The sequence below is a fragment of the Escherichia sp. MOD1-EC6300 genome, from assembly GCF_002965045.1.
GTDB classification, from domain to species: domain Bacteria; phylum Pseudomonadota; class Gammaproteobacteria; order Enterobacterales; family Enterobacteriaceae; genus Escherichia; species Escherichia coli_F.
This window is the reverse complement of sequence record NZ_PTRH01000002.1, coordinates 1-115343: the sequence shown is the minus strand read 5'-3', so window position 1 is coordinate 115343 and position 115343 is coordinate 1. Positions and strand designations below refer to the sequence as shown.

The following is a 115343-nucleotide window of genomic DNA, read 5'->3' as shown; positions in this document are numbered from 1 at the left end:
GGCGTTGCGACCTTCCTGACCTTCTTCCGTCATGTAGAACAGCATGGTGGCGTTGCCCGCCAGTTCCTGCAGACCCGCCTGACCGTCACAGTCAGCGTTCAGCGCAGCTTTCAGGCAACGCAGCGCCATCGGGCTGTTTTGCAGCATTTCGCGGCACCAACGCACGGTTTCTTTTTCCAGATCTGCCAGCGGCACCACGGTGTTCACAAGGCCCATATCCAGCGCTTGTTTCGCGTCGTACTGACGGCACAGGAACCAGATTTCACGCGCTTTTTTCTGCCCAACAATGCGCGCCATATAGGAAGCGCCCCAGCCGCCATCGAAGGAACCGACTTTCGGGCCAGTCTGACCGAAGATGGCGTTTTCCGCCGCGATGGTCAGGTCGCACATCATGTGCAGAACGTGACCGCCGCCGATGGAGTAACCCGCTACCATCGCGACAACCGGTTTCGGACAGGTACGGATCTGACGCTGGAAGTCCAGCACATTCAGATGATGTACGCCGGAATCATCTTTATAGCCGCCGTAATCGCCACGCACTTTCTGGTCGCCACCAGAGCAGAACGCTTTATCGCCTGCACCAGTCAGAATGATCACGCCGATGTTGTCGTCATAACGCGCATCTGCCAGTGCCTGGATCATCTCTTTGACCGTCAGTGGACGGAAGGCATTGCGCACCTGCGGACGATTAATGGTGATTTTTGCGATACCGTCGGTGGATTTTTCATAACGAATGTCCTCGAAACCTTCGGAGCAGTCGTGCCATTCAACCGGTGCGTAAAGCATTGCTTCATCAGGATAAATCATATTGTGTCCTTTAGTCAGAAACGCAAGATCTGCGCCAGACTTGCGATTACGCCAGCGGGATTTTCCCGGTGCGCGTTATGTCCGGCGCGAGGAATGACATGGCAGTCGGCAGCCAGTTCCGCCGCCAGAGCGCGGAATTTGCTGTCACGTTCACCACATAAATAATAAAACGCAAATGTGCGGGCGCTAAGGTTAGCACGTAAATCAGGCTGGACGGCGAGAGAAGTGGCCTCCAGCATAGTAGCAAGCGTTACACCGTTATTGTGGCTACGCAGCGCCACCAGCTCCCGGCGTTGATCGTCATTGAGCGAGGCAAAGACAGGCTGTTGATACCAGTCGGCAAATACCGCCGTTAATGGTTCTGTGCGAAAACGCTGCGCCCATTGGCGATCGGAAAGCAGACGTTCCGTGCGTTGTTCAGCACTTTGCAGCCCGGGATGCCCACCTTCGACAATCACGCCACAAAGCCCCGCCATCCCCTGGCAAGCCGCCATCATCGCCACCCGTCCGCCGAGCGAGTACCCCACCAGCCAGAAGTTAAGGATGTTGTAACTAACCAGAGTTTTACGCAGTAAGCCGGTGACATCATCAAATCCATCGACGCTAATTGCTGCCGAACCACCGTGACCAGGGAGATCAACATACAACCGCGAGTAGTCGGCAAACGCCTCGCCCACTTCTTGCCATTCCTGGCAATCGCCGGAAAAACCGTGCAAAAACACCAGCCAGGGTAAACCTGGTTTGCCGTGTTTTGCCTGCGCGTGCAGGATCATAAATGGCTTACCTGCGCCAGCAGTTGCTGGAGGGTTTGCGCACCATCGGTGTCATTAACCACCATTTCAATTACCGTGGTGGTCGGCGTGCGCCAGGCGTCGGCAAGTGCCGTTTCAAGTTCCTGCCAGTTTTGCGGACGATGATATTTCAGCTCGAACATCGCGGCGGCGTGCTCAAAATGGACGTTTTGCGGCATCAGATAGAAACGCTCACGCTCGCTTTTCGGTGTCGGCAGCAGCGAGAAAATTTGCCCGCCGTTGTTGTTCACCACAATTAATACCAGCGGCGCGGAAACCTGGCGCAATAGCGCCAGCGCGTTGAGATCGTAAAGTGCTGAGAGATCGCCCACAATCGCCAGCGTCGGTTTGCCACTGGCCCGCTGAACGCCTGCGGCAGTAGATAGCAGCCCGTCAATACCGCTGGCCCCACGGTTGCTATACACCGGGTAACCCGCCGGAAGTTGCGAAAGCGCATCAATCAGACGTACCACCAGGCTGTTGCCAACAAACAGTTGCCCCTGTTCCGGCAAATAGTCGCTGATGCGATGCGCCAGTTGCGCTTCGCCAAACGCATCGCGACGGGCAATAACCGCCTGCATTGCCTGTTCCGCCAGGCGCGGGATTTCAACGCACCAGGGCTGGCGTTTTTCTGCCGGATGCAGCTCCAGCCAGTCGGCAATATTGGCAATTAAGCGGCGTCCGCGATGGTGTGCCGGATCAAGTCGCCCTTCAATGTCATCAACAATCCAGTACTCTTCTGGTTCACAGCTTGCCTGCCATTGCAGGAGCCGTTTGCCCGTCAGGCTGCTGCCCAGTTGCACCACAATCTGCGCCTGTTGCAGTTCGCTTGTCGCTTTGGCATTGCCTAACCAGAGATCGGCACACGGCAGCGGCTGTCCGGTTTGCGACAGGACGTCGCCAATCAGCGGCCAGCCAAGAGTTTGCGCCCACAGAGCAACTTTTTTGCCCTCTTCCGCACTCATGCGACCAGCAACTACCACGCCGCGCTTTTGTCGCCAGAAGAACCAGTCACGCTGTTTTTCACTTTCCAGACGAGGCGCTTCACGCAGCCACGGTTTATCGTCCTGCCACCAGTCGCCAAGACGCTGTTGCCAACTAAGCCCGGTGTCGTCCATCTCGCCATATAGCGGTTCAGCAAACGGGCAGTTGATATGAACTCCTCCAGCATGAAGCGTACCAAGGGCGTGGTCGATAGTAGAGACCAGCCAACGGGCAGAAATATCCTGCGTCGGGCGCGGCAGTGAAATGCTATGCGTAGGATGAGAGGCGAACATTCCCGGCTGACGAATCGCCTGATTCGCGCCGCAGTCAATGAGCTCCGGCGGGCGATCGGCGGTTAACAGGATCAGTTTTTCTCCGGTTAACCCAGCTTCTATTAGTGCCGGATAGAGATTTGCTACCGCCGTGCCGGAGGTCACTATCACCGCCACCGGCTGCTTGCTGACTTTCGCCAGCCCCAGCGCCAGATGCCCCAGTCCACGCTCATCAAAATGGGTGTGGTGAATGAATGCGGAATTCTCCGCTGCCGCTAACGTTAACGGTGTAGAACGCGAGCCAGGGGCGATACAGATGTGTCTGACGCCGTGACGCGTTAATGCTTCCAGAATGACCGCCGCCCAGCGTCGGTTAAATGCGCTTACTGACATGAGTTTGTCCGGTATCAATATTGCGGCTAAGTATAAGGAGCTACAAAAATAGATTATTGATATGAATCGGTAATGATGCGACTCATTACTCTTCCATTTGTAATAAAGTACGCAGCCCTGCCGCTTTGTTGTCGATTTCCTGCCACTCTTGCTCGGGGTCGGAGCCACGGACAATGCCCGCGCCAGCATATAACCGCACGACATTGCCGCTAATTTTTGCTGAGCGCAGGGAAACGCAGAATTCGCTTTGTTGTAACGAAAGATAGCCCGCGGAACCGGCATACCATTCACGGGTGAACGGTTCGTGACGGGCGATAAACTGCCGCGCCAGGTCACGCGGTAAGCCCGCAACCGCGGCCGTTGGCTGCAACTGATGTAAACAGATCACATCATCCGCTTTGTTGAGTGAAGTCCAGATACAGCGGCGCAGATGCTGCACTTTACGCAGACGCAGTACCTGCGGCGGTAAAACATCCAGCGTCTGGGTATCGGCCTGCAATCGTTGGCAAATATCTTCCACCACCAGCATGTTCTCGCGCTGGTTTTTATCATCCGCCATCAGCCACTCGCCCAACTGCTGCGCCTGCTTATCATCAGGATGATTTGCTACCGTTCCCGCCAGCGCTTCAGTACGCAGCGCTTTGGCACGCCGCCGCCATAGCCGCTCAGGAGACGAACCCAGAAACGCGGTCTCGCCATCAAAGGCCATAAAGAAATGATAGCAGTTCAGATTGAGCCGACGGCTGGCTGCCATCATCGCCGCTGCGTTAACCGGGCTTGCAAAATGCAGATCGGTCGCCCGTGCAAGAACGACTTTGTCGAGTTCACCTTCGGCGATAGTTTGCGTTGCCAGTTCGATTAATCGCGTCCAGCCCGTTTTGTCCGGCCAGTGTTGTTCTCGCGTGGTGGTTAAATGTAACCCTGGCAGGGACTTGATACTCACCAGTGTGGCGATAAATTCTTTTGCCTTTATCGCATCGTGCTGAAGGGAGCTTTCGCTGAATAGCGTCAGCCGCAGCGTGGCTTTACCGCCACAGCGTCGCCATTCCAGGCGGGGTAAAAGTAAATTGCCCTGCGACGGGTCAAACGCATTCAGCCCCCAGATGCGTAAGTCGGCATGTTCCGGGTGCTGGTGAAGAAAACGTTGCGCCTGGTCCAACGAGGTAAAATGGGTAATCGCGCCCAGGACGGCAGCTTCTTCATCACCATTACGTTGTTGCCAGTAGAATTGCGGATACGTTTGCTGACTGGCCAGCCAGCTCAAGGCATCAAAAGCATCTTTGAGAGGGAAAGGAGTATCAATAACCCGAATGCCGGGTGTCGCTGGAATCTCTTGCGACAAAAGGCGCAGTAGATTTTCCAGCGCCGTAGTGAGTGATTGCACGCGGACCTCTCCCTGTTAAAAGCCTCACATTATACGGGGTACTACAAAAAAATGCAGTACCCCGGTGTAGGGAGGTTTTAACGGCGTGCCAGCAACAGTCCTAATACCAGCCCAACGGCCGCGCCCACCCCAATTCCTTGCCAGGGTTTTTCGTGGACGTAGTCATCAGCACGATAAACAGCCTGCTTCGCCCGATAGTAATAACTGTCTGAAGCCTGGCTAACCCGTTTTTTCACATCATCCAGCGCTTTTTCTGCACGCGCTTTCAGCTCAACATATTTCTGATCGGCGGGATCGCCAGAGGAGCGGAGCACCTCTTCCAGTGTTTCACTAAGCAGCGTCAGGTCGTCATCGATACGTGTATCACCAAACTGATTAGACATTCTCGTTCTCCATTTGCGTAAAACCTGTCACTAACTATAGACAATGGTTATTGATTACGCCTGAATTACCTCGCGTGCCATCCCAATGTGTGGGATACCATCTTCTTCATAGACCTCCGTCACAGGGATAAAGCCAAAACTTTGGTAGAAGTTTTGCAGATGCGCCTGCGCCCCGAGGTAAACAGGTTTATCAGGCCAGTGACGCGTACATGTTTCGAGTGTTTTACTCATCAGCTGCTGCCCCACTTTTTCGCCACGCAACGCTTCACTGACAATCACCCGACCTATAACGACCGGCTCAAGATCATCATCACTTTTCAGAATCCTCGCATACGCCACCAGTTCATCATTTTTCCAACCGAGAATATGGCGATTATCCCCCGTCAAATCATCACCATCGATATCCTGATAAGGGCAATTCTGCTCAACAACAAAAACCGCGCAACGCAGTTGTAATAAGGCATAAAGCTGGGAAACCGATAATTCAGAGTGATGCAGATCTTGCCATTCAATCATAATGCTCTCCTTTTAGATGTATGCCTTATACTAGCCGGAATATTTTTTGAAACGTGATGAACTCATGGAATTAATTTTTTTAGGTACTTCAGCCGGTGTGCCAACCCGTACGCGCAATGTCACGGCAATATTGCTTAACCTGCAACATCCGACCCAGAGCGGGCTTTGGTTGTTTGACTGCGGTGAAGGCACCCAGCATCAGCTACTGCATACCGCCTTTAACCCTGGAAAACTGGACAAGATTTTTATCAGCCATCTTCATGGCGATCATCTCTTTGGTTTACCCGGCTTGCTGTGCAGTCGTTCTATGTCTGGTATTGTCCAACCCTTAACGATTTATGGTCCGCAAGGTCTCCGTGAATTTGTGGAGACTGCGCTGCGGATTAGCGGCTCATGGACCGATTATCCGCTGGAAATTGTCGAAATTGGCGCTGGCGAAATTTTCGATGATGGCCTGCGCAAAGTAACCGCTTATCCGCTGGTACACCCACTGGAATGTTATGGCTATCGTATTGAAGAACATGATAAACCGGGTGCATTAAATGCCCAGGCATTAAAAGCTGCTGGCGTGCCGCCTGGCCCACTGTTTCAGGAATTAAAAGCGGGCAAAACAATCACGCTGGAAGATGGAAGGCAGATTAACGGCGCAGATTACTTAGCTGCTCCAGTGCCAGGTAAAGCGCTCGCTATTTTCGGCGATACCGGCCCCTGCGATGCCGCACTTGACCTGGCTAAAGGTGTCGATGTCATGGTGCACGAAGCGACGCTGGATATAACCATGGAAGCCAAAGCCAATAGTCGCGGTCATAGCTCTACACGCCAGGCTGCGACACTGGCCCGTGAGGCTGGAGTCGGTAAGCTAATCATTACCCACGTCAGCTCGCGCTATGATGACAAAGGTTGTCAGCACCTGTTACGTGAATGCAGGTCAATTTTCCCGGCGACTGAACTGGCGCATGATTTCACCGTGTTTAACGTTTAACTCTGCTTCCTACTAAAACAGGGCGAAACTTGCCCTGTTATCGCAACCCGCGCCACATATATCCACCCACACGGGCATATTGAGCGATTTTTGATATTTATTCATCTCCGCACGCACTATATTCAGAGCAATAAGTTGCCTCTTTTTATCTTCATTCAGCACAATCTTTGCAACTAAAAGGAGCCTATGATGGTTACAGTTGTCAGCAATTATTGTCAATTATCTCAAACCCAACTCTGTCAGACATTTGCAGAAAAATTTACTGTGACCGAGGAATTACTGCAGTCTTTAAAAAAAACAGCGTTATCCGGAGATGAAGAAAGCATTGAGTTACTGCATAATATTGCGTTAGGTTATGATGAATTTGGAAAAAAAGCTGAAGATATTCTTTACCATATTGTTAGAAACCCAACAAATGATACCCTATCGATTATCAAGCTTATAAAAAATGCCTGTTTAAAATTATATAATTTGGCACATACCGCAACCAAACACCCCCTCAAATCACATAATTCAGATAATCTCCTGTTCAAAAAACTATTCTCCCCTTCGAAATTAATGACAATTATCGGTGAGGACATTCCTCTCATATCAGAAAAACAGTCGCTTTCAAAGGTACTTTTAAATGATAAGAATAATGAACTGAGCGATGGTACAAACTTCTGGGATAAAAATCGTCAATTAACCACGGATGAAATAGATTGCTATCTTCAGAAGATCGCCGCTAATGCAAAAAATACTCAAGTCAATTATCCTACTGGTCTCTACCTCCCCGATTCCAACAGCACTTACCTGGAAATCGCTCTCAATGATAATATTAAGAGCGATCCATCATGGCCGAAAGAAGTCCAGTTATTCCCCATAAATACTGGCGGACACTGGATATTAGTTTCGCTACAAAAAATAGTTAATGAAAAAAATAACACACAACAAATAAAATGCGTCATATTCAACTCATTACGTGCACTAGGCCATGATAAAGAAAATTCACTTAAGCGTGTCATTAATAGTTTCAATTCTAAATTCATGGGGGAAATGCCGAATAATAAGAATATAACAGATCATTTAACTGAACAAGAGATAACATTTTTACATGCCGATCTTCAGCAATACTTAAGCCAAAGTTGCGGTGCATTTGTGTGCATGGCAGCCAAAGAAGTAATTGAACAAAGGGAAAGCAATTCTGACAGCGCTCCCTATACGTTATTAAAAAACTATGCTGACAGATTTAAAAAATATTCAGCAGAAGAGCAGTACGAAATTGATTTTCAACATCGACAGGTAAACAGAAATTGTTATTTAGATAAATATGGCGATGCAAATATCAATGATTATTATAGAGACTTAGAAATAAAACACTCACAACCCCAAAATAGAGCATCAGGCAAAAGAGTAAGTTAACATCATTGTTAGTCAATTCGACCAGTCAGCAAATATGCTGACTGATCGAACATAGTTTGCTAAAAAGTCATCACGGACTGATGCCAGTCACCCCATCCGCCAGTTCAACCAGGCGAATAAATTCCGCCCTGTAACCCTGTGGATCTTCCCCTTTTGCCTGCTGAGCCCACTGTTTTATCTGCTGCCATGAGATTTCGTCCAGGTATTCAGAACCGCGTAACTTTTGCCCATATGCAGCTACTGCTGCGCGAAAACGCATATCTTCAGAGGGCGCGTTTATTATTGGCCCCAGCGGGAATTCAACTAACTGACTTTCTTTTCCCTGCGGGTATTTCCAGCGAATTTTTAACCAGGCCAGTTCTTTCGTTTTGTCCGATTTCGCTGATTTGTTATCCGGGGCATAGCGTAACTTATCAATTGATGCTTTTTGCCCGTTCAGCGTTAATTCAAATAACAACGTTATATGTTTGCCTGCGCCAATATCCCCCGCATCAACGTTGTCGTTATTAAAATCTTCCGCCCGAAGTTGGCGCTTTTCATAACCAATCTGACGGTATTCCGTTACCCACGCGGGGTTAAACTCAATTTGCGCTTTGACATCTTTTGCTACGGTAATCAACGTCTGCCGCATTTCACTGTTCAATACTTTCTGCGCTTCAGAGAGGGTATCAATGTAGCTGTAGTTACCGTTGCCAACATCGGCAATTCGCACCATCATTGCCTCGTTGTAATTGTCATCCCCCACGCCAAACGTCGACAGAGTAACACCGGACTCCCGCTGTTTTTTGACCATTGATTCAATCGATTTTGGATCGTCAATACCAACGTTAAAGTCACCGTCAGTGGCCAATAAAATGCGATTGATACCGCCCTTAATAAACCCCTTCGCCGCCTGCTGATAAGCCAGTTCCAGCCCGGCACCGCCATTGGTACTGCCTTCGGCATCCAGCGAATCAATTGCGGCATTAATTTCCGCCTTATGACTCCCGGAGATAGAAGGCAATGCAATACGGGAGTCGCCAGCGTAGGTCACGATAGCAATGTTATCCTGCTCACGAAGTTCTTTGACCAATAATTTCAACGAAGACTGGATAAGTGGCAAACGTTCATCAGAAATCATTGAACCAGAAGTGTCGATAAGAAAGACCAGATTAGAAGCTGGTAACTCTTCACTTTTGCGATCTTTCGCCAGGATATCAACTTTCAGCAATGTTCGCTGTTCATTCCATGGCGCAGGTGCCAATTCGTAGCGCATAGCGAAAGGTATTGGCTTAGAGGCCGGAATAGATTGTTTGTCTTTGATATCCCAATCAGACGGGAAATAATTGACTATCTCCTCCACCCGCACAGCGTCTGGCGGAGGTAACAGCCCTTGATTGAGGAAACGCCGTACATTCGCATAACTGCCAGTGTCAACGTCAAGACTAAACGTCGCCAACGGATTTTGCGCTACCTGCTTAACCGGATTATCATCGAACTGCTGATAGCGAGCGGTTCCTGGATTTGCGACATGTGTAGCTTTTGCTTTAGCCGCTCTTGCAAATGTTGGCGCTTCCTGCAATCGCCCCTGTAAAGCCTGTTTGTCTGAATATTGTTGCACTTCTTGCTGGGCCAAGACTTTCGCGGCGGCGGCGCTTTGCTCAGCCTCTTTTATTGCAGCTTGCTGCGCGGCAAGCACTTGCTGCTCTGTTGGAGTACTGGGTTGTTGTTGCTGACTTTCCTTATTCTCAGGTTCCGGCCCACATCCTGACAAAATCAAACTACTCATAAGCAACATGATTATATTTTTATTTCGCATATAAAATCCTTTTAAATAAACTCAGGCACCAGACATAAAATATACTCTTTGTATAATCCTGCTAATCTTAATAAAATACAATATCGAAACCTATAACAAATAATGATTCAATAACGCAACCCATTAATAATTTGCATATGAAAAAAATAAACTTTGCTTTTATTATATTAATTCTGTTTTCACTCCCTCTGATTATTTTTTACCAACCCTGGGTCAATGCATTACCGCCAACGCCCCGACACACAAGTCCTGAGCAATTAGAAAAAACAGTTCGTTATCTTACACAAACTGTGCATCCCCGTAGTGCCGACAATATTGATAATCTGAAAAGGTCCGCAGAATATATAAAAGAGGTCTTTATCAGTAGCGGTGCCAGCGTTACCGCGCAGGACGTCCCCATTACGGGAGGTCCCTACAAAAACATTGTTGCTGATTATGGTCCTGCCGATGGACCGCTGATTATTATTGGTGCGCACTATGATTCTGTCAGCAGTTATGAAAACGATCAATTGACCTATACGCCGGGCGCGGATGATAACGCCAGCGGCGTGGCAGGATTACTCGAACTGGCACGTTTGTTACAGCAGCAAGCACCGAAAACTGGCGTGCAGCTGGTCGCCTATGCGTCGGAAGAACCGCCCTTCTTTCGTAGCGATGAAATGGGGAGCGCGGTACATGCAGCTTCGCTTGAGCGTCCAGTTAGATTAATGATAGCGCTGGAGATGATTGGCTATTACGACTCTGCGCCTGGTAGTCAGGATTACCCTTACCCGGCAATGTCCTGGCTTTATCCCGATCGGGGAGACTTTATTGCCGTGGTCGGCAGAATGCAGGATATCAACGCCGTTCGTCAGCTAAAAGCGGCATTGTTGTCATCTCAGGATTTATCTGTTTATTCTATGAATGCCCCAGGGTTTATTCCCGGTATTGATTTCTCTGATCACCTTAATTATTGGCAACACGATATTCCCGCCGTAATGATTACCGACACCGCTTTTTATCGTAATAAACAATACCACTTGCCCGGTGATACCGCAGACAGATTGAATTATCAGAAAATGGCTCAGGTAGTGGATGGGGTTATAACTTTGTTATACAACAGTAAATAATAAAAATTTCTCGAGGCGGGTCCAGAAAAAGCGACATGTACATTTTATTTTCCCTCGTCTGTTTTAAGATGCGAAACATGAAATTCAACGGAGGAAAATAAAATGGGAATGATTGGCTATTTTGCAGAAATTGACTCAGAAAAGATTAACCAACTTCTTGAGTCTACTCAAAAACCTTTGATGGATAATATACATGACACGCTTTCAGGATTACGCCGACTGGATATTGATAAACGCTGGGATTTTTTACACTTTGGGCTGACAGGCACCTCTGCTTTTGATCCCGCGAAGAATGATCCGCTGAGTCGTGCCGTGCTTGGTGAACACAGCCTCGAAGATGGCATAGATGGATTCCTGGGATTGACCTGGAATCAGGAGTTAGCCGCGACAATCGACCGACTGGAAGCTCTTGACCGAAATGTGCTGCGTAAACAGTTTTCCATTAAACGACTCAATGAAATGGAGATTTATCCGGGAGTAACCTTTTCAGAAGAGTTAGAGGGGCAACTCTTTGCTTCGATCATGCTCGATATGGAAAAGCTGATTAGCGCGTATCGACGTATGCTGCGGCAAGGGAATCATGCGCTGACGGTTATTGTTGGGTGATGGGGGTCAGGGCACCAAAAAAAACCGCCGAACTTGTCGGCGGCTTTCTGACTTACGAACTGACAGCTTACATCAGCGGCATTGCTAACCGCACAATGCTAATCAGCGGTTGCGGCCATACACCCAGCACCAGTACCAACAGTGCAGAGATCAGCACCACGATACCACCCGCGCTGTACTGCCAGTTTGACGGTGCGTCGCGACCCGGTTGCTCCGGGGCGTGCAGGTATAAGCTCACCGCTACGCGCAGGTAGTAGTAGAGGCCGATTGCCGAACCGACAACCACCGCACCCACCAGCCACCACAAGTGTGCCTGGACACCGACCGCCAGCACATAGAACTTACCGATAAAGCCCAGCGTCATTGGGATACCCGCCAGTGACAGCATCATCACCGTCATCACTGCCGCGAGGATCGGACGATGCCAGAACAGACCGCGGTAAGAGAACAGGGAATCAGCATCCGGGCCACGATACGGGCTGGACATCAGGCTGACCACGCCGAACGCGCCGAGGCTGCTGAACAGATAACCGGCCAGGTAAACCCCTACCGCTTCCATCGACATCTCGCCAGTTTGCAGCGCAATCAGCGCCACCAGCAGATAGCCGAGGTGAGAGATAGATGAGTAACCGAGCAGACGTTTGATATTGGTCTGGCTCAGCGCCATCAGGTTACCGAAGATGATAGAGGCAAAGGCGATAATCGCCAGCACCACGCGAATCGCTTCGCTGTCGCCCACTGGTGCGTAAAGGAACAGACGCATCACCACGCCGAAGATAGCGATTTTGCTCGCCGTCGCCAGGAAAGTGGAAACCGGCGCAGGCGCGCCCTGGTATACGTCTGGCGTCCACAGGTGGAACGGCACCAGAGAGAGTTTGAAGCCAAGGCCAACAATCATCAGGCCGAAACCTGCCAGCAACAGCGGCTCGTTGAGCATACCGTCGCCGAGGTTTTTACCCAGCGCGACAAACGACAGGTCGCCAGACTGCGCATACACCAGCGCCATACCGAACAGCAGGAAAGAAGACGCTGCGGCAGAAAGGATAGTGTATTTGATACTGGCTTCCAGCGAACGTTTCTGGCGGAAAGCGTAACCGACCAGGCCAAACAGCGGCAAAGAGATCAGTTCAATACCGAGGAACAGAGACGCCAGATGGTTGGCATTCGCCAGCAGGATCCCGCCCAGCGCGGCAATTAACACCAACAGGTAGAACTCGTCCTTGTTGTCGTTATAGCCTTCAAGCCACGGGTAGGCGAAAGTACAGGTGGCGAGGCTCGCCAACAATACCAGCCCGGTGTAAAGCATGGCGAAACCATCAACGCGCATCAGCGGCGTAACGTCCATAGCGCCCGCCTGGCCGACAAACCAGAGCGAAACCAGCGCCGCGTTAAGCCCAATAACCGAGATCGTAGCGTTGAGGAAATGATTGCGTCGCCACGCAATGGAGAGCATCACAACCACCACCGTCAAGCCGACGATCAGCAACGGTAGCAGTGCGATCAGGTTTTGTGGAGTTATTGTCATGGCGATTTACGGCCTTGTAGTAGTAACGGAATTAACAAACCACTGCTGGATATTGCCAATCGCGGAGTGCGAGGTATCCAGAATCGGCTGCGGATAGAAGCCCAGCAGTACCAGCAGCACCACCAGCAACAGGATCATAAACAGCTCACGCAGCGACATCCCTGGCAGTTCCTGGCTGGCAATCTGGCTTTTCGCTTTACCGAAGTAAGCGCGATGCAACATCGCCAGCGAATAAACAGATGCAAAGACCAGCCCAAAGGTAGAGATAACGGTAATCACCGGGACAACCTGGAAGCTGCCGAACAGAATCATAAATTCGCCGACGAAGTTACCGGTGCCCGGCATCCCAAGCGTTGCCACCGCAAAGAACAGTGACAGTGCTGGCAGCCATTTCATTTTGCTCCACAGACCGCCCATCATGCGCATATCGCGGGTATGGATACGCTCATAAAGCTGACCGCAGAGAATAAACAGACCCGCCGCCGACAAGCCGTGAGCAATCATCTGAATGACCGCGCCCTGGTAGGCTAACTGGCTGCCGGTGTAGATAGCAATCAGCACGAAGCCCATGTGGGAAACCGAGGTGTAGGCGATCAGACGTTTGATATCGGTCTGGGCGAAGGCCATCCACGCACCGTAGAAGATGCCGATAACACCCAGCCACATAGCGATTGGTGCAAACTCTGCCGACGCGTTCGGGAACAGCGGCAGGGAGAAACGCAGCAAACCGTAAGCGGCAGTTTTCAGCAAGATCCCCGCGAGGTCAACGGAACCGGCGGTCGGAGCCTGGGAGTGCGCATCCGGCAGCCAGCCATGCAGCGGAACCACCGGCATTTTCACCGCAAATGCGATGAAGAAGCCCAGCATCAGCAAATATTCCACGCCGTTAGACATTGGCGTATTCAGCAGCTCTTCATAGTTGAAGGTCCAGACGCCAGTCGCATTGTAGTGAACAAAAACCAGCGCCAGGATGGCGATCAGCATCACCAGACCACTCGCCTGGGTGTAAATGAAGAACTTGGTTGCCGCCGTGATACGCGTTTTACCGTCAGAGGCTTTATGCCCCCACAGTGCGATCAGGAAGTACATCGGCACCAGCATCATTTCCCAGAAGAAGAAGAACAGGAACATGTCGATGGCAAGGAACACGCCGATAACGCCGCCCAGGATCCACATCAGGTTGAGGTGGAAGAAGCCCTGATATTTTTCGATCTCTTTCCACGAACAGAGTACCGCCAGCACACCGAGCAGACCGGTCAGCACGACCATCAGCAGCGATAGCCCGTCAATGGCGAGATGGATAGAGATACCAAAACGCGGGATCCACGGCATGTCGAATTCAGACTGCCACTGCGGAATTCCGGCGGATTGCGTCAGTGAATAACCGCCCTGCAACCACAGTTGCAGCGACAGCGCCAGCGTCAATCCCATGGTGATCAGCGCGATCCAGCGCGGCACCTTGACGCCAAAGCGTTCGGTCTGCCAGCACAGGAAGCCGCCGATAAAGGGAATTAATATTAGCCAGGGTAGTAACATGGCGATCTTTATTCCTTGTAAAAGTCCCGTCAGGACCGGATTTTCAACGAATTCTCACGACAGAAAATTCTCTTCGGATTGTGGTTGTAGTGTCGGATGCGCCGCGAAGGCGGCTTATCCGACCTACGTTCTTATATGCCCAGGGGCAAGCCCACAATCCTTAACTCAACGCAGTACCATCAACAGTGCCAGCACCACGACCGCACCGATGCTCATGGATGCCACATACCAGCGCAGATAACCGTTCTCGCTTAACAGCAGACCTTTACCTGCAAAGCGGGAAAGGACAGCCGGGATGTTCATCATTGAGTTCAGCGGATCGCGTTTCAGCAACCAGGCAATACCCAGGAACGGCTTGACGAACACTTTGTCGTACAGCCAGTCAAAGCCCCAGGCGTTGTACCACCAGGTACCCAGCAGACGGCCCGGCGCACTGTTGGCGATGGAGGTCACCAGAGTACGTTTACCCAGCCACAGCCAGGCTGCCAGCAGAATACCAACCACCGCGACCACGCCAGAGGTAATTTCCAGGGTCAACATGCTGCCGTGCGCCAGTTCCGTAGTTTGCGGAAGCACGCCCTGCAGCGGCGGTACAATCAGTGCGCCAACGAAGGTGGAAAGGATCAGCAGCACAATCAGCGGCAGGCTGTGAGTAATCCCTTTCACGGCGTGAGCGTGAATTTGTTCTTTCCCGTGGAAGACGATGAAAATCATACGGAAGGTGTAGAGAGAGGTCATAAACGCACCGACCAGACCTGCCACCATCAGATTGATATGACCATTCGCCATCGCACCAGCGAGGATCTCATCCTTACTGAAGAAGCCCGCAGTAACCAGCGGCAGTGCCGACAGTGCTGCACCACCCACCAGGAAGCAGAGATAAACCAGCGGAATAGATTTACGCAGACCGCCCATCTTGAAGATGTTCTGTTCGTGATGGCAGGCCAGAATGACGGAACCGGATGCCAGGAACAGCAGCGCTTTAAAGAACGCGTGGGTCATCAAGTGGAAAATCGCCGCATCCCATGCCTGTACGCCAAGCGCAAGGAACATGTAGCCAATCTGGCTCATGGTGGAGTAAGCGAGAACACGTTTGATGTCGGTCTGTACCAGCGCGGCAAAACCGGCCAGCAGCAGCGTAACTGCCCCGACAATACCCACCAGATGCAGAACTTCTGGTGTCATCAGGAACAGGCCGTGGGTACGGGCGATCAGGTAGACACCCGCGGTTACCATCGTTGCGGCGTGGATCAGCGCGGAGACAGGTGTCGGGCCAGCCATCGCGTCGGCAAGCCATGTCTGCAACGGTAGCTGCGCAGATTTACCAACCGCACCGCCCAGCAGCATCAGCGTCGCCCACATCAGCATGTTATTGCCGTCAGCAAAGTGCGCGGGTGCCAGTTCCACCATTTCACGGAAGTTCAGGGTGCCCAGTTCGTTGTAGAGAATGAACAGCGCGAAAGCGAGGAACACGTCACCCACACGGGTCACGACAAACGCTTTCATTGCCGCTGCGCCATTCTTCGGATCGGTGTAATAGAAACCGATCAACAGATAGGAGCACAGGCCCACGCCTTCCCAGCCGAGGTACATCAGCAGCAGGTTGTCGGCAAGAACCAGAACCACCATGCTGGCGATGAACAGGTTGGTGTAGGCGAAGAAGCGAGAGTAGCCCTCTTCACCACGCATATACCAGGAGGCGTACATGTGAATAAGGAAACCGACACCGGTGACCACCGAGAGCATGGTCAGCGACAGGCCGTCCAGCACCAGATTGAAACCGATGTTAAAGTCGCCTACCGACATCCATGTCCACAGCGGCTGGCTGTATGCCTGCTCGCCGTTAGCGAAGAAGTCAACGCCGATAAAGGCGGTTACCAGCGCCGCCAGGCCCACAGAGCCTACGCCCACGATCGCCGAGACATTTTCAGACCAGCGCCCACGGGAGAACGCCAGCAAGACGAAGCCAATCAATGGCAAAATAATGGTTAAGGCAAGCATGTTCATCCGCGCATCTCACTTACTGAATCGATGTTCAGGTTCTGGCGACGACGGTGAAGTTGCAGCAGCAGCGCAAGGCCGATACTCGCTTCCGCCGCCGCGAGGCTGATGGCGAGAATGTACATCACCTGACCGTCGGTCTGACCCCAGTAGCTTCCGGCGACCACAAAGGCCAGCGCAGAGGCGTTAATCATGATTTCCAGACCAATCAGCATAAAGAGCAGATTGCGACGGATAACCAGACCGGTTAAGCCAAGAACGAATAAGATTGCCGCGAGGATCAGTCCATGTTGTAAGGGGATCATGCGTGCTCCTCCGTTTTTCTTTTCGCGCTGTCGTCTTTACGATTGCTCAGCACTTCACCCGCACGCTCTTCACGACCGACGTGGAAGGCCACAACCAGACCAGCCAGCAGCAGCATAGAAGCCAGTTCCACCGCCAGTACGTAAGGCCCGAACAGCGTAATACCCACTGCTTTAGCACTGATTGGCGTACCGTCGATACCCTGATCGTTAACACCGAGAATGGCGTAAACAATCACCACCAGCATGATGGCTGACAAAATTGCCGGACCAATCCACACCTGCGGTTTCAGCCACTGGCGTTCCTGTTCGATTTCCGAACCGCCCAGGTTGAGCATCATCACCACGAACACGAACAGCACCATAATGGCACCCGCGTAGACGATAATTTCCAGCGCACCGGCGAAGTAAGCGCCCAGTGAGAAGAACACCCCGGAAATCGCCAGCAGCGAAATAATCAGGTACAGCAATGCGTGTACCGGATTGGTATGGGTGATCACTCGCAAGGTCGCAAGTATGGCTATCAGGCCACAGATATAAAAAGCGAACTCCATTGCCCCTCTCCTTACGGTAACAGGCTCTTGACGTCGATAGGCTTGGCTTCGTTCTCTGCTTCGCCCTTATCTTTGCCGTCGATTGCCATACCTGCCATCCGGTAGAAGTTATATTCCGGGTATTTGCCCGGACCGGAGATCAGCAGATCCTCTTTCTCATAAACCAGATCCTGGCGCTTGTATTCCCCCATTTCGAAATCCGGGGTTAACTGAATCGCCGTGGTCGGACAGGCTTCTTCGCACAGACCACAGAAAATGCAGCGTGAGAAGTTGATGCGGAAAAATTCCGGATACCAGCGACCGTCTTTGGTTTCTGCTTTTTGCAGCGAGATACAGCCGACCGGGCAGGCGACCGCGCAGAGGTTACAGGCTACGCAACGCTCTTCGCCATCCGGGTCGCGGGTCAGAACGATGCGACCACGATAACGGGGCGGCAGATAGACCGGCTCTTCCGGGTACATTCGCGTTTCGCGTTTGGCGAACGCGTGCAGGCCGATCATCCAGATACTACGAACCTGGGTGCCGAAACCTACTAACAATTCTTTTAAGGTCATGGTCTTAGTGCCCCTTATTGCGCCTGCCAGAGAATGACAGCCGCCGTTACCAGCAAGTTGATCAGCGTCAGCGGCAGGCAGATTTTCCAGCCGAAGGACATTACCTGGTCATAACGCGGACGCGGTAACGACGCACGAATCAAAATGAACATCATCATAAAGAACGCGGTTTTCAGCGCGAACCAGATGAATGGCGGTAAGAACGGGCCTTGCCAGCCACCGAAGAACAGCGTCACCATCAATGCGGAGATGGTCACAATCCCGATGTATTCGCCCACGAAGAACAGACCGAACTTCATGCCGGAATATTCAATGTGGTAACCATCCGCCAGTTCCTGCTCGGCTTCCGGCTGGTCAAACGGGTGACGGTGACACACCGCCACGCCCGCGATGGCAAAGGTAATAAAACCAAAGAATTGCGGGATGACGTTCCACACGTGCGCCTGGCTGTTAACGATGTCGGTCATGTTGAATGAACCGGCCTGCGCCACCACGCCCATCAGGGAAAGCCCGAGGAACACTTCGTAGCTCAGGGTCTGCGCAGAAGCACGCATCGCACCCAGCAGCGAGTATTTGTTGTTACTTGACCAGCCCGCAAACAGCACCGCGTAAACCGCCAGACCTGCCATCATCAGGAAGAACAAAATCCCGATGTTCAGGTCGGCAACTACCCAACCCGGACTGACTGGCACAATCGCAAAGGCCAGCAGCAGCGAGGTAAAGGCAATCATCGGTGCCAGGGTAAAGATGACGCGATCCGAGAATTTCGGGATCCAGTCTTCTTTAAAGAACATTTTGATCATGTCCGCGACCAGCTGGAGCGAACCGCCCCAGCCAACACGGTTAGGTCCGTAACGGTTCTGGAACAGACCCAGCAGGCGACGTTCGCCAAAGCTCATGAATGCCCCGCAGGTGACAACTACCAGCAGGATCACCACCGCTTTGAGGATGGTCAGCAGGATCTCAATCAGTTCCGGTGATATCCAACTCATTGTTGTGCCTCCTTGAGATCCTCAAGATGCGCGCCAGCCAGCACCGGAGCAATACCGGACATGCCCATCGGCAAGCCCACCTGCCCTGCCGTCAGTCCTTCGGCGATTTCAACCGGCAGCGTGACCGTGTTGCCATCGTAACTAAAGGAGACGCGTGTACCCGCGTTCACTCCCAACTTCGCGGCATCCGCTGGGTTGAGTTTGATGTACGGTTGCGGCATACGGCTATGGAAGACCGGGGCACGCTGTGACAATTCATCGCTGCCAAACAGGTGGTAGTACGGCGCGATACGCCATTTCCCTTCCTGCGGCTGGAAGCGTGCCGGTACGCTGGTGAAGTAATCCAGACCGTTTTCGCTGGTTTCAAACAGACGCACGCCCGGATCGCCAAAGCGCAGTTTGCCGCCCACTTCGTCCTGGAATTTGTTCCACGCCTGCGGGGAGTTCCAGCCCGGCGCCCAGGCAAACGGCACTTGCGAACGGTGCGCGGTCGGCTGGTTGTTACCCTCCATCGAGAAGGTGAACATGGTGTCAATATCCTGCGGCTGACGCGGCTCATGAACGCTGATGTTGGCGCGCATGGCGGTACGACCACTGTAACGGTGCGGCTCACGGGCCAGTTTCTGACCACGAATACGGAATGTCGCATCCGGCGCAGCATCTTTGATACCTGCCAGTTCCGGGATTTTCGCCACAACAGCGTCAATCACATGGTCGAGCTGCGTCCAGTCCACTTCACGGCTCAGTAGGGTGCTGTGCAGCGAGTGCAGCCAGCGCCAGCTTTCCAGCATCACAGTTTTGCTGTCGTAATAAGCCGGATCGTAAACCTGGAAGAAACGTTGGGCACGGCCTTCATTGTTGATCACCGTACCGTCGCTTTCAGCAAAGCTGGCGGCAGAAAGCACCAGATGGGCGTTTTCCATGATCGCCGTGCGTTGATGGTCAACCACCATCACCAGCGGCGCTTTCGCCAGCGCAGCATTCACGCGGGTAGCGGAAGCGTGACGATGCAGATCGTTTTCCAGCACCACCACCGCGTCGGCGCGTCCGGTTTCCAGTTCGGTTAACGCTTCTTCAAGCGATCCACCGCCCATAATGCCCAGCCCCATGCTGTTGACGGAACGGGCAATCATGGTGATACCGACGTCAGCGCCGCGACCTTTCAGGGCTTTCGCCACGTTAGCCGCTGCCTGAATCACTTCAGCGCTACCAGCGTTCGTCCCGGAGATAATTAACGGTTTCTTCGCACCTGCCAGTGCCTGCACGATGACGTCGATTTTGCTTTGCAGTTCAGGCTCGATACCGTCAACCGCTGGCGCGGAGTTATCCAGAGCATGGGCAATGGCAAAACCTAAACGCGCCTGATCTTCAACCGGTGCGCGGTAAGTCCACGCCGCGATATCATCCAGACGGGTGTCATCAACGTTAGTCACAAACAGCGGATGCTTCGCACGTTGGCCAATGTTGAGGATTGCCGCAATCTGCCAGTCAGCCACTTTCTGTGCTGCCGCCATTTCGCGTGCTTTACCTTTCACCGCCTGACGCACTGCCAGCGCAACGCGCGCGCCGGTCTGGGTAACGTCTTCGCCCAGCACCAGTACCGCATCATAAGATTCGATTTCGCGCAGAGCCGGAGTATAAATGCCGCCTTCACGCAGCACTTTTAGTGCCAGTTGCAGACGTTCCTGCTCACCGTGAGCGATACCGGTATAGAAGTTTTCTTCGCCCACCAGCTCACGCAGCGCAAAGTTGCTTTCCACGCTGGCACGCGGAGAACCGATGCCGATGACTTTCTTCGACTGACGCAGAATATCTGCCGCGCCCTGCATTGCCTGCTCGGCGTTGAGGGTAATGAAATCATCGCCACGACGCTGTACTGGCTGACGCGGACGATCTTTCAGGTTGACGTAGCCGTAACCGAAACGACCTCGGTCGCAGAGGAAGTAGTGGTTTACCGTACCGTTGTAACGGTTTTCGATACGACGCAGTTCGCCATAACGCTCGCCGGGGCTGATGTTACAGCCGATGGAACATTGCTGGCAGATGCTCGGCGCAAACTGCATATCCCATTTACGGTTATAACGCTCGGAGTGCGTTTTGTCGGTGAATACGCCGGTCGGGCAAATTTCGACCAGGTTACCGGAGAATTCGCTTTCCAGGGTGCCGTCTTCCGGGCGACCGAAGTAGACGTTGTCATGTGCACCGTAAACGCCCAGATCTGTACCGTCAGCGTAATCTTTGTAGTAACGCACGCAGCGGTAGCAGGCGATGCAACGGTTCATTTCGTGAGAGATGAACGGCCCCAGATCCTGATTGCGGTGGGTACGTTTGGTGAAACGGTAGCGACGGAAGCTGTGTCCGGTCATCACGGTCATATCCTGAAGATGGCAGTTACCGCCCTCTTCACATACCGGACAATCGTGCGGGTGGTTGGTCATCAACCACTCGACCACGCTTTCACGGAACTGTTTCGCTTCTTCGTCGTCAATGGAAATAAAGGTGCCATCGGAAGCCGGTGTCATACAGGACATCACCAGGCGACCACGCGTGTCTTCCGCGTTTTGGTATTGCTTCACCGCACACTGGCGGCAAGCACCGACGCTTCCCAGCGCCGGATGCCAGCAAAAGTAAGGAATATCAAGGCCCAGAGACAGACAAGCTTCCAGCAGGTTGTCCGCTCCGTTGACCTCGTATTCTTTGCCGTCTACATGAATTGTAGCCATTAGCATGCTTCCAGTTTTCTCAGTCAGAGACTGAGCGTTAATCGAAATTCGGTTACCAGCGCTCTTTCAGCAGGTTCGGCTGAATCCCATTAATCAAATGGGTATTGCTGAACGGCTGTTTGATTCCCGCCTCAAATTCTTCGCGGAAATATTTGATGGCGCTCTGTAACGGCTCCACTGCACCAGGTGCGTGGGCACAGAAAGTTTTACCCGGCCCCAAGAATCGACACAGTTGCTCAAGTGTTTCGATATCGCCCGGCTGACCTTCGCCACGCTCCAGCGCGCGCAGAATTTTCACGCTCCACGGCAAACCGTCGCGGCACGGCGTACACCAGCCGCAGGACTCACGGGCGAAAAATTCTTCCAGGTTTCGTACCAGCGACACCATGTTGATCTCGTGATCAACCGCCATCGCCAGCGCCGTACCCAGACGGCTGCCCGCTTTACCGATACTTTCGAATTCCATCGGCAGGTCAAGGTGCGCTTCGGTCAGGAAGTCAGTGCCCGCACCGCCTGGCTGCCAGGCTTTGAATTTCAGGCCGTCACGCATACCACCGGCGTAATCTTCGAGGATCTCGCGTGCGGTAGTGCCGAACGGCAGTTCCCACAGGCCCGGATTTTTCACCCGACCGGAGAAGCCCATCAGCTTGGTGCCAGCATCTTTACTTTTCGAGATGTTCTGATACCACTCCACGCCGTTAGCGAGGATCGCCGGAACGTTACACAGGGTTTCGACGTTGTTGACACAGGTCGGTTTGCCCCATACGCCGGAGGTTGCCGGGAAGGGGGGTTTCGAGCGTGGGTTAGCACGACGCCCTTCCAGGGAGTTGATTAACGCTGTTTCTTCCCCGCAGATGTAGCGCCCTGCCCCGGTATGGACGAACAGTTCGAAATCGAACCCTGTTCCCATAATGTTTTTGCCAAGCAGACCCGCTTCGGTCGCTTCGGCAATGGCGCGGCGCAGATTCACTGCCGCTTCAATATATTCGCCACGCAGGAAGATGTAGCCACGATAAGCTTTCAGCGCAAATGCGGAAATGAGCATACCTTCCACCAGCAGGTGCGGCAGTTGCTCCATCAGCAGGCGGTCTTTATAGGTGCCCGGCTCCATTTCATCGGCGTTACACAGCAGGTAACGGATGTTCATGGATTCGTCTTTCGGCATCAGGCTCCACTTCAGACCAGTCGAAAAGCCCGCACCGCCGCGCCCTTTCAGGCCAGCGTCTTTAACCTGATTGACGATCTCGTCCGGAGACAGTCCGGTCAGCGCCTTACGCGCTCCTTCGTAACCGTTTTTGCTGCGATATTCGTCCAGCCACACTGGCTGTTTGTCATCACGCAGACGCCAGGTCAGCGGATGCGTTTCGGGAGTACGGATAATGTTTTTCATTTATACCGCTCCAGCAGTTCAGGAATCGCTTCCGGGGTCAGATGCGCGTGAGTGTCCTCATCGATCATCATGTTTGGCCCTTTATCACAGTTCCCCAGGCAGCAAGTTGGCAGCAGCGTAAAGCGACCGTCAAACGTCGTTTGCCCTGGTTTGATGTTCAGTTTTTTCTCCAGTGCCGCCTGAATGCCCTGGTAACCGTTAATGTGACAGACCACGCTGTCGCAATAACGGATCACATGGCGACCAACCGGCTGGCGGAAGATCTGGCTGTAGAAAGTAGCCACGCCTTCGACATCACTTGCGGGAATACCCAGAACGTCAGCGATCGCGTGGATCGCGCCGTCTGGCACCCATCCACGCTGTTTCTGAACGATTTTCAGCGCTTCAATGGACGCCGCACGCGGGTCTTCGTAGTGGTGCATCTCGTGCTCAATCGCTTCACGCTCAGCCGCACTCAGCTCAAAAGCCTCGGTTTGTGGTTGTTGATTCTCGTGCATAATTAGCGGTCCACATCTGACATAACAAAATCGATACTGCCCAGATAAACAATCAGGTCAGACACCAGGCTGCCGCGGATCGCCGCCGGAATTTGCTGCAAATGCGCATAACTCGGCGTACGGATACGGGTGCGATAACTCATAGTGCTGCCGTCGCTGGTCAGGTAGTAACTGTTGATCCCTTTGGTCGCCTCAATCATCTGGAAAGATTCATTGGCAGGCATCACCGGCCCCCACGACACTTGCAGGAAGTGGGTGATCAGGGTTTCGATATGTTGCAGCGTGCGCTCTTTCGGCGGCGGCGTGGTCAGCGGGTGATCCGCTTTGAACGGGCCTTCCGGCATGTTGTTGAGGCACTGCTCAAGAATGCGCAGACTCTGACGCAGTTCTTCCACTTTCAGCATTACGCGGGTGTAGCAGTCAGAAACACCACCACCAACCGGGATTTCAAAGTCGAAGTTTTCATAGCCAGAATAAGGGCGCGCCTTACGCACATCGAAGTCGATCCCGGTAGCACGCAAACCAGCACCAGTGGTGCCCCACTCCAGCGCCTCTTTCGCGCCGTAGGCGGCTACGCCCTGGGAACGGCCTTTCAAAATGGTGTTTTGCAGCGCCGCTTTCTCATAAGACGCCAGACGTTTCGGCATCCAGTCGAGGAACTCACGCAGCAGGCGATCCCAGCCGCGCGGCAGGTCGTGCGCTACGCCGCCAATACGGAACCACGCCGGGTGCATACGGAAACCAGTGATTGCTTCCACCAGATCGTAAATTTTCTGACGATCGGTAAAGGCGAAGAACACTGGCGTCATCGCGCCGACGTCCTGAATAAAGGTCGAGATATACAGCAGGTGGCTGTTGATGCGGAACAGCTCAGAAAGCATTACGCGAATGACGTTAACGCGATCCGGCACGGTGATCCCGGCCAGTTTCTCTACCGCCAGTACATACGGCATCTCGTTAACACAGCCACCGAGATATTCGATACGGTCGGTATACGGAATGTAGCTGTGCCATGACTGGCGCTCGCCCATTTTCTCCGCACCACGATGGTGGTAACCGATGTCTGGTACGCAGTCGACAATCTCTTCGCCATCGAGTTGCAAAACGATACGGAAAGCACCGTGCGCCGACGGGTGGTTCGGACCGAGGTTGAGGAACATGAAGTCTTCATTTTCGGTGCCACGCTTCATCCCCCACTCTTCCGGTTTGAAGGTCAGGGCTTCCATCTCCAGATCCTGTTTGGCTTTGGTCAGCTCAAACGGCGAGAATTCGGTAGCGCGCGCCGGGTAATCTTTACGCAGCGGGTGACCTTTCCAGGTTTGCGGCATCATGATGCGGCGCAAATTGGGGTGACCATCGAAAGTAATGCCAAACAGATCCCAGGTTTCACGCTCATACCAGTTAGCGTTCGGGAACAGCTTGGTGAAGGTCGGTACGTGCAGGTCGTTTTCTGCCAGCGCCACCTTCAGCATGATGTCGCGGTTACGATCGATAGAAATCAGATGGTAGAAAACGGAAAAATCCGCGGCAGGTAACCCTTCGCGGTGTGTGCGCAGACGTTCGTCCATGCCGTGTAAGTCAAACAGCATGACGTAAGGTTTCGGCAGTTTCTTTAAGAAATCACCCACTTCCAGTAATTGTTCACGCTTGATCCACACAACGGGAACCCCGGTGCGAGTCGCCTGAACAGTAAAGGCATCCGGCCCAAAACGGTTGCGCAGTTCGCCAATCACCGGATCATCAAGATGATCGCGGGTCTGCCAGGCGGGTTCTTGCGCGGTTAAGTCGGTCATATTGTTCACCATTGCAAATGGTCCGTGGTGACTGTCGGCGCAGTAAGCTTCGCGAAATAGATTTAGGAATAAGCGAAGAAAAATCCCTTTGCCGACAGGCGCAAATTAAATCTCGTCAGGTGTACGCAGGTTGGTAACGGCAATGCGTTCACCGCGCTTGCGTTCGCGCTCTGATTGCATATTGGCGCGATAAACGCCCTGATCGCCAACCACCCAGGAGAGCGGACGACGTTCTTTACCGATAGATTCCTGCAACAGCATCAGTGCCTGCATGTACGCTTCAGGACGTGGCGGGCAGCCCGGGATATACACATCAACCGGGATGAATTTATCAACGCCCTGCACAACGGAATAAATATCGTACATACCGCCAGAGTTGGCACAGGCCCCCATTGAGATAACCCATTTTGGTTCCAGCATCTGGTCATACAGACGCTGAATAACCGGTGCCATTTTGGTAAAGCAGGTTCCTGCAACCACCATCAGGTCAGCCTGACGCGGCGAAGCACGCAATACTTCTGCGCCAAAACGTGCCACGTCATGCACCGCGGTAAACGAAGTCACCATCTCAACGTAACAGCAGGAAAGACCGAAGTTATACGGCCAAATTGAGTTTTTACGACCCCAGTTAACCATGTCATTGAGCTTGCCCATAAACACGTTTTTGTTAACTTCTTGCTCCAGAGGGTCGGTTACGATCTCCTGCTTTTGCAGGGGGTAACGGTCGTTCTCACCGTTGGGATCTATGCGGGTGAGCGTATAATCCATCTTAATGCCTCGCGGTTAGCGTTGACGATTAGCGATACTGTTCGTTTCCGGGTTCATACGCTCGCGGCGTGAACGCGCGGGCGTCCAGTCCAGCGCGCCAATACGCACCAGATAAACCAGACCAGCCAGTAACACAAAAATAAAAATTGCAGCTTCCACAAAGCCTACCCAGCCGCTTTCGCGGATAGAGGTTGACCATGCGAACAGATACAGCGCTTCAACGTCGAAGATAACGAAGAACATGGCCACCAGATAAAACTTGGCGGACAGGCGTAAGCGGGCGGAGCCGACCGAGTCGATACCGGATTCAAACGGAACGTTTTTCGACCTCGCGCGTGCGCGACCGCCTAAAAACCAACCGCCTACCAGCATCAGGCAACACAGGCCAATGGCAACGATAAGAAAGATAGCGAATGCCCAGTGATGAGCGATGACTTCAGTGGATGTTGACATACTCATTGCTTACTCATCAAAAGTAGCGCCAGATTCACTGCTCTTCACGGCAGATGGACGCCACATCGATTCATGGGGAGGAATAAAAAAAACCTTACAATCACTGTAGAAACTCTTTTATACAGCTAATTGATGTGGTCTTTTACTCCTTTCTATAACCTTTTGTCAACTTTAACAAAAGTTTCTTCACATTAGTTTACATAATATCAACACTATTAGCATTTAATGCCCTTTCACCCCAGATCCTTGACGACTCCAGGATAATTAGATGTTGTTGAATCGTGTCCGTTGTGAAGCAATGGAAAAAATACGGGTCTATTTTGACAGGAATTTGTGTCGATTCCTCCCCCCAAAAGAGAGTATTTTCTTGATCTGTGACACGCTTTTGTCATTCCATAACAAAAACGCAGCAACAAATTTACGTATTTTTTAACATCATTGTAGCAGGTGATTTTTTTCAGGCGATTATTTGTGCGTTCGGGACGTGAATCTCTGGTGATTGAAAAATGAACAGTTTTGTGCGTTCTGCACGATACGAGGAAGGCTTTTTACTAAAAAAAAGCCGCTGGGGTTTAAAACACCCCCAGCGGCTCGTTTTTACACTATTGTCTTAGAAATTATCTATGGTCCGTCGATTACTCGATATCCCTTTCAATTAACAATGAGTCATCGCCTTCCGGAGCAGACATTGGGCTGTATTGCCACGGATTATGGTAGCTCTCCATCGCCTGATAAATCACCTGAGCCAGCTCATTATTACTGGACGGGTCATAGCACAACAAATATTCGGTATCGGGTAGCGGCGGTAAGCCATCTACCCCACTCAGCACACGCAGATCAGGACTCATCATCTCGACCGGCCTTGCTGTCACACCAAGACCGGCTTTCACTGCCGCACGAACGGCCGGAAGCGTCGAGGCGACATAAGCCAGTCGCCATGGAATATCTGCTTTATTAAGCGTCGCCAGCACCATATCGCGAAACGGGCTAGGATCATCCAGCAATACAAGAGGGATCGGCTCGCCTTTTTGCAATACGTATTCCGCTGCGCAGTACCAGTGTGTTGGCGAGGTACGCAGGTTCAATGCCTTAAACGTTGAAGGACGATGGGTGGTTACCATCAAATCCACTTCCTGGGATTCCAGCATTTCTGCCATGTAGGCATTACGTTTAACGCGGACATCCAGCGCTAGTTTCGGATAAACCGAACTCACGCGATTTAACAGGAAAGGTAAGATCGTATCGGCAGATTCATCTGAAGCACCGATAGTTAACACGCCCTGAAGATTACTGAACATTAATGATGAGCAGGCCTCATCATTAAAACGCAGGATTTTCCTGGCGTAACCAAGAAGTTGAATGCCATGTTCAGTTAACAGTTTGTTGCGACCGTGACGAGCGAACAGTTCTTTCCCAACGAGTTGTTCCAGACGCTGCATTTGCTGACTTACGGCGGACTGAGTACGACACACAGCGGCAGCTGCGGCAGCAAAAGTGTTCAGATCGGCAACAGCAACAAATGTTCTCAGCAGATCGAGGTCGAGGTTAATTATCGGACGATTTGCACTTATCATATATTATCACTTACTGGCGGCTCGTACTGAGCTGGTTAATGCTGTGCACACACAAACAAGCAATTCCATTTGTAATGTGCCTCCCTGGCAGTTTCATCCGGAACCCGGACGAAAGTAAAAATGCATATGAGTTGCACTAAAAAAGCGACTCACATTGTTCCGTTATAATGCCTGAAGTAGATCACAGAATATATCTTCAGGAATCGCATATCTATTAAGTTACTCACTCTTTTGTATTTATGACATGCGCGTGTTTGTATAAATGTAAATGTGAGTCCTTGTTCCACTCTCGTGCAGCATCGCTGGTCATACGCGAACACGTACAAACAGCAATGGTGAGGCGGCATCAAGAGCAGGGATCCGTCATTTATGCGAGCATTTTACCCCAAAAACCTTTTATTTATAAGGGTCATTGCGAATTATCTGATGCAAAGTTATGTTATGTTAGGCAAAGTAATCTTCTATTATTAATAAGCACAACAAAACCTTTTTGAATATTAAATAATAATTAATTAGCATCATCCTCATTCATTAATCCCGCTTAACAATAGTTTCACACCTTGCACCCATTACGACACCTCGGAAATCATCACGCTGTTAAACTCTCCGTAATGCGGAAATATCATCATCACGATTCATTAGTGAATTCTTAAACGAGGCATTTTCAAACAATTATCTTACAGATAAAAAAACCACACTCACAATTAAGAATCAGAACAATTCACTACATAACATTAATTACTAAGCATATACACCTCATTATTTTGCCATTATTAAGTTATTAACAGCACAATCGAGTCTTCCCCTCTGGCAAAATCTTATTCTGCAGACCTTCAAAACGCCGTCCTGGGGGAGTACATTGTTCTAAGCTGACTTCCACGGCAGGGAGTGGCGATAACAGCAAAAAAGGTCAAGATTCATGTCCCCCATTGAAAAATCCAGCAAATTAGAGAATGTCTGTTACGACATCCGTGGTCCGGTGCTGAAAGAAGCAAAACGCCTGGAAGAAGAAGGTAACAAGGTACTGAAACTGAACATCGGCAACCCTGCCCCGTTCGGTTTTGACGCGCCAGATGAAATCCTCGTTGACGTGATTCGCAACCTGCCTACCGCTCAAGGGTATTGCGATTCCAAAGGGCTTTACTCCGCGCGTAAAGCCATCATGCAGCACTACCAGGCTCGTGGCATGCGTGATGTTACCGTGGAAGATATTTACATCGGCAATGGTGTATCGGAGCTTATCGTTCAGGCAATGCAGGCATTGCTGAACAGCGGGGACGAAATGTTGGTTCCTGCACCTGATTACCCACTATGGACCGCAGCGGTTTCGCTCTCCAGCGGTAAAGCGGTGCATTATCTTTGCGATGAATCCTCTGACTGGTTCCCGGACCTTGATGATATTCGCGCTAAAATTACGCCTCGTACGCGTGGGATCGTTATTATCAACCCAAATAACCCAACCGGCGCGGTATATTCCAAAGAGCTTTTAATGGAGATAGTGGAGATTGCACGTCAGCATAATCTCATTATCTTCGCCGATGAAATTTATGACAAAATTCTCTACGACGACGCTGAGCATCACTCAATTGCGCCGCTGGCACCTGATCTGCTGACCATTACCTTTAACGGATTGTCGAAAACGTACCGCGTTGCAGGCTTCCGTCAGGGGTGGATGGTGTTGAACGGGCCGAAAAAACACGCCAAAGGTTACATCGAAGGTCTGGAAATGCTGGCTTCAATGCGCCTGTGTGCTAACGTTCCTGCGCAACACGCCATTCAGACAGCACTAGGCGGTTATCAGAGCATCAGTGAATTTATTACTCCCGGCGGGCGTCTTTATGAGCAGCGTAACCGCGCGTGGGAATTGATCAACGACATTCCGGGCGTTTCCTGCGTGAAACCGCGCGGTGCGCTGTATATGTTCCCGAAAATCGACGCTAAACGCTTTAACATTCACGACGACCAGAAAATGGTGCTGGATTTCCTGTTGCAGGAAAAAGTCCTGCTGGTTCAAGGGACAGCATTCAACTGGCCGTGGCCGGATCACTTCCGCATTGTCACACTACCACGTGTTGATGATATCGAGCTGTCTTTGAGTAAGTTCGCGCGTTTCCTTTCTGGTTATCATCAGCTGTAATCTTAATTTCACTGCCGGAGATTGCATCCGGCAGTGTTATCCCGCCACAATGACCTGATGATGTCATCATACGTAAGGTCACTATGAAACAGAGCCATTTTTTTGCCCATCTCTCCCGCCTGAAACTCATTAACCGCTGGCCGCTAATGCGCAACGTGCGGACGGAAAATGTGTCCGAACACAGTTTGCAGGTAGCGATGGTCGCCCATGCGCTGGCAGCTATCAAAAATCGTAAATTTGGCGGTAATGTCAACGCCGAACGTATCGCTTTACTGGCGATGTACCACGATGCCTCAGAAGTGCTTACCGGCGATCTCCCTACCCCGGTGAAATACTTCAATTCGCAAATCGCTCAGGAATACAAGGCTATTGAAAAAATCGCTCAGCAAAAACTGGTCGATATGGTTCCGGAAGAGCTGCAGGATATTTTTGCGCCGTTAATTGACGAGCATGCATACAGCGATGAAGAGAAATCTCTGGTGAAACAGGCAGATGCACTGTGTGCATATCTGAAATGTCTGGAAGAACTCGCGGCGGGAAATAATGAATTCTTGCTGGCAAAAACGCGACTGGAAGCGACGCTTGAAGCGCGCCGCAGCCAGGAGATGGACTACTTCATGGAAGTCTTTGTTCCCAGCTTCCATCTTTCGCTCGATGAGATTAGCCAGGATTCACCGCTGTAAGCAGCCGGAGTCTGCGTCGCATCAGGCAATAAGCGCCGGATGCGACATCAGGCTCTTGTCAAAACGGAAACAGCATCGGGATCATCACCACACAAACCGCCATCACGATAATGGTGAACGGTACCCCCAACTTCACAAAGTCACTGAAGCTGTAATTTCCCGGGCCTAAAACCAGTGTGTTAACAGGTGAAGAAACCGGTGTCATAAAGGCGGCGGATGCTGCCATCGCCACGACCATCGCAAATGGATAAGGCGACACACCCATCGTTTTGGCAGCAGCCAGCGCAATCGGAGCCATCAACACTGCCGTTGCGGTATTAGAGATAAATAGCCCAATAACCGCCGACAAGACAAACAAACAACCCAGCATCATATGTGGCCCGTAACCGCCGCCAATGTCCATCAGCCCTTTCACCGCCAGCGCGACACCTCCCGTTTTCTGTAATGCCACAGCAAACGGCATCATCCCAACGATCAAAATAATGCTCGGCCAGTGAATGGATTTATAGGCGCTTTCAGCATCGATACAACGGAATTTCCCCATCAGCAGGCAGGCGATGATAGCGGCAACAGGATTAGGGATTTCATCGGTAAGCATTAACGCTACCATCAACACCAGGCAAAAAATGGCATGAGGTGCCTGACTGTGTGCTGGCGATGCTTCACTCACCTCTTCGGGTAAGTTCAGCGCCACAAAGTCACGCCCCTGTTTTGCCAGCATACCGATCAGTTTCCAGTTACCTACAACCAGGATGATATCGCCCAGCAGCAGAGGCTCATCCGCCAGCGAACCTTCCATCGCCTCGCCATTGCGCTTTAGCCCCACCACATTCAGTCCGTAGCGGGTACGAAAACCAATTTCGCGCACCGATTTACCAATAAGTTCTGACTCAGGAATTAATGAAATCTCTGCCATGCCCACATCAAGTGCCTGGTCAGAAAAATACTCGCCGCGTAGTACCATCGGCTCCAGCAACTGCTCACTACAAAATTGCCGGAGATCGACATCAGCCGCAGACATATCAATAAGCAAAACGTCACGCGCGCGAAATTCAGAAACCCCGTTAACATTCACGATAACGCGACGAAAACGCCGCCAGCGTTCAACACCGATGACGTTAGCGCCATAACGCTCACGTAATTTGAGATCGTCCAGCCGTTGACCAATCATTGGCGAACCGGGGCGAATAGCCAGACGACGCGCACGCCCGGTCAGTCGATATTCACGAATAAGATCGCGAAAGGTTCGACGCGTCCAGCCTTCGCGCTGTGGGGTCTGGGTATCCCCTTTCAGCATGAAACGCATCACTAACATATACAAAATACCCAGCACCAGCACGACCAGGCCAATAGGTGTTACGCTAAAGAAACTAAAACCATGATAGCCTTCACGCAGCAATTCACTGTTGACTACCAGGTTCGGCGGCGTCGCCACCAGCGTCATCATGCCGCTTATCAGCCCGGCAAAACTTAACGGCATCATCAGGCGCGACGGCGACGTTTGCATACGCATGGCAACGCTTAACACTACGGGAATAAAGATAGCGACAACGCCGGTTGAACTCATAAACGCGCCAAGCCCCGCGACGGTCAGCATCAACAAAACCAACATTTTGATTTCACTGTTGCCTGCCACTTTGACCAGCCATGTCCCCATTACGGTGGCAACACCGGTACGGACCAAACCATCGCCAATAATGAACAAGGCGGCAATCAGGACAACGTTAGGATCGGAAAAGCCGGAAAATACTTCGGGGACCGTCAGCGTTCCGCTTAATGCAAACGCGACAATAACAAACAAAGCGACCGCATCCATACGCACTCTGCCCGTCGCAAACAAGACGATGGCAACGGCCAGTAATGAAAGAACCCAAATCAATTCACCGTTCACAACTTATCCTTGTTAATTGAGGGGGATGACTTGATTCTGCCATAAAAAAGCCCCGACGAGACGGGGCTAAATCATGATCAGGTGTTTCACTGAATAATAACATCGCCATTTGGCTGTTTGGTCACAGTAATTTGCTCCAGACTGTGGAGGACTAAATCGACCTCATTCAGGCGCGGGGTATCTGCCGGAGCGTTAACCGCAATTACATGACAACCCGCCGCCAGGCCTGAAAGCACGCCAGCGGGAGCATCTTCCACCACCACACATTCCTGCGGCGCAAGCCCCAGCAGCTGCGCGCCTAACAGATACGCATCAGGTTCTGGTTTTCCGCGCTTCACTCGCTCAGCGGTTACAAACACCTCTGGCGCGGGAAGCCCCGCTATTTTATGGCGCGCTCGCGCTACCGGCATGGAGCCAGACGTCACAATGGCCCACGGAATACCTGCTTTATTCAGATGATTGAGTAAGGCGATTGCCCCCGGAAGCGCGGTAATACCTTCGGTTTCCGTGGCCTCGATTTGCTCCAGACGCGTAAATTCGGCAGCAATGTCTGCCTCGGATTTGCCCACCATAAAATGGCGCAAAGAGGTGATGGCCTGTTTACCGTGAATGAAAGCCAGCACCTCTTCCGGCGCTAACCCATGACGTCTGGCCCAGTTGCTCCACGCCCGTTCTACCGCAGGCAGGGAGTCCACCAGCGTTCCATCAAGATCAAACAGAAAACCTTTGCACCGCACATGGGCCTCCTCAGGCGTTGATAATTTGATTAATTTCGTTGGCACTCAGATGATACTGACGCGGGCAGGCATGCCACACATTAAGCATACGCTGATATTTTTCCCACATTGGCGTCTGGGCGTTAAAACCGTGAGTTCCGGCGTCAAAATGGGTATAGCGCCCCTCCACGTTAACCATAAAGCGCACATAACCGAGATAACGAGCTTCGGTGGCGGCGTCAAAGCCGAGGAAGGTAACACGACGTTCATCGATGGACTGCTGGTCCTGCAAATTAGACCAGGACACATGCAGCGCGTGATACATCTCCATAATGTCGATGATAGTGCGGCAGGTTTCTTCTTTCAGCTCGCCAAACTCGCGATCCAGTTCACGCATCTGTAATCCATAACCACGCTCAATGATTGTTTGCAGGCGACGGTAACGTTCAGCATTTGCCGGATCGAGCATAGTCATCATCTTGTACTGGTTAGACAAAATAAGACGTTGCGCGTTGGTCATTTCCATTGTTGACTCCTGTATCACTCTACTACGGTGAAAAAAAAGAAGGCTGAGTATGCCTTCTTTTATATGCGTAATCAGGGGTCAATTACAAATCATCAAGGAAAGTTTTATCCAGTTGTTTGAAGGCACGCTTAAGCGTGTCAGCTAATGCCTGGTAATCAGGCTTGCCTTCAACGGGTGCCAACACCTGTCCAGACTCTTGCAATTTACCGCGAACTTCATAAAACCAGTTAAGGATTGCAGGAGGTAATGGCGTTACAGAACGCTTGCCCAGCCACCATAGTCCTTGCATGGGTAAACTTAAGGCGAACAGCGCAGTGGCAACTGCCGGGCCCAGTTGACCGCCCAGGGCAATCTGCCAGCAGAGAGTAAATACGGCGATTGGCGGCATAAAACGGATCGCATAGCGCGTCATCTTGATAACGCGATTTTCGACAAAGACCGGGGCAAGGCGTTTTTCCAGCGGCCACGTCTTTGAGTAATGCTGTCCCCGGCGAAACAAGCTAAAAAAATTAACAGAACGATTATCCGGCGTTGACATGCTTCACCTCAACTTCACATATAAAGATTCAAAAATTTGTGCAAATTCACAACTCAGCGGGACAACGTTCAAAACATTTTGTCTTCCATACCCACTATCAGGTATCCTTTAGCAGCCTGAAGGCCTAAGTAGTACATATTCATTGAGTCGTCAAATTCATATACATTATGCCATTGGCTGAAAATTACGCAAAATGGCATAGACTCAAGATATTTCTTCCATCATGCAAAAAAAATTTGCAGTGCATGATGTTAATCATAAATGTCAGTGTCATCATGCGCTACGCTCTATGGCTCCCTGACGTTTTTTTAGCCACGTATCAATTATAGGTACTTCCATGTCGAGTAAGTTAGTACTGGTTCTGAACTGCGGTAGTTCTTCACTGAAATTTGCAATCATCGATGCAGTGAATGGTGAAGAGTACCTTTCTGGTTTAGCCGAATGTTTCCACCTGCCCGAAGCACGTATCAAATGGAAAATGGACGGCAATAAACAGGAAGCGGCTTTAGGTGCAGGCGCCGCTCACAGCGAAGCGCTCAACTTTATCGTTAATACTATTCTGGCACAAAAACCAGAACTGTCTGCGCAGCTGACCGCTATCGGTCACCGTATCGTACACGGCGGCGAAAAGTATACCAGCTCCGTAGTGATCGATGAGTCTGTTATTCAGGGTATCAAAGATGCAGCTTCTTTTGCACCGCTGCACAACCCGGCTCACCTGATCGGTATCGAAGAAGCACTGAAATCTTTCCCTCAGCTGAAAGACAAAAACGTTGCTGTATTTGACACCGCGTTCCACCAGACTATGCCGGAAGAGTCTTACCTCTACGCCCTGCCGCACAACCTGTACAAAGAGCATGGCATCCGTCGTTACGGCGCGCACGGCACCAGCCACTTCTATGTAACCCAGGAAGCGGCAAAAATGCTGAACAAACCGGTAGAAGAGCTGAACATCATCACCTGCCACCTGGGTAACGGTGGTTCCGTTTCTGCTATCCGCAACGGTAAATGCGTTGACACCTCTATGGGTCTGACCCCGCTGGAAGGTCTGGTAATGGGTACTCGCTCTGGCGATATCGATCCTGCGATCATCTTCCACCTGCACGACACTCTGGGCATGAGCGTTGACGCAATCAACAAAATGCTGACCAAAGAGTCTGGCCTGCTGGGTCTGACCGAAGTCACCAGCGACTGCCGTTATGTTGAAGACAACTACGCGACAAAAGAAGACGCGAAGCGCGCAATGGACGTTTACTGCCACCGTCTGGCGAAATACATCGGTGCCTACACCGCGCTGATGGATGGTCGTCTGGACGCTGTTGTATTCACCGGTGGTATCGGTGAAAATGCCGCGATGGTTCGTGAACTGTCTCTGGGCAAACTGGGCGTGCTGGGCTTTGAAGTTGATCATGAGCGCAACCTGGCTGCACGTTTCGGCAAATCTGGTTTCATCAACAAAGAAGGCACCCGCCCTGCTGTTGTGATCCCGACCAACGAAGAGCTGGTTATCGCGCAAGACGCCTGCCGCTTGACCGCCTGATTCCACACCGCCAGCTCAGCTGGCGGTGCTGTTTTGTAACCCGCCAAACCGGCGGTAACGAAAGAGGATAAACCGTGTCCCGTATTATTATGCTGATCCCTACCGGAACCAGCGTCGGTCTGACCAGCGTCAGCCTTGGCGTGATCCGTGCAATGGAACGCAAAGGCGTTCGTCTGAGCGTTTTCAAACCTATCGCTCAGCCGCGTACCGGTGGCGATGCGCCCGATCAGACCACGACTATCGTGCGTGCGAACTCTTCCACCACGACAGCCGCTGAACCACTGAAAATGAGCTACGTTGAAGGTCTGCTTTCCAGCAATCAGAAAGATGTGCTGATGGAAGAGATCGTCGCGAACTACCACGCTAACACCAAAGACGCTGAAGTCGTTCTGGTTGAAGGTCTGGTCCCGACACGTAAGCATCAGTTTGCCCAGTCTCTGAACTACGAAATCGCTAAAACGCTGAACGCGGAAATCGTCTTCGTTATGTCTCAGGGCACTGACACCCCGGAACAGCTGAAAGAGCGTATCGAACTGACTCGCAACAGCTTCGGTGGTGCAAAAAACACCAACATCACTGGCGTTATCGTTAACAAACTGAACGCACCGGTTGATGAACAGGGTCGTACTCGCCCGGATCTGTCCGAGATTTTCGACGACTCTTCCAAAGCAAAAGTAAACAATGTTGATCCGGCGAAGCTGCAAGAATCCAGCCCGCTGCCGGTTCTCGGCGCGGTGCCGTGGAGCTTTGATCTGATCGCGACCCGTGCGATCGATATGGCTCGCCACCTGAACGCCACCATCATCAACGAAGGCGACATCAATACTCGCCGCGTTAAATCCGTCACTTTCTGCGCACGCAGCATTCCGCACATGCTGGAGCACTTCCGTGCCGGTTCTCTGCTGGTAACTTCCGCAGACCGTCCTGACGTACTGGTTGCAGCTTGCCTGGCTGCCATGAACGGCGTAGAAATCGGTGCCCTGCTGCTGACTGGCGGCTACGAAATGGACGCGCGCATTTCCAAACTGTGCGAACGTGCTTTCGCTACCGGCCTTCCGGTATTTATGGTGAATACCAACACCTGGCAGACTTCTCTGAGCCTGCAGAGCTTCAACCTCGAAGTTCCGGTTGACGATCACGAGCGTATCGAGAAAGTTCAGGAATACGTTGCTAACTACATCAACGCTGACTGGATTGACTCTCTGACTGCCACTTCCGAGCGCAGCCGTCGTCTGTCTCCGCCAGCGTTCCGTTATCAGCTGACCGAACTGGCGCGCAAAGCGGGCAAACGTATCGTGCTGCCGGAAGGTGACGAACCGCGTACCGTTAAAGCAGCCGCTATCTGTGCTGAACGTGGTATCGCAACTTGCGTACTGCTGGGTAACCCGGCTGAGATCAACCGCGTTGCAGCATCTCAGGGCGTAGAGCTGGGTGCTGGCATTGAAATTGTCGATCCAGAAGTGGTTCGCGAAAGCTATGTTGGCCGCCTGGTTGAACTGCGTAAGAACAAAGGCATGACCGAAACCGTTGCCCGCGAACAGCTGGAAGACAACGTGGTTCTCGGTACGCTGATGCTGGAACAGGATGAAGTTGACGGTCTGGTTTCCGGTGCTGTTCACACCACCGCAAACACCATTCGTCCGCCGCTGCAGCTGATCAAAACTGCACCGGGTAGCTCCCTGGTATCTTCCGTGTTCTTCATGCTGCTGCCGGAACAGGTTTACGTTTACGGTGACTGTGCGATCAACCCGGATCCGACCGCAGAACAGCTGGCAGAAATCGCGATTCAGTCCGCTGATTCCGCCGCGGCCTTCGGTATCGAACCGCGCGTTGCAATGCTCTCCTACTCCACCGGTACTTCTGGTGCAGGTAGCGACGTAGAGAAAGTTCGCGAAGCAACTCGTCTGGCGCAGGAAAAACGTCCTGACCTGATGATCGACGGTCCGCTGCAGTACGACGCTGCGGTAATGGCTGACGTTGCGAAATCCAAAGCGCCGAATTCTCCGGTTGCTGGTCGCGCTACCGTGTTCATCTTCCCGGATCTGAACACCGGTAACACCACATACAAAGCGGTACAACGTTCTGCCGATCTGATCTCCATCGGGCCGATGCTGCAGGGTATGCGCAAGCCGGTTAACGATCTGTCCCGTGGCGCACTGGTTGACGATATCGTCTACACCATCGCGCTGACTGCGATTCAGTCTGCACAGCAGCAGTAATCTCGTCATCATCCGCAGCTTTGCGCTGCGGATACCTGAACCGGAAATAGTCACTATTTCCGGTTTTTTATTCTCTTAAATTGCATTAATCCTTTCTGATTATCTTGCTTAACTGCGCTGCATCAATGAATTGCGCCATCTCACTTTGCATACTTACCACTTTGTTTTGTGCAAGGGAATATCTGCGCTATGTCCGCAATCACTGAATCCAAACCAACCAGAAGATGGGCAATGCCCGATACGCTGGTGATTATCTTTTTTGTTGCTATTTTAACCAGCCTTGCCACCTGGGTAGTTCCGGTGGGGATGTTTGACAGTCAGGAAGTGCAGTATCAGGTTGATGGTCAAACAAAAACACGCAAAGTCGTAGATCCGCACTCATTTCGCATTCTGACTAACGAGGCGGGCGAACCTGAGTATCACCGCGTGCAACTGTTCTCGACGGGCGATGAACGCCCGGGCCTGATGAATTTCCCGTTTGAAGGATTAACCTCAGGATCGAAATACGGGACAGCCGTTGGCATCATCATGTTTATGCTGGTGATTGGCGGCGCGTTTGGCATCGTGATGCGTACAGGAACCATTGATAACGGCATCCTGGCACTTATTCGGCATACACGCGGGAATGAAATTCTCTTTATCCCTGCCTTGTTTATTCTCTTTTCACTTGGCGGCGCGGTATTTGGTATGGGGGAAGAGGCCGTCGCCTTTGCCATTATCATCGCACCGCTAATGGTCCGGCTGGGCTATGACAGTATTACCACCGTCCTGGTGACTTATATCGCCACGCAAATCGGTTTTGCCAGTTCGTGGATGAACCCGTTTTGTGTGGTTGTTGCTCAGGGGATCGCTGGTGTTCCGGTGCTTTCTGGCTCCGGTTTGCGCATCGTGGTATGGGTAATCTCTACTCTGATTGGTCTGGTCTTCACTATGGTGTACGCCTCGCGGGTGAAAAAGAATCCGCTGTTGTCACGCGTTCATGAGTCCGATCGTTTCTTCCGCGAAAAACAGGCGGATGTAGAACAGCGTCCATTTACCTTTGGTGACTGGCTGGTATTGATTGTTTTAACCGCCGTCATGATCTGGGTAATTTGGGGCGTTATCGTCAATGCCTGGTTTATTCCAGAAATAGCCAGCCAGTTCTTCACGATGGGGCTAGTTATTGGCATCATCGGCGTTGTTTTCCGCCTAAACGGTATGACGGTTAATACCATGGCTTCATCCTTCACCGAAGGGGCGCGAATGATGATCGCCCCTGCCCTACTGGTGGGTTTCGCCAAAGGGATTTTGTTGCTGGTCGGTAACGGTGAAGCGGGTGATGCCAGTGTGTTAAATACCATTCTAAACAGCATTGCCAATGCCATTAGCGGTCTGGATAACGCAGTTGCAGCCTGGTTTATGTTGCTCTTCCAGGCGGTATTTAATTTCTTCGTGACATCCGGTTCTGGTCAGGCGGCGTTAACCATGCCGTTACTGGCACCGCTTGGCGATCTGGTCGGTGTTAACCGTCAGGTTACCGTGCTGGCGTTCCAGTTTGGTGATGGCTTCAGTCACATCATTTACCCGACCTCGGCTTCGTTAATGGCAACGCTCGGTGTTTGTCGGGTGGACTTCCGTAACTGGCTGAAGGTGGGCGCGACACTGCTTGGACTGCTGTTTATTATGTCCAGCGTCGTGGTTATCGGTGCTCAGTTGATGGGCTACCACTAAAAATGTTAAGAGCCGCAATTGCGGCTCTTTTTTCATTCTGCCGTTTCAGTCTCTACGGCTTCATTTTTGGCATTGCGCTTCATCCACAACGCCAGCGCTTTCAGCGAGTCTGGAGTGAACTCATCGCAGCGTGCGGTGATTTCTTCCGGCGTCAGCCAGCAAACTTCACTGACTTCATCTTCCTGTAGGGCGAAGGGACCGTGCGAGACACAACTGAACAACGCGCCCCAGACACGGCAATTTTTATCTTCGAAATAGAACTGCCCGTGCTCGGCAAAGGGGACACCGGCAATGCCCAACTCTTCTTCCGCTTCGCGACGCGCGGACTCCAGCAGTTGCTCATCGGCCTGGACCACACCGCCTGCGGTCGCATCTAACATGCCGGGTAAAAAGTCTTTTGTCTCGGTACGACGCTGGACCAGAATTTTGCCCATGCCATCATGCACGACGATGTAAGTTGCACGATGACGCAGACACTGTGCCCGCATTTGTTCCCGGCTGGCTTGTGCAATGACTTCATTCTCTTCATTGACAATATCCACCCATTCAGTACTTGCCAAACGACGCTGTTCCATTATCAGGAAACCTTCTTTTTCTGGCGCTCTTACGGCGCATTTTGAGTTGTGGGTAAATTACGGATTAATCGCGACCTGCGCAATGATACTTTGATCATTGAGTGCGATTACACTCAGTACGTCATTATCCAGCATGCCATAACTCGCCGGATTACCGCCTTTCGGAATACTCACCGAGCCGGGGTTGAAGTGGAATATCTCCCCCCGCTGTTCTGCCACTGGCAAATGGGTATGACCGTACACCAGCACATCGTTCTGGTTTAAAGCGGGCAGATTTTCCGGACCAAATAGATGACCATGCGTCAAAAACAGACGTTGTTTTTCCAGTAATACCTGTTGCCACGGCGCGGTTATTGGGAAATGCAGCAGCATTTGATCCACTTCGCTGTCGCAGTTGCCGCGCACAGCGATAACTTTATGTGCCACTTCATTAAGCCGTTCAGCGACTTTGGCTGGCGCGTAACCCTCCGGTAAAGCATTACGCGGGCCGTGATTCAACACGTCGCCAAGGATCACCAGCCACTGGGCACCGCTTTGGGCAAACAACTCCAGAACACGTTCCGTCGCCGGTAACGACCCATGAATGTCCGATGCAAACATCAGTTTCATCACTCACTCCTCGTCGAAAAAACGTAAGCTATGATACTGGATTCTGTCGTTGCTATCAGCCAGATTGCTTCGCCGAAAGTGCAATAAAACGCTGGACAGACGCTCGCTGCCACTGGAATGTTGCATAATCCACCAGGCGTTCTGGCACCTCATCGCCATGTAGTACCAGGCGGTTAATCATTAGCGCCAGATCAGTATCAGCAATGCACCATTCACCAAATAAATTCGGCTGACCCAGTGCTAACAAATGTTCTGCCATCGCGAACAGTTTCTCTGCACTGGCTTTTCCCTCCGCCGTTAATGGCGCTTTTTTCGCACCCGCAAAGACAACATCCGTCGGACGTTCTTCGCGGATGGGCATCAGATCGCTACGCAGCCAGGCCTGAATCTGTCGTGCACGCGCACGATTTTCTAAATCAAGCGGATAAATGCGTTCCCAGGTCGGTGGCGCAAATCGATCTTCCAGATACTCCGCAATGGCAGAAGATTCACTCAACTCAAAATCATCGATTTGTAATAACGGCACACGGCGTGTCTGACCGTAACCTTGCCACGTCGGCTGCAAATGTTCACCGCTGTCGAGGTCGATGGTCTTGATATGAAACGACAGGCCTTTTTCCTGCAACGCCACCCAGGCGGATAACACATAAGGGGAGAAAAAATGGGCATCTGACCAAAGCGTGATAGCGGGTTTACTCATTATGTCCTCGGCAATAAAGGGGGCTTGCTATCAAACTATAGAGCCTTTTTGTCACTGTCACGTGACGAATACTCACGCAAGTCGTCGCGCTTTCTATACTTGTGGTGTTCAGATGATTAGACAACCGGAGCTGCAATGATCGATCTCTATTTCGCCCCGACGCCAAATGGTCACAAAATTACGTTGTTTCTCGAAGAGGCAGGACTGGATTATCGCTTGATTAAGGTAGACCTGGGGAAAGGTGGCCAGTTTCACCCGGAATTTTTGCGCATTTCGCCTAACAACAAAATTCCGGCAATTGTTGATCATTCCCCAGCCGATGGCGGCGAACCGTTAAGCCTCTTTGAGTCCGGGGCCATATTGTTGTATCTGGCGGAGAAAACGGGACTCTTTTTGAGTCATGAAATGCGTGAACGCGCCACCACATTACAGTGGCTATTCTGGCAGGTAGGCGGGCTGGGGCCGATGCTTGGGCAAAATCATCATTTTAATCACGCTGCACCACAAACCATTCCTTACGCTATTGAACGTTATCAAGTTGAAACTCAGCGTCTGTATCACGTGCTGAACAAGCGGCTGGAAAACTCGCCCTGGCTGGGCGGAGAAAATTACAGCATTGCGGATATTGCCTGCTGGCCGTGGGTTAATGCCTGGACTCGCCAGCGCATTGACCTCGCAATGTATCCTGCAGTTAAGAACTGGCATGAGCGGATCCGTTCGCGCCCTGCCACCGGGCAGGCACTGCTAAAAGCACAACTCAGTGATGAGCGTTCGGATAGTTAACAGAAACAGGTTCTCGTGTATTATTTAATCCTAAGTAAAACAACGGAGAACCTGCAATGGCACAACCTGCCGCTATTATTCGTATAAAGAACCTTCGTTTACGTACGTTTATCGGAATTAAGGAAGAAGAAATTAACAACCGTCAGGATATAGTTATCAACGTGACGATCCACTACCCCGCCGATAAAGCGCGCACCAGCGAAGATATCAACGATGCGCTGAATTATCGCACCGTAACGAAAAACATTATTCAGCACGTAGAGAATAACCGTTTCTCTTTGCTGGAGAAATTAACTCAGGATGTGCTCGATATCGCACGTGAACATCACTGGGTAACGTATGCTGAAGTAGAGATCGATAAACTGCACGCGCTGCGCTACGCTGATTCGGTATCCATGACCTTAAGCTGGCAGCGTTAACCGCCATATCGGGAGGCTGCATGAACATAGTGATCACCGGAGGGACGGGATTAATTGGTCGCCATTTGATTCCACGTTTGCTGGAGCTGGGCCATCAAATCACGGTAGTGACACGTAACCCGCAGAAAGCCAGTTCCGCTCTCGGCCCCCGGGTGACACTATGGCAAGGGCTTGCAGATCAAAGCAACCTCAATGGCGTTGATGCGGTAATCAACCTGGCTGGAGAACCGATTGCCGATAAACGCTGGACTCACGAGCAAAAAGATCGTCTCTGCCAAAGCCGCTGGAATATCACGCAAAAACTGGTCGATGTAATTAATGCCAGCGACACGCCGCCGTCGGTACTCATTTCCGGTTCGGCAACGGGCTATTATGGCGACTTAGGTGAAGTGGTGGTTACCGAAGAGGAACCGCCGCATAACGAATTTACCCACAAACTCTGCGCTCGTTGGGAAGAGATTGCCTGTCGGGCGCAAAGCGACAAAACACGTGTGTGCCTGCTGCGTACCGGCGTGGTGCTGGCACCGGACGGCGGGATCCTCGGTAAAATGCTGCCGCCGTTTCGTCTTGGCCTGGGCGGGCCGATTGGCTCCGGTCGGCAGTATCTGGCCTGGATTCATATCGATGATATGGTCAACGGTATTCTCTGGCTGCTGGATAACGAGCTGCGCGGGCCGTTTAATATGGTTTCGCCCTACCCGGTACGCAATGAACAATTTGCCCATGCGCTCGGTCATGCGCTGCATCGCCCGGCCATTTTGCGCGTCCCCGCGACCGCTATTCGACTGTTAATGGGCGAATCTTCAGTACTGGTATTAGGTGGACAACGAGCATTGCCTAAACGGCTGGAAGAAGCGGGTTTTGCGTTTCGCTGGTACGATTTAGAAGAAGCGCTGGCGGATGTTGTTCACTGATGTGGTGTACTGCAAACATCCGCCAGTTAATTCCCGGTGTTACAGGATTAGTGGCTTTGCGCGATTAGGTCGTCTGGTGAAAGTCGGGTCAGCGTCAGGATGACTTCGTGGTCAAATCCTTTTTCCAGCATCTCCTGAGCAATACGCAGAGCTTCTTCGTGTTTGCCCTGCATTGCGCCTTCTTCACGTAATCTGTCAGCAATGGTCATCAGTTTCTCCTTTTCTTGTGGTGCTCGTTCCGCTATCTCACCAATAAATGCACGGAAACGCTGGGCATCTCCCGTTTGTAATACGTAATTAAACAGGGCTTTTAGCTGTCTGTCATTAGTGTTCCCTGTAACTAGCAGCGAAACAATTTGGTCGACTAATCCCAACAGATCGCGCTGACGAATATGTTTCTGAATTAACTCCAACAGCGCCATTTTGCGATGTTGCATAATCTCGTCATCCGGCACCACGGTAATATCCACCAGCGGAAAAGCCGATGAATATATTTTGCGGGCTATAGCAGGCTCGGCAAATTCATCAAGCCAGCAGAGTGAATAAGGATAAGGACTTCTGCAACCATGATAAAACAGCATTGGGATCACCAATGGAAGCTCTTTATAGCCTGCATCCAGATGGTTTTGCATCGCCGCGATGGAATAGCGCATCATGCGAAAAGCCATTAATTCCTCCGGCTTACTTTGGTGCTCTATCACCACATAAATATAACCCGCTCCCTCCTGCGTTTTCACAGACCACAAGAGGTCGGAATAATATTGCCGCAGATCTTCATCAATAAAACTGTTTGGTTCCAGTTTGAGCGTCGTTAAATCACACAGTTTGCGCAGCGGCGCGGGAAGATGAATATCAATAAAATCCCGCGCGGTGTCTGGATGGCGTAAAAAAGATTTAAATACCGCATCATGCGGCGTGGAAGTTGTCGATATTGTCATGGCGTTCCGTCACCCCTCAAATTTAAGATGACGCGACAATAACCACGATTTACACCCAATGCAGCAGGCAGTTTTTATCTTTGGACAGCGAATTCAGAAGTATTTTTAGCGGACTGCAACTTTTACATTTCAGCGGAAACGGACTCGCAAATTTCCCTTGAAAATACTCCGGCAGCGTTAGCCACCGGAGGGGGAGTTATTTCAGCGATCCCTTAAGGAACTGTTGCAGACGAGGGCTTTTCGGGTTGCCAAATAACTGCTCCGGCGCGCCTTCTTCCTCTATTTTCCCCTGATGGAGAAAAATGACGTGAGTAGAAACATGGCGAGCAAAGCCCATTTCGTGAGTCACCACCACCATGGTTTTTCCCTCTTCTGCCAGTTGCTGCATAATACGCAGCACTTCGCCTACCAGTTCAGGATCGAGCGCCGAGGTAGGTTCATCAAACAGTAAAACTTCCGGTTCCATCGCCAGCGCCCGCGCGATGGAAACACGCTGTTGCTGACCACCGGACAGATGCACCGGGTATTTCCCCTGCGCACGTTCGTCTATCCCGACTTTCGCCAGATACTTCACCGCCCGCTCGCGCGCTTCCTGCTTGCTCAGGCCTAACACCTGAATCGGCGCTTCCATGACGTTTTCCAGCACCGTCATATGGCTCCAGAGATTGAAGTGCTGGAATACCATCGTCAGGCGTGTGCGCAGTAAGCGCAGCTGATTTTTATCGGCGACTTTGAGTTGACCGTCTTTATCGCGCACCAGATTGATCGTCTGGCCGTTAACGACGATCGATCCTTCGCTCGGTTTTTCGAGGAAGTTAATGCAGCGCAGAAAGGTACTTTTCCCCGATCCCGACGATCCGATGATACTTATGACATCACCGGCATTCGCTTGCAGTGAGACCCCTTTCAGCACTTCGTGTTCGCCGTAGCGTTTGTGCAAATCGATAACGTTTAATTTATTCTCGGACATCGTATTCTCAGTGCGTTGAAGAAGGTTTCACATGCTGCAACCAGCGTTTTTCCGCTTTGCGGAACAGACTGATCAGGACATAAGAGATGATTAAATAGAGCACCGCGGCGATACCGAAGGCGGTAAAAGGTTGATACGTGGCGGCGTTAATATCACGAGCTATTTTCAGCAGATCCGGCACCGTGGCCGTAAACGCCAGCGCAGTAGAGTGCAGCATCAGGATTACTTCATTACTGTAGGCCGGTAACGCAATACGCAGCGCTGAAGGCAAAATAATGCAGCGATACATTTTAAAGGTCGAAAAGCCATAGGCTCTGGCGGCTTCAATTTCTCCGTGCGGTACCGAACGGATTGCTCCGGCAAAAATCTCGGTGGTGTAAGCACAGGTGTTAAGCGTCAGCGCCAGCACAGTACAATTCAGGCCACTGCGGAAAAAGGCGTTAAGGAACTCGGTACCCTTAACAATCTCCAGCGTGTACATGCCGGAATAGAACACCAGCAATTGAACATACAGCGGTGTACCGCGAAAAATATAAGTAAATAACCAGATTGGAAACTGGATGTATTTATTGCTGGAGACGCGACCAATCGCCAGAAACAGCGCCAGGACTCCGCCTATCACTACCGACAAAATCAGCAGCCACAGGGTGATCGCCACGCCAGTAAAGCGATAACCGTCGGTCCACAGCAGTGGTTTCCAGTATTCATGTAAGATTTCGATCACAGGTCAGCCCTCTTCACACCCACGGAGTAGCGGCGCTCAAGGAACAGCAGCACACCATTGGAAACGGTGGTGAAAACCAGGTAAATCACGCCACAGACGATGGCGAAATAGAACGGTTCCCAGGTACTTTTGCCTGCCAGTTGCGTGGCTTTGACCACATCTTCCAGGCCAAGTAACGAAACCAGGGCGGTAGATTTGAGGATCACCTGCCAGTTGTTGCCAATGCCTGGCAGGGCGTAACGCATCATCGCCGGAAACATAATCCGCCGAAACACTTGCCCACGAGTAAAACCAAACGCCGTTGCCGCCTCTATATGTCCTTTTGGCACTGCCATAAACGCGCCACGAAACGTTTCGGTGAAGTAAGCACCGTAGATAAAACCGAGCGTGATAATACCTGCGACCATCGGATCGATATCAATCTGCCCGACGCCCATCGCCTCCGTCACCGTGTTTAGCGCAATCTGCAAACCGTAGAAAATCAGCAGCATCAACACTAAATCCGGCACGCCACGAATCAGCGTGGTATACCCTTCAAAAATCAGTCCCGAAAACCGATTTTGCGAGAGCTTACCGCCAGCGCCAATTAAACCGATGATTACAGCGAGCACTACAGAGCTGATCGCCAGCTCCAGCGTGACGAGCGCACCCTGTAAAATAACACCTGAAAACCCATACAACATGCTGCCTGTCCTGTCGTGTGTGGTGAATTACCGCCTCTTGTCTCCCTCCGGTTACCCGAAGGGAGCGGGCTTTCTTTCACCGATGGCGATTAACCACCATAAACATCAAAATCGAAGTACTTTTTCGCTAATTTCTCGTAAGTACCGTCAGCGCGCATTTCGGCAAAGGCTTTGTTCAGTGCCTCGCGCAATTCGTTATCTTCTTTACGCAGACCCATGCCGGTACCTACGCCAAACAGTTTTTCATCTTTAACAGACGGGCCACCGAATTTGTAATCTTTACCGACGGGTTGTTTGAGGAAACCTTCGCTGGCGGCGACCTCATCCTGGAATGCGGCATCAATACGTCCGGCAGTCAGGTCAGAATAAATGTTGTCCTGCCCCTGATAAGAGACGATTTCAATGCCTTTTGGTGCCCAGTGTTCGTTACCGAACGTCTCCTGGGTGGTGCCCTGCAATACGCCTACGCGCTTGCCTTTCAGCGACTCGACTGTCGGCTGAATGTCGGAATTTTTCGCCACTACCAGACGAGAGTCGGCAGCGTACAGTTTGTCGGTGAAGGCAATTTCCTGCTGACGTTTTTCCGTAATGGAAAGCGATGACATGATGGCGTCAATCTTCTTCGCTTTTAAGGACGGGATTAACGCATCCAGCGGGTTTTCGACAAACGTACATTGCGTATTGATGCGTTTGCACAATTCCTTCGCCAGATCGATGTCGAAGCCAACCAGTTCACCTTGTGAATTTTTTGATTCAAATGGCGCATAGGTCGGATCGGTACCGATGCGGATGTTTTGCGGAATCGCAGCAAACGCCGCCGTTGCGCTGGAGAAGGCCAGAACCAGAGAGAGCGATAGCACCAGTTTTTTCATAATGTCCTCAACTGACAGTCTTTTTATAGGGAATATTTACAGGTTTGTTACACTTATCGTGCCATAAAATTGACCATCAAGGCAAAATATCCCGCCCCGTTAGACGTATTATTTTTCATTAAAAATGCTTAAGTATGCATTTTAATGCACCACGATAGTGCAACAAACCTGGCGTGCACCATGATCATTCCATCAGGTACAGCTTCCCTGCGACGTATCAGTCACCGTAGACATTAAAGTCGAAATACTTTTTCGCCATCTTGTCGTAGGTGCCGTCCTGACGCAGCTCGCCAAGCGCCTTATTAAACGCAGCCGTCAGTTCAGCATCATCTTTACGTAGCCCGACACCGGTGCCGTCACCGAAGTATTTTTTGTCTTTCACTGAAGGGCCTGCAAAAGCGAAATCTTTACCGGCAGGTTGCTTGAGGAAACCTTCGCTGGCAGCAACCTCATCTTGCAGAGCGGCATCCAGGCGTCCTGCAGCCAGATCGGAATAGACCAAATCCTGGTTAGCATAGGCCACCACATCGACACCCTTACTGCGCCAGTTATCATTGGCATACGCTTCCTGGGTTGATCCCTGCAGCACACCAACATGTTTACCTTTCAGTGAATCCAGCGTTGGCTGAATCGGTGAACCTTTGGCAGCAATCAGACGAGAGTCTGCGGCGTACAGTTTGTCGGAGAAGGCAATCTCCTGCTGACGTTTATCCGTAATGGAGAGCGACGAAATAATGGCGTCGATCTTTTTCGCTTTCAGTGAGGGGATCAGCGCGTCAAAGTCACTGGCAACCCAGGTACATTTCACCTGCATCCGTTTGCACATCTCGTTACCGAGATCGATATCAAAGCCAACAAAGTCACCTTTGGCATCTTTCGATGAGAACGGTGCATAGGTGGTATCCGTTCCGATACGTACCGTCTCCGGCAGTGCCGCGTAGCTGGAAGCTGCTGCGGAAATCCCGACTAACAAAGACAGAGCGAGAATCGACTTCTTCATACATAACCCTCAAGTGAAATGGCTTTTTTATATTGTGTATTGTGTTGTGTGTTTGCAGGCTCGTTCATGCAGGTCTTATGCCATCTTGACGACAACAGTAACATTCAACGTTAAATATGTTAATAAGACGTTGCATTATTGTCCTGAAGTTGAAGATAGCAGGTATGGCGGTTGGATCGCAGCGTTTAGATTGAATGGCAGGAACAAAATGTTGAGGATTTGATCGCGGTTGCAAAATTGCCCTGAAACAGGGCAACAGCGGAGTTATGCGCCCTGCCAGCGGGCAAAGAGATCTTCGGGTAGATTTATCGCAAACTGGTCAAGAACACGGTTAACCGTCTGATTTATCACATCATCAAGGGATTGTGGGCGATGATAAAATGCCGGAACGGGAGGCATAATTACCGCACCGATTTCTGCCGCCTGAGTCATTAAACGCAGGTGGCCTAAGTGCAACGGTGTTTCACGCACGCAGAGCACCAGCGGGCGACGCTCTTTCAGCACCACATCTGCCGCACGGGTCAGTAAGCCATCCGTATAGCTATGCACAATGCCGGACAGGGTTTTGATTGAACAGGGTAAAATCACCATCCCCAACGTCTGGAAAGAACCGGAAGAGATGCTGGCGGCAATATCGCGCGCATCGTGCGTGACATCGGCTAATGCCTGCACATCACGCAGGGAGAAATCCGTTTCAAGGGATAAGGTCTGGCGCGCGGCCTGGCTCATTACCAGATGCGTTTCAACATCTGCGACATCACGCAGAACCTGTAATAAACGCACGCCATAAATCGCGCCGCTGGCACCGCTGATGCCCACAATAAGTCGTTTCATAAATAGTTGCCCTGTCAGACTTGCAGCCAGACTTTGCAGGATTTCGGCGGGAGTTGCAAGTCAGGGTGCCAGACCGGCACCCTGAGCGAAGTCATCATCCTTCGTTATGCATTTCGAGATTTTCCACTTCGTTCTGACGTTGCACGGCTTTAGCGTCGTCATTACGTAAAGTATCAAGGAAATCGAGGTAGCCCTGATCAACATCTTTGGTGACGTAAACGCCGTTGAACACCGAGCATTCAAACTGCTGGATATCCGGGTTTTCCGCACGGACGGCTTCGATCAGATCATTCAGATCCTGGAAAATCAAACCATCAGCACCGATGATCTGGCGAATTTCATCCACTTCACGACCGTGGGCGATAAGCTCCGTGGCGCTTGGCATATCAATCCCGTAAACGTTCGGGAAGCGAATTTCCGGTGCCGCAGAAGCGAGGTAAACTTTCTTCGCTCCGGCTTCACGCGCCATCTCGATAATCTGCTCAGAAGTAGTACCACGCACGATGGAGTCATCGACCAGCAGGACGTTTTTATCGCGGAATTCAGCGCGGTTGGCGTTCAGTTTACGGCGCACGGACTTACGACGCAGCTGCTGGCCCGGCATGATAAACGTGCGGCCAACATAGCGGTTTTTCACAAAGCCCTGGCGGTACGGTTTGCCCAGAATACGGGCGATTTCCAGCGCGATATCACAAGAGGTTTCCGGAATTGGGATCACCACGTCGATATCCAGATCTTCCCATTCACGAGCAATTTTCTCGCCCAGCTTGGTGCCCATATTCACACGCGCGCTGTAAACGGAAATTTTGTCGATGAACGAGTCTGGTCGGGCAAAGTAAACATACTCGAACAGGCACGGATTGCTGACCGGGTTGTCAGCGCACTGACGGGTAAACAGCTGCCCTTCTTCAGTGATGTAAATCGCCTCGCCTGGGGCGACATCACGCAGGAACTCAAAGCCCAGGGTATCGAGCGCAACGCTTTCGGAAGCGACCATATATTCTGTGCGATTGTCGTCGATATCACGTTTCCCCAGTACCAGCGGACGAATACCGTTAGGATCGCGGAAAGCCACCATACCGTGGCCGATAATCATCGCCACACAGGCATACGCGCCGCGGATTAAGCGGTTTGTAGCAGCAATGGCGGCGAAGATGTTGTCGGCTTCCAGCGGGTAGTGGCGGAAGTTGTCCAGCTCGCTGGCGAAGATATTAAGCAGAATTTCCGAGTCGGAAGTGGTGTTGATGTGGCGGCGTTTTTCTTCAAACAGTTTTTTACGCAACTCGTGAGCGTTGGTCAGATTGCCGTTGTGGGCAAGCGTGATGCCATACGGGGAGTTAACGTAAAACGGCTGCGCTTCAGAGGCGCTGGAGCTACCAGCCGTGGGGTAACGCACATGACCAATGCCCATATTGCCCTGCAAACGCTGCATATGGCGAGCTTCGAAGACATCGCTCACCAGCCCGTTCGCTTTACGCAAACGGAAGCAGTTATTGGCATCAATGGTGATGATGCCGGCGGCATCCTGACCGCGATGCTGAAGCACCGTTAAGGCATCATAAATCGACTGGTTAACCGGCATAACACCGGCGATACCGACAATACCGCACATACGTCTTTTTCCTCGTTAAGCCACATCTCAGAGCACTTACGCTCTGGGCAAGAAACTTGACGAGCTTTGCAGATAATCAAAAAACCATCTGATGATAAAACTGAACTGCGGGATCAGCTGTGATTTGCTCCAGTCTTCGCTTTTCGACACTCCGGTAAAAGAGTCGAGAAAGAAGAGAATGGCAGCAACAATCAACACACCGCGCAACGCACCGAAACAGACGCCCAGCACCCGGTCGGTGCCCGTCAGGTGGGTTTTCTCAACCAACTGACCTATCACGAAGTTCACGATAGCGCCAACGATCAGTGTCGCGATAAACAGTACCGCGATGGCAATCCCATTTCGAACCAGTTCGTCTTCAAAGCCCGTAAACCAGACTGACAGGTAAGTGTAGTAATGACTGGCGACAAAGAAAGCACAACCCCATGTCACCAGCGATAACGTTTCACGAACAAAGCCGCGGATCAGGCTAACCAGAGAGGAAAAAGCAATCACCGCGATTATGGCGTAATCAATCCAGACCATATGTGTCCCACGATTTTACGCCCTGTCATCCTGTTCGGGGCGCATTCTAACAGAAAAAGAAAACGTTTGCGTAGGGATTTCCTTCCCACGCATCAATAAAAATGGCGCTGAAAAAATATTCAACGCCATCGACTTTTTATGCCTTTGCAGCATCGGGCAATGCGTGTCGGATGCGGCGTGAACGCCTTATCCGACCTACGGTTCTACCCCTGTGTAGGCCTGATAAGACGCGCCAGCGTCGCATCAGGCAACGACTGTCGGATGCGGCGTGAACGCCTTATCCGACCTACGGTTCTACTCCTGCACAGGCCTGATAAGACGCGCCAGCGTCGCATCAGGCAACGACTGTCGGATGCGGCGTGAACGCCTTATCCGACCTACGGTTCTACTCCTGCACAGGCCTGATAAGACGCGCCGGCGTCGCATCAGGCAACGGCTGTCGGATGCGGCGTGAACGCCTTATCCGACCTACGGTTCTACTCCTGCACAGACCTCGTCGCATCAGGCAAAACCGTACTAATTCGGTGTATAGCCCATCACCACGCCACTTAAGCCAGAAAGCTGCTTGAGTTCACCCAGCGAACCTTTCAGCTTATCTTTCGAGGCATCTGGCCCAACCAGAATACGGGTAATTTTACCCTGCACCGGCGTGGATGGCGACGTATAAACCCGATAGCCGGCACCGCGCAGCTTACCGACAATCTCATTCACTTTATCGGCATTTTTCAGCGCGCCCAGTTGCACAACATAAGCTTTACCCGTTGGCGCTGCTTTTTCTTCCACGACCGGCTTCGGTTCTGGCTTCGGCGCAGGTGGTGCTTCAACCTTCGGTTTAGGCGGTTCCACCGGTTTCGGCTTCGGTGGGGCGACCGGTGCAGGTTCCGGTTCAAACTCGGTGTTATTAGCTGCAATAGTGGCCGGATCGAGCGACGGCGCGGCAGCATCACCTGCCCGCACCTCTTCCGCTGCGCCTTCCGGCGGCTGTGTCGGCAACGCCTGGGTGGCGGCTGGCATCATATCAGGCTCATCGCGATCGCCCGCTTTCGGCACCAGAGGGATTGCCGCGAACTCATCCTGATAATGCTTTTTCTGCCCGTCCAGCAACCCTGGAAGTACAATCACCCCCAGCGCCACCAGCACGATCGTACCCACTAACCGATTCTGAAACTTACTTGCCACCGCTTCTCCTCGCGTCAATCACTTCCATGACATGTGCGACCGTGTGGAACGAACCACACACCAGCACGGTATCTTCCGCTTTAGCGTCCGCCATTGCGGCATCCCATGCCTGCGCCACGCTATCAAATGATTTGCCGTTACCCAAATGCTCAAGCAGTTGTTCTGCCGTGGCACCGCGCGGCCCTTCCAGTGGCGCACAATACCAGTCATCAACCACGCTTTTCAACCAGGCCAGAGTTCCGGCAATATCTTTATCATGTAGCATACCGATAACCGCCAGCACGCGCCCGTTTTTCGGTAGCGCTTTCATACGCCCGGTGAGATATTCCGCCGCATGTGGATTATGCGCGACATCAAAAATAACGCGTGGCGACTCGCTCACAATCTGGAAACGTCCCGGCAAAATTGCGCTGGCAATCCCGTCGCGAATGGCATTTTCACTGACCTCCAGCCCGCTGGCACGCAGTGCCGCCAGTGCCGTTGCGGCATTCGGTTGCGGGACAAGCGGCAACGGCAGATTTTCCAGCGTGCCGTAAGCATCGCTGAACGTCCAGTCATTGTCACTGACGGAATAGTTCCACTCAACGCCCCGACGTTGTAGCAGTGCGCCTTTTTCCTGCGCCACATCAGCAATGGTAGAAGGCATTTCAGGCTCTCCGACAATTGCCGGTTTTTCATTGCGGAAAATCCCTGCTTTCTCACGACCAATGCTTTCGCGATCTGGCCCCAACCAGTCGGTATGATCCAGCGCAATGCTGGTCACCACCGCAACATCAGCATCGACAATATTGGTTGCATCCAGACGTCCGCCCAGCCCTACTTCCAGAATCACCACGTCAAGTTGTGCCTGTTTGAACAGCCACAACGCCGACAACGTACCGTACTCGAAATAGGTCAGGGAAATATCACCGCGTGCCGATTCAATCTCCGCAAAAGAGGCTGTGTGGGCCGATTCCGGCAATTCCTGGCCCTGCACACGTACGCGCTCGGTATAACGCACCAGATGCGGCGAACTGTAGACGCCCACTCTGTACCCTGCCGCCATCAGAATCGACTCCAGCGTACGGCAGGTGGTGCCTTTGCCATTCGTACCCGCAACGGTAAATACAAATGGCGCTGGTTTCAGAACGCCAAGACGTGCCGCGACCTGGCTTACGCGCTCAAGGCCAAGATCGATAGTTTTACTGTGCAGGTTTTCCAGATAAGAAAGCCACGAAGCCAGAGGCGACGCGGCTTGAGGAGTGCGTTTGATAATCATGGTATCCGCTGATTCGTTACGGTGAGAATAGCAAAAGGGCAGAGCCAGTGGCCCTGCCCTTATCAGTTATCAGGCCTCAGGTTCCTGATCCGGTACCGGTGGCACCACTACGCCTTCACGCGGCGCTTCAGGATTCGGCGCTGGCAAATTCATCAACTTCGCCAGAATGCTCGCCAGTTTCAGGCGCATTTCCGGACGACGGACGATCATGTCGATGGCGCCTTTCTCGATCAGGAATTCACTGCGCTGGAATCCTGGCGGCAGTTTTTCGCGAACGGTCTGTTCGATAACACGCGGACCGGCAAAGCCGATTAACGCTTTCGGTTCAGCAATATTGAGATCGCCCAGCATGGCGAAACTTGCAGAAACACCGCCCATGGTCGGGTCGGTCAGCACGGAGATGTACGGCAAGCCGCGCTCCTGCATTTTTGCCAGTGCCGCAGAGGTTTTCGCCATCTGCATCAGCGACATCAGTGCTTCCTGCATACGTGCGCCACCAGAGGCGGAGAAGCAGATCAGCGGGCAGTTATCTTCCAGCGCCTGCTCAACGGCACGTACGAAACGTGCACCTACCACAGACCCCATGGAACCGCCCATAAAGGCGAACTCGAATGCCGCAGCGACAACCGGCATTCCATACAGGGTGCCTTTCATCACCACCAGCGCATCTTTTTCGCCGGTTTCTTTCTGCGCAGATGCCAGACGGTCTTTATATTTCTTGGAGTCACGAAACTTCAGCACATCTTTCGGCTCAAGCTCGCTACCCAGCTCCACAAGGCTTCCTTCATCTAACAGGCTATGCAGGCGATTACGCGCTGTCATACGCATGTGATGGTCACACTTCGGACAGACCTCAAGATTACGTTCCAGCTCAGCGCGGTATAAAACCTGACCGCAGCTATCACACTTAGTCCACACCCCTTCAGGAATGCTCGCCTTGCGGGTGGGAGTAATGTTGCTTTTAATTCGTTCAATCCAGCTCATTAGGGACCTTTCTGTCTGAACCTGGTTCGATGCCAGTTTTATCTTTGGGGACGCATAATGCCATTTTTGCCCCCAACAGACCATGAATGTTGCACATTAAAACATAACAGCCCGAAACTTTGGATAAAAAAGTGGTCGAACCGCGGAGTTACTTTTTATTTTGCGGCGCGTGCCGCAGCGCGTTTGTGACGGATAATTTCGATGACGCCCGGCAAAATGGAAACCACAATAATCCCGACGATCAGCAGCTTAAGGTTATCCTGAACCATCGGAATTGTACCGAAGAAATAGCCTGCGTAGGTAAAAAGCAGTACCCACAACAGTGCGCCGATCACGTTATAGGCAGCGAAATGACGGTACGACATGTGGCCCATCCCTGCAACAAAGGGGGCAAACGTTCTGACGATCGGCACAAAACGGGCGAGAATAATGGTTTTGCCGCCGTGTTTTTCATAAAACTGATGAGTTTTGTCGAGATAGCTACGACGAAAAATTTTCGAGTTCGGATTACTGAATAATTTCTCACCGAACAACCGTCCTATGGTGTAGTTGACCGCATCACCAACAATCGCGGCAATTAACATCAGTACCACCATCATATGAACATTGAGATCGTTGGTTTCAAGCGAGGCCAGTGCCCCTGCAACAAACAGCAGCGAATCTCCCGGTAAGAACGGCGTTACCACCAGACCGGTTTCACAGAACAAAATCAAAAACAGGATGGCATAAACCCAGACGCCATACTCTGCGACCAGTTCTGCCAGATGCACGTCAATGTGCAGGATAAAATCGATGAGGAAATAAATCAGGTCCATATTAGCCTATGCCTTGTACTCGTCATCTTTCAGGCCGTAACTACGTTGGCTACAGCCTGAAATTTTCCGAGCTTTATTCTCGTTAGTCCGCCAGAAATAGCGGGCCCATTGGCGGTTTTGGAAGATCAAACCGGTCAGGGTAATCCACCGCGACCAGATACAGCCCTTCCGCTTTTGCCGTTGCTGCCGCCAGCGTTCTGTCCTTTGCTGCCAGCAGTTCTGCTATCCAGCTCTCCGGCTGGTTGTTGGCACCGACTTCCATCAGGCTGCCGACAATATTCCTCACCATATGATGTACAAAGGCATTTGCTTTGATATCTACCACCACATAAGGACCGTGACGCGTGACGTTAATATGCATAACATTGCGCCACGGGGTTCGGGACTGGCACTGCACCGCACGGAACGAGGTGAAATCATTCTCGCCCAGCAGGCATTGCGCGGCCCGATGCATCCGTTCAGCGTCCAGCGGTTCGTAAAAATGGGTTACCCCTTTACTCAGCACTGCCGGACGCAGCCGATGATTGTAGATGATGTAGCGATAACGGCGAGCCGTGGCGCTAAATCGAGCATGAAAATCATCAGGTACAGCTTTAACCCAACGCACGGCGATGTCACCAGGTAAATTCGCATTTACGCCCAACGTCCACGCAGCGTCTTTGCGCTGCGCGGTCGTTTCGAAATGCACAACCTGCCCGGTGCCGTGTACACCTGCGTCAGTACGCCCGGCGCAGAAGACGGTGATCGGTTCGTTCGCCACCTGGGAGAGCGCCTTTTCCAGCTTCTCCTGCACACTGCGTACTTCGTTCTGCCGTTGCCAGCCGTAATACTTACTACCGTCGTACTCAATGCCCAGCGCAATTTTGTAAACTGGCGGTTGTTGCTGGTCGGACATTAGTACAGATACTCCTGCACCAGTTTCTCGGCGATTTTTACTGCCATCAGCGCGCCGCCAAAGCGAACGTTATCGGCCACTGACCAGAACTGGACTTGCTCCGGCATACCGTAGTCATTGCGTACGCAGCCAACGGAAAGATGCGGCGTACCAGAAGCATCCCCCACCTGCGTCGGGAATTCGTTCTCTTCAGAGAGCACAATATCTTCGCCCTGGGCAAACGCATCACGCGCTTCTTCTGCCGCCAGCGGACGCAGAGCTTCAAAGTTGACCATCTGGGCATGACCGTAAAATACCGGTGCCTGAACAACACTTGCCGAAATCATCAGCCCTTCGTCTTGCAGGATTTTGCGTACTTCGTCAACGATACGACGTTCTTCACGCACGCTACCTTCGCTATCCGGCAGTAACGGCAGCATGTTGAACGCCAGTTGACGCCCGAAGAAATCTTCTTCGTCAATCGGAATGCCGTTGAGCAATTTAGCACTCTGCCCCGCTAACGCATCGACCGCTTTTTTACCCTGGGCGGAGGCAGAAATCAGGCTGGTGACGCTGATACGTGACAAACCGCCCTGATCGATTAACGGTTTCAGTGCTGCCAACAGCTGGCTGGTCAGGCTGTCCGGTACGGCGATGACATTTCGGTTGCGGTAATCGGTCAGTACAAACGGGTTAACTTCCGGCACCACCAGCGGTACGTCAGGTTCGAGAGCAAACAATCCGCTGCTGTCGATCACCAGGCAACCTGAGTTGGTCGCTTCTTCAACCCAGGCAGCGGTAGCTTCTTTGCCTGCGACAAAAAACGCCAGCTGTGCCTGCGTCCAGTCGAATTCAGCGGCATCCTGCACGGTGATTGTCTTACCACCAAAGCGCAGTTGTTCGCCTGCGCTTTCGTTACGTGCCAGTGCATAAATTTCCCCAACCGGGAACTGACGTTCAGCCAGCGTTTCAAGCAGGGCTTCGCCCACAGCGCCAGTTGCGCCCAGGACGGCAATGTTCCAGCCTTCAGACATGGTGGTTTACTCCAGAAATAGCAAAGCTCCCTGCCAATATTACAGCAGAGAGCATGAAGAAGAGATTAACGTGCCGGATGATGAACGGCGTTAAAACCCAGTTTACACAGCAATGATGCCGCACTGGCGTCATCACAAATCACATACAGAGATGACCATTCACGGCGCTCAAGATAGTTTTTGCGCAGTTTATCGAACTCACCCGGTATCCCGGCGACTTTACGCAGCGGTGCGTCATCGCGGCGCACATCATACACCAAATGCACCAGCCTTTTCAGCGTCGGTTGATCGAGCGGACCATGCAGTGTAATACGGCCAAACTCTGGCGCGGGTAGCAACGTATCAAGCGCAACGTGTTGCTCATGCCCAATAAACTTGCTATACGCTTCAAATACTTGCGTAGTGCCACGGGCTTTACCTTCGAGGGTGTAGCCCGCAATATGCGGCGTGCCGATATCCACTTTTTTCAGCAATTCTACGTTGAGTTCCGGTTCGCCTTCCCAGACATCCAGCACTACGCTTAACTTCTGACCTTCATTCAGACAGGTCAACAGGGCAGTATTATCAACGACTGCGCCACGGCAGGCGTTAATCAAGATCGCTCCCGGCTTCAGGTTACGAATCAGTTTTTCGTCCGCCAGATGCAGCGTTTTGTAAGGTCCGTCTTTAAAGAGTGGCGTATGGAATGTCAGGATATCCGCATGCTGGACTAATTCATCCAACGAACGGAAATCGCCCTCATCCCCACGATCGGCACGCGGCGGATCGCAAAGCAAGGTTTTGATCCCCAGCGCTTCCAGTCGCGCCTGTAAACGCCGACCAACGTTACCAACGCCCACGATCCCCACGGTACGCTCATGCAGTGAAAATCCATCGCGTTCAGCAAGCATCAGCAGTGAGGAGAAAACATATTCCACCACCGCAATCGCATTACAGCCAGGTGCTGCGGAAAAACCAATTCCCGCCTGCTTTAACCATGCTTCATCGACATGGTCGGTTCCCGCTGTGGCTGTGCCAACAAATTTAATGGGTTTTCCTGCCAGCAAAGATTCATTCACTTTCGTGACCGAACGCACCATCAGCGCATCCGCATCTGCCAGTTGAGCTACTGGGATTGGACGCCCCGGAACCGCAGTCACCTCACCCAAACGGCTAAATAAGTCGCGGGCATAAGGCATATTTTCATCAACAAGGATTTTCACGTTTGTGTTACCTGTATGAGACGAGAGTTAACCGGACAAGTGTGCCATAATCTCGCGGCCAGGCATACTTGCGATGATTTCAGGTATAAGGATACGTAATGATACAACCTATTTCCGGCCCTCCTCCTGGGCAACCACCAGGTCAGGGAGATAACCTGCCGTCTGGCGCGGGCAATCAGCCTTTATCCAGTCAGCAACGTACTTCGCTGGAAAGCTTAATGACGAAAGTGACTTCGCTGACGCAACAGCAAAGAGCAGAACTGTGGGCGGGTATCAGGCATGATATTGGCCTGTCGGGAGATTCGCCGCTGCTTTCGCGTCACTTTCCCGCCGCTGAGCATAATCTGGCGCAACGTTTGCTGACCGCGCAAAAAAGCCATTCTGCCCGCCAGCTTTTAGCCCAATTGGGTGAGTATTTACGCCTGGGGAATAATCGTCAGGCGGTCACGGATTATATTCGTCATAACTTTGGTCAGACGCCACTGAATCAGCTCTCACCGGAGCAATTAAAAACCATTCTCACCCTGTTGCAGGAAGGGAAGATGGTTATCCCGCAACCGCAGCAGCGCGAGGCGACCGACCGTCCGTTATTACCGGCGGAGCACAATACGCTCAAACAGCTGGTTACCAAACTTGCGGCGGCAACGGGAGAACCCAGCAAGCAGATCTGGCAATCGATGCTGGAACTTTCCGGGGTGAAAGATGGTGAGTTAATTCCAGCGAAACTGTTTAACCATCTGGTGACCTGGCTGCAGGCGCGTCAGACGCTAAGCCAGCAAAATACGCCGACGCTGGAATCACTACAGATGGCGCTGAAACAACCTTTAGACGCCAGTGAACTGGCGGCGTTATCGGCATATATCCAGCAAAAATATGGCCTTTCTGCGCAATCATCGCTTTCTTCAGCCCAGGCTGAGGATATCCTTAATCAGCTTTATCAACGGCGGGTTAAAGGGATTGATCCGCGTGATATGCAACCGCTGCTTAATCCTTTTCCACCGATGATGGACACGTTGCAAAACATGGCAACGCGTCCCGCGCTGTGGATACTATTAGTCGCGATTATCCTGATGCTGGTCTGGCTGGTTCGTTAACCCCGACGAAACGACAGTATCGTGACAATAATTCCCAGCACCGCAGAGATCGCCCCGGCAAGAAATACCGATGAGTAACCAAACGTGGTCGCCAGCATTCCCGCCAGCGGCCCGGAGACGCCGAGGGCGATATCCTGAAACGCGGCGTATCCGCCCAGTGCGGTGCCACGAACTTGTGACGGTACACGTTTAACCACCTCCACGCCCAGCGCTGGAAAGATAAGCGAACATCCAGCTCCGGTTAAGGCCGCGCCCGCTAATGCGACCCACGCACCTGGCGCCTGCCAGAGCAGCAACAAGCCCACTGTTTCTACAAGCAGAGAGACGATCGCCACTTTCACGCCGCCAAAACGGTCCGGCATCCAGCCAAACATTACGCGCATCACGACAAATGCCCCGCCAAACGCGGTAAGAGTAAAGCCCGCCATCGCCCATCCTTTGCTGGCAAAGTAGAGCGAAACGAAAGTTCCGATAACCGCAAAACCAACACCTTGTAGCGCCAGACCTAACCCTGGTTTCCAGATAAGCCCGACAACGCTCCACAGCGATGGACGTTCTCCCGCCAGGGCCGGTACTTTGCGCACTGTGCCGTTACAGGCCCACGCCAGTATGGGTAATGCCATTGTGGTGAGCGCCAGGGCAGCAAAACCGTAATGGCTATGAATCAACAGGCCAAGCGGCGCACCAACAGCGAGGGCACCGTAAATCGCCATTCCGTTCCATGACATCACTTTGCCGGAATGTTTTGGCCCAACGATGCCCAATCCCCAGGTCAGAGCGCCCGTCAGTAACTGGCTTTCACCAAAGCCAAGAATCAAACGTCCGACGACCAACAGAGCAAATTTGAACGGTGCGGAGATGGGCAAAATCGCCGCCAACAGCAGTGCGCCCCCCGCCAGACCACAAGCTAACATCCCCTGAAGCGCCGAACGTTTTGCACCATATTGATCGGCCAGTCGCCCGGCATAGCCACGCGTCAGCACCGTAGCCAAAAACTGAATGCCGACGGCAATCCCGACCATAGTGTTGCCATAGCCCAGCTCATGATGAACAAACAGCGGGATAACCGGCAATGGTAACCCTACGGTCATGTAGGTGAGAAAAACCGCAAAAGCGATGCGGAAAAGCGAAAAATTGGCAGAAGATCGTGTTTCGGTTTGGCTTACAGCAGTCATGCATTACTCCAGAATGCAGCGCAAGGCGAGGAATTTCCCCGTCTCATCTCTCTGGTTTCAGGGTTACGGTACGCGTTGGCAGGATTTAACGCGTACGTCTTTTCAGAAGGAAATCGACAAAGCGGGAAGTTTGCCTGGAACAGGCGGCGATTGTCAATGATGTGAAAAAGGGAACCATCGGGTTCCCTTTTTCTTTAGCGCGTATCGTCGGATGCGACGCTGACGCGTCTTATCCGACCTACTCCGAATTAATCTTTCAGCTTACGCATTACCAGCGTGGCGTTGGTGCCACCGAAGCCGAAGCTGTTAGACATAACGGTAGTCAGTTCGCGATCGGTCGTTTCGGTCACAATGTTCAGACCCGCAGCCTGCTCGTCCAGCTCTTCAATGTTGATGCTCGGTGCGATAAAGCCGTGTTCCAGCATCAGCAGAGAGTAGATAGCTTCCTGCACACCCGCAGCGCCCAGAGAGTGACCGGTCATTGCTTTGGTTGCAGAAATCGCCGGGCTCTTATCACCGAATACTTCACGGATAGCCGCCAGCTCTTTCACGTCGCCAACCGGAGTTGAAGTACCGTGAGAGTTCAGGTAGTCGATTGGCGTATCAACACCGTGCATCGCCATCTGCATGCAGCGAACTGCGCCTTCGCCAGACGGAGCAACCATGTCTGCACCATCAGACGTTGCGCCGTAACCAACGATTTCAGCATAGATGTGAGCCCCACGCGCCAGCGCGTGTTCCAGCTCTTCAACCACCACCATACCGCCGCCGCCAGCGATAACGAAACCGTCGCGGTGAGCGTCGTAAGTACGGGAGGCTTTTTCCGGGGTGTCGTTGTATTTAGTAGACAGCGCGCCCATCGCGTCGAATTCGCAAGCCATTTCCCAGCACAGCTCTTCGCCGCCGCCAGCAAACACGATGTCCTGTTTGCCCAGTTGGATCTGCTCTACTGCGTTACCGATACAGTGTGCGGAAGTCGCACACGCGGAGCTGATGGAGTAGTTAACGCCGTGAATTTTAAACGGCGTGGCGAGGCAGGCAGAAACGCCAGATGCCATCGCTTTGGTGACCACATACGGGCCAACCGCTTTCAGGCCGCGCGGGCTACGCATAGCGTCAGCGCCGAACACCTGGAAACGCGGGGAACCGCCGCCAGAACCTGCAATCAGGCCAACGCGCGGGTTATTCTGATAAGCTTCCGGGGAGAGGCCAGCATCTGCAATTGCCTGCTCCATAGAAAGGAATGCATAAATGGATGCGTCGCTCATAAAGCGCACAACTTTGCGGTCAATGAGGCCAGTGGTATCCAGTTTTACGTTGCCCCAGACGTGGCTACGCATGCCGGAATCCTTCAGCTCCTGAGAGAAAGTGATCCCTGAACGTCCTTCACGCAGAGATGCCAGGACTTCCTGCTGGTTATTACCGATGCTGGAAACAATGCCCAGGCCAGTAATCACTGCACGTTTCATTCAATACCTCTGTAAGTCGCACATAGAGTAAGTTTCGAATGCACAATAGCGTACACTTGTACGCCGAACAAGTCCGATCAGCCAATTAATAGAGAAATTTGCGCAGCCTGACACACATCGCTAAGATCGAGCCACCGCCTGTAAGACGAGTAACTTACGTGAAACACTACGCCATACAACCTGCCAACCTCGAATTTAATGCTGAGGGTACACCTGTTTCCCGAGATTTTGACGATGTCTATTTTTCCAACGATAACGGACTGGAAGAGACACGCTATGTTTTTCTTGGGGGTAACCAATTAGAGGCACGCTTTCCTGAACATCCGCATCCTCTGTTTGTGGTAGCAGAGAGCGGCTTCGGCACCGGATTAAACTTCCTGACGCTATGGCAGGCATTTGATCAGTTTCGCGAAGCTCATCCGCAAGCGCAATTACAACGCTTACATTTCATTAGTTTTGAGAAATTTCCCCTCACTCGTGCGGATTTAGCCTTAGCGCATCAACACTGGCCGGAACTGGCTCCGTGGGCAGAAAAACTTCAGGCGCAGTGGCCTTTGCCCTTGCCCGGTTGCCATCGTTTATTGCTCGATGAAGGCCGCGTGACGCTGGATTTATGGTTTGGCGATATTAACGAACTGACCAGCCAACTGGACGATTCGCTAAATCAAAAGGTAGATGCCTGGTTTCTGGACGGCTTTGCGCCAGCGAAGAACCCGGATATGTGGACGCAAAATCTGTTTAACGCCATGGCAAGGCTGGCGCGTCCGGGTGGCACTCTGGCGACATTTACGTCTGCCGGTTTTGTCCGCCGGGGTTTGCAGGAAGCCGGATTCACCATGCAAAAGCGCAAAGGGTTTGGGCGTAAACGGGAAATGCTTTGTGGGGTGATGGAACAGACATTACCCCTCCCCTGCTCCACGCCGTGGTTTAACCGTACGGGTAGTGGCAAACGGGAAGCGGCGATTATTGGCGGTGGTATCGCCAGCGCATTATTGTCGCTGGCGCTATTACGTCGTGGATGGCAGGTTACACTTTATTGTGCGGATGAGGCCCCCGCGCTCGGTGCTTCCGGCAATCGCCAGGGGGCGCTGTATCCGCTCTTAAGTAAACATGATGAAGCACTAAACCGGTTTTTCTCCAATGCGTTTACATTTGCTCGTCGGCTTTACGATTTATTGCCTGTTAAATTTGATCATGACTGGTGCGGCGTCACGCAGTTAGGCTGGGATGAGAAAAGTCAGCACAAAATCGCACAAATGCTGTCGATGGATTTACCCGCAGAACTGGCTGTGGCCGTTGATGCTAAGGCGGTTGAACAAATTACGGGCGTTGCGACAAATTGCAGCGGTATTACTTATCCGCAAGGTGGTTGGCTGTGTCCGGCAGAGCTGACCCGTAATGTGCTTAAGCTGGCACAACAGCAGGGTTTGCAGATTTGTTATCAACATCAGTTAAAGGATTTATCCCGTCAGGATGACTGTTGGTTGTTGAATTTTGCAGGAGATCAGCAAGCAACACATAGTGTGGTGGTACTGGCGAACGGGCATCAAATCAGCGGTTTCAGCCAAACGTCGTCTCTGCCGGTGTATTCCGTTGCCGGTCAGGTCAGCCATATTCCAACAACGCCGGAACTGGCGAAGCTGAAGCAGGTGCTGTGCTATGACGGTTATCTCACACCACAAAATCCGACGAATCAATATCATTGTATTGGTGCCAGTTATCATCGCGGCAGCGAAGATACGGCGTACAGTGATGAAGATCAGCAGCAGAATCGCCAGCGGTTGATTGATTGTTTCCCACAGGCGCAGTGGGCAAAAGAGGTTGATGTCAGTGATAAAGACGCTCGCTGCGGTGTGCGTTGTGCCACTCGTGATCATCTGCCAATGGTAGGCAATGTCCCTGATTATGATGCAACGCTCGCGGAATATGCCTCTCTGGCGGAACAGAAAGACAACGCGGTAAGCGCACCGGTTTATGACGATCTCTTTATGCTTGCGGCTTTAGGTTCGCGTGGTTTGTGCTCTGCCCCGCTGTGTGCCGAGATTCTGGCAGCGCAGATGAGCGACGAACCGATTCCGATGGATAGCAATACGCTGGCGGCGTTAAATCCAAATCGGTTATGGGTGCGGAAGTTGTTGAAAGGGAAAGCGGTTAAGGCAGGGTAATCTGCTTTGGCAGCGTTTGTCGGATGCGGCGTGAACGCCTTATCCGACCTACGTGAAACCTGTAGGCCTGATAAGACGCGGTAAGCGTCGCATCAGGCATTATGCACTCAATGTCGGATGCGGCGTGAACGCCTTATCCGACCTACGTAAAACCTGTAGGCCTGATAAGACGCGGTAAGCGTCGCATCAGGCATTATGCACTCAATGTCGGATGCGGCGTAAGCGCCTTATCCGACCTACGTGAAATCTGTAGGCCTGATAAGACGCAGTAAGCGTCGCATCAGGCATTATGCACTCAATGTCGGATGCGGCGTGAACGCCTTATCCGACCTACGTAAAACCTGTAGGCCTGATAAGACGCGATAAGCGTCGCATCAGGCATGACGCTCCAGACGCCAACAACTTACTGCTGTGAAGCCTGTTGAAACAGATTTTCCCACATATCGGTCACCAGCGCCTGGTCTCGCGGCGACAACTCACCGGCACCAATGGCTTTTTCCAGACTCTGGCTAACGGTCGTATGTACCGCCTGGGCGGAGTGGTCATCACCACTTTCCAGTTCTGCGATGGCTAATGTCAGGTGGCCACGCAAATACCCACTGGCAAACAACTCATCATCACTGGCATGGTCAACCATACCGTCGATTAATGCCAGAATGCGTGATTCAAACTCCGCGATCATCTTCTTTCCTCATTGTAAAACGTGGCGCAGGCTTCAGTTGAGCGCTTCCGGCCACGGGAACTGTTCCGCCGTAAGTTCCGGCGTGTGATAATAATTTTGTAGTGCTTTAATGAAGCGTGCCGGACGCTCGGGAATACCGTTTGCCAGATAATCCATCACCTGTGCATGTACCCGCCGTTGAAATACCACGCGGTCCGGTTCGAAATCCCCTTCCAGATTGTCGCAACTGACATTAAACGGATATCCCGCCGCCACACAGAACAACCAGTCCAGCGCCTGCGGCTTCACTTCAACATCTTCAAACTGGCCTTGCGTTTGGGCATCGCGTCCGTCCGGACAATACCAGTAGCCGAAATCAACCAGCTCACGGCGCGCTTTCCCGGCAATACACCAGTGCGAAATCTCATGAATTGCGCTGGCATAAAAGCCGTGAGCAAAGACGATTCGGTTATACGGTACTTCCGCATCAGCAGGAAGATAGATCGGTTCGTCGTCGCCTTTAATCAGACGGGTATTAAATTCATCGGCAAAGCAGCTATTAAAAATTTCAATCAACTGCTCATAGTGGTGTGTACTATTCATTAGTTCATCCCCAACCAGTGGAGGATCTCCTGTCCGTGGCTATCATAAAGTAATTTGGCACTCATCACCGCCGAGACGATAACAATCATCGGGCGAATCAGCTTTTGCCCTTTGCTCAACACCAGTCTTGACCCCATGCGCGCGCCGAGGAACTGCCCCACCAGCATCACAAATCCTGTCGCCCAAATCACTTTGCCGCCGAGAATAAACAGCAGCAAACCGCCGATATTAGACGTTGCGTTGAGTAATTTGGCGTGGGCCGTGGCTTTGGCGAGGTTAAAGCCGCACAGCGTAACGAAGGCTAACGCGTAAAACGATCCGGCAGCCGGGCCAAAGAATCCATCGTAAAAACCAACGCAGCCCCCTGCTACCAGCGCAAATGGCAGTCCATACATCCGACGCTGGCGATCTTCTTCTCCCAGTTTGGGCATCAGTAAGAAATAAAGACCAATACAAATCACCAGAATGGGCAAAATCTGCCGCAAGACATCAGCCTGAACGTACTGCACCAGCAAAGCGCCGCTCATTGAGCCAATAAAGGTCATGGCGATATTGAGTTTCTGATCGCTTAAGCTAACCACTTTGCGGCGAATAAAGTAGATAGTGGCAGAAATAGAGCCACCGCAGGCTTGCAGTTTATTGGTTGCCAGCGCGTTAGCCGGAGACATCCCCGCCGCCATTAATGCCGGAATGGTGAGTAGCCCACCGCCCCCGGCAATAGAGTCGATAAATCCCGCCAGTATGGCGACAAAAAAGAGGAGTCCCAGCAACAGCGGGGAAACCATAAACAGGCTATTAAACGTTTCCATTAGATCACGTGCTCATCCAGTAGCGCCTGGCAGGAAGGCGGCAACGGAGGCGGTGTCTTCTTCTCAGGCTTTGTTGTTCCCGGTTTTGGAGGTTCAAACCAGCTTTGCAGTTCTGCCCCGCAACCATCGCCCGGTGGCGGTAAAGGTTGATCTTCACACTCCAGACTATCGGCAGGACAACGTAATCGTACATGCATATGGGCGCGATGCTGGAACCAGGGTCGCACTTTGCGCAACCAGTCGCGATCGGTGCCCGCATCAAGGCAAAGTTGTTGTTTAATCGCCGGATTAACAAAAATGCGCGTGACGTCTTTGTCCTGCGCGGCGAGTTTAATCAAGCTGAAAATTTCGGGCTTCCACAGCGTGGGGACAACGTGTTTACCGTCGCGGGAAACCAAATCTAATGCTTGCGGGCGCAAGAGTTGCGCGGAGGTCCAGCGTTTTTTCGGCAGTTGCAGGAAGATGTCCACATCCAGTCCGGTCTGGTGGCTGGCGTGACCGCCGTTGAAACGACCACCAGCAGGCATCCCCATATCGCCAATCAGCACTGTACCCATGCCCAGATTGCTCACCTGGCGACTCAGACGCTGGATAAACATCACCAGGTCCGGGTGCCCGAAATAGCGACGCTGATCGGTACGCATGACCTGATAATGTTCGGACTGTATCGGCAGCGTGTCAGCTCCAACGATACAGCCATTTGAAAAACTGCCTATCGATTGTGCACTACCCGGCACAGGTTGGGTTATTTTTTGCCACGGCGTCGCTGCCAGGCTGGCGCTACTGGCAAGCAGGGCCAGCAGCGCAATCGCAGTTTTGTTCATTTTTACCAGCGTGGAATATCAGTCTTCACATCAGCATTTTGCGCCCGTTGCCGTAACAGGTGATCCATTAAAACGATCGCCAGCATCGCTTCCGCGATCGGCACCGCGCGGATCCCAACACAAGGATCGTGACGGCCTTTGGTGATCATCTCAACTTCTTCGCCAAAGCGGTTAATGGTGCGTCCAGGCACAGTAATGCTGGAGGTCGGTTTCAGCGCCATATGGGCAATGATTTGCTGCCCGCTGCTGATGCCGCCGAGAATACCGCCCGCATGGTTGCTCTGGAAACCGTCTTTGGTGATTTCGTCACGGTTCTGGCTGCCACGCAGCGCTACCACGTCAAAACCATCACCAATTTCCACACCTTTCACCGCGTTAATGCTCATTAGCGCATGGGCGATATCAGCATCAAGGCGATCAAAGACCGGCTCGCCAAGTCCGGCAGGGACGCCACTGGCAACAACGGTGACTTTCGCGCCAATAGAGTCGCCCTCTTTTTTCAGCGCGCGCATCAGTTCATCTAAGGCTTCGATTTTGTCCGGATCCGGGCAGAAGAATGGATTTTGCTCGACCTGAGACCAGTCTTTGATTTCCAGCGGAATGTCGCCCATTTGGGTCAGGCAGCCGCGAATTTCTATACCAAATTTCTCAGCGAGATATTTTTTGGCAATCGCCCCTGCTGCAACGCGCATGGCGGTTTCGCGAGCGGAAGAACGACCGCCGCCGCGATAATCGCGCAGGCCATATTTTTGTTCGTAGGTGTAATCGGCATGGCCTGGACGGAAAACGTCTTTAATTGCGCTGTAATCCTGAGAACGCTGGTCAGTGTTTTCGATCAACAAACCAATGCTGGTGCCGGTAGTAACGCCTTCAAAAACACCGGAGAGAATTTTGACCTGATCCGGCTCACGACGCTGGGTGGTATAGCGCGATGTCCCAGGGCGACGACGGTCGAGATCGTGTTGCAGGTCCGCTTCCGTCAGCGAAATACCCGGCGGAACACCATCGACGATGCAGCCGAGCGCCAGCCCGTGCGATTCGCCGAAGGTGGTTACGCGAAAGAGTTGTCCAATTGTGTTTCCAGCCATCACGGCTCCGTTATTGTTGTGTTTGCGTGTTTACTTAATCTTTATAAATCGCGAAATGTTCTCGTGCAGCAATAAGCTGCTCTTTGGTGAGCATAAACACACCATCGCCGCCGTTATCAAACTCCAGCCAGGTGAACGGAACATCCGGATATTGTTCCATAAGATGTACCATGCTGTTGCCGACTTCACAAATCAGCACGCCATCATCAGCAAGGTAATCTGCCGCATTACCGAGAATACGACGCGTCAGTTTCAGGCCGTCAGTACCAGATGCCAGACCCAGTTCCGGCTCGTGACGGTATTCATTTGGCAGGTCGGACATATCTTCCGCATCAACGTACGGCGGGTTAGTGACGATCAGGTCGTACTGCACTTTCGGCAAGTCCCGGAACAGATCGGAACGAATCGGAATGACGTTGTGGATCAGACCATGTTCTTCGATGTTCTGTTCAGCAACCGCCAGCGCGTCAGGAGAGATGTCTACCGCGTCGACTTCTGCTTCCGGAAAGGCATAAGCGCAGGCAATCGCAATACAGCCGCTTCCGGTGCACATATCTAAAATGTGTTGCGGTTGCTTGCTGATGAGTCCGGCAAATTTATTGTTGATAAGTTCACCAATCGGCGAGCGCGGCACCAGCACACGTTCATCGACGTAAAATTCATGACCGCAGAACCAGGCTTTGTTGGTCAGGTAGGCCACCGGAATGCGTTCGTTGACGCGGCGGATCACGCGCTCAACAATACGGTGTTTTTCGCTGGAAGTCAGACGTGCGGTGCGCATATCTTCCGGAATATCCAGCGGCAGGTAGAGCGATGGCAGCACCAGTTGTACGGCTTCATCCCACGGGTTATCGGTGCCGTGGCCGTACCAGATATTTGCCGCGCTGAAGCGGCTCACCGACCAGCGCAACATGTCCTGAATGGTTTGCAGCTCATTTACTGCTTCATCAACGAAAATTTTATCCACGTATTCCTCCAGGGCATGGTCGCATTAATTTCGGCGGCTAGTTTGCCATGAAGATGACGATAAATCAGCATTCACGCGCGGTGAGTGAGGAAAAATACGTTTAAAACGATCGATTAGACGACGAGTCGGGTAAACTGTAGGAAAATTAGAAATGAGAGATGTAAATGAAAAAGAAATCATCACTTAGCGAGGAGGACCAGGCGCTGTTCCGCCAGTTGATGGCGGGGACCCGCCAGATAAAGCAGGACACCATCGTCCATCGGCCGCCGCGTAAAAAAATTAGCGAAGTACCAGTCAAGCGGTTAATTCAGGAACAGGCCGATGCCAGCCATTATTTCTCCGATGAGTTTCAACCGTTATTGAATACCGAAGGTCCGGTGAAATATGTCCGTCCGGATGTCAGCCACTTTGAAGCGAAGAAACTGCGCCGCGGCGATTATTCGCCGGAGTTGTTTTTAGATTTACACGGTTTGACGCAGTTGCAAGCTAAGCAGGAACTTGGGGCTCTGATTGCCGCCTGCCGTCGTGAACATGTGTTTTGCGCCTGCGTGATGCATGGTCATGGTAAGCATATTTTGAAGCAGCAAACGCCGCTGTGGCTGGCGCAACATCCCCATGTGATGGCGTTTCACCAGGCACCGAAAGAGTACGGCGGTGATGCAGCTTTATTAGTGTTGGTTGAAGTGGAAGAGTGGTTGCCGCCTGAGTTGCCCTGACATCATTATCAACATGCACTTTCACCGACCAGCTAACTGGTCGGTGAAAGATTAACATTACAATTCGTTCAGTACATACTGGAAACGGCACGTAGAATCAATCGGTTGCCGACTACTGGTATTTACCTTCACCACAATATCGTGGAGTTTTCTATCCGTTAACGGTTTACGTGTCGGTGTGACTGTCACCTGTGTACTATCGCAACCATAAGAGGTAAACGTTAATAAATCTGAAACTGCACGACAGTATGCTCCTCTGGCATCAAAATTACTGCCATCGCAGAGATTGCCACTTTCCATCAGATAGGTCGAAAGCGTTGTTGTGATGGTTGAACCATTGGATTGTAATTGCAACGTTTTAGTATGGCTAACATAACTATCACTCCAGGAGATATCATAGGGAGATACCGGAATTGTCGGGCAAACAGTATTATGCTCTATTGGGCTTTTATATGCGCTAAATCCATTGGCCTGAGAAACTGAATAAAAAGAGGCGATCCATGGGCAGCCATAATCATCAGATGATACCGTGATACTGAAAGTCATAAATCCACATTTATATATGGACGTATCGATACCCGGACAATTTGATGTGGCTGTATTGCCAAAGTCTGTAAGCACTAACTTTGGTGCAGGACCCGATCCTGTCCAGGATATTACCTGGAGAGTGTCGCCTCTTCTTGCGCCTGAATTGTATTGACCATAGGCTACTTCTTCTGGCGTTAATACTGTGACATAAAAATATAAACTGCCCTGCATAGAGATATTATTAATTGCATAATAAATTTCGGCACTTGGGAAATTTGCATTTAGGAGCTTATCACCCGCATAGCTCTTTGGAATTACTAAACCGAGAGCAATTAATACCAGACCTGTAAAAAAAACCGTCCATTTTTTCATATTATATATACTCGAAGGTCGCCGTCAGGTTGGCGGTAAAATCGCCCATCGTCACTTCCCGACCGCTTTTCGCCTGTAACCAGGCCCTGAAATTAATGTCATTACTGCCATCGCTAAGCGTGAATTTCGCCCCGGTTGGGTCGTTAATCGCCACCCGTACACCGTCCGTCGTTTCCATCCCAATCCCCACACCTTGCGCGGTTGATGTGGTATCCAGCGCCAGGAAACCAGGCTGTTCACTGTCTTCCGTACCGGTAAGAGTCACCTGGACCTGATAACTCGCAGGCCCTTTACAATCTTTCAGCTTAAACACCACCGGGATGTGCGCAGACTCCCCCGCAACCATAAGATCCCGACGACTGATAGTTGGAAAATGGACTTCGGCCAGATTCCCGCTCTCAACCACCAGCGTACAAGAGCGGCTAATTAAGTTGCCGTAAAAATGCAGGTTGTTGTCCACGGCCAGGGCACGCGTGCTGCCGATCAACAGCAGGCCCGCTAACAGCCCATAACCGAGTGAACAAATACGGTCTGTCTTCATTGATAATCCACCCGCAATGTTGCATAGGCTGAAAATGTAGTATCACTCAGCACCGCATCGGCTGACTTCACTGGCACGGCCTCCAGTTTCGGCTTTTGGGTAAAATCGGTGGCGTTAATGGCAAGCGGAGTATTCAGCTCAAAACGCTGACCATCATGCTGAAGCTCAATACCAAAGCCGGGAACGTCTGTTTCGATAGCCGCGTTATTGTAGGCGGTCGGCGTACCCGTCCAGGTGAGTGTCATATTCCACTCGGGATCGCGCGTGTCAGAGTCACAGCTCAGGCCATATACCACTTCCTTGCGACCATAGTCTCCGTTGATACTGTCGATGATGAGATCGGGAAATTCCACTTCGAGGGTCTTTCCATCGCTGATAGCACAGGCAGGCGGTGCCACCAGCGTACCGTGGAAGGTGATGTCATCCCCAGCCGCCAGCGCAACGCCACCGCAGGTGCAGAGTAAAAGTAACAAGCGTTTTTTCATTGGTAATCCACCACCATCGTCATACTGGCGTTAAATTCCGCAGGCGTAAGCTGCGCTCCACTCTGTTTTACCGGCACCGCTTTGAGATTGGGCAACTGGTTAACATTAAAATCAGACCAGTTACCTTCACCCACCCTGAACAGAGAGTTATCGGCACCATTTTCAATGCGAATGCCCAGGCCGGGTATTTCCGTCGCAATGACAGTTTCCCCGTTAATCACGGTAGTGGTGCCTTTAAGCTGCATCCGCAGATCATCAATACCTGAAGCCCTGCTACTACAGTTCAGGGTATAAAACGGCTGCGTGGTGCGGTAATTCGTGCCATTGATTTTGCTAATGTAGACTTCGCCAAATTGCACATTGCTCCCCTTTACGGAACAGGGCGGTGGCCCATCCACCAGAACGCGCAAAGACAATGACACCTGTTTACTTTGCCCTGCGACGGCAAGGTTCCCCATCAGCCAACCGCTCAGGAGAAAAATGCCCGTTCCCACCAGAAACGTGTATTTCATAAGACTCTCCCGGCCTCAGCCTTTGCGGCTTTGCTCTGCATCCACCTGGCAATTATTGCCAGTGCATTTAAAGTTCAGCGACATTCGCGCGCCGTAGTCGTTGACGTAAGTCAGCACCGGCACAGTGTCCATCTTCACATTCAACGGTGCGGACGATTTCGGCGGCATGACCAGCGGCGTAAACCCGGCTGCCGGATTACCATTTTTCTGTGTGCTGGCATTGCTGATAATCACGTAATAGGGCGTGGGGTTATTGACGGTGAACGCCTGGCCATTGCGGGTTAACGTCACCTTGTGCTGCCACGGGTCTCTCATGTTAATTTTTGCCAGTGCCTTTGGTCGCCAGAACAATTTGATACGCGTTTGCAGGGCAATTTGCAGCGTATTAGGCTTGTTCGATTTTGGCGGGATTTCACGCACGTTAAAGTAGAACATGCTCTCACGATCGGCAGGTAACTTGTTGATATCCGGCATTCCCTGGACTTTTACCTGACCATTCATCATCGCATCAATACGCTGTACCGGCGGCAGTACCGTAAGTGGCGAGCTGATTTTGTTGCCCTTTTCGTCCTCCATCCAGCTTTGTGCCAGGTAGGGCTGCTTCGGGTCGTTATTGCGCAACGTGACGCTGATAGATTTGTCGCCTTCATTGAAGACCAGGCGTGTACGGTCGGGCGTCACCGATGCGTGGGTGGTAAAACTGGCGGCCGCCACCAGCAGCGCCAACGCAGGGGCAGCGCGTGTTGCAGAGCGAGTCAATGTATACATGGATCAATCCTTAATCACGTTATTGGTTTGCTGAAATAGCCATGGGTTCCGCGCCAGGTGTGACCTGCTGCGTTTGTTCCTGAATCATCGGTTTAATCTCTGCCGGAGCCGCAGGCATCACCGCGCCTTGTTGCTTGCACGGCAGTAACAGGCCATTGAACAGGTCGGCAGGCAGCGGGTCTGGCAGTGAGATCTCACAGTGGGGTTCGCCATTCCATGAGACACGCATGTGTTCGCCCGCTTTTACTCCAGCCAGATAGACGTTGCCGTCATCATCAACCAGGCCGACCTGCTGGTCATGTTCGTTTCTCACTTCCGCACCAAATGGCGGGTAACTGCCATCACTCATGCGCAGGACAGCCATCGCCTTTTGCCCACTGATGACCGCAAATTGACGATAGCCAATGGCGCCTTCGGTAAGCGTCGCCTGCACGACAGACTGCGTGGCTTCGGCGTTTTCTGGCAGTCTGGTCAGGTCAATCGTGGCCTGGTTACGGTAGTAGTTATTGACGTCGGCAACGACGGCTTTGCCAAACATATTGGTGTACACCGCTGCGCCATTTCCTTCGACCGGTACGTCCGCGACACCGTCAGCGTCAATCAGCAGTCGCGTACCGCCCATATTTTGAGTACGGTGCAACGCGCCACCGTGAGCCGTGAGCGTAGCGCCGCCCTGTAGCGACAACCCGGCAGAGGTGTACTGCCCTTCATGGTAGTTGGCATTGAGATCCACATGGGCCATTGAGCCGTCACGGCTGTAATAACCATCCACGCTGGAGTGATTTTCACTGTTGCCCACGTTTATCTGATAATGACTGGCGTCATCGATACGACTGAAATACCCTACCTGGCTGCTGTCTGAACCGCTGCCGTAGTTGCCGTTGTAACTCACAACGCTGCTATCGCCCCATGGCATACTTAAGGAGATGTAGACGCCTTTGTCAGCACTGTCGTCATACTCGTAGCGATAACCAGTCAGAGAGATACTCATGTTACGAATGCCCCCCATATTGAAATAGTGGGAGAGCATTACGTTGTAGTTGGTCTGTTCATCACGATCCCAGTAGGTGTGACGCGTATAGTTCAGGTAAACAGAAACACCGGCATCCCTGAAGTTCTGGTTATAAGTGGCGGTGTACATCTCTTTATCATTGCCTGAGCGAACCATTGCGCTGTCATTCGCGTCCAGATACTCGCTCATGGTCATATAGTTCTCTTCCGAGAAGCGGTATCCGGCGAAGGTGACGCGGCTGTTGAGTTCATCAAAGTCTTTGGAGTAACTGACTCTGAAAGAGTTACCGTCGAGCGTGCTTTTTCCGTAAGCGGTCGAATCGTCAAGTCGGGTATGCGAGTGGGTGATATCAAAGGCCATCGCACCGAAAACGGAAAGATCGCGACCAATCCCAAGCGCGGCTGACTGGTAATTTTCATCGCCAAGCGCCCCGCCATACAGTGACCAGCCGTTTGCTATCCCCCAGGACGCTTCGCCACCGGAAAAGAACCCGCCTTGCACATGGTGCCCCCACTCCTGTGGTCGCCCCATCATAATTTTGTAGCGCACCTGGCCCGGGCGAGTCAGGAACGGCATGGAGGCAGTGCTGATGTCATACTCCTGCACCTGACCGTTCACCTCTTCAATACGCACATGCAGCGTACCAGAGCTAAAATCGGCGAGATCCTGGATACGGAATGGCCCGGCTGGCACCTGGGTTTCATAGATTACGCGCCCGGCCTGGCTAACGGTGACTTTCGCCGCCGTATGGGCCACGCCGGAAATATCCGGGGCATAGCCGCGCAGGTTCGGCGGCAGCATTTGATCGTCAGTACTGATACTACCGCCGATGTAGTTAAAGCCATCGAAAATATCGGAATCGAGGTAATCTTCACCGAGTGCCAGTTTGGCTTTCAGGCTCGGTAACGCGCGCCAGGCATAGTAACGGCTCCAGTCCCAGTTTCTTTCGGTGCTGTCTTCCGTCTCTTCATCATTACTGCGGGTATGCTGATAATCGCTCTGCCAGTCGGCTCGCAAGCGCCACGGCCCGAGGTTAACGCCAACCGTACCGTTGCCACTGATATCGTTGCTGTCATCACCGCCATTTTCTTCGTGTCGGGTTTGGGCGTTGATGCTGTAATCGGCAATTAAACCTGAGATGCCATCATCCCAGCGCGAGGGAGGGTCCCAGTCGACATCGCTGTATTCAAGATAAGCCTGCGGCAAACTGATAAGGAGTGCGGACTGGCTTAAGTCAGCGCGCATTTCCAGACCGTCAAATTGGCCTGGCTTGAGGCATTTACCGTCGTGAACCCATTGCAAATTTTTCGCAATGTCTTCTTTGAAGCCAAGCAGTGCCACCAGGTCTGGCGACAGGCAGGCGTAAGTCTTATTGGCATCATTTTCTGTTGCATACCAGTAAATATCATATTCACCGGGTAATGGCTGTTTATTCACCTCAACCTGTAAACTGTATTTACCCGGTTCAACATAACCCTGGCTTGAAAAGCGTTTTAGATCGATTTTCGTGTCGCCTTTTAATTCCAGAAAACGGGAATCAAACTGAATATCTTCATCAGCCCAGGCATTGATATGGCATCCAGAGATGGCCACGGCAACGCACCAGGGAAGCGCCCGTAAGCGGAAAAGGGAATGGTCAGGCATACACGTATTCATCCGTGATTATTATAATAAGTCCAAAAACTCGCCAAAATCCCCCATAGCGAGATGCTATGGGGGTGAATTACCTTAGAGATAGGTAATCTGGAAAGTGGTATTCGCTTCAAAACCACCCAGGTCAGGCGTACCCGTCGCACCGACTAACCAGGCTTTGAAGTTCAGAGTCTGTTTAGGTTTGCCTTTATTGGTTGCTGAGTCATTTACGATCGCCTGTTTAATGCCAGCACCGCTTTTATAGGAAGTACCTTGCTTATCACCAATCGCCAGGCTTACATTGTTAAACGCAGCACCTGTATCGGTATTAAAAATGGTGTAGTAATTCTCGTTTCCCGTAGAAACGTTACCGGTGAACGTCGTTTCCATGTTCGTTTGGGTATCAAATACGCAGTCCTGCAAACGAATCTGAAAATCTTTCGGCGTGGTGGTCCCGTTGTTTTTCAGTACTTCGGCACCGATGTTACCTAAATCCACTTCCAGTTTGTGATCGTCTGGAACGATAGAGCACGGGGAGTCTTCAATGGTGCCGTAGAAACGTGCAGTACCGTTGTTGCCTGCAGCAAATGCTGACGCGGAGACAACTGCGCCCATCACCATTGCGGCAGCAATGGCTGTTTTGGCAAACTTAATCATTATTTGTCCTTAAATCATTAAAATGTATAATACAAGCAACTGACATAATATTATTGTATATATTATGTCTGACGCTTTTAGTTAACCATTGAACATCATATGTCCCAAATAATCATAGAATGTAAACAGATATTCTCTGGTGTGTCGTTATGTTGGTCTTATCTTTAAGAACAATCAATGTAGTAATGCTTAAACACTTATGTAGATTTAATTAATCAATACACAACCAGAATATCCCTCTCGATTTTCAATAAAAATACATGCGCGCCATCAAAAAAAAGAAAGATTTCATAACTAATATGAATGAATTGGATATAAAAACCACTAAAAGAATTTATAATGATTTTGCATTTATTTATTGCTAAGATTCATTCTTGATTAAATTAATTAATTTATATTCAAGATACAAAACCATTATTCCACTGTGTTATTACAATATTCAATAACAAGAAAGATAATAAAATTCGTGATATGTAAAATATATTCACAATTAGGACAGAAAAAATTTGCCCGGTATACGCGTACGCAACCGGGCATATGAGCTTTTAAATTGCTTTTGCCATCTTCAGATTACACGGGCTCATCTGCCAGTTGAATTGGCCGTTTCCACTTTCATCAAGTGTTACGCTGGCAATCGCTGAAGTGGTAAACATAGGCGGCGTTTCGCCCGGACATAACTCGGCAACCAGATACCCGACTAATGGTAAGTGGGAGATAACCAGTACCGATTCGACACCTTCGTTGGTCAGTGCCTGGAGATACGCACTGACCAGACCAACATCGCCACAGGGCGTTAGCTCAGGCAGAACTTCTACGCTGGAAGGCAGGTCCATACAATCCGCCACTTCTTCCAGTGTTTGCTCGGCTCGCAGGAACGGGCTCACCAGAACACGTTCGATTTCCACTTTTTGACCTTTCAGCCAGTTCGCCATCAGGCGAGATTCGTCACAACCATTAGTGGTCAGAGGACGAACCGAATCACTGGCGGCATCGAGGGCTGCGTCGCCGTGACGCATGATAAAAACTTGCATATTGCACCGCTTTTGTTAACCAGATTCGCCCGTCGTGTTTCATCTGAAACCAGAGAAACACGACGGTGGCCGGCATTGTGCCTTATCCATTCACCGAATGAAACGCTGTTTTTTACCTCAATGGCGTAAGTATAGTCAATATGCGTTTACATTTTGACCAACGCTCCGCCATTCAGCGCGGATTCATATAACTTTGACCTTCTTATTGCAGGTCAGTTGCAGTTGTTTTCCAAAAACTTTCCCCACGTTCGCTCATCTCAACTAAACGATCGCAAGGGGTAAAACGAGAACCGTACCGCGCGGTCAGACGTTGCATTATTGCAACCACTTCTGCCGCACCGAGAGCGTCGATATAGCGAAATGGGCCACCGAGAAACGGCGGAAACCCAATTCCAAATACCGCGCCGATATCCCCGTCACGCACGCTACGGATAACCTGCTCGTCCAGACAACGTACAGCTTCATTCAGCATCATCATCACACACCGTTCAGCAACCTGCGGTGCGGAGAGTCGCCCCTGCCCTTGCGCGCCAATCAGCGGATAAATAGCAGGATCGACCTGTTTTTTGCTTTTACGCCCTTTCGGCCCATAAAGATAGAAACCCCGACCATTTTTTCTGCCTTTGCGATCGTCATTCAAAATTGAAGAAACAACATTTGCAGGCGCGCTAAAACGTTCTCCATAAGCGGCTTCCAGTACAGGAATAATTTTAGTCCCGGTATCGATTCCTACCTCATCCAAAAGTTGGATTGGTCCCACCGGAAAACCAAACTTGACCAGTGCGGCATCGATATGCTCAACCCGTTCACCTTCAGTCAACATGCGGATAGCTTCATTGATGTAAGGCGCTAAAATGCGATTGACATAAAACCCGGCTTTGTCACGCACAACAATTGGCGTTTTTCCCTGTTTTTTCGCCAGTTTTACCGTTGTAGCGATGGTTTGCGCCGATGTCCCCGTATGGGGAATGATCTCCACCAGCGGCATTTTTTCTACCGGGCTGAAGAAATGAAGACCGATAACCTGCTCCGGCCGCGAGGCGTGAGCGGCAATATCACTAATTGGTAAAGATGACGTATTCGAAGCGAAGATGGTATGAGTGGCGCAATTTCCCTCTACTTCCGCCACCATCTTTTGTTTTAATTCGAGATTTTCAAACACCGCTTCAATAATTAAGTCACGATGGGCAAAGCCGCGATAATCCGTTGTTCCCGAAATTAATGCCAGCTGTTTGTCACGTTCGCTGGCTTTGAGATGTCGGCGGCGCACTTTGCCCTCCAACTGATCCCAGCTGTACTTCAATGCATGATTTATGCCCTGCGGGTTGATATCTTTAATTCTGACCGGCAAGCCCGCTTTACAAGCAGTAACATAAGCAATACCGCCCCCCATCAAGCCACCACCTAAAATCCCTACGCTATTTAACGGCGCGGGCGGAGCATCACTGCCCGGATCTTTCTTCACTTCGGTACTGGCAAAAAAGATACTACGCAGAGCCTGCGATTGTGGTGTCATCGCCAGTTCACCAAAGGCACGGGCTTCCGCGTCATAGCCGCTACTGGTGCCTTGCGCTAATCCGGTTTCGATGACTTCAAGAATGCGTTTTGTCGCCGGATAGTTCCCCTGAGTTTTCTGCTCTGTTTTCTTGCCGACCATTTTGAACAACAGTGCACGACCTAGCGGCCCCGCCAGAATGCGCTCACGTACAGGTAGCGGGCGGGAAGATAGTCGATCCTGCTTTGCCAACTCAACGGCGGATTCCAGTAAAATAGAGTGCGGAACGACATCATCCACCAGCCCCAGTTTTAAAGCCTGCTTTGCCCGTAGTTGCTTGCCTGTGAGGATCATCTCCAGCGCGGTGCTGACGCCAATGAGGCGCGGCAAACGCTGAGTACCGCCTGAACCTGGCAATAATCCAAGCTGAACTTCCGGCAAGCCAAGCACCGTTTTAGGATCGTCACTGCAGACGCGGCCATGACACGCCAGTGCCAGTTCCAGCCCGCCCCCCAGGCAAGCGCCATGAATAGCCGCGATAACCGGAACAGACAGAGCATGAATCTCCGCCATTAACTGTTGCCCCTGCCGCGCCAGCTCTTCCGCTTCTTGCGCCGTTTTGCAGTTGCCGATCATGTTGATGTCTGCTCCGGCGATAAAGTTGTCCGGTTTCGCTGAGATAAATACAACTCCACGTAATTCTTTGTTTTCGCGAAGTTGCTTAATAATGGTGCGCACCTGCGAGGCAAACTCCGCCTTCAGGGTATTCATTTTCTCACCGGGAACGTCGATGGTGATGACTGCAATGTTGTCCAGACGAACATTAAGAGTAAAAGCTGATGCCATTTCCATTATTCCGCCTCCAGAACCATTGCCGCACCAAGCCCACCAGCAGCACAAGCGGTCACTAAGCCAAATCCACCGCCGCGACGGCGAAGTTCATGCAATGTCTGGGTAATCATCCGCGCTCCAGTCGCTGCGAAGGGATGCCCGTACGCAATGGAACCACCAAGCACGTTAAATTTACTATCGTCCACTTCGCCAGTGGCATGTGCACGCCCCAGTACGTCGCGCGCAAAACGTTCGCTGCCAAGCAACTGAATATTGGCCAGCGTCTGGGCGGCAAAGGCTTCGTGCATGTCAATCAATGTCAGATCGGCCATCGTCAATCCAGCGCGTTCCAGCGCCAGCGGCGTTGACCAGGCCGGGCCGAGCAACATGTCCTGCCAGACATCAATAGCGGTAAATGCGTAGCTACGCAGATATCCTAGCGGCACCAGGCCCAATTCTTTCGCCCGCGATTCAGTCATCAGGATCACCGCCGCTGCGCCATCGGTCAGCGGCGTACTGTTTGCTGCCGTTACCGTCCCGTGTTTGCGATCAAACGCCGGACGCAGCTTTGCGTAATCAGCAAGCGTGGAATTGCCGCGAATATTGTTGTCTTCCGCGAGCGGTTGTTTATAAGGAGGAACGTAGGCGGTCATTACCTCTTCTTTGAGTTTACCTTCTGACCATGCCTGAGCAGCACGCTGATGTGAACGGTGCGCCAGCGCATCTTGCTGTTCGCGAGTAATACCGTAGGTTTTCGCCATTTGTTCGGCGGTGTCGCCCATCCGCAAGCCTGTGGAATACTCCGCCACCGCAGGCGGTACGGGCATTAAGTCACGCAAACGCAGGCGACAAAAAAGTTTCAGTCGTTGGCTCATCGTGCGGGCTTTGTTGACATCCACCAACACGCGCGCCAGTTTTTTACTAACACCAATGGGCAATACGGAAGAGGAATCTGCCCCGCCGGCAATCCCCGCACGAATAGTTCCCGCCATCAGGCTTTCGGCGACGTTTGCAACCGCCTGAAAACTGGTAGCACAAGCGCGGCTGACGCTGTAAGCATCGGTATGGACATTCATTCCGGTGCCAAGAACAATTTCACGCGCAATGTTGGGGGCTTCAGGCATTTGTACGACCTGACCAAAAACCAGTTGTTCAATCACTTCGGCGGGGATCTCGCTGCGTGCCAGCAATTCGCCTACGACCATCTTCCCCAAATCAACAGCGGGAATGCCATGAAAAGCCGTCGCCTGACGGGCAAAAGGCGTACGTAAGCCGCTAACAATGGCGATACGATCGCCCTGGCGGGTAATCAGCGGTAAAACCTGACCCATAACACTCCCCTGTAAAAAAATAAATAAAGTGGTCTGACCTGATCATAGTCTTAACCATTTTTTTACATTTAGCCAAGTGGAGAAAAGGGAAAGTGGGAGCTATGACACAGAGAGAAAAGAGGAAGAGAAAATAAAAACGCCCCCGCCATGAACTGACAGGGGCGTATATACCCGAGAGGAATTAACGCAGACCCAGCTGGAAGATCAACATTTCAGCTTCGCAGGCAAAAGTGAAATCGATATCCAGGCGCACGCCGTCAGACTCTTCAGTGAAAGTCGGGGTGATTTTGCAAGGTTCGGATTCAACGCTACGGGCTTTTTCAGTCAGCGCCGCCAGCGTTTGTTCTGCTTCTGCGCGGTTTGCAAACACGCGGCTGTAAGACGCGGTGCAGTCGGAGTTGTCCATAATGGTGCCAACATCCATACAGCAGCAAACCGGGGTTTCATCAGCACTACATTTACTCATCGTTGATTTCCTCTGTATGTGCACCTAAGGTGCCAGATAAACGTTGGGGATATTTTACGCTTCCGGAAAGTACTGCTCCAGTTGTTAATTCTGCAAAATCGGATAAGTGACCGAAATCACACTTAAAAATGATCTAAAACAAAATTCACCCGAATCCATGAGTGCGCCACCTCCAAATTTTGCCAGCTGGATCGCGTTTCTTAGATCATATTTGAAAAAATATAGAAACATACTTGCAACATTCCATCTGGTCCGACCTATACTCTCGCCACTGGTCTGATTTCTAAGATGTACCTCAGACCCTACACTTCGCGCTCCTGTTACAGTACGTAACATAGTTTGTATAAAAATAAATCATTGAGGTTATGGTCATGAGCCAGAAAACCCTGTTTACAAAGTCTGCTATCGCAGTCGCAGTGGCACTTATCTCCACCCAGGCCTGGTCGGCAGGCTTTCAGTTAAACGAATTTTCTTCCTCTGGCCTGGGCCGGGCTTATTCAGGGGAAGGCGCTATTGCCGATGATGCAGGTAACGTCAGCCGTAACCCCGCGTTGATTACCATGTTTGACCGCCCGACATTTTCTGCGGGTGCGGTTTATATAGATCCGGACGTAAATATCAGCGGAACGTCTCCGTCTGGTCGTAGCCTGAAAGCCGATAATATCGCGCCTACGGCATGGGTTCCGAACATGCACTTTGTTGCACCGATTAACGACCAATTTGGTTGGGGGGCTTCTATTACCTCTAACTATGGTCTGGCGACAGAGTTTAACGATACTTATGCAGGCGGTTCTGTCGGGGGTACCACCGACCTCGAAACCATGAACCTGAACTTAAGCGGTGCGTATCGCTTAAATAATGCATGGAGCTTTGGTCTTGGTTTCAACGCCGTCTACGCTCGTGCGAAAATTGAACGTTTCGCAGGCGATCTGGGGCAACTGGTGGCTGGTCAGATTAAGCAATCTCCTGCTTGGCAGACTCCTCAGGGGCAAGCATTAGCAGCTACCGCCAACGGCATCGACAGTAATACCAAAATCGCTCACCTGAACGGTAACCAGTGGGGCTTTGGCTGGAACGCCGGGATCCTGTACGAACTGGATAAAAACAACCGCTACGCATTGACCTACCGCTCTGAAGTGAAAATTGACTTCAAGGGTAACTACAGCAGCGATCTTAACCCGGCTTTTAATAACTACGGTTTGCCAATTCCTACCGCGACAGGTGGCGCAACGCAGTCGGGTTATCTGACGCTGAACCTGCCTGAAATGTGGGAAGTGTCGGGTTATAACCGTGTTGATCCGCAGTGGGCAATTCACTATAGCCTGGCTTACACCAGCTGGAGTCAGTTCCAGCAACTGAAAGCGACATCAACGAGTGGCGACACGCTGTTCCAGAAACATGAAGGCTTTAAAGATGCTTACCGCATCGCGTTGGGTACCACTTATTACTACGATGATAACTGGACCTTCCGTACCGGTATCGCCTTCGATGACAGCCCAGTTCCGGCACAGAATCGTTCTATCTCCATTCCGGACCAGGACCGTTTCTGGCTGAGTGCAGGTACGACTTACGCATTTAATAAAGATGCTTCAGTCGACGTTGGTGTTTCTTATATGCACGGCCAGAGCGTGAAAATTAACGAAGGCCCATATCAGTTCGAGTCTGAAGGTAAAGCCTGGCTGTTCGGGACGAACTTTAACTACGCATTCTGATAACGCGTTTACCGGGTTAAAGTCACCTGCATAGCAGGTGGCTTTAACTCCCTCTCTTCACCGAAAGTAGTTTCCTCATTGCTTGCCTCCTGAGATAAGACAATTTTGCAAACAGCCTGATGTCAGCTTGCCCTTGCAAATTTGTAAGCGTTATCCACAGACAGGCCTGAAGGGAAAGACAGATTATCAGGCGTTCTGCTCGTCCTTCTCAATGAGTTTACTTTTCTGAATTTCCAGGATACTCAAACCACCCTGGCTATTATGCGCTCATACACTCAAATTAAAGATAGGTTCTAAATAAATGAGCGTTTTTTGATAGTCTATTTTATTAGGTAATATATATTTGCAACAAATCAATCAACGTGGAATAAAATCATGCTACCATCTGTTTCAATCAACAATACCTGCCCTACTTACACAGAATCCACCAATGAAAATAACAATAATGAAGTTAATGGATTAGTACAAGAGTTCAAAAACCTTTTTAATGGCAAGGAAGGAATAAGTACCTGTATTAAACATCTACTTGAGCTTATAAAAAATGCCATACGAGGAACCGGTGAACTTGATAGAATAATTATCAATAATTCCTCAGTTACTTATATTGATATTGGCTCCAATGATACAGACTATATTACTATTGGTATCGACAACCAAGAACCAATAAAATTATCTGCGAACTATAAAGACAAAGAACTCGTCCGTACTATCATTAATGACAACATAGTTGAGAAGACTCATGATGATATAAATAATGCTGAATATACTGATGATGGTATTATTGGTATTAATAATCAAGAACCAACAAAATCACCTGCAAACGATGAAAACAAAAAAGTCGGTCAAACCATCATCAGTGAAAATGTAGTAGAGAATACTCATGATATCCATAACAAGGAAATGATCTTCAGCGCAATAAAAGAAATATATGATGGAAATCCTGGTTTTATCTTCGATAAAATATCGCACAAACTCAGACATACGGTAACGAAATTTGATGAGAGCGGGAAAAGCGAACCAACGGACTTATTTACCTGGTACGGTAAAGATAAAAAAGGCGACTCTCTCGCTATTGTAATTAAAAATAAAAACGGAAATGATTACTTATCTCTCGGTTACTACGATCAGGACGACTACCACATTCAAAGAGGAATTCGTATTAATGGTGATAGTCTCACCCAATATTGTAGTGAAAACGCCAGGAATGCTTCAGCGTGGTTTGAAAGCAGTAAAGCTATCATGGCAGAGTCATTTGCAACAGGTTCCGATCATCAGGTTGTAAACGAGCTCAACGGGGAAAGACTGAGAGAACCTAACGAAGTTTTTAAACGTTTAGGTCGAGCAATAAGATACAATTTTCAAGTGGACGATGCAAAATTTAGACGCGATAATGTAAAAGAAATAATTTCTACTTTATTCGCTAACGAAGTTGACGTTGACAACTCTCAAAATGAATATAAACAGTTTAAGGAAATCGAAGATAAAGTTGAAAAAAGACTTCAAAATCGCCAGATGAAATATCAAAGTGAAATTAAACAACTCTCTGCGTTGGGTGTTAATTTTGATGATAATTAAAATTATTTGTCCAGTTTTTTGATTTTTCAACGTCTGAATATCGGAAACAGTCAGTGACGAACATCAGTATTTTTACATAATTTCGTCCGGGTCATTGTCGGTTTGTCTCCTTTTACTTGTGGTAATTGATGGATAACAACAAAAAAGGTGAGTTTTGCGACTCACCTTTTTTATTTGTTTCTTATTCAGAATCGATATCTTTTAACTCATCCTGAATCGCTTGCGCGTTCGGGTTTTCCTGCGGTTTGAGTTCGCCGCCATTGGCGATGAAATCATGACGCTGGAAGTACGCTTCGCGCACCATAATGTATGGGTCGGACGACTGACGCAGCAGGCCGTCGGAATCCAGCAGTTGCGCACGGGTTTCGATACCTTCAAGCGTCCATTTACCCACGGACATCGGCCAGGTCAGCCAGGAAAGTACCGGGTAAAGACCATCCGCCATATCACCGCCGTCATCACGCAGCGTGAAGCTACCGTAGAACGGTAATTGTACGTACGGCCCATAACCCACGCCATAATGACCAAGCGTACTACCGAAGCGGTGAGGTTCAGTCCGTTGCAGTTTCGGGTTCGCCATCCCCGCAACATCAATAAAGCCGCCCATCCCCAAAATAGTGTTCAGGAAAAAGCGGGTAAAGTGGACCATCCCCTGATAAGGGTCGCCCTGCAAGAAGTAGTTAACCATCACCGCAGGTTCTTCAAGGTTGCCGGTAAAGTTGCTCAAACCGTTACGCGCCGGTTGCGGAACATAATCACGCCAGGCGACTGCGACCGGTCGAACAATATACGGGTCTAATACATTGAAGTTGAAGTTGTACATGGTGCGGTTGAACCCTTCTAATGGGTCAGAACGCCCTTGCTGATCTGTACCGGAACTCGCACACCCCACCAGAAGCGTAGTTCCAAGAGCAAGCGCCGACAGGCGAAGCTTCATAAATGTCTCCCTGTTTTTTTATGGCTTATGCAGTTTGCCATCCATGACGGAACGATACCGTATCCGCCTGTTTAGGTGTGGGCGATTGTAACAGCACGTCAACTGATGTCCAGACGCCCTGATTTGCTGATTTGATCATAGCCTGGTAATCGACGCCCTGTAGGCTACTTGATTCTATAGAAACAGAAAAAGGCAAACACAGCCTTTTCTACATTTTCAGAGTAACTCCCGCCAGTTGCGAGCAAAAAAGCCGCTACGCTTTAGCTATACGTGCTAATTCAAGAGAAGAGACCATGGACAACGACAAAATTGATCAACACAGCGACGAAATTGAAGTTGAGAGCGAAGAAAAAGAACGCGGCAAAAAAATAGAAATAGATGAAGACCGACTCCCCTCCCGGGCGATGGCAATTCATGAACATATCCGCCAGGATGGTGAAAAAGAGCTGGAACGCGACGCAATGGCGCTACTGTGGTCAGCCATTGCGGCGGGTCTGTCGATGGGCGCTTCACTACTGGCAAAAGGGATATTTCATGTCGAACTGGAAGGCGTGCCGGGCAGTTTCTTGCTGGAGAATCTCGGTTATACCTTTGGCTTTATTATCGTCATTATGGCCCGCCAGCAATTATTTACCGAAAACACCGTGACTGCAGTACTACCCGTCATGCAAAAACCGACAATGAGCAACGTCGGCTTACTTATGCGGTTATGGGGCGTCGTGCTGCTGGGGAATATTCTCGGGACAGGTATTGCGGCGTGGGCATTTGAATATATGCCTATCTTTAATGAAGAAACTCGCGATGCATTTGTAAAAATCGGCATGGATGTGATGAAGAACACCCCCAGTGAGATGTTTGCCAACGCGATCATTTCCGGCTGGCTGATCGCCACTATGGTATGGATGTTTCCTGCAGCGGGTGCGGCAAAGATTGTAGTGATTATATTAATGACCTGGCTTATCGCCCTCGGAGATACCACCCACATCGTTGTCGGTTCTGTAGAAATCCTCTATCTGGTATTTAACGGCACGCTGCACTGGAGCGATTTCATCTGGCCCTTCGCGCTGCCTACTCTGGCAGGAAACATCTGCGGCGGCACCTTTATCTTCGCGTTAATGAGTCATGCACAGATCCGTAACGACATGAGCAACAAGCGCAAAGCAGAAGCACGACAAAAAGCAGAACGTGCGGAAAACATTAAGAAAAATGATAAAAACCCGGCATAAATGGCGAGGGTTTAAGCAATCGAGCGGCAGTGTACTTACCCCGCTGAGCATTAGCGGGTATACTCATGCCGCATTGTCCTCTTAGTTAAATGGATATAACGAGCCCCTCCTAAGGGCTAATTGCAGGTTCGATTCCTGCAGGGGACACCATTTATCAGTTCGCTCCCATCCGTACCAGTCCGTAAAATCCCCTGAATATCAAGTCTTCCGTAGATTAACAGTTCGTCATGGTTCGCGTCAGATCGTTGACAGCCGCACTCCATGACGGGTAAAAAGTGGATAAAATAATTTTACCCACCGGATTTTTACCCATGCTCACCGTTAAGCAGATTGAAGCAGCTAAGCCGAAAGAAAAACCATACCGCCTTCTCGATGGTAATGGCCTGTACCTTTATGTCCCTGTATCCGGGAAATAGGTATGGCAGCTTCGCTACAAGATTGACGGTAAGGAGAAAATCCTGACTGTCGGAAAATATCCGCTTATGACTTTGCAGGAGGCAAGGGATAAGGCATGGACTGCGAGGAAAGACATCTCGGTTGGCATCGATCCGGTAAAGGCGAAAAAGGCTTCGTCTAACAACAATTCATTTAGTGCGATTTACAAGGAATGGTACGAGCACAAGAAGCAAGTCTGGTCAGTAGGCTATGCAACTGAACTTGCCAAAATGTTTGATGACGACATTTTACCCATCATCGGCGGTCTTGAGATTCAGGATATTGAGCCGATGCAACTGCTGGAAGTAATCCGCAGATTTGAAGATCGCGGTGCAATGGAGCGAGCCACTACAGGAAGATAAATTGAAGATCAACATGGAGCGCCAGTGGCCTGAACCAAAAGATGGTGAGCCTCGCTTGCACATTAAAGAACGCGGCAACTCTCCGGTAACTCCGGGTGGTTGGATACGCTGTAGTGAGCGAATGCCCGCTCAAGATGATTGGATTTTAATTTATTCAAAGCACGGTGAGTATATGGCAGGATAGGTGCAAGGGGAATACGTGGAGTTGAGCGACGGCACTTTATCGTGGTTAGGGAACGCCTTGTTCTGGATACCACTACCAGAACCGCGCAGGAGGTGAATCAATGAGCTGGCCTGAAGCATTCGCAACGGTAGGAATTGCAATGGCGGTAGCACTGGTTTTGTATTCAATTTGTCGCTGGGGATAACGATGATGCTCATGCGGAAATCATCAAAAAAATGGAACTGCTAACATGATTTAGGTGGGAGCCTGGAAGATGGCTCCACATATCAACAGAGATTATTTCAGGATTCCATATTTTAACTAATCTAAGTTCGACTATTTGGGGCATTGATATGCTGTAAATGATGCTTAAGCCAATTTCCAGCCGCGCCTGGTGGCGATTTTTTATTCCAAAGCAGATCGATAGAAATTGCCTTTGGCCAGCCAGGTACGTCGAGCTGAACCAGCGGTTTTTCTGTTGCAAACTCCTCAACCAGAGCACAGGGCAGAGAGCACCAGCCAAATCCCTGTACGGCCATACTGAGTAACAACAAATAGTTAGGTGCAGACCAAACCGGTCCACGGGCAATCATCTCCCGGTTATCGATATAAGTATTAAGACGAAGTTCTCGCCATGAATGAAGTTGTTCCCGCTGGATTGTTTTTTCTGCAGACAGTGGATGTGACGCCGAAACATAAATGCCCATCCACGCTTGCATCGGTAAACGGGTTGAGCCAATATCGGTGGGGTAGTGTTCCCGAGACTCAATTAAGCCGATCTGCGCTCGTTCTTTTTGCAAAAGATCGATGACATCGACATCCTCACCAATTAAAACCTCTAACTCAGTATGTGGAAACTGACTATCAAACTGCACCATGATGTCTTCTAATAAGTCAGGGTGTAGGGTATCGGAAAGCACAAACGTCAGACGAGCTTCAGTCTCTCCGGCAAGCGAAACCGCCACCTCCTCAAGACGTTCACTGGCTGATAAAATCGCATGAACGTAACTCAATACTTTCTTTCCTTCCTCTGTCAGCACAGGTTCTCGCGAAGAGCGATCGAATAATGTTATACCAAGATCGACCTCAAGATTGGCAATTGACGTACTGACTGCGGACTGACTTTTACGTAATCTTCGTGCCGCAGCAGAAAAGGAGCCACAGGAAACCACTTCAACAAATGTACTTAACGCTTCAAGTGAGTAACGCATAATCTATCAATTTTTTCGATGGTATCTATCTTTTATATATCACATAAATCGATAAAAATCTCACAACTCCATAACGCGGTCGAAACTGTAAGAAAGGTAAGTTATGCAACATAATGCGATTCAACACAGATCGTTACTTGAGCGTATTTTTCACGCTATTTGCTTTGAAGGAATTGCCACTGCGATTCTGGCCCCCACCACAGCATGGTTAATGCAGCGAACTATACTCGAAATGGGCGGGATGACTATCTTGTTGGCTTCAACTGCAATGATCTGGAATATCATCTATAACATGCTATTTGATCGCTACTGGCCTGCTCATCAGGTAAAACGAACTGCAAAAGTTCGTGCATTCCATGCTTTGGGCTTTGAAAGTGGATTTATCGCGATCGGCGTCATTATGGTGTCCTGGATTCTGAGCGTCAGTCTGTTACAGGCTTTTACACTAGAGATAGGATTCTTCCTTTTCTTTCTACCATATACCATGTTCTACAATTGGGCCTATGACAGCTTACGTTTACGTGTTGTGAAACAGCATCAACAACGTATGCTTGCCAGATAATGTTTTCCCAGGGGAGTAATGAGAATCGCGCAATAATTTTCGATATCCATACTGTACCCCCACCGACTTAACATCCCCGCCCTCGCGGGGATTTCTTTTATCTGAACTCGCTACGGCGAGTTTTGTTTTATGGAGATGATAAATGCACTTCCGAGTCACAGGAGAATGGAATGGAGAGCCATTCAACAGGGTTATCGAAGCAGAGAACATCAACGACTGCTATGACCACTGGATAATATGGGCGCAGATAGCACATGCAGACATAACCAATATTCGAATTGAAGAACTGAAAGAACACCAAGCCGCCTGATGGCGGTTTTTTTATTGGAGACAAGAAATGTCAGATTTGGCTATGAAGGTTTTGAAATGGCAATCGACTGGCGATGTTGGCATCAGTAGCGCAACTCTTGCCTCAATCGCATGTGGACTGAAAAAGAATATCTATGGTCATAGCTTCGGTGCTCCACATGACGCAGCCGATTTCCGACGATGCGTTGCGCTTGTCGAGCAGATTCCAGAAATCAGGGATTCATTCGACAAGGTTGCAAAGCGCGTTCCGGCATTCAAAGGCATCCTCAACGAATGGGATTCTCTCGTTGCTCTGTTGAAGTCTGAAATGAAGATACACGGAAACAAAGCACCAGAGACTTACAGAAGAATTAGCGAGTTACGCAAGGACTAACCACAGCCTCACACTCGATGAGGCCCGTTCATTTCTCAAGATATCCAGACCTACCATTGCCGCATCAATGCGGTTTTTTATTGCCTGATTTGCAGGTTCGATTCCCTATTCGGAGATAGCACTCATGCAACACGAACTACAACCTGATTCACTGGTTGATTTGAAATTCATCATGGCCGATACTGGCTTCGGTAAAACCTTCATCTATGACCGGATTAAGTCCGGCGACCTGCCAAAAGCCAAAGTTATCCACGGGCGAGCAAGATGGTTATATCGTGACCATTGTGAATTCAAAAATAAGCTCTTAAGCCGCGCCAATGGGTAAAATAGCGGGTAAAATATTTCTCACATCTAAAAAACACCATTCCAATCAATCCCCTGCCGCCTCAAGTAGATGTCTGCAGGGGACACCATTTATCCTTCCAACGAAATCTACCTTCCCCGCGTAAAAGTTGGGTTTGGCAGCACACTTGCCCTAAATCTACTCATTTTCCCTGCAACAGGTTGAAATCTCAGCACTGTGCGGCGATGACTAAACAGCCCCGGGCCTGGCAATGTAATCATCACACAGAATCCTGATCGCGAAATCTGGCTTGACTCGATACTTCACTCCGCAATGCATTCCTTGATGGATTAGCAGGCCCGTGATACACGGGACAGGTCGCTGAATTACGACAATTTCCTGGAAATCAGCGAACCGCGTATCCTGAGTACATTTGAGCGACTGTTCCAGAACATGAATGAGGCGTTTGGATTAGGCGATTATTAGCCGCGCTAAGCATTTTGGTATTATTATTTTCCGGTTGAGGGATATAGAGCTATCGACAACAACCGGAAAGAGTTTACGTCTATATTGCAGAAGGTACAGGCGTTTCCATCACCATTTGCTCACGTTTTTTACTCAGGAAGAAAATGCCAAATAACAACATCAGGCAGACAATACCCGAAATTACGAAGAAAACCGTCTGGTAACCTGCATGGTCAAAAAGTATTCCAGTCGGCGTTGAAAGCAACACAATCCCCAACGAACTGGCAATTTGAAAACCAATCAGAAAGATCGTCGACGACAGGCGTTTATCAAAGTTTGCCACGCTGTATTTGAAGACGGAAATGACACACAGTGGAACCTCAATGGCATGTAACAGCTTCACTAATGAAATAATCCAGGGATTAACGAACAGTGCGCAGGAAAGAATACGCAACGCCATAATCACAACACCGATAAGTAATGCATTTTTTGGCCCTACCCGATTAACAAAGAAAGGAATAATGGCCATGCACAGCGCTTCGAGTACAACCTGGAATGAGTTGAGATAACCATACAGGCGCGTTCCTACATCGTGTGATTCGAATAAACCTGCATAAAAAACAGGAAAGAGCTGTTGATCAAAAATGTTATAGAAAGACCACGTCCCCACAATAAATATGACGAAAATCCAGAAGTTTCGATCCTTGAAAACTGCAATAAAATCCTCTTTTTTTACCCCTCCCGCATCTGCCGCTACGCACTGCTGATCCTGATATTTAAAACGCATGTTGATCATCATAAATACAGCGCCAAATAGCGAAACCAACCAGAAGTTGATATGGGGACTGATACTGAAAAATATGCCAGCAAAGAACGCGCCAATCGCATAGCCAAAAGATCCCCAGGCGCGCGCTGTTCCATATTCGAAATGAAAATTTCGTGCCATTTTTTCGGTGAAGCTATCAAGCAGACCGCAGCCCGCCAGATACCCCAAGCCAAAAAAGAGCGCCCCCAAAATTAGACCTACAGAAAAATTGCTTTGCAGTAACGGTTCATAAACGTAAATCATAAACGGTCCGGTCAAGACCAGGATGAAACTCATACACCAGATAAGCGGTTTCTTCAGACCGAGTTTATCCTGGACGATGCCGTAGACCATCATAAATAGAATGCTGGTAAACTGGTTGACCGAATAAAGTGTACCTAATTCCGTCCCAGTCAACCCTAGATGTCCTTTCAGCCAAATAGCGTATAACGACCACCACAGCGACCAGGAAATAAAAAAGAGAAATGAGTAACTGGATGCAAAACGATAGTACACATTTCTGAATGGTATATTCAGTGCCATAATTACCTGCCTGTCGTTAAAATATTCACGTCCTATTCAGAGACAAGAACGGCCTCGCCGTTTATTTCTCACTATTCCAGATCTTGTCGACATGGCAGCGCTGTCATTGCCCCTTTCGCCGTTACTGCAAGCGCTCCGCAACGTTGAGCGAGATCGATAATTCGTCGCATTTCTCTCTCATCGGTCTCTAATCCCGTAGAGGAAAGACCTGTGAGTAACCCGGCAACGAACGCATCTCCCGCCCCCGTGCTATCGACACAATTCACAGACATTCCAGCAAAATGGTGAACTTGTCCTCGATAACAGACCACCACCCCTTCTGCACCTTTAGTCACCAACAGCATGGCGATCTCATACTCTTTTGCCAGAGCACATATATCCCGATCGTTCTGTGTTTTTCCGCTGATAAGTCGCCATTCTTCTTCCGAGAGCTTGACGACATCCGCCAGTTGTAGCGCCTGTCGCAAACACAAGCGGAGCAAATGCTCGTCTTGCCACAGATCTTCACGAATATTGGGATCGAAGCTGACAAAACCTCCGGCATGCCGGATCGCCGTCATCGCAGTAAATGCGCTGGTACGCGAAGGTTCAGCAGACAACGCAATAGAACAGAGATGTAACCATTCGCCATGTCGCCAGAAGGGCAAGTCAGTCGTCTCTAAAAAAAGATCGGCACTAGGGCGGACCATAAACGTAAATGAACGTTCCCCCTGATCGTTCAGATCGACAAGCACCGTGGATGTTCGGTGCCATTCATCCTGCTTCAGATACGTGATATCGACTCCCTCCGTTAGCAGCGTTCTTTGCATTAACGCGCCAAAAGGATCATCACCCACCCGGCCTATAAACCCACTTATTCCGCCTAATCTGGCGATTCCCACCGCAACGTTAGCTGGCGCGCCGCCAGGACAAGGCAGTAGGCGCCCGTCTGATTCAGGCAAGAGATCGACAACCGCATCCCCTAAAACCCATACTTTGGCTGACATTTTTTTCCCTCAAATTCATCTGACTTAGGCATAGTGATAAACCTCTTTTTCGCAAAATCGTCATGGATTTACTAAAACATGCACATTCGATCACAAAACGTCATAGTTAACGTTAACATTTGTGATATTAATCACATTTATAAAGATAAGGGGCTTTATTTTTATAAAAGTTAACGTTAACAATTCACCAAATTTGCTTAACCAGGATGATTAAAATGACGCAATCTCGATTGCATGCGGCGCAAAACGCACTAGCAAAACTTCACGAGCGCCGGGGGAATACTTTTTATCCCCATTTTCACCTCGCGCCTCCAGCCGGGTGGATGAACGATCCAAACGGCCTGATCTGGTTTAACAATCGTTATCACGCGTTTTATCAGCATCACCCGATGAGCGAACACTGGGGGCCAATGCACTGGGGACATGCCACCAGCGACGATATGATCCACTGGCAGCACGAGCCTATTGCGCTAGCGCCAGGAGACGAGAATGACAAAGACGGGTGTTTTTCAGGTAGTGCTGTTGATGACAATGGTGTCCTCTCACTTATCTACACCGGCCACGTCTGGCTCGATGGTGCAGGTAATGACGATGCAATTCGTGAAGTACAATGTCTGGCTACCAGCCGGGATGGTATTCATTTCGAGAAACAAGGTGTGATCCTCACTCCACCAGAAGGAATCATGCACTTCCGCGATCCTAAAGTGTGGCGTGAAGCCGACACCTGGTGGATGGTAGTCGGGGCGAAAGACCCAGGCAACACGGGACAGATCCTGCTTTATCGCGGCAGTTCATTGCGTGAATGGACTTTCGATCGCGTACTGGCCCACGCTGATGCGGGTGAAAGCTATATGTGGGAATGTCCGGACTTTTTCAGCCTTGGCGATCAACATTATCTGATGTTTTCCCCGCAGGGAATGAATGCCGAGGGATACAATTATCGAAATCGCTTTCAAAGTGGTGTAATACCCGGAATATGGTCGCCAGGACGACTTTTTGCACAATCCGGGCATTTTACTGAACTTGATAATGGGCATGACTTTTATGCACCACAAAGCTTTTTAGCGAAGGATGGTCGGCGTATTGTTATCGGCTGGATGGATATGTGGGAATCGCCAATGCCCTCAAAACGTGAAGGCTGGGCAGGCTGCATGACGCTGGCGCGCGAGCTATCAGAGAGCAATGGCAAACTCCTACAACGCCCGGTACACGAAGCTGAGTCGTTACGCCAGCAGCATCAATCAATCTCTCCCCACACAATCAGCAACAAATATGTTTTGCAGGAAAACGCGCAAGCGGTTGAGATTCAGTTGCACTGGGCTCTGAAGAACAGCGATGCCGAACATTACGGATTACAGCTCGGCACGGGAATGCGGCTGTATATTGATAACCAATCTGAGCGACTTGTTTTGTGGCGGTATTACCCACACGAGAATTTAGATGGTTACCGTAGTATTCCCCTCCCGCAGCGTGACACGCTCGCCCTAAGGATATTTATCGATACATCATCCGTGGAAGTATTTATTAACGACGGGGAAGCTGTGATGAGTAGCCGAATCTATCCGCAGCCAGAAGAACGGGAACTGTCGCTCTATGCCGCCCACGGAGTGGCCGTGCTGCAACATGGAGCACTCTGGCAACTGGGGTAACATAATATCAGGTGGAACAACGGATCAACAGCGGGCAAGGGATCTGCGTTACCCTTCCCCCTTCACGACCTTCAATAATATGCAATGCAGCTTCCCGCCCGATAATGTCATGTGGAAGCTGAATTGTGGTCAGCGGCGGTAAAAACAGATGCCCGACGCCAACCAGATTATCAAAGCCCATTACGGCGACATCCTGCGGGATACGTACCCCCTTCGCCAGAAGAACCTGATAAGCAACAAAGGCTGCGCGATCGTTACCACAAATCAGAACATCAAAATCTGGTTTTCCAGACTGGAAGTGGGCATTGAGTATACTTGCGAGATCGGTGTAGTGATCATCACCTATGGCCATGTGAAATTGTTTCACCTCAGCCAGATCTCGTCCAGCATCACGCCAGGCCTGCTCAAATCCCTGCCGACGATACCCTGTTGCCAATGCACCTTCCGGTAGCCAGAAGCATAACGGTTGACGATAGCCCGCCGCGAGCAAATGCTGTGTTGCTTCATATTGGGCAGTGTAATCATCAGGGATATAACTGGGTAACGCTGGGTCATCCGCCACACAGTTCGCCAATACAATATTTTCACCATGCAGAGACTCAGGCAGCGTGATATGCCTCAGTCCCATTGTAGTATAGATAATGCCATCCGGACGGAGGGCAAGCAGCTGACGTGCCGCGCGGGCAGCGTCATCTTCAGAAAAAATATTGATTAAAAAACTATTCCAGCCAAACTCGCTGGCGGTTTGTTCAATGGCAAGCAGAATATCAACAGAGAAAGGAGTGGTAGCAGTATCCTGCGCCAGCACGGCGAGAGTCGACGGCTTACGTCCCTGAGCGCGCATCTTACGAGCGGAAAGATCAGGAACATAATTCAGGGTTTGGATTGCCTGCAATACGCGGTCACGCGTTGCAGGACGCACAGATTCTGCATTATGCATCACCCGGGAGACAGTCATCATCGACACTCCCGCCAGGCGTGCGACATCCTTTAATGAAGCCATACCCAAGCCGTTTGCCGTAAAACGGGCACTGTAGCAGAAACAGACGTCACTGGCGAGATCCAGCGATATTCTCAACGTCCTATCACCCGACACGACAATACAGTAAAAAATAACAAGAATTCCCGGACAATTGTAACCAATTCCGCCTCTGTTCTCGCCAACGAGTCACCATGCAGACAAGTAGGTAAATCATGCCGACTGGCATCACCCACCCGGAGAAAAAATATAAATATGGATCATTGTGCTGTGGCTGTAACCAGACATCAGCCCGGAAATTATTGCGATTGGCTGCACGTTCGTTACGGACTCGCTTTTCTGGCTGGTGAAGCAATATTGCGGCGCTGCGCTCAATGAAACATTTAAATACTATACGACAGCGACATTTATCGCTTCAGTCGTCGCTCTGGCGGGCACATTCCTGCTGTCATTTATCATCGAAGCGCAAAGAGACATATTATGGAAAACGCTAAAATGAACTCGCTCATCGCCCAGTATCCGTTGGTAAAGGATCTGGTTGCTCTTAAAGAAACCACCTGGTTTAATCCTGGCACGACTCTATTGGCTGAAGGTTTACCTTATGTTGGCCTGACCGAACAGGATGTTCAGGACGCCCATGCGCGCTTATCTCGTTTTGCCCCTTATCTGGCAAAAGCATTTTCTGAAACTGCTGCCACTGGAGGGATTATTGAATCAGAACTGGTTGCGATTCCGGCTATGCAAAAACGGCTGGAAAAGGAATATCAGCAACCGATCAGCGGGCAACTGTTACTGAAAAAAGATAGCCATTTGCCTATTTCCGGCTCCATAAAAGCACGCGGCGGGATTTATGAAGTCCTGGCACATGCAGAAAAACTGGCTCTGGAAGCAGGGTTGCTGACGCTTGAAGATGACTACAGCAAACTGCTTTCTCCGGAGTTTAAGCAGTTCTTTAGCCAATACAGCATTGCTGTGGGCTCAACCGGAAATCTGGGGTTATCAATCGGTATTATGAGCGCCCGCATTGGCTTTAAGGTGACAGTACATATGTCTGCTGATGCCCGGGCATGGAAAAAAGCGAAACTGCGCAGCCATGGCGTTACGGTCGTGGAATATGAGCAAGATTATGGTGTTGCCGTCGAGGAAGGACGTAAAGCAGCGCAGTCTGACCCGAACTGTTTCTTTATTGATGACGAGAATTCCCGCACGTTGTTCCTTGGGTATTCCGTCGCAGGCCAGCGTCTTAAAGCGCAATTTGCCGAGCAAGGTCGTATTGTCGATGCTGATAACCCTCTGTTTGTCTATCTGCCGTGTGGCGTTGGCGGTGGTCCTGGTGGCGTCGCATTCGGGCTTAAACTGGCGTTTGGCGATCATGTTCACTGCTTTTTTGCCGAACCCACGCACTCCCCTTGTATGCTGTTAGGCGTCCATACTGGATTACACGATCAGATTTCTGTTCAGGATATTGGTATCGACAACCTTACCGCCGCGGATGGCCTTGCAGTTGGTCGCGCATCAGGCTTTGTCGGGCGGGCAATGGAGCGTCTACTGGATGGCTTCTATACCCTTAGCGATCAAACCATGTATGACATGCTTGGCTGGCTGGCGCAGGAAGAAGACATTCGTCTTGAGCCTTCAGCACTGGCGGGTATGGCCGGGCCTCAGCGCGTGTGCGCATCAGTAATTTACCAACAGATGCAAGGTTTCAGCACAGAACAACTGCGTAATGCCACTCATCTGGTGTGGGCGACAGGAGGTGGAATGGTGCCGGAAGAAGAGATGAAGCAATATCTGGCTAAAGTCCGTTAATAACGTTTCACCGCAGCATCGCCATCCTTTCCCTGGGTGAGCGATGCTGCCTGATAATATCCATATAAAATGATGGTACAGGTTCAAAATTCCGCGGACTTACCTGCTCTAGCCTCCTCTTTTTACCATCACCCAACGCCTTTCGCTGTAAACGGCGGTCTCGCGAACCAAACTAAAACTGTAAGTAAGATAAAAGCAATAGCCGCCATACGGAAAATCTCATTTGCAGAAATAGAAAGTGACTGCTGGGTTATTTCATTATTAATTTCATTAAGAACCCCTGAAAGCGAACCATAGTATTTATCCATAATTTGTGATGATGAATTAAACACGGGGTTAAATTGATCGATGGTTGCTGTCAACTGACTATGGTGTAACGATTCGCGTCGTCCCCACAACGTCATTGTCAACGACGTACCAACTGATCCTGACAGGGTACGAAAAAAATTACTCATACTCGAGGCATTGGCAAATTTATTATCTGGCAACCCTGAAAACGAAATCGTTGTTAAGGGTAAAAAGAAACAGGCAACGGCGAATCCCTGGAAAAACTGTGGCAAAATGATGCCTGTGAAATCAATCGTTGGCATAAATGTCACAGAACGCCAGTAATAGCAAACCGCATACATCAAAAAACTAAATGTAACCAATGCACGCATATCAATTTTGTTGCCATAACGTCCTATTAAAGGCGATATTAATAGTGGCATTATGCCGATTGGCGCATAGGCAAGCCCGGCCCATATCGCATTATACCCCATAGTTTCCTGCAGCAACTGCGGCATAAGTACAATCGCCCCAGAGTAAAATAAATATGCGCATGTGATACACACAATACCAATGGTGAAATTACGCGACTTGAATAAACTGAGGTCAAGAATTGGGTTCTCTGAGGTCGACTCCCAAATTACTAAAGAGATCAGAGAAATAATTGACACTATTGTTAATATTATGATTGTACTCGAGTTAAACCAATCCAGATCGCGCCCTTTATCAAGCATAATTTGCAAGCCACCAACACCGAGCACTAACAGGGTCAACCCTGGTAAATTCATTTTGACCGGTGAAGTTTCAGTTTCTCTTCCTTTAAGTAAAGTTAAACATAATGTCAGGACGATAATCCCCATAGGGACATTGATTAAAAATATCCATCCCCAACTAAAGTTATCACAAATATAGCCACCCAATATCGGCCCACAAATCGGAGCGATAATTACGGTCATTGACCATAACGCCAAAGCAAATGTTCTTTTTTCTGGCGGATAATTCCTTAATAATAAACTCTGTGACAATGGAATTAACGGCCCCGCCATTAATCCCTGGACGACTCTAAAAAATATAAGAACATCAAGATTAGTCGAAAGACTACACATTAATGAAGACAGCGAAAAGAAGGTTACTGATAGTAAAAATAACCTTAATTCGCCTATTCTTTGTGCCAGCCTGCCGGTAACAGGGATCGCAATGGCATTTGCTACGCCAAACGATGTGATAACCCATGTGCCTTCGTCAGTTGATGCTCCGAGAAAGCCAGATATTGTGGGTATTGCGACGTTAGAAATAGTGGAGTCCAACATTTGCATAAACGTCGCTAATGACAATGCAATAGTGACGCACCATAACGTCCCACCGGTTAATGGTGCCGGAGTTGATTTAGTGATTGCCATTAAAGTTGTCCATTATGAGAAATAATGTTGTTAATCTCTTTTTCTATCGGACTGGTATCGATAACTAAGGCCTTACTGGTGTAAGCAGGCATGGACGTCACGGATGAAGCCAGATCAGGCATATCGGCAATGTCTTCGTTCTTGGTATCAATGGTTGCAGTCATCGATAAACCAATGCGCAAGGGATGTTCCATGAGTTCTTTTGGATCCAGAGACACCTCAACCGGTACACGCTGAACGATTTTGATCCAGTTCCCTGTCGCATTTTGTGCAGGTAATAAGGAGAACGCATTGCCGGTTCCCATATTGATCCCTGTCACCCGACCATGAAACACAACATTTTCACCATAAAGATCGCTGATTATATTAACCGATTGACCAATCCGTACATCCGTGAGTTGTGTTTCTTTAAAGTTGGCATTAACCCACATTTGACGTGCCGGTACGACAGCCATTAACGATTGTCCAGGACTCACTGTTTCGCCAACCTGCACACTTCGCTGGGCAATATAACCAGTAACCGGACTCTTAATATCCGTACGCTTAAGCGCTAACCAGGCTTCTTTGGTTGCATCCGCAGCTTCAACAACTTGTGGCTGGCGATTTAATGGTGTGTTCATTACTAAGGCTTTGTTCGCTTTATAAGCCTGAATAGCTGCATTCAATGCCGCTTTGCTACTTATTAACGTATCTTTGGTGTGCTCCAGCGTTTCTTTTGAAATAACCCCCTGCTTTGCTAGCGGCACACGACGATTATAATCTTCTAAAGATTGTTGATACTGGATACGTGCTGAAGCGACTTCGGCACTGTATTGTTTATCCTGTAAGTATAGTTTATTCGTTTGTCGCACAATATTTGCCAGATTATTTTTAGCTTTATTGAGTGCAATCGTAGCATCAGTTTTATCCAGTGAAACTAAAATGTCACCCTGTCGAACAAAGTTCGTATCTTTATGATTAACGACAGTGACACTGCCTGAGACTTGTGCAGAAATTGGATCAGCATTCCCCGTAACATAGGCGTCATCTGTACTAATCATGTCTTCTAATTCCAGTGACCAATAGGCATAGGCTCCTGAAAACGCAATAAATAAAACCACTGCTAATAAAGCAAAATATTTTCTTCTGTCAGAATGTTTTTTATTTGAATTAATCTGTTCCACTATTATCTCTCATTTCGCATAGATGAAATTTATGAATTGAATGAAAAGAGTATTCATTCTTCATATCAAACACAGTGCATGTGTTACACATTATCCCAGGAACGTTGGAGGCCTAATTTAAAGGAGTTGCAGAAGATACAACAGAGGACTAAACCGTGACTTTTGCAATACAATTCTTACGCCTGTAGGATTAATAAGAAGCCTTATAGTACTCATTTGAAACTATAAGTTAGCGGTATTATCCCTGATTTTATTGTTGACATTTCATTTATGCCGACTATTTATATGGTATACTTTTTGAATTATCTTAAAGGAAGCTCAAATTTTCTTATTTTGATTGAGAAAATGAGATGATGCCTTATGTCTGTATTACTACAGGGAGAAGGGAGATGCTTCATTGCAAAGGGAATAATCTATGAACGCAATAATTATTGATGACCATCCTCTTGCTATCGCAGCAATCCGTAATTTATTGATCAAAAACGATATTGAAATCTTAGCGGAGTTGACTGAAGGGGGAAGTGCCGTTCAGCGGGTGGAAACACTTAAACCTGATATCGTCATCATTGATGTCGATATCCCCGGAGTTAACGGTATCCAGGTGTTAGAAACGCTGAGGAAGCGCCAATATAGCGGAATTATTATTATCGTCTCCGCTAAAAATGACCATTTTTACGGGAAACATTGTGCTGATGCAGGCGCTAATGGATTCGTGAGTAAAAAAGAAGGCATGAACAATATCATTGCGGCTATTGAAGCTGCAAAAAATGGCTACTGCTATTTCCCTTTCTCTCTCAACCGGTTTGTTGGAAGTTTAACGTCCGACCAGCAAAAACTCGACTCCTTATCGAAACAAGAAATTAGTGTCATGAGGTATATTCTTGATGGCAAGGACAATAATGACATTGCGGAAAAAATGTTCATCAGCAACAAAACTGTCAGCACGTATAAAAGTCGCCTGATGGAAAAATTAGAATGTAAATCACTGATGGATCTTTACACATTCGCGCAACGTAACAAAATCGGCTAATCACATGAAGTTTTTACCCTATTTTTTTCTTCTCTGTTGTGGTCTTTGGTCGACCATAAGTTTCGCAGACGAAGATTACATCGAATATCGTGGCATCAGTAGTAACAACCGTGTCACGCTTGATCCACTACGTCTGAGCAACAAGGAATTACGTTGGTTAGCGAGCAAAAAAAATCTTGTGATTGCAGTACACAAGTCCCAAACGGCTACGTTGTTGCATACCGATTCGCAGCAACGGGTTCGTGGTATTAATGCGGATTATTTAAATCTTTTAAAAAGAGCGTTAAATATCAAATTAACACTCCGGGAATACGCAGATCATCAAAAAGCAATGGACGCGCTTGCAGAAGGTGAAGTCGATATAGTGTTATCACATTTAGTTACTTCTCCGCCTCTTAATAATGACATTGCTGCAACCAAACCATTGATAATTACCTTTCCGGCGCTGGTAACCACCCTTCACGACTCAATGCGACCGCTTACCTCACCAAAACCAGTAAATATTGCTCGGGTAGCAAATTACCCCCCAGACGAGGTAATTCATCAATCATTTCCAAAAGCAACAATTATCTCTTTTACAAATTTATATCAGGCATTAGCATCCGTTTCTACCGGACATAATGATTACTTTATTGGTAGTAACATCATTACCAGCAGTATGATTTCCCGCTATTTCACTCACTCCTTAAATGTAGTGAAATATTATAACTCGCCGCGTCAATATAATTTTTTCTTGACCAGAAAAGAATCCGTCATTCTTAATGAAGTACTCAATCGGTTTGTTGATGCTTTAACAAATGAAGTTCGCTATGAAGTATCACAAAATTGGCTTGATACAGGAAACCTGGCCTTTCTGAACAAACCATTAGAACTCACTGAACATGAAAAACAGTGGATTAAGCAACATCCCGATTTAAAGGTGCTGGAAAATCCTTACTCCCCTCCCTATTCTATGACTGATGAAAATGGCTCGGTTCGGGGCGTTATGGGGGATATTCTTAATATTATTACCTTGCAAACAGGTTTAAATTTTTCTCCGATCACCGTTTCACACAATATCCATGCCGGAACACAGCTTAATCCCGGTGGATGGGATATATTACCTGGTGCTATTTATAGTGAAGATCGAGAAAATAATGTTTTATTTGCTGAAGCCTTCATAACAACGCCTTACGTTTTCGTCATGCAAAAAGCGCCTGATAGTGAACAAACTTTAAAAAAAGGAATGAAAGTTGCCATTCCATATTATTATGAGCTTCATTCGCAATTGAAAGAGATGTATCCGGAGGTTGAGTGGATACAAGTCGATAATGCTAGCGCTGCATTTCACAAGGTTAAGGAAGGTGAACTTGATGCCCTGGTCGCGACACAGCTAAATTCGCGTTACATGATCGACCATTACTATCCTAATGAGCTTTATCATTTTCTTATTCCCGGCGTTGAGAATGCATCGCTTTCGTTCGCTTTTCCTCGCGGAGAACCAGAACTTAAGGATATTATTAATAAAGCATTGAATGCAATTCCCCCAAGCGAAGTTCTGCGCCTGACGGAAAAATGGATCAAAATGCCCAATGTGACCATTGACACATGGGACCTCTATAGTGAGCAATTTTACATTGTTACGACTTTATCCGTTTTATTAGTTGGCAGTAGCCTTTTATGGGGATTCTACCTGTTACGCTCAGTTCGTCGTCGTAAGGTAATTCAGGGTGATTTAGAAAACCAAATATCATTCCGGAAAGCACTCTCGGATTCCTTACCGAATCCAACTTATGTTGTAAACTGGCAAGGTAATGTCATTAGTCACAATAGTGCATTTGAACATTATTTCACTGCTGATTACTACAAAAATGCAATGTTACCATTAGAAAACAGTGACTCCCCCTTTAAAGATGTTTTTTCTAATGTGCATGAAGTCACAGCAGAAACGAAAGAAAACAGAACAATATATAGCCAAGTTTTTGAAATTAATAATGGTACTGAAAAAAGATGCATTAATCATTGGCATACATTATGTAATTTACCTGCAAGTGACAATGCAGTATATATTTGTGGTTGGCAAGATATTACCGAGACGCGTGATTTAATTCATGCACTCGAAGTAGAAAGAAATAAAGCGATCAATGCAACTGTCGCAAAAAGCCAGTTCCTGGCAACAATGAGTCACGAAATAAGAACACCAATAAGCTCCATTATGGGCTTCCTGGAACTTCTGTCGGGTTCAGGTCTTAGCAAGGAGCAACGTGTGGAGGCGATTTCACTTGCTTACGCCACCGGACAGTCGCTCCTCGGCTTAATTGGTGAAATCCTTGATGTCGACAAAATTGAGTCGGGTAACTATCAACTTCAACCACAATGGGTCGATATCCCTACTTTAGTCCAAAACACTTGTCATTCTTTCGGTGCGATTGCTGCAAGCAAATCCATCGCATTAAATTGCAGCAGCACGCTTCCTGAACGCTACCTGGTTAAAATCGACCCTCAAGCATTTAAGCAGGTGCTGTCTAATTTACTGAGTAATGCCCTTAAATTTACCACCGAGGGGGCAGTAAAAATTACGACTTCCCTGGTTCATATTGATGACAACCACGCTGTTATCAAAATGACCATTATGGACACCGGAAGCGGATTATCGCAGGAAGAACAACAACAACTGTTTAAACGCTATAGCCAAACAACAGCAGGTCGTCAGCAAACAGGTTCTGGTTTAGGCTTAATGATCTGCAAAGAATTAATTAAAAACATGCAGGGCGATTTGTCATTAGAAAGTCATCCAGGCATAGGAACGACATTTACGATCACAATCCCGGTAGAAATTACCCAACAAGTGGCGACTGTCGAGGCAAAAGCAGAACAACCTATGACACTCCCTGAAAAGTTGAGCATATTAATCGCGGATGATCATCCGACCAACAGGCTATTACTCAAACGCCAGCTAAACCTATTAGGATATGATGTTGATGAAGCAACTGATGGTGTGCAAGCGCTACACAAAGTCAGTATGCAACATTATGATCTGCTTATTACTGACGTTAATATGCCGAATATGGATGGTTTTGAGTTGACTCGCAAACTCCGTGAGCAAAATTCTTCCTTACCCATCTGGGGGCTTACAGCCAACGCACAGGCTAACGAACGTGAAAAAGGGTTAAATTGCGGCATGAACTTATGTTTGTTCAAACCGTTAACCCTGGATGTACTGAAAACACATTTAAGTCAGTTACACCAGGTTGCGCATATTGCACCTCAGTATCGCCACCTTGATATCGAGGCCCTGAAAAATAATACGGCGAACGATCTACAACTGATGCAGGAGATTCTCATGACTTTCCAGCATGAAACGCATAAAGATCTACCCGCTGCGTTTCATGCGTTAGAAGCTGGCGATAACAGAACTTTCCATCAGTGTATTCATCGCATCCACGGTGCGGCTAACATCCTGAATTTGCAAAAGTTGATTAATCTTAGCCACCAGTTAGAAATAACGCCCGTTTCAGATGACAGCAAGCCTGAAATTCTTAAGTTGCTGAACTCTGTTAAAGAACACATTGCAGAGTTAGACCAGGAGATTGCGGTTTTCTGTCAACAAAATGACTAAATAGCGGTTCCCACAATGTTCAAATGTGGGAGCTATTTACCAGCACATCTAACATTTACGATGAGAATTCCTGGCGAATTTGTTCCCCATGCTGGTCGAGCGTTGCCGCTCCCGGCATAACATGCGGGTCCGCACAGCCGCTGATTTTTATCGGATTACCCGGCATCATTATTCCGCCAGCTTCAATCAACATATTTCTCGCCTGAGTTTGTGGCAAATTAATGGCCTCAGCCACACTTAATAGCGGCGCTACAGGCACACCAACTTCATTTATTCTGGCTAACCAAACTTCAGCTGCCTGCGTTTTTAACGTCCGCTCAATATATTGTTTAAGAATAGCTTGATTTTGTACACGTAAAATATTGCTGTTAAATCGGAGATCATCAACAAGTTCCGTCAGATCCAGTGCCTGGCATAACGCAGAAAAAAGCTTGTCATTACCACAACAAATAGTAATTGGTTTATCCTGAGTATCGAACACATCAAAAGGAGCCATGTAGGGATGGCGATTTCCCAGGCGTTGTGGTGACTTCCCTGTCGCGATATATGCCATCAGTCCATGCTCCAGAAAACTCAGAGTGGCATCAAACATCGCGATATCGACATGCGCCCCTCGCTGGCTCTTTTCGCGGCCATAAAGCGCACTCACGATTCCACTGAATAAATAGACACCGCCACAGAGATCTGCAAGAGAGGTGCCAACACGCACTGGCGGAGCATCAGGATATCCCGTTTCCATCATTATTCCACTCATTGCCTGAATAATGGTATCGTAGGCCGGAGCATCTTTTAGCGGACCGGTATGTCCGAAACCTGACGATGAAGCATAGATGAGACGTGGGTTGATTTCTTGTAGCGTTTCCCACGAAAACCCCATTTTTTCCATTGTACCTGGGCGGAAATTCTCGGCTAATACATCAGCTTGTTTAAGCATATTTATAAATATACTTTTATCGTGGTCATTCTTTAAATCAAGAACCACACTCTCTTTGCCATGATTAATAAAACTGTAATAGAGTGACTGTCCATCCACATAGGGACCAAATGTGCGGGTATCATCACCATGACCTGGCGGCTCAACTTTAATTACCCTTGCGCCCATATTACAAAGAAGTTGAGTTCCGAAAGGCCCATTAAGGACATGAGTCATATCAATAACTAATAACCCTTCAAATGGGCCTTTGCTTTCAGTATTTGTCATTTGCTTATGCCTTGAAAAAAAGCCGAAGGTGAAAAGACTCTTCGGCATTTATGAAAATTAATAACATGATTAATTATGAAACCAGTCGACTGACATAAATCCACAAGGGAGCCGTGACGACAAAACCCAGCACGCTAACAGCCAATGACGCTGTACCAGTGCGGGTGTAGACATTAAACCGGCTGGCAATAATGATTCCGGAGAATGCCGGCGGTAATGCGCCTGCCAGTACCATCATCTGCAGATGTTCGCTGTTCAAATGACATGCCATACCAACGAGAAGCAGTGCCAGTGGCATCAGAATCAGCTTCAGGAAGGTGTTATAAGCAATTTCAGCACTGAACTCGAATTTATGTGCAGCCAGAGTCAACCCCGCAGCGAATACCGCTACCCCTGAGTTAGCCTTCGCAATCAGATTAAAGGTTGGGTCCCATGCTGCCGGAATTTTTACCCCAACCAACACCAGGATCGTTGCCAGAACAGGTGCCCATACGACTGGCTCCTTTGCCGCAGAGATTAACGCGCTCAGATTGCTATTCTTCTTACCATCCGCTCCTGAGGAGGGATTCAGCAAATACAGACCAATAGGAATAGTAATTGCGTTAACAATAATAGAAATAATTGCTACCACTAAACCTGTTGATACGGAATCACCATAAATAGGGTCGAGAACTGCAAACCCCAGGAATCCAATGGTAGGTGAACCTGCAATTAATGCACATACTGCTGCTTCTGCATGGGTACGTTTAAAAAATTTGTAGCAACCAAACCAGGAGAAAAAGAAACATCCGACAATAACCACAAGTGATACAAGGGTCAGGCGAGTGTCCGCAAAAATCATTTCCCTGTTTGCCCGGGTAATAGAAACAAATAGGGCCGCAGGAAGAGCGTAGTTTAATACCAGTTTATTAAATGCCCGGGCTTGATCTTCTGAAAAAGTTTCTCGTCTGCCGCTAAAATAACCCAACAGCATGATTACGATAATAGGCAATAAATCGCCAATAAAAAATGTTAGCATAATAGTATTTCCGATAAGGGTCCCCTCACCATCGATAATGAGTTGGCAAGAGGAGACGATGTCAGTATTTAATTACCAGCGACTTGTTTTGGGTTAAGTTTGGTAATATGGCCACTTTCAGTTCCTGCTGCTGGGTCGATGACCACATTAATAATGGTCGGTTTGCGCGACTGAATACCGGTGGTTAAAGCATGACGAAGTTCATCTGTCGTGGTGACGTTATATCCAACGCCACGAAATGCATCCATTAATTTGTCATACCTTGCATGGTGCAATAGATCTGTTGGTGATGGTGCACCAGCGCCACTGAGATCAACACCGTCTCCTCTGTAGATGCCGCCATTATTAAAAATAACGATTGTCACCGGCAGGTTATATCGACAAATCGTTTCAATCTCCATCCCACTGAAACCAAAAGCACTATCACCTTCAATGGCGACAACCGGAGAACCAGAGGTCACGCTAGCACCGATGGCATAGCCCATACCGATGCCCATGACACCCCAGGTGCCACAATCCAGACGACGACGTGGTTTATACATATCAATAATATTTCGTGCATTATCCAGAGTATTTGCCCCTTCATTAACTAAATAAATATCCTGGTTCTCGCGCAATACATCGCGCACCGCACTCAATGCATTAAAGTAATTTAATGGTTGGGTATCTGTACTTAACTTTTCATGCATTTTTTGCGCATTTTGCTGCTTGTGGATATTTAAAATATCGCGCCACACCAGTGGAGTCGTAAATGTGTTTTGTTTCAGTTCTGCCAGCATACCGTGCATACTGGATGCAATATCGCCAACGACTGGCACAGCAATGGGGCGGTTGCTGTCAATTTCCTGCGGTTCTATATCCAGTTGAATAAACTGTGTATCTGCCGCCCATCCTTTTTTACCGTGCGCCAGTAACCAATTCAGTCGCGCCCCAACAAGCATGACAACATCAGCATTTGCCAGCGCAAACGAACGCGCAGCCGCCGCAGAAAGTGGATGCGTATCTTCCAGGATCCCTTTCGCCATAGACATTGGCAGGAATGGAATCTGGGTACTTTCAATAAACTCACGAAGCTGCTCATCAGCTTGTGAATACGCCGCGCCTTTACCAAGGATAATTAATGGCCGTTCTGCTTTTGCTAACAGCGAAATTGCACTAGTGACTGACTTCGGGCATGGCAATAACGCTGGCGATGGGTTTTCAACTTTAACAATAGTGGCTAATGCCTCGTCTTTTTCCATCGTCGCAGCCAGGACATTTGCTGGCAAATCAAGATAAACACCGCCAGGGCGACCCGAAACGGAGACCCGGATAGCGCGTGCCAACGCAATGCCAAGATCCTGCGGCTGGTTAACGCGGAATGCCGCTTTGGCATAGGGTTTTGCCGCATTCATTTGGTCCAGCTCTTCATAATCACCTTGCTGGAGATCAACGATCGCGCGATCGCTGGAGCCGCTGATCATGATCATCGGAAAACCATTTACTGTTGCGTTGGCCAATGCGGTCAAACCATTGAGGAATCCTGGCGCAGAAACGGTCAGGCAGATCCCTGGCTTTTGGGTAAGAAAACCGCTTGCCGCAGCCGCATAGCCTGCAGATTGCTCATGACGAAAACCAATATAACGAATGCCTTCCGCCTGGGCATGGCGCGCCATATCCGTCACAGGAATACCTACAACACCATAAATAGTGTCAATATTATTCTGTTTTAATGCTTCAACGATGATATGCATACCATCTGTCATTTGAAGTTGATCTGACATGATTAATAACCTCGAAATTTTTATAAATTGGGAGCCAGAAGCCCCCGTTAATATCAGATGGCGTGGTTTTGCTTCATTGCAGCAATTTCATCGTCGCTATAACCCAGCTCCTGCAATACAGCAGCGGTATGTTCACCTAATAGCGGCGCAGCTTTAATATCCGGCGTAAAGGCAGAGAATTTCATTGGACAACCAACTGTCAGATATTTTCCACGCAACGGTTGCTCCACTTCGACAACACTGCCACTTTGGCGCAAAGAGGGATCAAGTGAAATTTCTTTCATACTTAAAACCGGTGCACAAGGAATATCAAACTGAGTCAAATAGGCCACCGCTTCATGTTTATCAATAGTGACAGTGTATTTTTCGATTTCAGCAAAAATATCGAAAATATGTGGCTGTCGGGCATGAGCTGTACTGTATGCCGGATCGGTAATCCATTCTGGTTTGCCGATAGCTTTACAGGTGTTTTCCCAGTTTTGCTCCTGAATAGTGAAATAAATATAGGCGTTAGGATCGGTTTCCCAGCCTTTACATTTCAGGATCCAGCCAGGCTGACCGCCACCACCCGCATTACCACCGCGTGGTACTGCGTCGCCAAATGTGCCATTCGGATACTGCGGGTATTCTTCCAGATAACCCAGCTTATCGAGGCGCTGCTGGTCACGTAATTTCACGCGGCAAAGGTTCAACACGGCATCCTGCATTGACATGGTAACTCGTTGCCCACGCCCCGTTTTTTCGCGATGCAGCAAAGCAGCAAGTAAACCGATCAGCAAATGCATTCCGGTGTTGCTGTCACCCAACGCTGCAGCGCTTACCAGCGGCGGGCCGTCCCAAAAACCCGTAGTGGATGCCGCGCCACCCGCTGCCTGAGCAACGTTTTCATAGGCTTTTACATTCACATAAGGCGAACACTCATCAAACCCTTTGATCGAACCAAAAATCAAACGTGGATTGATTTCCTGAATATGCTCCCAGGTGAAGCCCATGTGATCAATGGCCCCTGGATGAAAGTTCTCGACTAAGATATCAGCTTCGCGGATCAGCTTTTCCATTACCTCTTTGCCTTCCGCTGTTTTGGTATTTAATTCAATAGAACGTTTGTTGCTGTTAAGCATGGTGAAGTAAAGTGCATCGATATCAGGAATATCTCGCAGCTGGCGACGCGTTACGTCACCAACGCCGGGACGTTCAATTTTAATGACGTCAGCGCCAAACCACGCCAGCATCTGAGTACAAGATGGGCCAGATTGCACACCGGTGAAATCGAGAACTTTAATTCCTTGAAGTGGAGTTGACATAGCAATACCTATTAGTTAATTAAATATATGTTAATTTAGCGTTTATTTAAGGCATAACGCCCTCTATAAATAATCCGCAAAATATCGTCGTAGCTGCACTCGATATTTTTAAATTCCTGTATCAAGTGCTGAAAATCATTTCATCGCCACTTCCAATTCCTTTTTGCATGGTAAGTAGTGAGGACGAAAAGAAGAATATGATAAATATTGGTTTGCGGTAATCAGAGAGAGCCGCGACATTTGTGATGTTATTCTTACAACTGTAAGAAGCGATTGTGATTTACAGTTAGGGAAATGATTACGATTTTTAAATCGTACCATAAAACATAACATAAACAATGATTTCGTGATGACACGGGATTATTGATGTTTACTTTGAGGAATAGAAAATGCGTGTTTATAGAACCGCGAGCGCCAAATAATTTTATGACCACAATCGGTCGTATTGTGGTCATAAAAAATTGTCGCCTGGAGGGAGTAAAATCTTTTACTTCAATATGCTGCCTGTCAGCATTAGTTCACAAACAGTGCTTCGCTATCGACGATGATTCCATCTTCCGCACCTTTAAGCGCCAGGTTTGCCTCGTAGTATTGCTTTTTATCAAGCAGTTTCTGCGCATCAGCAAGTGCATTACGAGTCTGTTTAAGCGGCATCAGATATTGGTTTTCCATTACGCCAACACCGGCCAGGCGAAGCTCTTCCATTGCGCCCTTTTTATCTCCTTTCGCCATTTTTTCATTCGCAATTTTTATCGCTGCTTCTTTTTCTGGTGTCGCTACATAACTCTCAGAAATTCCGACAGATGCATTAATGACAATATATTGGTCATCATTGATATTGGTCTTTTTACCTGGTTTAGCGAACTTTGCCCATTCAGTACTGTCATCTGACAGCAAAGCGGAAGCTTCATTGGTCAGTTCTTTTGCCTTTTCCGGATCGCCATGAAACAGAGCCAGGCGCGCTACCTGCACGTCACGCATCGCATATAAACCCTGTTCAGAGATACGCTCTGCTGCTACAGTTTTCTGGGTTTGCTGAACTTGCTGAGTTTGCTGTTGTGCTGCTACCGGTGCATTATCAGCAGCCCATACAGTTGATGATGCCAAAATCGCTGTGACCATCGTAGCCATAATTAAACGTTTCATACTTACCTCATTCTTTAACAGTTTTAGAAAACGCCGCCATCATATTGGGTGAGCATGAAATGAGAAATCAGAGAGCAACGGTCATTTTGAAAGGGTTATCTTACAGTTGTAGTTATTATCGCAAGAAGTATTTTAGTCTTACAATTGTAGGAATATGCTTCCTGTCGCAGAGAACTATTCTTATATACCACAAAGAGATGTCATTTATTATATCGATGTAAATACTGATTAATTAAATGTAAATACAGCCATAACATCGTAGGTTCTCAGTGAGCCATTCTCAGGATAACTTTCTATGAAAGTAAACTTAATGCTTTTTAGCTTATTTTTATTGGTCTCTATTATGGCATGCAATGTTTTTGCATTTTCCATTTCTGGTGGTGGAAGTGAGACGAGCTATAAAGAGACAGAAAAAACATCAGTGATGACGACAACTCATTCTACAAAACTTCAACCATCACAGGCGATTTTGTTTAAGATGAGAGAAGATGCGCCACCATTAAATCTCACAGAAGACATCACGCCCCCTTTTCCGACAAAGGCGAATTATCTTATTCATCCTGTGCGATAGCGTCTGTCACATGGCAGGTGAACAATCATATCTGTTGATGATGTGAGCACCTGCCCAAATGATCCATCCTGAACTACTACCGCCTGCCATACCCCACCATAAAGCGAATCATCAAGCCACAAGCCGGGGCAAGAAACATAAATATCCCCGTCACTAGTTCATTACCGCCAGTTAACCACATGGTGAAGTAGTAAATGAGTGCAGCGAGGATCACCATGCCGAAGAAAGAAGAGACCGCCGAGACCACGTTCAGTACCTGACCGATGTATCCGCTTACGCAGACAATGCACAGGGCGAGAAACATCCATAAATAAATCATAGCTCAACCTCCTGCCGCGCTAAAAAACCTGTAACTTCAGTCACTTTAATAGTAAGACAATCCTTAACCTCTGGCAATTTTTGCTAAGCATCAATGAAAACAGCATGTTAAATGCAACACTGTTGCGTACGGAAAAATATTTACTTTGCACGATTAATAATCAGTAGCTGAAAGCAGTCAGCGAGTGATAAAGTACAGATACCGCATTCATGCTCCTCGTGGTTATGTCCTGACTAGTCTTTACACTCTTTACAGGAACCATTGTCGTACATGATGGCCCAATCAATTGAGTGTACCGCTGTCGACATGGAATCTTCTGCGATACAACAATTCGTATCTACAGAAGGTAACTATGTTTCCAAAATGCAAATTTTCCCGCGAGTTTCTACATCCTCGCTACTGGCTCACATGGTTTGGGCTTGGTGTACTCTGGCTTTGGGTACAGCTTCCTTACCCTGTTCTCTGTTTTCTCGGCACGCGTATCGGCACGATGGCGCGACCATTCCTGAAACGTCGTGAATCTATCGCCCGTAAGAACCTGGAACTTTGTTTCCCACAGCATTCTGCTGAAGAGCGCGAGAAGATGATTGCCGAAAACTTTCGTTCACTCGGCATGGCGCTGGTAGAAACCGGCATGGCATGGTTCTGGCCCGACAGTCGCGTACGTAAATGGTTTGATGTTGAAGGGCTGGATAACCTCAAACGCGCACAACTGCAAAATCGTGGCGTGATGGTTGTCGGCGTCCATTTTATGTCGCTGGAATTAGGCGGCCGCGTGATGGGACTATGTCAGCCAATGATGGCCACCTATCGTCCGCATAATAATCAGCTGATGGAATGGGTGCAGACCCGTGGTCGCATGCGCTCTAACAAAGCGATGATCGGCAGAAATAATCTGCGCGGTATTGTCGGTGCGCTGAAGAAAGGTGAAGCCGTATGGTTTGCTCCCGATCAGGATTATGGTCGTAAAGGTAGCTCCTTCGCACCGTTCTTTGCGGTAGAAAATGTTGCCACAACCAATGGCACCTATGTCCTCTCTCGTCTCTCTGGCGCAGCCATGTTGACCGTAACGATGGTCAGAAAAACGGATTACAGCGGATATCGGTTGTTCATCACCCCTGAAATGGAAGGCTACCCGGCAGATGAAAATCAAGCCGCTGCCTATATGAACAAGATTATCGAGAAAGAGATTATGCGCGCACCTGAGCAATACCTCTGGATCCACCGTCGCTTTAAAACGCGCCCGGTGGGTGAATCGTCGTTATACATTTAACAAACTGCTCTTACTCTTTCCCTCCTCAAATCAGCCATAATAACCTCATGGTTTTTATGGCTTTTTTCTTAAGGTTTTTTCCTTCGCTGAATCTCTAATTATTACCGTCAGAAATTAAACTG

The 115343-nt window shown here is 49.8% G+C and carries 104 protein-coding genes, 1 tRNA gene and 3 pseudogenes (1 of these 108 running past the window's edge); 32 read left to right on the top strand and 76 right to left on the bottom strand.

The window, feature by feature from the left end; all coding sequences use genetic code 11:
- The 6 genes from menB to BGE37_RS03280 all read right to left on the bottom strand — a co-directional run.
- Nucleotides 1-807 carry the 5' portion of a 1,4-dihydroxy-2-naphthoyl-CoA synthase gene (gene menB / locus BGE37_RS03305; RefSeq protein ID WP_000640000.1) on the bottom strand. 51 nt of this gene lie to the left of the window's left edge, so only the first 807 of its 858 coding nucleotides appear in the window; the start codon lies at nt 805-807; its stop codon lies off the left edge, out of view.
- A 14-nt stretch (nt 808-821) separates the two neighbouring features.
- Nucleotides 822-1580, bottom strand: a complete 759-nt coding sequence (menH, locus tag BGE37_RS03300; RefSeq protein WP_105287762.1) for a 2-succinyl-6-hydroxy-2,4-cyclohexadiene-1-carboxylate synthase — start codon at nt 1578-1580, stop codon at nt 822-824.
- Entirely contained in the window at nt 1577-3247 is a 1671-nt protein-coding gene (gene menD, locus BGE37_RS03295; protein WP_001354789.1) for a 2-succinyl-5-enolpyruvyl-6-hydroxy-3-cyclohexene-1-carboxylic-acid synthase, read from the bottom strand. Before menD ends, menH begins: the two co-directional genes overlap by 4 nt.
- Nucleotides 3248-3332: 85 nt before the next feature.
- On the bottom strand, nt 3333-4631 hold the full coding sequence (gene menF, locus BGE37_RS03290) for an isochorismate synthase MenF (protein ID WP_088541266.1): 1299 nt from the start codon (nt 4629-4631) through the stop codon (nt 3333-3335).
- Between the two features lie 77 nt (nt 4632-4708).
- On the bottom strand, nt 4709-5014 hold the full coding sequence (elaB, locus tag BGE37_RS03285; RefSeq protein WP_000070621.1) for a stress response protein ElaB: 306 nt from the start codon (nt 5012-5014) through the stop codon (nt 4709-4711).
- Between the two features lie 54 nt (nt 5015-5068).
- The gene (locus tag BGE37_RS03280; protein WP_000574094.1) at nt 5069-5530 is read right to left on the bottom strand and encodes a GNAT family N-acetyltransferase; all 462 of its coding nucleotides are present in this window, start codon (nt 5528-5530) and stop codon (nt 5069-5071) included.
- A gap of 64 nt (nt 5531-5594) precedes the next feature.
- Here BGE37_RS03280 and rbn point away from each other — a divergent pair, with 64 nt between their 5' ends.
- Nucleotides 5595-6512, top strand: a complete 918-nt coding sequence (gene rbn, locus BGE37_RS03275; protein ID WP_105282122.1) for a ribonuclease BN — start codon at nt 5595-5597, stop codon at nt 6510-6512.
- A gap of 186 nt (nt 6513-6698) precedes the next feature.
- Nucleotides 6699-7913, top strand: coding sequence for an ElaD/SseL family deubiquitinase (locus BGE37_RS03270; RefSeq protein WP_105287761.1), 1215 nt, complete (start codon nt 6699-6701; stop codon nt 7911-7913).
- A gap of 70 nt (nt 7914-7983) precedes the next feature.
- Here the strand turns inward: BGE37_RS03270 and BGE37_RS03265 are convergent, their stop codons facing one another.
- The gene (locus BGE37_RS03265; RefSeq protein ID WP_105276827.1) at nt 7984-9711 is read right to left on the bottom strand and encodes a vWA domain-containing protein; all 1728 of its coding nucleotides are present in this window, start codon (nt 9709-9711) and stop codon (nt 7984-7986) included.
- A 137-nt stretch (nt 9712-9848) separates the two neighbouring features.
- On the opposite strand from BGE37_RS03265, the gene BGE37_RS03260 reads away from it, so the two are divergent.
- On the top strand, nt 9849-10820 hold the full coding sequence (locus BGE37_RS03260) for a M28 family metallopeptidase (protein ID WP_088541263.1): 972 nt from the start codon (nt 9849-9851) through the stop codon (nt 10818-10820).
- Nucleotides 10821-10922: 102 nt separating this feature from the next.
- Complete coding sequence (locus BGE37_RS03255) at nt 10923-11426, top strand: YfbM family protein (protein WP_105282108.1); 504 nt, start codon at nt 10923-10925, stop codon at nt 11424-11426.
- A 67-nt stretch (nt 11427-11493) separates the two neighbouring features.
- Here the strand turns inward: BGE37_RS03255 and nuoN are convergent, their stop codons facing one another.
- From nuoN to lrhA, 14 genes are all read right to left on the bottom strand, one after another.
- A complete protein-coding gene (nuoN, locus tag BGE37_RS03250) occupies nt 11494-12951 on the bottom strand; it encodes an NADH-quinone oxidoreductase subunit NuoN (RefSeq protein ID WP_088541262.1) in 1458 nt (485 codons plus the stop codon).
- Nucleotides 12952-12957: 6 nt separating this feature from the next.
- Nucleotides 12958-14487 (bottom strand): NADH-quinone oxidoreductase subunit M, encoded by a 1530-nt coding sequence (gene nuoM, locus BGE37_RS03245; RefSeq protein ID WP_000926437.1) that lies wholly within the window; start codon nt 14485-14487, stop codon nt 12958-12960.
- Between the two features lie 165 nt (nt 14488-14652).
- Nucleotides 14653-16494: an NADH-quinone oxidoreductase subunit L gene (nuoL, locus tag BGE37_RS03240; protein ID WP_001056608.1), complete on the bottom strand. Its 1842-nt coding sequence runs from the start codon at nt 16492-16494 to the stop codon at nt 14653-14655.
- The gene (gene nuoK, locus BGE37_RS03235) at nt 16491-16793 is read right to left on the bottom strand and encodes an NADH-quinone oxidoreductase subunit NuoK (protein ID WP_000612644.1); all 303 of its coding nucleotides are present in this window, start codon (nt 16791-16793) and stop codon (nt 16491-16493) included. Before nuoK ends, nuoL begins: the two co-directional genes overlap by 4 nt.
- Entirely contained in the window at nt 16790-17344 is a 555-nt protein-coding gene (gene nuoJ, locus BGE37_RS03230; protein WP_000393511.1) for an NADH-quinone oxidoreductase subunit J, read from the bottom strand. Before nuoJ ends, nuoK begins: the two co-directional genes overlap by 4 nt.
- An 11-nt stretch (nt 17345-17355) precedes the next feature.
- Entirely contained in the window at nt 17356-17898 is a 543-nt protein-coding gene (gene nuoI, locus BGE37_RS03225) for an NADH-quinone oxidoreductase subunit NuoI (RefSeq protein ID WP_000172749.1), read from the bottom strand.
- Nucleotides 17899-17912: 14 nt separating this feature from the next.
- Nucleotides 17913-18890, bottom strand: a complete 978-nt coding sequence (gene nuoH / locus BGE37_RS03220; protein WP_000118503.1) for an NADH-quinone oxidoreductase subunit NuoH — start codon at nt 18888-18890, stop codon at nt 17913-17915.
- Nucleotides 18887-21613, bottom strand: coding sequence for an NADH-quinone oxidoreductase subunit NuoG (gene nuoG / locus BGE37_RS03215; RefSeq protein ID WP_105287760.1), 2727 nt, complete (start codon nt 21611-21613; stop codon nt 18887-18889). Before nuoG ends, nuoH begins: the two co-directional genes overlap by 4 nt.
- Before the next feature lie 52 nt (nt 21614-21665).
- Nucleotides 21666-23003 carry an NADH-quinone oxidoreductase subunit NuoF gene (nuoF, locus tag BGE37_RS03210; RefSeq protein ID WP_000789502.1) on the bottom strand — a complete coding sequence of 446 codons (1338 nt, stop codon included), beginning with the start codon at nt 23001-23003 and terminating at the stop codon, nt 21666-21668.
- Nucleotides 23000-23500: an NADH-quinone oxidoreductase subunit NuoE gene (gene nuoE, locus BGE37_RS03205; protein ID WP_000545042.1), complete on the bottom strand. Its 501-nt coding sequence runs from the start codon at nt 23498-23500 to the stop codon at nt 23000-23002. The genes nuoF and nuoE overlap by 4 nt, the downstream gene beginning before the upstream one ends.
- A gap of 2 nt (nt 23501-23502) precedes the next feature.
- Nucleotides 23503-25305: an NADH-quinone oxidoreductase subunit C/D gene (gene nuoC / locus BGE37_RS03200; protein ID WP_000247878.1), complete on the bottom strand. Its 1803-nt coding sequence runs from the start codon at nt 25303-25305 to the stop codon at nt 23503-23505.
- 93 nt (nt 25306-25398) lie between these two features.
- On the bottom strand, nt 25399-26061 hold the full coding sequence (gene nuoB / locus BGE37_RS03195) for an NADH-quinone oxidoreductase subunit NuoB (RefSeq protein ID WP_000386733.1): 663 nt from the start codon (nt 26059-26061) through the stop codon (nt 25399-25401).
- Nucleotides 26062-26076: 15 nt separating this feature from the next.
- Complete coding sequence (gene nuoA, locus BGE37_RS03190) at nt 26077-26520, bottom strand: NADH-quinone oxidoreductase subunit NuoA (RefSeq protein ID WP_000062997.1); 444 nt, start codon at nt 26518-26520, stop codon at nt 26077-26079.
- A 629-nt stretch (nt 26521-27149) separates the two neighbouring features.
- The gene (gene lrhA, locus BGE37_RS03185) at nt 27150-28088 is read right to left on the bottom strand and encodes a transcriptional regulator LrhA (RefSeq protein ID WP_000622290.1); all 939 of its coding nucleotides are present in this window, start codon (nt 28086-28088) and stop codon (nt 27150-27152) included.
- A 919-nt stretch (nt 28089-29007) separates the two neighbouring features.
- On the opposite strand from lrhA, the gene alaA reads away from it, so the two are divergent.
- Together alaA and yfbR are read left to right on the top strand one after the other, a co-directional pair.
- Nucleotides 29008-30225: an alanine transaminase AlaA gene (gene alaA, locus BGE37_RS03175; protein ID WP_000074527.1), complete on the top strand. Its 1218-nt coding sequence runs from the start codon at nt 29008-29010 to the stop codon at nt 30223-30225.
- A gap of 83 nt (nt 30226-30308) precedes the next feature.
- Nucleotides 30309-30908 (top strand): 5'-deoxynucleotidase, encoded by a 600-nt coding sequence (yfbR, locus tag BGE37_RS03170; protein WP_000813854.1) that lies wholly within the window; start codon nt 30309-30311, stop codon nt 30906-30908.
- A gap of 58 nt (nt 30909-30966) precedes the next feature.
- On the opposite strand, the gene BGE37_RS03165 is transcribed toward yfbR, so the two are convergent.
- The 4 genes from BGE37_RS03165 to yfbV form a co-directional block, all read right to left on the bottom strand.
- Entirely contained in the window at nt 30967-32799 is a 1833-nt protein-coding gene (locus BGE37_RS03165) for an SLC13 family permease (protein WP_001012889.1), read from the bottom strand.
- Nucleotides 32800-32885: 86 nt separating this feature from the next.
- Nucleotides 32886-33536 (bottom strand): hexitol phosphatase HxpA, encoded by a 651-nt coding sequence (hxpA, locus tag BGE37_RS03160; RefSeq protein ID WP_032184699.1) that lies wholly within the window; start codon nt 33534-33536, stop codon nt 32886-32888.
- Nucleotides 33537-33546: 10 nt separating this feature from the next.
- Nucleotides 33547-34041, bottom strand: coding sequence for a YfbU family protein (locus tag BGE37_RS03155; protein WP_000426124.1), 495 nt, complete (start codon nt 34039-34041; stop codon nt 33547-33549).
- An 82-nt stretch (nt 34042-34123) separates the two neighbouring features.
- The gene (gene yfbV / locus BGE37_RS03150) at nt 34124-34579 is read right to left on the bottom strand and encodes a terminus macrodomain insulation protein YfbV (protein ID WP_000106627.1); all 456 of its coding nucleotides are present in this window, start codon (nt 34577-34579) and stop codon (nt 34124-34126) included.
- A gap of 337 nt (nt 34580-34916) precedes the next feature.
- Between yfbV and ackA the strand changes: the two genes are divergently transcribed.
- The 3 genes from ackA to yfcC all read left to right on the top strand — a co-directional run bounded on the left by ackA (nt 34917) and on the right by yfcC (nt 40048).
- Nucleotides 34917-36119 (top strand): acetate kinase, encoded by a 1203-nt coding sequence (gene ackA / locus BGE37_RS03145; protein ID WP_105287759.1) that lies wholly within the window; start codon nt 34917-34919, stop codon nt 36117-36119.
- 74 nt (nt 36120-36193) lie between these two features.
- A complete protein-coding gene (gene pta / locus BGE37_RS03140) occupies nt 36194-38338 on the top strand; it encodes a phosphate acetyltransferase (RefSeq protein WP_000086716.1) in 2145 nt (714 codons plus the stop codon).
- A gap of 189 nt (nt 38339-38527) precedes the next feature.
- Nucleotides 38528-40048 (top strand): putative basic amino acid antiporter YfcC, encoded by a 1521-nt coding sequence (yfcC, locus tag BGE37_RS03135; RefSeq protein WP_001274485.1) that lies wholly within the window; start codon nt 38528-38530, stop codon nt 40046-40048.
- 32 nt (nt 40049-40080) lie between these two features.
- Here the strand turns inward: yfcC and yfcD are convergent, their stop codons facing one another.
- From yfcD to yfcF, 3 genes are read right to left on the bottom strand one after another with little or no spacing between them, the layout of a single operon-like run.
- Nucleotides 40081-40623 (bottom strand): NUDIX hydrolase YfcD, encoded by a 543-nt coding sequence (gene yfcD, locus BGE37_RS03130; RefSeq protein WP_000437935.1) that lies wholly within the window; start codon nt 40621-40623, stop codon nt 40081-40083.
- Nucleotides 40624-40680: 57 nt separating this feature from the next.
- Nucleotides 40681-41232: a phosphodiesterase gene (yfcE, locus tag BGE37_RS03125; RefSeq protein ID WP_000772452.1), complete on the bottom strand. Its 552-nt coding sequence runs from the start codon at nt 41230-41232 to the stop codon at nt 40681-40683.
- 55 nt (nt 41233-41287) lie between these two features.
- The gene (gene yfcF, locus BGE37_RS03120) at nt 41288-41932 is read right to left on the bottom strand and encodes a glutathione transferase (RefSeq protein WP_000042440.1); all 645 of its coding nucleotides are present in this window, start codon (nt 41930-41932) and stop codon (nt 41288-41290) included.
- Nucleotides 41933-42067: 135 nt separating this feature from the next.
- Here yfcF and yfcG point away from each other — a divergent pair, with 135 nt between their 5' ends.
- Genes yfcG through BGE37_RS03105 form a run of 3 tightly spaced genes read left to right on the top strand, consistent with a single transcriptional unit; the run spans nt 42068 to nt 44048 of the window.
- Complete coding sequence (gene yfcG / locus BGE37_RS03115; protein WP_105277541.1) at nt 42068-42715, top strand: GSH-dependent disulfide bond oxidoreductase; 648 nt, start codon at nt 42068-42070, stop codon at nt 42713-42715.
- A gap of 56 nt (nt 42716-42771) precedes the next feature.
- Complete coding sequence (gene folX, locus BGE37_RS03110) at nt 42772-43134, top strand: dihydroneopterin triphosphate 2'-epimerase (RefSeq protein WP_000068457.1); 363 nt, start codon at nt 42772-42774, stop codon at nt 43132-43134.
- Nucleotides 43135-43154: 20 nt separating this feature from the next.
- Nucleotides 43155-44048 (top strand): TIGR01777 family oxidoreductase, encoded by an 894-nt coding sequence (locus tag BGE37_RS03105; protein ID WP_105287758.1) that lies wholly within the window; start codon nt 43155-43157, stop codon nt 44046-44048.
- A 47-nt stretch (nt 44049-44095) separates the two neighbouring features.
- On the opposite strand, the gene rpnB is transcribed toward BGE37_RS03105, so the two are convergent.
- The 16 genes from rpnB to pdxB all read right to left on the bottom strand — a co-directional run bounded on the left by rpnB (nt 44096) and on the right by pdxB (nt 59552).
- Complete coding sequence (gene rpnB, locus BGE37_RS03100) at nt 44096-44986, bottom strand: recombination-promoting nuclease RpnB (RefSeq protein WP_000156119.1); 891 nt, start codon at nt 44984-44986, stop codon at nt 44096-44098.
- A gap of 196 nt (nt 44987-45182) precedes the next feature.
- A complete protein-coding gene (gene hisP / locus BGE37_RS03095) occupies nt 45183-45956 on the bottom strand; it encodes a histidine ABC transporter ATP-binding protein HisP (RefSeq protein WP_001293610.1) in 774 nt (257 codons plus the stop codon).
- Between the two features lie 7 nt (nt 45957-45963).
- Nucleotides 45964-46680, bottom strand: a complete 717-nt coding sequence (locus BGE37_RS03090; protein WP_000569957.1) for an ABC transporter permease — start codon at nt 46678-46680, stop codon at nt 45964-45966.
- On the bottom strand, nt 46677-47363 hold the full coding sequence (gene hisQ, locus BGE37_RS03085; protein WP_000965505.1) for a histidine ABC transporter permease HisQ: 687 nt from the start codon (nt 47361-47363) through the stop codon (nt 46677-46679). The genes BGE37_RS03090 and hisQ overlap by 4 nt, the downstream gene beginning before the upstream one ends.
- Nucleotides 47364-47452: 89 nt before the next feature.
- Nucleotides 47453-48235: a histidine ABC transporter substrate-binding protein HisJ gene (gene hisJ, locus BGE37_RS03080; protein ID WP_000737621.1), complete on the bottom strand. Its 783-nt coding sequence runs from the start codon at nt 48233-48235 to the stop codon at nt 47453-47455.
- A 217-nt stretch (nt 48236-48452) separates the two neighbouring features.
- Complete coding sequence (gene argT, locus BGE37_RS03075) at nt 48453-49235, bottom strand: lysine/arginine/ornithine ABC transporter substrate-binding protein ArgT (protein WP_000748235.1); 783 nt, start codon at nt 49233-49235, stop codon at nt 48453-48455.
- A 264-nt stretch (nt 49236-49499) separates the two neighbouring features.
- Nucleotides 49500-50069, bottom strand: a complete 570-nt coding sequence (gene ubiX / locus BGE37_RS03070; protein WP_000825690.1) for a flavin prenyltransferase UbiX — start codon at nt 50067-50069, stop codon at nt 49500-49502.
- 94 nt (nt 50070-50163) lie between these two features.
- Nucleotides 50164-51681 carry an amidophosphoribosyltransferase gene (gene purF / locus BGE37_RS03065; protein ID WP_000334213.1) on the bottom strand — a complete coding sequence of 506 codons (1518 nt, stop codon included), beginning with the start codon at nt 51679-51681 and terminating at the stop codon, nt 50164-50166.
- 36 nt (nt 51682-51717) lie between these two features.
- Complete coding sequence (cvpA, locus tag BGE37_RS03060; protein ID WP_032184707.1) at nt 51718-52206, bottom strand: colicin V production protein; 489 nt, start codon at nt 52204-52206, stop codon at nt 51718-51720.
- A gap of 516 nt (nt 52207-52722) precedes the next feature.
- Complete coding sequence (dedD, locus tag BGE37_RS03055; RefSeq protein WP_000146992.1) at nt 52723-53385, bottom strand: cell division protein DedD; 663 nt, start codon at nt 53383-53385, stop codon at nt 52723-52725.
- Nucleotides 53375-54643 carry a bifunctional tetrahydrofolate synthase/dihydrofolate synthase gene (gene folC, locus BGE37_RS03050; protein ID WP_105287757.1) on the bottom strand — a complete coding sequence of 423 codons (1269 nt, stop codon included), beginning with the start codon at nt 54641-54643 and terminating at the stop codon, nt 53375-53377. Before folC ends, dedD begins: the two co-directional genes overlap by 11 nt.
- Before the next feature lie 69 nt (nt 54644-54712).
- Entirely contained in the window at nt 54713-55627 is a 915-nt protein-coding gene (accD, locus tag BGE37_RS03045) for an acetyl-CoA carboxylase, carboxyltransferase subunit beta (RefSeq protein ID WP_000118404.1), read from the bottom strand.
- 155 nt (nt 55628-55782) lie between these two features.
- Nucleotides 55783-56442, bottom strand: a complete 660-nt coding sequence (locus BGE37_RS03040) for a DedA family protein (protein WP_000364335.1) — start codon at nt 56440-56442, stop codon at nt 55783-55785.
- Between the two features lie 82 nt (nt 56443-56524).
- Complete coding sequence (gene truA, locus BGE37_RS03035; RefSeq protein ID WP_001283592.1) at nt 56525-57337, bottom strand: tRNA pseudouridine(38-40) synthase TruA; 813 nt, start codon at nt 57335-57337, stop codon at nt 56525-56527.
- On the bottom strand, nt 57337-58350 hold the full coding sequence (locus tag BGE37_RS03030; protein WP_001289165.1) for an aspartate-semialdehyde dehydrogenase: 1014 nt from the start codon (nt 58348-58350) through the stop codon (nt 57337-57339). Before BGE37_RS03030 ends, truA begins: the two co-directional genes overlap by 1 nt.
- Before the next feature lie 65 nt (nt 58351-58415).
- Entirely contained in the window at nt 58416-59552 is a 1137-nt protein-coding gene (gene pdxB / locus BGE37_RS03025; protein ID WP_000699132.1) for a 4-phosphoerythronate dehydrogenase PdxB, read from the bottom strand.
- Between the two features lie 98 nt (nt 59553-59650).
- Between pdxB and flk the strand changes: the two genes are divergently transcribed.
- Nucleotides 59651-60646 carry a flagella biosynthesis regulator Flk gene (gene flk, locus BGE37_RS03020; protein ID WP_000615830.1) on the top strand — a complete coding sequence of 332 codons (996 nt, stop codon included), beginning with the start codon at nt 59651-59653 and terminating at the stop codon, nt 60644-60646.
- Here flk and BGE37_RS03015 read toward each other — a convergent pair.
- Nucleotides 60643-61821: an MFS transporter gene (locus tag BGE37_RS03015; protein ID WP_105287756.1), complete on the bottom strand. Its 1179-nt coding sequence runs from the start codon at nt 61819-61821 to the stop codon at nt 60643-60645. The genes flk and BGE37_RS03015 overlap by 4 nt on opposite strands.
- 248 nt (nt 61822-62069) lie before the next feature.
- On the bottom strand, nt 62070-63290 hold the full coding sequence (gene fabB, locus BGE37_RS03010; RefSeq protein ID WP_000817187.1) for a beta-ketoacyl-ACP synthase I: 1221 nt from the start codon (nt 63288-63290) through the stop codon (nt 62070-62072).
- A 158-nt stretch (nt 63291-63448) separates the two neighbouring features.
- Between fabB and mnmC the strand changes: the two genes are divergently transcribed.
- Nucleotides 63449-65455, top strand: coding sequence for a bifunctional tRNA (5-methylaminomethyl-2-thiouridine)(34)-methyltransferase MnmD/FAD-dependent 5-carboxymethylaminomethyl-2-thiouridine(34) oxidoreductase MnmC (gene mnmC / locus BGE37_RS03005; RefSeq protein ID WP_105287755.1), 2007 nt, complete (start codon nt 63449-63451; stop codon nt 65453-65455).
- Between the two features lie 403 nt (nt 65456-65858).
- On the opposite strand, the gene BGE37_RS03000 is transcribed toward mnmC, so the two are convergent.
- Genes BGE37_RS03000 through prmB form a run of 6 tightly spaced genes read right to left on the bottom strand, consistent with a single transcriptional unit; the run spans nt 65859 to nt 70407 of the window.
- Nucleotides 65859-66137 carry a YfcL family protein gene (locus BGE37_RS03000; RefSeq protein WP_000559764.1) on the bottom strand — a complete coding sequence of 93 codons (279 nt, stop codon included), beginning with the start codon at nt 66135-66137 and terminating at the stop codon, nt 65859-65861.
- A 33-nt stretch (nt 66138-66170) separates the two neighbouring features.
- A complete protein-coding gene (epmC, locus tag BGE37_RS02995) occupies nt 66171-66719 on the bottom strand; it encodes an elongation factor P hydroxylase (protein ID WP_039020353.1) in 549 nt (182 codons plus the stop codon).
- Nucleotides 66719-67528, bottom strand: coding sequence for a sulfite exporter TauE/SafE family protein (locus tag BGE37_RS02990; RefSeq protein ID WP_000447348.1), 810 nt, complete (start codon nt 67526-67528; stop codon nt 66719-66721). The genes epmC and BGE37_RS02990 overlap by 1 nt, the downstream gene beginning before the upstream one ends.
- Nucleotides 67528-68352 (bottom strand): penicillin-insensitive murein endopeptidase, encoded by an 825-nt coding sequence (gene mepA / locus BGE37_RS02985; protein ID WP_032303463.1) that lies wholly within the window; start codon nt 68350-68352, stop codon nt 67528-67530. The genes BGE37_RS02990 and mepA overlap by 1 nt, the downstream gene beginning before the upstream one ends.
- Before the next feature lie 2 nt (nt 68353-68354).
- Nucleotides 68355-69440, bottom strand: a complete 1086-nt coding sequence (gene aroC / locus BGE37_RS02980) for a chorismate synthase (RefSeq protein WP_015953282.1) — start codon at nt 69438-69440, stop codon at nt 68355-68357.
- Between the two features lie 34 nt (nt 69441-69474).
- Nucleotides 69475-70407 carry a 50S ribosomal protein L3 N(5)-glutamine methyltransferase gene (prmB, locus tag BGE37_RS02975; RefSeq protein WP_001298774.1) on the bottom strand — a complete coding sequence of 311 codons (933 nt, stop codon included), beginning with the start codon at nt 70405-70407 and terminating at the stop codon, nt 69475-69477.
- Between the two features lie 164 nt (nt 70408-70571).
- On the opposite strand from prmB, the gene smrB reads away from it, so the two are divergent.
- A complete protein-coding gene (smrB, locus tag BGE37_RS02970; protein WP_105287754.1) occupies nt 70572-71123 on the top strand; it encodes an endonuclease SmrB in 552 nt (183 codons plus the stop codon).
- Between the two features lie 57 nt (nt 71124-71180).
- Here smrB and BGE37_RS02965 read toward each other — a convergent pair whose 3' ends face one another.
- The 11 genes from BGE37_RS02965 to BGE37_RS02915 form a co-directional block, all read right to left on the bottom strand.
- Nucleotides 71181-72023 carry a StfH/YfcO family fimbrial adhesin gene (locus BGE37_RS02965; RefSeq protein WP_105287753.1) on the bottom strand — a complete coding sequence of 281 codons (843 nt, stop codon included), beginning with the start codon at nt 72021-72023 and terminating at the stop codon, nt 71181-71183.
- 1 nt (nt 72024) lies between these two features.
- Nucleotides 72025-72564 (bottom strand): fimbrial protein, encoded by a 540-nt coding sequence (locus BGE37_RS02960; protein WP_105287752.1) that lies wholly within the window; start codon nt 72562-72564, stop codon nt 72025-72027.
- A complete protein-coding gene (locus tag BGE37_RS02955; RefSeq protein ID WP_105287751.1) occupies nt 72561-73049 on the bottom strand; it encodes a fimbrial protein in 489 nt (162 codons plus the stop codon). The genes BGE37_RS02960 and BGE37_RS02955 overlap by 4 nt, the downstream gene beginning before the upstream one ends.
- Nucleotides 73046-73561: a fimbrial protein gene (locus BGE37_RS02950; RefSeq protein ID WP_105287750.1), complete on the bottom strand. Its 516-nt coding sequence runs from the start codon at nt 73559-73561 to the stop codon at nt 73046-73048. Before BGE37_RS02950 ends, BGE37_RS02955 begins: the two co-directional genes overlap by 4 nt.
- A 15-nt stretch (nt 73562-73576) precedes the next feature.
- On the bottom strand, nt 73577-74329 hold the full coding sequence (locus BGE37_RS02945; RefSeq protein ID WP_032184723.1) for a fimbria/pilus periplasmic chaperone: 753 nt from the start codon (nt 74327-74329) through the stop codon (nt 73577-73579).
- Nucleotides 74330-74348: 19 nt separating this feature from the next.
- Complete coding sequence (locus BGE37_RS02940) at nt 74349-76985, bottom strand: fimbrial biogenesis outer membrane usher protein (RefSeq protein WP_105287749.1); 2637 nt, start codon at nt 76983-76985, stop codon at nt 74349-74351.
- Nucleotides 76986-77069: 84 nt separating this feature from the next.
- A complete protein-coding gene (locus tag BGE37_RS02935; RefSeq protein ID WP_105287748.1) occupies nt 77070-77630 on the bottom strand; it encodes a fimbrial protein in 561 nt (186 codons plus the stop codon).
- Nucleotides 77631-78175: 545 nt separating this feature from the next.
- Nucleotides 78176-78661, bottom strand: a complete 486-nt coding sequence (gene sixA / locus BGE37_RS02930; RefSeq protein ID WP_001195813.1) for a phosphohistidine phosphatase SixA — start codon at nt 78659-78661, stop codon at nt 78176-78178.
- A 202-nt stretch (nt 78662-78863) separates the two neighbouring features.
- A complete protein-coding gene (fadJ, locus tag BGE37_RS02925) occupies nt 78864-81008 on the bottom strand; it encodes a fatty acid oxidation complex subunit alpha FadJ (protein ID WP_105287747.1) in 2145 nt (714 codons plus the stop codon).
- On the bottom strand, nt 81008-82318 hold the full coding sequence (gene fadI / locus BGE37_RS02920; RefSeq protein ID WP_105287746.1) for an acetyl-CoA C-acyltransferase FadI: 1311 nt from the start codon (nt 82316-82318) through the stop codon (nt 81008-81010). The genes fadJ and fadI overlap by 1 nt, the downstream gene beginning before the upstream one ends.
- Nucleotides 82319-82499: 181 nt before the next feature.
- Nucleotides 82500-82784: a YfcZ/YiiS family protein gene (locus tag BGE37_RS02915; RefSeq protein WP_001296261.1), complete on the bottom strand. Its 285-nt coding sequence runs from the start codon at nt 82782-82784 to the stop codon at nt 82500-82502.
- A 371-nt stretch (nt 82785-83155) separates the two neighbouring features.
- On the opposite strand from BGE37_RS02915, the gene fadL reads away from it, so the two are divergent.
- Both fadL and BGE37_RS02900 read left to right on the top strand, forming a co-directional pair.
- Complete coding sequence (gene fadL, locus BGE37_RS02905; RefSeq protein WP_004017164.1) at nt 83156-84496, top strand: long-chain fatty acid transporter FadL; 1341 nt, start codon at nt 83156-83158, stop codon at nt 84494-84496.
- Between the two features lie 375 nt (nt 84497-84871).
- Nucleotides 84872-86071 carry a hypothetical protein gene (locus tag BGE37_RS02900; RefSeq protein ID WP_088541244.1) on the top strand — a complete coding sequence of 400 codons (1200 nt, stop codon included), beginning with the start codon at nt 84872-84874 and terminating at the stop codon, nt 86069-86071.
- A 181-nt stretch (nt 86072-86252) separates the two neighbouring features.
- On the opposite strand, the gene mlaA is transcribed toward BGE37_RS02900, so the two are convergent.
- Nucleotides 86253-87008, bottom strand: coding sequence for a phospholipid-binding lipoprotein MlaA (mlaA, locus tag BGE37_RS02895; protein ID WP_000776770.1), 756 nt, complete (start codon nt 87006-87008; stop codon nt 86253-86255).
- A gap of 293 nt (nt 87009-87301) precedes the next feature.
- Between mlaA and BGE37_RS02885 the strand changes: the two genes are divergently transcribed.
- The 4 genes and pseudogenes from BGE37_RS02885 to BGE37_RS25525 form a co-directional block, all read left to right on the top strand.
- Entirely contained in the window at nt 87302-88234 is a 933-nt protein-coding gene (locus tag BGE37_RS02885) for a formate/nitrite transporter family protein (RefSeq protein ID WP_000368131.1), read from the top strand.
- Nucleotides 88235-88309: 75 nt separating this feature from the next.
- Nucleotides 88310-88384 (top strand) — tRNA-Arg (locus BGE37_RS02880).
- Nucleotides 88385-88545: 161 nt separating this feature from the next.
- Nucleotides 88546-89028: pseudogene (gene intS / locus BGE37_RS02875) on the top strand (prophage integrase IntS); the annotation flags it as partial.
- A pseudogene (locus BGE37_RS25525) lies at nt 89024-89311 on the top strand (dATP/dGTP pyrophosphohydrolase domain-containing protein); the annotation flags it as partial. The pseudogenes intS and BGE37_RS25525, both read left to right, overlap by 5 nt.
- A gap of 209 nt (nt 89312-89520) precedes the next feature.
- Here the strand turns inward: BGE37_RS25525 and BGE37_RS02865 are convergent.
- On the bottom strand, nt 89521-90405 hold the full coding sequence (locus BGE37_RS02865; protein ID WP_105287745.1) for a LysR family transcriptional regulator: 885 nt from the start codon (nt 90403-90405) through the stop codon (nt 89521-89523).
- 103 nt (nt 90406-90508) lie between these two features.
- On the opposite strand from BGE37_RS02865, the gene BGE37_RS02860 reads away from it, so the two are divergent.
- The 4 genes from BGE37_RS02860 (at nt 90509) to torI (ending at nt 91974) form a co-directional block, all read left to right on the top strand.
- Nucleotides 90509-90967 carry a multidrug/biocide efflux PACE transporter gene (locus tag BGE37_RS02860; RefSeq protein ID WP_103253410.1) on the top strand — a complete coding sequence of 153 codons (459 nt, stop codon included), beginning with the start codon at nt 90509-90511 and terminating at the stop codon, nt 90965-90967.
- 142 nt (nt 90968-91109) lie between these two features.
- Entirely contained in the window at nt 91110-91277 is a 168-nt protein-coding gene (locus BGE37_RS02855) for a hypothetical protein (protein WP_000545725.1), read from the top strand.
- 27 nt (nt 91278-91304) lie between these two features.
- Nucleotides 91305-91649 (top strand): hypothetical protein, encoded by a 345-nt coding sequence (locus BGE37_RS02850; protein ID WP_001281200.1) that lies wholly within the window; start codon nt 91305-91307, stop codon nt 91647-91649.
- Nucleotides 91650-91773: 124 nt separating this feature from the next.
- Entirely contained in the window at nt 91774-91974 is a 201-nt protein-coding gene (gene torI / locus BGE37_RS02845) for a response regulator inhibitor TorI (protein ID WP_001163428.1), read from the top strand.
- A gap of 523 nt (nt 91975-92497) precedes the next feature.
- Here torI and BGE37_RS02835 read toward each other — a convergent pair.
- Entirely contained in the window at nt 92498-93745 is a 1248-nt protein-coding gene (locus BGE37_RS02835; RefSeq protein WP_001197033.1) for an oligosaccharide MFS transporter, read from the bottom strand.
- Between the two features lie 71 nt (nt 93746-93816).
- On the bottom strand, nt 93817-94731 hold the full coding sequence (locus BGE37_RS02830) for an aminoimidazole riboside kinase (protein WP_001274880.1): 915 nt from the start codon (nt 94729-94731) through the stop codon (nt 93817-93819).
- 215 nt (nt 94732-94946) lie between these two features.
- Here BGE37_RS02830 and cscA point away from each other — a divergent pair, with 215 nt between their 5' ends.
- Nucleotides 94947-96380 carry a sucrose-6-phosphate hydrolase gene (gene cscA / locus BGE37_RS02825; RefSeq protein ID WP_000194536.1) on the top strand — a complete coding sequence of 478 codons (1434 nt, stop codon included), beginning with the start codon at nt 94947-94949 and terminating at the stop codon, nt 96378-96380.
- 7 nt (nt 96381-96387) lie between these two features.
- On the opposite strand, the gene BGE37_RS02820 is transcribed toward cscA, so the two are convergent.
- Entirely contained in the window at nt 96388-97383 is a 996-nt protein-coding gene (locus BGE37_RS02820) for a LacI family DNA-binding transcriptional regulator (RefSeq protein ID WP_032184766.1), read from the bottom strand.
- Nucleotides 97384-97639: 256 nt separating this feature from the next.
- Here BGE37_RS02820 and BGE37_RS02815 point away from each other — a divergent pair.
- Nucleotides 97640-97858, top strand: a pseudogene (locus BGE37_RS02815) (GntT/GntP/DsdX family permease); the annotation flags it as partial.
- A complete protein-coding gene (gene dsdA, locus BGE37_RS02810; RefSeq protein WP_105277560.1) occupies nt 97840-99168 on the top strand; it encodes a D-serine ammonia-lyase in 1329 nt (442 codons plus the stop codon). The pseudogene BGE37_RS02815 and the gene dsdA, both read left to right, overlap by 19 nt.
- 128 nt (nt 99169-99296) lie before the next feature.
- On the opposite strand, the gene emrY is transcribed toward dsdA, so the two are convergent.
- Together emrY and emrK are read right to left on the bottom strand one after the other, a co-directional pair.
- Nucleotides 99297-100835 carry a multidrug efflux MFS transporter permease subunit EmrY gene (gene emrY / locus BGE37_RS02805; RefSeq protein WP_039020914.1) on the bottom strand — a complete coding sequence of 513 codons (1539 nt, stop codon included), beginning with the start codon at nt 100833-100835 and terminating at the stop codon, nt 99297-99299.
- Nucleotides 100835-101998: a multidrug efflux MFS transporter periplasmic adaptor subunit EmrK gene (gene emrK / locus BGE37_RS02800; protein WP_105277561.1), complete on the bottom strand. Its 1164-nt coding sequence runs from the start codon at nt 101996-101998 to the stop codon at nt 100835-100837. The genes emrY and emrK overlap by 1 nt, the downstream gene beginning before the upstream one ends.
- A gap of 415 nt (nt 101999-102413) precedes the next feature.
- Here emrK and evgA point away from each other — a divergent pair, with 415 nt between their 5' ends.
- Nucleotides 102414-103028, top strand: coding sequence for an acid-sensing system DNA-binding response regulator EvgA (evgA, locus tag BGE37_RS02795; RefSeq protein WP_000991370.1), 615 nt, complete (start codon nt 102414-102416; stop codon nt 103026-103028).
- 4 nt (nt 103029-103032) lie between these two features.
- Entirely contained in the window at nt 103033-106626 is a 3594-nt protein-coding gene (gene evgS / locus BGE37_RS02790) for an acid-sensing system histidine kinase EvgS (protein WP_105277562.1), read from the top strand.
- Nucleotides 106627-106681: 55 nt separating this feature from the next.
- On the opposite strand, the gene yfdE is transcribed toward evgS, so the two are convergent.
- From yfdE to BGE37_RS02765, 5 genes are all read right to left on the bottom strand, one after another.
- A complete protein-coding gene (gene yfdE / locus BGE37_RS02785) occupies nt 106682-107827 on the bottom strand; it encodes a CoA:oxalate CoA-transferase (protein WP_105277563.1) in 1146 nt (381 codons plus the stop codon).
- Nucleotides 107828-107900: 73 nt separating this feature from the next.
- Nucleotides 107901-108845: a transporter YfdV gene (gene yfdV, locus BGE37_RS02780; RefSeq protein WP_000955028.1), complete on the bottom strand. Its 945-nt coding sequence runs from the start codon at nt 108843-108845 to the stop codon at nt 107901-107903.
- A 68-nt stretch (nt 108846-108913) separates the two neighbouring features.
- Nucleotides 108914-110608: an oxalyl-CoA decarboxylase gene (gene oxc / locus BGE37_RS02775; RefSeq protein WP_039020916.1), complete on the bottom strand. Its 1695-nt coding sequence runs from the start codon at nt 110606-110608 to the stop codon at nt 108914-108916.
- Between the two features lie 53 nt (nt 110609-110661).
- Nucleotides 110662-111912, bottom strand: a complete 1251-nt coding sequence (frc, locus tag BGE37_RS02770) for a formyl-CoA transferase (RefSeq protein WP_000106772.1) — start codon at nt 111910-111912, stop codon at nt 110662-110664.
- Nucleotides 111913-112425: 513 nt separating this feature from the next.
- Nucleotides 112426-113058 carry a YfdX family protein gene (locus BGE37_RS02765; RefSeq protein WP_000825610.1) on the bottom strand — a complete coding sequence of 211 codons (633 nt, stop codon included), beginning with the start codon at nt 113056-113058 and terminating at the stop codon, nt 112426-112428.
- Nucleotides 113059-113353: 295 nt separating this feature from the next.
- On the opposite strand from BGE37_RS02765, the gene ypdI reads away from it, so the two are divergent.
- The gene (gene ypdI, locus BGE37_RS02760) at nt 113354-113629 is read left to right on the top strand and encodes a colanic acid biosynthesis lipoprotein YpdI (RefSeq protein WP_000867670.1); all 276 of its coding nucleotides are present in this window, start codon (nt 113354-113356) and stop codon (nt 113627-113629) included.
- Nucleotides 113630-113705: 76 nt separating this feature from the next.
- Here ypdI and BGE37_RS02755 read toward each other — a convergent pair whose 3' ends face one another.
- Entirely contained in the window at nt 113706-113948 is a 243-nt protein-coding gene (locus tag BGE37_RS02755; RefSeq protein WP_000639883.1) for a YfdY family protein, read from the bottom strand.
- 352 nt (nt 113949-114300) lie between these two features.
- Between BGE37_RS02755 and lpxP the strand changes: the two genes are divergently transcribed.
- Nucleotides 114301-115221, top strand: coding sequence for a kdo(2)-lipid IV(A) palmitoleoyltransferase (gene lpxP / locus BGE37_RS02745; RefSeq protein ID WP_000484014.1), 921 nt, complete (start codon nt 114301-114303; stop codon nt 115219-115221).
- Nucleotides 115222-115343: the final 122 nt, after the last annotated feature.

Coding starts and splice junctions, on each gene's coding strand:
- menH (WP_105287762.1), bottom strand. CDS start 1,580: ATGATCCTGCACGCGCAGGCAAAACACGGCAAACCAGGTTTACCCTGG.
- menD (WP_001354789.1), bottom strand. CDS start 3,247: ATGTCAGTAAGCGCATTTAACCGACGCTGGGCGGCGGTCATTCTGGAA.
- elaB (WP_000070621.1), bottom strand. CDS start 5,014: ATGTCTAATCAGTTTGGTGATACACGTATCGATGACGACCTGACGCTG.
- BGE37_RS03280 (WP_000574094.1), bottom strand. CDS start 5,530: ATGATTGAATGGCAAGATCTGCATCACTCTGAATTATCGGTTTCCCAG.
- rbn (WP_105282122.1), top strand. CDS start 5,595: ATGGAATTAATTTTTTTAGGTACTTCAGCCGGTGTGCCAACCCGTACG.
- BGE37_RS03270 (WP_105287761.1), top strand. CDS start 6,699: ATGATGGTTACAGTTGTCAGCAATTATTGTCAATTATCTCAAACCCAA.
- BGE37_RS03265 (WP_105276827.1), bottom strand. CDS start 9,711: ATGCGAAATAAAAATATAATCATGTTGCTTATGAGTAGTTTGATTTTG.
- BGE37_RS03260 (WP_088541263.1), top strand. CDS start 9,849: ATGAAAAAAATAAACTTTGCTTTTATTATATTAATTCTGTTTTCACTC.
- BGE37_RS03255 (WP_105282108.1), top strand. CDS start 10,923: ATGGGAATGATTGGCTATTTTGCAGAAATTGACTCAGAAAAGATTAAC.
- nuoN (WP_088541262.1), bottom strand. CDS start 12,951: ATGACAATAACTCCACAAAACCTGATCGCACTGCTACCGTTGCTGATC.
- nuoM (WP_000926437.1), bottom strand. CDS start 14,487: ATGTTACTACCCTGGCTAATATTAATTCCCTTTATCGGCGGCTTCCTG.
- nuoL (WP_001056608.1), bottom strand. CDS start 16,494: ATGAACATGCTTGCCTTAACCATTATTTTGCCATTGATTGGCTTCGTC.
- nuoK (WP_000612644.1), bottom strand. CDS start 16,793: ATGATCCCCTTACAACATGGACTGATCCTCGCGGCAATCTTATTCGTT.
- nuoJ (WP_000393511.1), bottom strand. CDS start 17,344: ATGGAGTTCGCTTTTTATATCTGTGGCCTGATAGCCATACTTGCGACC.
- nuoI (WP_000172749.1), bottom strand. CDS start 17,898: ATGACCTTAAAAGAATTGTTAGTAGGTTTCGGCACCCAGGTTCGTAGT.
- nuoH (WP_000118503.1), bottom strand. CDS start 18,890: ATGAGTTGGATATCACCGGAACTGATTGAGATCCTGCTGACCATCCTC.
- nuoG (WP_105287760.1), bottom strand. CDS start 21,613: ATGGCTACAATTCATGTAGACGGCAAAGAATACGAGGTCAACGGAGCG.
- nuoF (WP_000789502.1), bottom strand. CDS start 23,003: ATGAAAAACATTATCCGTACTCCCGAAACGCATCCGCTGACCTGGCGT.
- nuoE (WP_000545042.1), bottom strand. CDS start 23,500: ATGCACGAGAATCAACAACCACAAACCGAGGCTTTTGAGCTGAGTGCG.
- nuoC (WP_000247878.1), bottom strand. CDS start 25,305: ATGGTGAACAATATGACCGACTTAACCGCGCAAGAACCCGCCTGGCAG.
- nuoB (WP_000386733.1), bottom strand. CDS start 26,061: ATGGATTATACGCTCACCCGCATAGATCCCAACGGTGAGAACGACCGT.
- nuoA (WP_000062997.1), bottom strand. CDS start 26,520: ATGAGTATGTCAACATCCACTGAAGTCATCGCTCATCACTGGGCATTC.
- lrhA (WP_000622290.1), bottom strand. CDS start 28,088: ATGATAAGTGCAAATCGTCCGATAATTAACCTCGACCTCGATCTGCTG.
- alaA (WP_000074527.1), top strand. CDS start 29,008: ATGTCCCCCATTGAAAAATCCAGCAAATTAGAGAATGTCTGTTACGAC.
- yfbR (WP_000813854.1), top strand. CDS start 30,309: ATGAAACAGAGCCATTTTTTTGCCCATCTCTCCCGCCTGAAACTCATT.
- BGE37_RS03155 (WP_000426124.1), bottom strand. CDS start 34,041: ATGGAAATGACCAACGCGCAACGTCTTATTTTGTCTAACCAGTACAAG.
- yfbV (WP_000106627.1), bottom strand. CDS start 34,579: ATGTCAACGCCGGATAATCGTTCTGTTAATTTTTTTAGCTTGTTTCGC.
- ackA (WP_105287759.1), top strand. CDS start 34,917: ATGTCGAGTAAGTTAGTACTGGTTCTGAACTGCGGTAGTTCTTCACTG.
- yfcC (WP_001274485.1), top strand. CDS start 38,528: ATGTCCGCAATCACTGAATCCAAACCAACCAGAAGATGGGCAATGCCC.
- yfcD (WP_000437935.1), bottom strand. CDS start 40,623: ATGGAACAGCGTCGTTTGGCAAGTACTGAATGGGTGGATATTGTCAAT.
- yfcE (WP_000772452.1), bottom strand. CDS start 41,232: ATGAAACTGATGTTTGCATCGGACATTCATGGGTCGTTACCGGCGACG.
- yfcF (WP_000042440.1), bottom strand. CDS start 41,932: ATGAGTAAACCCGCTATCACGCTTTGGTCAGATGCCCATTTTTTCTCC.
- yfcG (WP_105277541.1), top strand. CDS start 42,068: ATGATCGATCTCTATTTCGCCCCGACGCCAAATGGTCACAAAATTACG.
- folX (WP_000068457.1), top strand. CDS start 42,772: ATGGCACAACCTGCCGCTATTATTCGTATAAAGAACCTTCGTTTACGT.
- BGE37_RS03105 (WP_105287758.1), top strand. CDS start 43,155: ATGAACATAGTGATCACCGGAGGGACGGGATTAATTGGTCGCCATTTG.
- rpnB (WP_000156119.1), bottom strand. CDS start 44,986: ATGACAATATCGACAACTTCCACGCCGCATGATGCGGTATTTAAATCT.
- hisP (WP_001293610.1), bottom strand. CDS start 45,956: ATGTCCGAGAATAAATTAAACGTTATCGATTTGCACAAACGCTACGGC.
- hisQ (WP_000965505.1), bottom strand. CDS start 47,363: ATGTTGTATGGGTTTTCAGGTGTTATTTTACAGGGTGCGCTCGTCACG.
- hisJ (WP_000737621.1), bottom strand. CDS start 48,235: ATGAAAAAACTGGTGCTATCGCTCTCTCTGGTTCTGGCCTTCTCCAGC.
- argT (WP_000748235.1), bottom strand. CDS start 49,235: ATGAAGAAGTCGATTCTCGCTCTGTCTTTGTTAGTCGGGATTTCCGCA.
- ubiX (WP_000825690.1), bottom strand. CDS start 50,069: ATGAAACGACTTATTGTGGGCATCAGCGGTGCCAGCGGCGCGATTTAT.
- purF (WP_000334213.1), bottom strand. CDS start 51,681: ATGTGCGGTATTGTCGGTATCGCCGGTGTTATGCCGGTTAACCAGTCG.
- cvpA (WP_032184707.1), bottom strand. CDS start 52,206: ATGGTCTGGATTGATTACGCCATAATCGCGGTGATTGCTTTTTCCTCT.
- folC (WP_105287757.1), bottom strand. CDS start 54,643: ATGATTATCAAACGCACTCCTCAAGCCGCGTCGCCTCTGGCTTCGTGG.
- accD (WP_000118404.1), bottom strand. CDS start 55,627: ATGAGCTGGATTGAACGAATTAAAAGCAACATTACTCCCACCCGCAAG.
- BGE37_RS03040 (WP_000364335.1), bottom strand. CDS start 56,442: ATGGACCTGATTTATTTCCTCATCGATTTTATCCTGCACATTGACGTG.
- truA (WP_001283592.1), bottom strand. CDS start 57,337: ATGTCCGACCAGCAACAACCGCCAGTTTACAAAATTGCGCTGGGCATT.
- BGE37_RS03030 (WP_001289165.1), bottom strand. CDS start 58,350: ATGTCTGAAGGCTGGAACATTGCCGTCCTGGGCGCAACTGGCGCTGTG.
- flk (WP_000615830.1), top strand. CDS start 59,651: ATGATACAACCTATTTCCGGCCCTCCTCCTGGGCAACCACCAGGTCAG.
- BGE37_RS03015 (WP_105287756.1), bottom strand. CDS start 61,821: ATGACTGCTGTAAGCCAAACCGAAACACGATCTTCTGCCAATTTTTCG.
- fabB (WP_000817187.1), bottom strand. CDS start 63,290: ATGAAACGTGCAGTGATTACTGGCCTGGGCATTGTTTCCAGCATCGGT.
- BGE37_RS03000 (WP_000559764.1), bottom strand. CDS start 66,137: ATGATCGCGGAGTTTGAATCACGCATTCTGGCATTAATCGACGGTATG.
- epmC (WP_039020353.1), bottom strand. CDS start 66,719: ATGAATAGTACACACCACTATGAGCAGTTGATTGAAATTTTTAATAGC.
- BGE37_RS02990 (WP_000447348.1), bottom strand. CDS start 67,528: ATGGAAACGTTTAATAGCCTGTTTATGGTTTCCCCGCTGTTGCTGGGA.
- mepA (WP_032303463.1), bottom strand. CDS start 68,352: ATGAACAAAACTGCGATTGCGCTGCTGGCCCTGCTTGCCAGTAGCGCC.
- aroC (WP_015953282.1), bottom strand. CDS start 69,440: ATGGCTGGAAACACAATTGGACAACTCTTTCGCGTAACCACCTTCGGC.
- smrB (WP_105287754.1), top strand. CDS start 70,572: ATGAAAAAGAAATCATCACTTAGCGAGGAGGACCAGGCGCTGTTCCGC.
- BGE37_RS02965 (WP_105287753.1), bottom strand. CDS start 72,023: ATGAAAAAATGGACGGTTTTTTTTACAGGTCTGGTATTAATTGCTCTC.
- BGE37_RS02960 (WP_105287752.1), bottom strand. CDS start 72,564: ATGAAGACAGACCGTATTTGTTCACTCGGTTATGGGCTGTTAGCGGGC.
- BGE37_RS02955 (WP_105287751.1), bottom strand. CDS start 73,049: ATGAAAAAACGCTTGTTACTTTTACTCTGCACCTGCGGTGGCGTTGCG.
- BGE37_RS02950 (WP_105287750.1), bottom strand. CDS start 73,561: ATGAAATACACGTTTCTGGTGGGAACGGGCATTTTTCTCCTGAGCGGT.
- BGE37_RS02945 (WP_032184723.1), bottom strand. CDS start 74,329: ATGTATACATTGACTCGCTCTGCAACACGCGCTGCCCCTGCGTTGGCG.
- BGE37_RS02940 (WP_105287749.1), bottom strand. CDS start 76,985: ATGCCTGACCATTCCCTTTTCCGCTTACGGGCGCTTCCCTGGTGCGTT.
- BGE37_RS02935 (WP_105287748.1), bottom strand. CDS start 77,630: ATGATTAAGTTTGCCAAAACAGCCATTGCTGCCGCAATGGTGATGGGC.
- sixA (WP_001195813.1), bottom strand. CDS start 78,661: ATGCAAGTTTTTATCATGCGTCACGGCGACGCAGCCCTCGATGCCGCC.
- fadJ (WP_105287747.1), bottom strand. CDS start 81,008: ATGGAAATGGCATCAGCTTTTACTCTTAATGTTCGTCTGGACAACATT.
- fadI (WP_105287746.1), bottom strand. CDS start 82,318: ATGGGTCAGGTTTTACCGCTGATTACCCGCCAGGGCGATCGTATCGCC.
- BGE37_RS02915 (WP_001296261.1), bottom strand. CDS start 82,784: ATGAGTAAATGTAGTGCTGATGAAACCCCGGTTTGCTGCTGTATGGAT.
- fadL (WP_004017164.1), top strand. CDS start 83,156: ATGAGCCAGAAAACCCTGTTTACAAAGTCTGCTATCGCAGTCGCAGTG.
- BGE37_RS02900 (WP_088541244.1), top strand. CDS start 84,872: ATGCTACCATCTGTTTCAATCAACAATACCTGCCCTACTTACACAGAA.
- mlaA (WP_000776770.1), bottom strand. CDS start 87,008: ATGAAGCTTCGCCTGTCGGCGCTTGCTCTTGGAACTACGCTTCTGGTG.
- BGE37_RS02885 (WP_000368131.1), top strand. CDS start 87,302: ATGGACAACGACAAAATTGATCAACACAGCGACGAAATTGAAGTTGAG.
- BGE37_RS02865 (WP_105287745.1), bottom strand. CDS start 90,405: ATGCGTTACTCACTTGAAGCGTTAAGTACATTTGTTGAAGTGGTTTCC.
- BGE37_RS02860 (WP_103253410.1), top strand. CDS start 90,509: ATGCAACATAATGCGATTCAACACAGATCGTTACTTGAGCGTATTTTT.
- BGE37_RS02855 (WP_000545725.1), top strand. CDS start 91,110: ATGCACTTCCGAGTCACAGGAGAATGGAATGGAGAGCCATTCAACAGG.
- BGE37_RS02850 (WP_001281200.1), top strand. CDS start 91,305: ATGTCAGATTTGGCTATGAAGGTTTTGAAATGGCAATCGACTGGCGAT.
- torI (WP_001163428.1), top strand. CDS start 91,774: ATGCAACACGAACTACAACCTGATTCACTGGTTGATTTGAAATTCATC.
- BGE37_RS02835 (WP_001197033.1), bottom strand. CDS start 93,745: ATGGCACTGAATATACCATTCAGAAATGTGTACTATCGTTTTGCATCC.
- BGE37_RS02830 (WP_001274880.1), bottom strand. CDS start 94,731: ATGTCAGCCAAAGTATGGGTTTTAGGGGATGCGGTTGTCGATCTCTTG.
- cscA (WP_000194536.1), top strand. CDS start 94,947: ATGACGCAATCTCGATTGCATGCGGCGCAAAACGCACTAGCAAAACTT.
- BGE37_RS02820 (WP_032184766.1), bottom strand. CDS start 97,383: ATGGCTTCATTAAAGGATGTCGCACGCCTGGCGGGAGTGTCGATGATG.
- dsdA (WP_105277560.1), top strand. CDS start 97,840: ATGGAAAACGCTAAAATGAACTCGCTCATCGCCCAGTATCCGTTGGTA.
- emrY (WP_039020914.1), bottom strand. CDS start 100,835: ATGGCAATCACTAAATCAACTCCGGCACCATTAACCGGTGGGACGTTA.
- evgA (WP_000991370.1), top strand. CDS start 102,414: ATGAACGCAATAATTATTGATGACCATCCTCTTGCTATCGCAGCAATC.
- evgS (WP_105277562.1), top strand. CDS start 103,033: ATGAAGTTTTTACCCTATTTTTTTCTTCTCTGTTGTGGTCTTTGGTCG.
- yfdE (WP_105277563.1), bottom strand. CDS start 107,827: ATGACAAATACTGAAAGCAAAGGCCCATTTGAAGGGTTATTAGTTATT.
- yfdV (WP_000955028.1), bottom strand. CDS start 108,845: ATGCTAACATTTTTTATTGGCGATTTATTGCCTATTATCGTAATCATG.
- oxc (WP_039020916.1), bottom strand. CDS start 110,608: ATGTCAGATCAACTTCAAATGACAGATGGTATGCATATCATCGTTGAA.
- frc (WP_000106772.1), bottom strand. CDS start 111,912: ATGTCAACTCCACTTCAAGGAATTAAAGTTCTCGATTTCACCGGTGTG.
- BGE37_RS02765 (WP_000825610.1), bottom strand. CDS start 113,058: ATGAAACGTTTAATTATGGCTACGATGGTCACAGCGATTTTGGCATCA.
- ypdI (WP_000867670.1), top strand. CDS start 113,354: ATGAAAGTAAACTTAATGCTTTTTAGCTTATTTTTATTGGTCTCTATT.
- BGE37_RS02755 (WP_000639883.1), bottom strand. CDS start 113,948: ATGATTTATTTATGGATGTTTCTCGCCCTGTGCATTGTCTGCGTAAGC.
- lpxP (WP_000484014.1), top strand. CDS start 114,301: ATGTTTCCAAAATGCAAATTTTCCCGCGAGTTTCTACATCCTCGCTAC.